This window comes from Herbaspirillum sp. ST 5-3, from assembly GCF_004804275.1.
Classification (GTDB): Bacteria; Pseudomonadota; Gammaproteobacteria; order Burkholderiales; family Burkholderiaceae_D; genus Noviherbaspirillum.
Genome location: NZ_STGI01000010.1, coordinates 113784 through 198814, shown reverse-complemented (window position 1 = coordinate 198814; position 85031 = coordinate 113784). Strand labels below are relative to the sequence as shown.

Genomic DNA, 85031 nt, shown 5'->3' with positions numbered 1-85031 from the left:
AAACCATTTGGCTGCAGCCATCATCGTGTTTCGTAAGGTGCCGATGAAGGTCAACATAATTTACGGATAGGTTCTAAGTGCGTCACCTGACGGTGTCGGGCAGTGAGCGCCGAGCGAGGAGTGCCGGGCCAACCCGGCCTGGCGGGACAGACGATCGAGGTGATGCTTGGAGCGTCGCCCGAATTCGTTTCATACTCGACGAGGCTGCTCTTAATGCCGTAAGTCGCCACCCTACTTGTCCATACGGCTTGGTCAATACGCTCCTCGGTTGTACTTGCGGCAGCAAGTTGGATCTGCGTCCGTCTTGTCTCATGCACGTATCTGGCGTTCATCCATGCTTGCACGACTTTCCGGGCCCACGGTATCGACGCATGGTTGGAAGTCAAAAACGAGCAAGACGATCATCAGCAGCGCGCACAAAGATAAAAATCGAGAGATCAGTCCGAGCAATGCGTCACCGGTCTATTCCGTAAAGACAATCGTAAGCTTAGTAATTGTGATCCTTCGTAAGGCTGGCCGAAGTGCGCGCTCCGAACCAGCGCAGCCCATTTAGCAGGGGTTTTGAAGCATCTGCCACACGGTTGATGCTTTGCTCGCGCAGCGCCGGAAAATCGATCACCACGGTGTCTGTGAGACCTGCCCAGCCCAACAGAGCCGATAGCGCCTGAGGCGTGTCGAACAGCCCGTGTAGATAGGTGCCGAGGACCTGTCCGTCGGTAGAACGAGCGCCTTCTGGCCGCCCGCCGATCAAGAAGGCAGGTGTGGTCGTGTCCTTTCCATGCGAGCGGCCCATGTGAATTTCGTAACCGGTGACGGCCGCATCCTCGGCAAACGCGCAGCACCCCCTGACTTGTGCCAGACGCTTTTCGTAGCTGAGCTCGGTATCGATATCAAGCAATCCGAGTGCGGCCGAAACGCCTGGCTTTCCCTCTACCCCATACGGATCTGCAACCGTCTTTCCCAGCATTTGGTAACCGCCGCAAATGCCGATCACTTTCCCCCCATAACGCAGATGCTTGCGGATGGCATCCGGCCATTCTTGCGCCATTAGCCAGGCGAGATCACCTCTGGTGTTCTTGCTGCCCGGCAGGATGATCAGGTCGGCTGGCGGAATCGCTTGTCCTGGACCGACGAAGCGCATATCGACAGCAGGATGAGCACGTAGCGCATCAAAGTCGGTATGGTTGCTGATGCGTGGCAGCGCTGGTACAACTATCTTGAAGTGGCCTTGCGTATTCTGTGCCGATTGGATGGCATCCTCGGCGTCAAGGAAGAGTCCGTGCAGATAAGGTAATACAGCTAACACCGGTTTGCTGGTCTGTTGTTCCAGCCAGTCGATCCCGGGCTTCAGCAGACTGATATCACCGCGAAAGCGGTTAATGACAAAACCGACGATACGATTACGTTCGCTTTCCGACAGGCAGGCCAGTGTGCCGACAAAATGGGCGAACACCCCACCGCGATCAATGTCGGCGACGAGTACCACCGGACAATCAACCGCTTCGGCAAAGCCCATGTTGGCGATATCGCGATCACGCAGATTAATCTCTGCGGGACTGCCAGCGCCTTCGACAATTACGCATTCATATCCTTGCTGTAGACGGTGGTAAGACGTCAGCACGGCGTCCATCGCGACGGTCTTGTACTGATGATAGTCACGTGCGTCCATGTTGGCGCGTACCTTGCCGTGGACGATCACCTGTGCGCCAGTGTCGCTAGACGGCTTTAGCAAGACCGGATTCATGTCAGTGTGCGGAGCGACCCCCGCTGCTTGTGCCTGCAAGGCCTGAGCACGGCCAATCTCGCCGCCATCCAGGGTGACCGCGCTATTAAGTGCCATGTTCTGCGGCTTGAAAGGTGCGACGCGAACACCTTCCCGCGCAAGCAGGCGGCACAACGCGGCGACCACCGTGCTCTTGCCGGCATCCGAGGTCGTGCCTTGCACCATCAATGTCTGGAACGGGAAATTCATGCGTGTTGCTCCTGCCAGCGGCGAACCATCGCTGCGATCTGGACCAGCCCTTCGTTAATCGCTGCCGGACCGGGTGAAAGGATGTCGGGCGACTTGATCTCAAACACCATCCCCGTCCTCACTGCAGGAATATTTCCCCAATCGGACCTGGATGCCAGGGAATCAGAACGGAATTTCTTGCCGCACCAGGAGGCGATAATGATGTCCGGCGCACGTCGAACCACTTCCGCAGCATCGGCGATGATGCGTTGCTTCGCCTTCGGGTATGCGGCTAATTCTTCGAATGCGTCGATTCCTCCGGCGATGTAGATCATTTCCGAAACCCAGCCGATGCCGCTCATGAGCGGATCGTTCCATTCCTCGAAATACACTTTCGGGCGGATCGTCCATTGCTCGCTCTGTTCGCGTACCGCATCTATTGTCTGCTGCAATTGACCGACGAGCTTTTCGCCTTCACGCTGCTTATCGACCAGAGCGGCGAGCACGCGCACCATATGCAGAATGCCTGCGACGCTGCGCTGGTTGAACAGATGCACTTCAACGCCAACGCCAGCCAGTTCGCGGCAAATGTCGGCCTGCATGTCGGAAAATCCAACGACGAGATCCGGATCGACGGCCAGAATGCGTTCGAGGCGCGATGAAGAAAAGCCGCTGATCTTGGGCTTTTCAGTGCGGGCACGGGAGGGCCGCGTAGTAAAACCGGAGACGCCGGCGACCAGGTCTTCCGCGCCGAGCGCATATAACGTCTCGACGGCTTCCGTACTTAGACAGGCAATGCGGCGATAACTCATAGATCATTTCCTCCTGCGTTTTCTTGCCTCTTCCAGGCGTTCGCACAACTCCGTTGCGCCTTCGATAATGCGTGGGCCAGATCGGTTCATCAAGTCGTCGCTGATCGCAAATAAATTGCCACGGCTCACCGCCAGTAAGCTCGGATAGCGTTTCCACATATCGACACCGCTAACAGCCTGGCCCTTACGATCTCCGCTGACTATCACCTCTGGGTTTTCCTGAAGAACGGCTTCCGGCGTGATACTTGGTGCGGTATTCGACAGGCGACCAAATACGTTTTCGCCACCACAAATACGGATGGCGTCACTGACAATGTGCTGCTCATTGAGGGTATACAGCGGCTTGTCCCACACTTGATAAAACACACGCACCGCCGGGCGATGGCGATAGCGTGCAACGAGACTGTCAATCTGCCGCCTGAGATCCGACGCGTTTTGCTTCGCCTGCAGCTCGGTGCCGAGCAACTGCCCCAAGCGAGAGACGGCTTCGGGAATGTCATCTAACGTGTGCGATTCGCTGTAATACAGCGGAATGCCGAGCTTTCGAAGCTGTTCCATTTGACGCTGGGAAGCGTTGTGCCGCCATACCACAAGCAGATCCGGCTTGAGCGCGAGCAGACGCTCGATATCTACGTTCCGGTTGTCCCCAACGCGAGGAATATTGCGTGCTGCTGGCGGGTAGTCGCTATAGTTCACCGTGCCGACAACGCGATCAGCGCCGCCTGCGGCAAACAGCAGTTCGGTGACATGCGGGGCAAGCGACACCACGCGTTGAGCTGGCTTGGCGAGAACAACGGTGTCGCCCGCATCGTCCTGAACCTTGATGGCAGCAATGGCATGCAACGAGATCAGGCACAGCGCAGCGATTAAATAGCGGAACATCACTTCGACCCTTTCTGCGAGGTCCAGGCTGCAAGCGCTTCCTGCAAGCGCTGCCAGTCCGTCTCATTACCCGGCAGCCCAAGACGAATGCCACGCGCCTTGTCTGGAAACAGCCGTACCCAGATGCCATTTCGGGCCATGTGTTCCTTGAACACTTCCGGTTGCGGTTCTGGCCACCACTGGAAAAGCGCCGTGCCGGAGGCATGAATGCCGTATGCCGCCAGGAGGTGGTGCAAGCGCTCACCGTCATGCACCAACTGCTTGCGGGTCGCCTGTTGCCATTGCGTATCGCGCAGCGCCGCATCACCGATATCCTGCGCCGGCCCGCACACGCTCCATGGTCCCAGGTATTCGGCGAGTTCCAATAGCAGTCGCTCATGTGCCGCCACAAAGCCAAGGCGCAATCCTGCCAGCCCGAAAAACTTGCCGACTGAACGAAATACGATCAAGCCTGGCCTGTCAGTCCAGCGGACCACACTGATTTCCGGCGTGGTATCGGCAAACGCTTCATCGACGATCAGCCAACCGCCACGTGCGGCAAGCGATTCCGCCCAACCAAGCAATACCTGCGGTGCGATTCTTTCGCCGGTAGGATTGTTGGGATTGCATACCACCACCACATCAGCCTCTTCGATGTTGCGTGCTAGCCTGTCGTACGGAATTTCTCGCACGGCGTGACCGGCTTGCGTCCAGCAGTACGCGTGCTCCGCATACGACGGCGCGGCGACGATTACCTGCGCGCGCGGCCGCAGTCGCGGCAATGCCTGAATGACAGCCTGCGTGCCCGCTACCGGCAACATGCGTGGCGCGTCATAGCAGGCCTGAGCCGCTTCGACCAGTTCCGCGCTCGCTTCGGGCAGGCGGTGCCAAGCGTTTGGCGCCAGAGGCGGGACCGGATAGTGCCGGGGATTGATCCCGGTCGACAGATCGAGCCACTGCGCCAGAGGCCGGTTGAAGCCTGCGGCTGCATCGCGCAGGTTGCCACCGTGCTCAAGCATGCGTGATCCTTTCAATAACAAATGCAGTGACGGCAAGCAGGACGATCCATAGCACCGCCGTTTTCGCCACCAGATGCCATGCGTGGCGAATGTCGTCGGCCGCCGCCGTGCGCCCCATGCCGAGCGGCGGTCGGGCTTCCATCACGCCGTCGTATTGCGCCTCGCCGCCGAGCACCAGACCGAGCGCACCGGCGCCTGCGGACATCACGGGGCCGGCATTGGGACTCGGCCACGCCGGTGCCTGTGTTCTCCAGCAATGCCATGCGCTGCGTCCATCGCCAAGCAACGTGTAGGACAGCGCGGTGAGCCTTGCCGGAATCCAGTTCAGGACATCGTCGATGCGCGCCGCCGCCCAGCCAAATGCGAGGAAGCGCTCGGAGCGGTAGCCCCACATCGCATCAAGCGTGTTGGCAAGGCGAAACAGCAATGCACCTGGCCCGCCGGCCACGACGAACCAGAACAGCGCGCCGAATACCGCATCGTTGCCGTTTTCAAGCGTGGATTCGACCGCTGCTTTCGCCAGGTCCGGTTCCGCAGCACGCTCGGTATCGCGGCTGACAATGCGGGCAGTGAGCGAACGTGCAAGCGGCAGGTCGCAGTTCAACAGCGCCTGCCCGATCGGCAGCATGTGGTCACGCAGGCTGCGCAACCCGATGCAGAAATACAGCAGCACCGCATGCATGACCATGCCGAGGTGTCCGCTGACATCGATCAACCACCAGGCAAGCGCAACCAGCGGCAATACAACGACAGACCATGCGAACACGCCGCGCGCATAACGCAGCGAGCCGCGATTGAGTCGTCGCTCCACCGTCTTTGCAACATTGCCGAAGCCGACCAGAGGATGCCAGCGCATCGGCTCGCCCAGCAGCCTGTCCAGTGCAACGCCAGCTGCCATCAGCAGCGCCAGCATGGAAAGACTAAGACTGCTCAGCACAACGCCCCCTTCAGCACAAGCGGCAAGCCGGCCGCGACAAATACCGCGTGCTCGCAACGCGCCGCCACTGCCTGATTCAAACGCCCCGCCTCGTCGACAAACCAGCGTGAAATCGCGCCTTGCGGCACGATGCCCAGTCCGACTTCGTTCGACACCAGGATGACGTCACCCGCTGCCTGTTCAAGCGCATCGAGAAAATGGGCGCGCTGTTCGGTGAATGCGACCGGAGGCACGATCTCGCCAACTTCCGGGTAATCCATGCGTTCGGAAAACAGAAGATTGGAAAGCCAGACGGTCAGGCAATCCACGAGGACAAGCGAGTCGGACGTGCTGGCGCGTGCGATCGCGTCACCCAGTGCCAGCTGTTCCTCGATCGTCGCCCAAGCAGTATCGCGCCGCGAGCGATGCACGGCAATGCGCTTCTCCATTTCACTGTCTCGTGCCGCCGCGGTGGCAATATAGACCACGCTCTTACCGGATTGCGTCGCAAGCTGCTCCGCATAAGCACTTTTGCCCGAGCGGGCACCGCCGACGATCAAGGTGCGCGTCATTGGCCACCTCCGGTCCGGAACAACTTCGCTACTGCTTGAGGGCAGGATGGGAAGTAGGCATGAAAGTACGATGCGGTCAGCGAACCGGTCCGGTAGATCGGTTCACCTACCTCACCCGTCGGATATTTCGTGGTGTGCGCGGCGGGCACCGCATCCGATTCCAGGCGCGAATAATGGAAGGCATGCCCGCGCAACTCCCCCGCCGAGGTCTGCCATGCGTGCGGACCGAGCGCGGCAAGGCGCGTCTGCATGATCACCTGCCCCGGTAGCAATCCGGCCATCGGCCAGCTTGTTCCCTGTGTGTCGGTGATGCTTTCGGCCAGCGCCATCATTCCTCCGCACTCGGCGAGAATGGGGATGTGCTCGCTATGCACTTGATGCATCGATTGCTGCCAGCGTACTGCGCTCGCCAAAGCCTCTGCGTGCAATTCCGGATAACCGCCCGGCAGGTATACCGCGTCCGCCTCGATTGGCACGGCTTCATCTGCAAGTGGAGAAAAGAAGACCGTTCGGGCACCAAGCGCATGGAGGCAATCGAGATTGGCGGGATACAGGAACGCAAATGCGGCATCGCGAGCAATTGCGATGGTCTTGCCTTTTAATTCATCGGCATTATTCTGGTCGGCTCGAATCGGATCGAAGCCGTTTGGCTGCATGCGCTCCCATGCGCCTGCATCGAGGTCGAGTTGTTCTGCCAGTTGATCAAGCACGCTATCGATGGTATCGACCTCATCCGGCAGCACCAGGCCCAGGTGCCGCTCCGGCAGCGACTGTTGCTGGCGCGGCAAAGTGCCAAACAGCGGTATGCCGCGCATCGACTCCGCAATCATTTGCGCGTGGCGAGCGCTGCCGACACGGTTGGCGATGACACCGGCAAGATCCACCGGCCCGTAATCGCGCAAACCGAGTACGACCGCCCCGGCTGTTTGCGCCATTGCGCTCGCATCGATCACCGCCAGCAGCGGCACGCCGAACTGTCTGGCCAGGTCCGCAGAAGACGGCGTGCCGTCGTACAAGCCCATCACGCCCTCAATCAGGATGACATCGGCTTCTGTTGCCGCCTCGGCAAGCAGTTGACGGCAATGGTCGAGGCCGACCATCCATAAATCCAGCGTCTGCACTGGCGAGCCACATACCCGCTGCAACACCATCGGATCAAGAAAATCAGGACCGGTCTTGAATACGCGAACACGCTGCCCCTGCCGGCACAGCTTGCGCGCGAGGGCGGCCGTTACGGTCGTCTTACCCTGTCCAGAAGCAATCGCGGATATCAACACAACTTGTGCGCTTGCCATGATTACCACTCGACACCGGGTTGGGCGGCAATCCCGGCAGCAAACGCATGCTTGACCGGTTGCATCTCCGTTACGGTGTCGGCAATCGCGATCAATTCGGGTGGCGCCGCACGCCCGGTGACGACGACATGCTGCATGGGCGGACGCGCCTTCAGGTCGGCAATGACTTGTTCAATATCCAGATAGCGATACTTCAGCGCGATGTTCAATTCGTCCAAAACGACGAAGCCGATCGCCGGATCGGACAAAAAGACTTTGGCGCGTTCCCATGCGCGCTCCGCCGCTGCAATATCCCGCTCGCGGCTCTGCGTTTCCCATGTGAAGCCTTCTCCCATCGCATGGAAGCTGACTTCATCGGGAAAGCGCTGCAGGAACATTTCCTCGCCCGTCGATTGTGCGCCCTTGATGAATTGCACAACACCGACTTTCATGCCGTGGCCAAGAGCACGGATTGCCATGCCAAAGGCACTTGAGCTTTTTCCTTTGCCGTTGCCCGTATTAATCAGCAGCACGCCCGCATCGGTTTTGGCGGACGCGATTTTTTGATCGATGAGTTCCTTCTTTCGCTGCATGCGGACGCGATGCCGTTCATTGAAGTCGTTTTCAGACATAATTGTGTTCTTCCGCGGGGATAAATAGCACACGCTTGCCGTGCTGTAGGGTTTCGATCGGATAACCGAGGCAGCGGCTCAGCAGCGATGCGTTCATTACCTCGGCAACCGGCCCGGCCTGCCATTGCCCGTCGCCCATGAGCAACAAGGCATGGGTAGCGACACTATGTGCAAGATTGAGGTCGTGGCCGACCATCACCACGGCCTTGTTCCGGGTGCGGCACAAGCGTGCCAGCAGCTCCATCACGCTCACCTGATGGGCAAGGTCGAGCGCGCCGGCCGGTTCGTCCAACAGCAGCAAAGAAGAGTCCTGCGCCAATATCGCGGCGATCGCGACACGCTGGCGTTCGCCGCCGGACAACGTACGCACATCGCGCTCGGCAAGATGAGCCACATCAAGCTGGCGCAGCGCCGCCATTGCAATCTGATAATCCGCGTCGACGTCCCAGTAGCTATTGTCCTGATAGGGATGGCGGGCCGCGAGCACCGTCTCGATCGCGCGATAGCCGAAGGCATCGTTGCGTCCCTGCTGCAAATAGGCGCGCTCGCGCGCCAGTGCAGCTAGCGGCCACTCCGTCAAGGCCCGTCCACTCACGCAGACTCCGCCACCATCAGCCTTCCGCATGCTGGCGAGTGTGCGCAGCAACGTACTTTTTCCAGCACCATTGCGCCCAATGACGCACCAGAACTCACCCGGTTCGATGTTCCAGTTCAATCTATTGATCAATTGCCGGGTGCCGATTCGCAAGGACAGGTCGCGCGTCTGCATCTTCTCACTTCCTGTGAATATGATGTAGCTGAAACAAGAACGCTGGCACACCGATCAGTGCAGTAATCACACCCACTGGCAACTGCTGTGGCGCCAGGATGGTTCGTGCCAAGGTGTCTGCGAAGACGAGAAAAGCGCCACCAACCAAGGTCGCTGCGGGTAGCAAAAGCCGGTGATCCGGACCCCACGCGAAACGGCAGGCATGCGGCACAATCAAACCGACGAAGCCAATGCTGCCGGCAGTGCTGACGGCACTTGCAGTTAGTAACGCGGAACAAAGAAACAGCCCTTGCCGCAATCGACCAACACTGATGCCTAACGTTGCGGCCGCCTCCGCGTGCATAGCCATCACATTGACGGCTCGTGCGACACTAACTGAAAAACTGAGCGCAGCGAGCAGAATTATCCACGGTAGCCAGCGCACTTGTGTGGCTGACAGATCACCGATCAGCCAGAACACCATTCCGCGCAGGCGATTGTCCGGCGCAATCGACAACATCAACGTGACGAGTGCGCCGCAGCCAGAGGCGACGATCACGCCGGTCAGCAATAGCATCGGCGCACCACCGTCGGACTTCCCACTTCCGTGCAGGTCACGATACGCCAACAACAGCAAGAGAGAAGCAACGGCAATGGCACCACCAAACGCCGCAATATCAATCAGCCATGCCGCAGTGAAAAGCAGCATGGCTGACAGAGCACCGACGGCGGCTCCGCCCGACACGCCGAGCACGTAAGGGTCGGCCAGAGGATTGCGCAGCAACGCCTGCATCATTACACCAGCCAGCGCAAGGGTTGCTCCAGTGACGAATGCCGACAGCGCACGCCCGAGCCGCAATTGCAACAGGGTTGCCGCCAAGGACGTCGGCTCGCCGCGCGCGATCTCCCCCAATGCCGCAAGCAGTTCGGATGTTGACAACCCCACCGAGCCGACACGGCAGGCAAAAAGGACGGTCGCGCATGACAGGATCGCCAGTACCGACAGGACGGTGGCGGCGCGGCGGCTCTCATGAAACGATGGCACTGCAATGACTCGAGTATGCACGTCTGGGCTCCTGCTTCTTACTTCATGGCGTAGCGCACGCCGACGAATAAATTCGACTCGGCGGTGTTGTAGTACCTGACCTGCTCATACTTTTTATCAAGGACATTGTTCCAGCGGCCAAACAAGGTCCAGTTCTCCGCAAAGTCATAATTGGCGTAGAGATTGACGATGCCGTAGCCACCAAGAATGACTCGATTGTTTGCATCATCGAAGCGCCTGCCGGAAAAAACGACTTCTCCGCCGCTACTGAGCGCACCTGCCGAATAGTCGACACCGAGCGTGCCGTGCGTCTTTGCGCGCCGCACAAGCTGACGCCCTGTGGTTTCATCCTTCGGATCCTGCAAATCGAGCGATCCGCGGATCGTGAACTTATCTAGCACCGTACTTGCACCAAGTGACAACCCTGACAGCAGCGCCTTGTTCACGTTATACGCACAACCAAAGGGATGACTCGCTTGTTCGATTGGACAGGTCGGCGTATTGATGATGAGATCGGCTAGACGATTGCGGTAATAAACTGCGCTGTATTGCACCTTGCCGTCTTCGTAATACAAGCCGATTTCCGCGCTCCTGCCCTTCTCAGGCTTGTTCGACGAAATGCCGTAACCCGGGAAATACAACTCGTTAAAGTTAGGTGCACGGAAGCTGGTTCCAATACCAATGTTGGCCCGCCACGCGTTAGTCAATCGATACCCATACGATGCATTCCCAGTCCTATGGCTACCGAATTGCGAATTGTCGTCGTTACGAATACTGACAGCGGCAAGATGCCGTCCGCGCCGCAGTTGATACGCCGCCGCCACCGAATCTGTGGTGCGAGTGCCGTTCAATGCGGCATTGGAAGATTCCACGTCTTCCTTGCGCTGTTCGGCCATTACTTGGAGCAGGTCCCTGTCTATGCTAATGTTATTCAGCCAGCTGATATGCTTTTGCGTTGTATTGAAGTGGCTCAGTCCGGTTGCGCTGGACGCGCTTGGCGCGGTAGTAAATGCGCCCTCGTCCTGCGATTGTGCAACCTGCAGATGACTGTTCCAGCGCGATGAGATCTGGTTCTTCAGGTAGACACCGTAAGTAGCCAGCTTCTGCCGCGTACGATCATCAAAGCGGGCGCTCTGGTCATATTGCGACTCGAGTTTGTTATGCAAGAAGTTCACGCCAACTTCATGCCCCTTGGCTAGCCGTAGTCCGAATTGGCCGCTCGCGCTGGTACTGTCATGGCCGTCCTTGTCAGGGTTGAATCCGGACGCCCCCTTTTTGGTCGCGGAAAAATCGTCCGAGCGCTCATGGGCCGCGCGAATTGCATAACGAAAACCTCCGCTCTCGCCAGATACGCCGGCGTCCAGACTGCGCGCGCCAAAACTGCCTGCGCCTGCAGAAGCGGAAAGTGCCGTGGGACCGTCCCCCTGCTTGGTAAAAATCTGTACGACGCCGCCGACGGCGTCTGCACCATACATGGTACTAAGCGGCCCATACACGATTTCGACACGCTCGATCTGCGATAGTGGAATCGCATTCCAGCTTGCACCGCCGCTGGTCGAGGAACCAACGCGCACGCCATCCACGAGCACAATGTTCTGGCGGGAGTCAGTGCCGCGCATGAATACCGCGGATTGAGTTCCTGGTCCGCCATTGCGCGTAATTTCAATGCCGCGCTGACGCTGCAGCAGATCGACAAGCGACGTGTGACCGGATTTCACGATCTCTTCACTGGTAATGGTGATGTGATCCGCAAGAACCTCTTTCGCAATTTGCTGGGTGCGCGACGCCGTAACGACAACGGGTTCAAGCGTTTTTTCCTGAGCGAATGCGGAAACGACGAATACTGTGGGAGCGACGACGGCTATCGCAAGCGGTTGGCCGACCGCCTGAACACGCCGGAAAATGGGTGATGCCATTAAGAAGAATATCCAATGAATTTACAACCGGCCTGCTTCCCCGCAGGCTGGATGAAACAAAAGCGTTCAGACTGGATATAACAATCGAAAAATGGGATATGCCATCATCCCACTCGCGCTGCGAAGATCCCCGTTCGTACACTTCCACCTGTTCTGGCCGGTATCCGGGCTAACAAGGCTAAGCGGTCGACCTTCCCATGCGAATCGCACAGTGGCTGAGACAGACCGTCTGTCATCGAGAATCGTTACAACAGATTCTCGATGACGCTTGTTTACCGTTGCGGGGGCAGCACACGTTAGCGTGATGAAACGCGTCGTGTTTCCCGTTTAACTGCACGCATGGACATGCGCGCGGGCACCAAAACTTGATAAAGTATAAGGCTTGAAGTAAAAGGCGACAACACTAAATGCGAATTTTTTCGCTCATATTAAGTGTTTCACTGCTCAACAATCGAGTGCGATCAATTCGCCATACCCGATCGAATGCGGGACTTGCGCTGCCGCTCTCGCGACATCCATCAGTGTCGAATGAGACAGGCAAGCCAACAATACGCGAATGGTCCCGGCATGGCAGACAACGATCACACTATCAGGCTGCTGCGCTTGCAGTTCATTCAGTAACTGTCGTACACGGTATGCCACGCCCAACACAGATTCTCCGCCACCTGGCCGATACGAATGCAAACCGGCGGCCCATGCATCGATTTCCGCACGTGGAATGTCAGTCCACGCGCGCATTTCCCATGCGCCGAAATCCATTTCAGCAAGGCGGGTATCATGAATAACAGCCTTCGATCCAAGCGGTTCGACCAACAGTGCTGCCAATTCACTGCAACGCTTTAATGGACTGGAAAAAATCGGCACACGCCTTGGTAATGCCTGCATCAATTGCGTCAATACTGTCCTGTGCTCCTCCGGACGCACCGGCAGGTCGGTTCTGCCGTAGCAGATTCCATCCGTGACGTCCGGCCGTGCATGCCGAATTAGAAAAAGTCGCATGACCTAATGTGCCACAGCAAGAACCGCAACATAAAACGTGACCTCGGCCATCTGCTGCACTGCGCCGAGACAATCACCGGTATATCCTCCAATACGCTGCACAATCTTCCGAGCCATCCACATCGCAGTGATTGTCGACGCCATAGCACCTGCAACAATTGCTCGCCAGCTTATCGCCTCGGCAAACAGCAACGCCGCAAGTAGCAGCACAACAGCCGCTACAGCAATAACGAGTTCTGCCGTCGAAATTTCCTGTGCAAGCGGCTTTGCCTTTCCCTCCACCTTCACATACTCGAGTCGCCAGATCAAAGCCACCGATGCCAACCGTGAAAGCGGATGCGCAGCCAGCAGCACTGCCGCCACCGCATGCGATGGCAGGCTGGCAAGCGCTGCGACCTTTAGCGCTAGCAACAGGCCGATTCCGATGGCGCCGTAAGCGCCGATACGTGAATCGACCATAATTTCCAGCACACGCGCCTTGTTCACACCACCACCCAGTCCATCGCAGGTATCGGCAAATCCGTCCTCGTGAAACGCACCGGTCAGATAGATGCCTGCGGCGGTCGACAAGAGTACGGCAACGACTTGCGGCAACATCCAACTCGCCACCGCATATACCGTTGCGACGATCGCCCCGACGATGATGCCAACGGCGGTGAAATAGCGACTCGCATGATGCAACCACTCCTGTTCAAAGCCTACCCAGCGCGGGACCGGCAATCGTGTAAAAAATTGCAGCGCAATGAAGAGCAGGCGAAGTTGGTGCAAACTGCGGGCAAGTAGGCATTGCATGTCTTAGTCCACCATTTCACTGACCTGCGCCGAGTCGAAAGTAGCCATGTCACAAAGAAAATTCGTTGCCGCATGAACTAGCGGCAAGGCCAGGGCACATCCGCTCCCCTCGCCTAGCCGCAAACCAAGATGCAGCAGCGGCTGCGCGTGAAAATGGTCCAGCATGCGCCGGTGCCCGCTCTCGTCAGAACAATGGGAAAACACGCAGTAGTCAAGAATGGCCGGCTGCAAGCGTGCAGCCACCAACAAGGCACTCGTCACGATAAAACCATCGATTAGCAATACCATGCGTCTCTCGGCTGCGGCGAACATAGCACCAGCCATCATCGCAATTTCAAACCCGCCAAAGGTCGCCAAGATGTCCAACGGGTCGTCCGCCCCATGACGTTGGACGGCTTGCTCAACAACATTACGCTTGCGCAATATGCCGTCGTCAGAGAGACCGGTTCCAGCACCAACGCAATTGATTACCGGCACACCAGTTAATTTATGCATAATGGCCGCAGCGGCCGTGGTATTGCCGATTCCCATTTCGCCGAACCCCAGCACGTTGCCTTCCAGCGTGTCAACCAGAGCCATGCCATGCTCAATCGCCCGCTTGCATTCGTCCCGGCTCATGGCGGGCTCGACTGCAAAATTGCGAGTACCATGGGCAACCTTCCGGTTAATTAGTCCGACACGATCACCAAAGTCATAATTAACACCCGCATCGACGACATGTAACGCACACTGACTGTGTCGTGAAAAAACGTTGATGGCTGCACCCTTGGCCAGAAAGTTTTCAACCATCTGCCAAGTGACGCTTTGCGGAAAAACCGATATGTTTTCGGCGACGACACCATGGTCGCCAGCAAATACAAAAATTGCCGGCCGATCAAGCCTTGGTCGGGTTGTTTTCTGAATCAAGCCGATTTGTTTAGCGAGTATCTCCAACATGCCCAAACTACCAATCGGTTTGGTTTTGCTGTTGATAGCTGTGTCAAGAAGCGCCGAAAGCGCTGAATTCATTGTTGTTTCAATATGAGGTATATGCATTTATCGTATCCATGCCGTAATGGCTATGCCCTTTTTATGTCAGTAATCGTGATGGGTGTTTTTTCTACTATGCTGGTTGCATCGATGCCGGCGTACGGCACTCCTGCGCGGCAACCTGGTCTCGGCGTAGGTGGTCAATCAGCGGGTGCGTGTTGTCACTGTTGCCCCATTGATCGAAATATACGAGATCTTCGATTGGTAGTCGCGGCAACCAACCGCCCGTTTCCAATTCCGGCCTGGAATAGAAATGACTCACATAACCGACACATAGATAGGCGATGGGGACAATCCGCTCGGGAATACCTAAAGCTTGCTGCAACTCAGATTGGTTGAAGATGCTCACCCAGCCAACCCCTACTCCCTCGGTGCGAGCGGCCAACCATAGGTTCTGTACGGCACAGACACTACTGTACAGATCCATGGTCTTCATGTGCGTGCGGCCGACCACCACTGGCCCGGTACGCTCTCGGTCACAAGTGATGCAAATTCCTATCGGTGCTTCCAAAATGCCTTCCAGCTTTAACGTCCTGTAGACGTTGCGTTTGTCTCCGTCAAACATGTCGGCTGCTTCGGCATGTGCCACCGCAAACGCGTCATGGACCTGGCGCTTGACCGCATCGGACTGCACGAGGAGAAAATTCCAAGGCTGCATAAAGCCAACTGACGGCGCGAAGTGCGCGGCAGTTAATATCCGGCTAAGCACCTCATCAGAAACGCGGTCCGGCAGAAATTGGCCGCGCACGTCGCGCCGCGAAAAGATCGCTGTATAAATTGCTTCACGCGCTTCCGCAGTGAACGCGTGCACATCCTGAATTGCAGGCATTGATGCTGTCTTCATGGCACTCCTATAATTTTTTAATACGTCATTAGCAACCGACACTCGCGCCGCGCTACGGCAAGATCGCATCGAATGTGGTTTCGGTTCCCTGGCTTTACCCATCTCATAGAAAGTTGTTTGCGTCGCTATCCGCAACCGATCGCAATCCATCACGCACCTGATTCTCGTAAGGGCTGCAAATGGCGCTGACTCTAGTCATGCCGCTATTCGGCCCGTGCGCTTCAGCCGGTAAAGATGAACAGCAGAAGTGGTGAATTGCACAATTGGGAAAAGCCGCAAACCGGTGGGATTAGCACGCAGGTTCTTAGGCAGCCTGGATTTGGCTTTTGTTTAGCCGGAAGGGTTTGATTGTCATGAGAATGTTCCTTTCAAGTCCGAAAAAGAAAAAGGGTCTCACCGCGACGCGACCATGCGTAGCGGTGAAACCCTTGCCATTGGCTTCATTACTTGTGTTCGATTTCAGCAGGTCTTCTGGCTCTCGGATCAACCGGATTTGCCGCGCCTTCCCGTCGAGTTAAATCTCGACAGTGGCTGATCATAAAAATTATGGTCTTGCGGCATCCGTCCCCGATTACAGCGGCGGGCCCGCCACGGAATTTCACCGTGTTCCTGGATGCTGACATCTCGTGGAATCATAGTTTGCAGATATAACAGCGTCAAGCTTTACACGCCTACAACTTGAATTAATTTAGATCGCGAGAAGATCTCCACCAGCTTAGTTGAACATTGGCCCTCAACGCTCCGCTCATGGCGAGCTGAAGAAGAAGGCCCAAGGAAACGCTAGCGATGCAATCAGATCTACGCAGTCGGTTCGATAGCTCTGGCTGGCATGCCGATCGCCGAATACCGTGGCGGCCGATATCTGCATCGATGCGGTCAACGAAGCGGTCGTCAAATATGGCGCGCCCGATATCTTCAATACCGGTCAAGGAAGCCAGTTCACCAGCATCACCTGCACTGGACTGCTGCAGGAAAATAGTATTCGGTTCAGCATGGATGGCAAGGGCTGCTGGCGCAACAATGTGTTCGTTGAGCAGCTATGGAAATCGGTGAAATTCAAAAATATCTATTTGCGCGCCTATGACACCGGCACCCAGGCCACCAGTCACTGGCTAGGAACTTCGACTTTTATAATGAGAGCATCTGCATTTCAGTCTTGACGCCAAGACGCCGGATGATGTCTACTTCCATTCGCTGCCACTTCTATGCGTGCAGACTAATCCGCAAAAGATTCCACTTATCTCTCGCCGGAAACTGTCTTAACGAACGGCGCCACTTCTGATCATCGTGCGATGCACCGCATTTTCCTTCCTACCAAACATATCAATACTTACAGGTAATCGATGCAAATAGTCTGCCTTGATCTCGAAGGCGTACTCGTGCCAGAAATCTGGATCGAGTTCTCCCAACGAACACAGATTCCCGAACTGTCGAAAACGACAAGAGATGAACCGAATTATGACAAGCTGATGCGCGAACGCACGGAGATCCTAAATCGGCACCGACTTGGGCTCTCCGATATTCAAAACGTTATAGGCGGTATGTGTCCAATCCCTGGCGCCAGAGAATTCTTGAATGAGTTAAGAAAACGAATGCAAGTAGTCATCCTATCTGATACGTTTTATGAGTTTGCCTCGCCTTTAATGGCTCAGCTCGATTGGCCGACACTTTTTTGCCATCACCTTGAGGTGAACGCAAGCGGGTATATAGCCGACTATCACTTACGCATACCGGATCATAAGCGCGCCTCAGTCGCGGCTTTTAATACACTCAACTTCAACACTATTGCGGTCGGCGACTCCTATAACGACATTAGCATGCTAAGCGAAGCGCATACCGGCATCTTTTTTTGTCCGCCAGCTAATGTAATTGCAGACTTTCCTCAGTTCCGCGTAAAGCGTAGCTACAATCAACTGCTTAATGCGATTGATGAAGCGTCCGCGAAAAACTGATTTCAGCGGACGACGATCGAGCTTGGCACGTGCGTTTGTCTTGTCTGCCTGCTTTTCCGGCGGAGGGTCAAACGTGTGCGATATGACCTAAAAAGTGGCTTTCAACAGTTGACGGATAATCGCAACTGCTACACGGCTAGAAAAATCATCGCCTTTGATCACTCTCTCGGATTTGCGCCGGTGCACAGTACGGAATCGGATGGAATTGCGAAGTTGTTCGAGACGACGTTTACACGCGATTACGTGTACGTTCAGGACCGCGCGGAACCGCTACTGCGCTGACGCAATTGGACCGCTGGTTCGACGATGAAATACGTCGCCCAAGCGCAAGCGCATGAATATGGAATCCCGATGGGCGTTCACCAGTGTCCAAGTAGTGGCAAAGTGTACGATTTAATAGTGTTATTCCAGATGATTACGGATACCGGCAGCATCTTGAATAAGTCGAATAATCCGGCACGATTTTAGGTGTACCGTTAAGACAATCTATTAACATCGACGTCACACTATCAGCGTATCTCTCGGCGAGGGTGCGATCGTGCACGTTTGATTGACACGCCCACAACCTTGGCCTCAGATATGACAGCGGGTTTAACGATATCAACCTGGACCCATTTAGCATCAAAATTGGCGAGAACTGCAGACGCGATTCGTTGCGCCAAGGCTTCCAGCAACTGCGTTCTGCTCTCGCCCGCTATGCTATGGACCATTTCTGCCACCTTGTCGTAATCTACTGCATCCGCAAGATCGTCACTAAAGCAGCTTCGAAAGTTAGCCAGTCCGATTTCGAGATCTACTACGAGTGGCTGAGGTGCTTGGCGCTCATGAGCGTAGACTCCGATAAGCGCCTCAGTCCTTAACCCCCTTAGAAACACGCGATCTTCATTTATTGGAATGAGCGCCATCCTTGGAAGAGCCATTTGTAACGGAGCAGAAGGTATTAGCTCACTAGGAGCCACCCCAGTTTCAACCTGCAACAGTGAGGACACGATGATTCAACCCGGAATAAATGATATGCACTGTGCCTGGTGATATGCGTTTTTTGATTAGCATGCGTCTTTTGATTAGCCGCTCAAAAGCATCGCACTTACCTGGCATGCATGAAAGTTAAAGATGCTCGCGCGCTTTATTGAACGGATGATCAGGATGGTTGCCGTACACCGAGCGATACGTATCCTGCCGGTATCCCAACCCCTCGAGAACGACCGCAACCACCAGCAGTGCACCCAATATTGCGACGATGAAAAATGCAACTGCATCTATCCACAGCTGCTGTAAGCCTGTTGTTGCCGTTGCGATCGCCATGGCCAAGGTAAAATAACCGCCAGTTTTGTGATAGGCCTCGAACCACCGCCTCCTCGGCGTCATATCGTAGTGATCGCCATGCCATGTGGACTGATCCGACGGATCGGAATGAGCACCGTGCTTGCCGCCATGCGTACCTCGAAGCCAAGCGGACACAATCTGTATGCAGCCAAAAATAACAGTAGCAACCCCGAATACCGCATGCAGCGAGCCACTGAAGCCCTTGCTAACAACGAGTGCCACCGTCATACCTGCAAGTGACAGCGCGATCGCCGTATAGAGAAACGTCCAATGAATCGTCCACCAAAGCAGATTGCGATCGAAGCGTCCAGTTCCTCTTGCAATTCCATAGGGCGCTGGCAACGGCTTGAAGAATCGAATGGCAATTACGCCAGCAGGCACCAGTACGAACCAGGCTGTTAGCATCAGGATAGCGTGCCTATCCCAGTGAATATCAATGGTTCTTCCGAGGAAGGCTAAGTAAACTTCAGTAGGTATCTGGGTTTTCATCTTGACGACTCTTCGTTCTTCATCAGCGGCTCCGTGCGGTATAGGCGCGCCTATATTGACTACATCTTGAGTGCGTGGCGATTGAATATCAGATCGGGATTGAGACGGTTCTCCAGTCCTGCAACCACGTTTTGAGCCGCAACCATTCCCATTCTCTTGGCCGCCTCTTCGGTGAGCGCGGCACTATGCGGGCTGAGAATTACATTCGGCAAAGCCATAAATGGGTGATCCAGCGTCGGCGGCTCTTTTTCGAATGTATCGATACCTGCGCCCCCAAACGCCATACGTCCTGTCAGCGCCCGGTGCAACGCGTGCTCGTCAATCAAACCTCCGCGTGCGGTATTCAAGATAATCGCAGTTGCCCTCATTGCGCCGAGAACCTCGTCGTTGACAATACCGCGGGTTTCCTTCGTCAGCGGCAAATGCAGACTCAGAACATCGACTCGCCCGAGTTCGCCACGCCAGTCCTCGACCTTAACGACGCCTTCTGCCGCAGCACGCTCGGCGGAAATCATGGGGTCAAAGACCAAGACGTTCATATCAAACGCGCGTGCACGTTTTGCCACCTCTCGCCCAATACGCCCAAAGCCAAGGAGCAACAGCGTCTTGCCAGAAAGCTCGGTAGCGGCCAGGCTGTCACGGATTCCCCATGCCCCCTTGCGCACGGACTGGTCGTATCCGACCAATTTCTTCGAAAGTGCCAACATCATGGCCATTGCCTGCTCGGCAACCGAAACGGCGTTGACTGGCCCAACGACGGTGACGGGAATGTTGCGCTCAGAGAGTGCGTCCACGGGCAGATTGTCACAGCCTACGCCATGGCGTGAAACAACTCGGAGCTTGGTGGCGTTAGCGATATGCGCCTCCGTCATGACACCATAACGGATCAGCACCGCGTCCGCCGCCTCGACACTACTTACCGGGATGGCGGCGCCGGGATCCGAGATCACCTCAATCTTCAAGCTTGCATTTGCTTGGAGTACCTCCATGCCCGCAGGATGGATCTGCCCAACTACGAGCACTGTCTTTATCTGTGTATTCATGCAATACCTTGTACGGGATGACGCACTGGCGCTGCAGGCTAGCGCGCCGTCAAAAAAACCATCGACTTATTACAACTTGTCCATCTCAAGGATGTAGAGCCCTGCATTGGAGTCTGTGCAATAGATCAGTCCTTTTTCGTCAACAAATACATCGGTGGTATCGATAACTTTGGGCCGGTTTGGACGATAGTCCATCATTTTGGTTGGCGCTGGCGGCACAAGCGCGGCAATCTCTTGCGGCCGGAACGGATCGCGAATGTCATAGACACGCAAGCCCGCGTTCTGATAGGTGACAAAAAGTATCTCGGAACTTTGGAAACTCTCTGCCCGGTTCTCGTGTATGTTGTGCGGCCCAAATTGGCCGCCCTTCGTCGCATAGTCAATCTCGCCAGGAATCGGCAGGGTCGAAATACTGATAGGATTGGCTGGGTTTCGGATATCAAAAACCCAGTTGCGCTTAATGCCATCCTCGCAGTTATCGAACACGGCCTCTTCGACAACGACAAGAAGACCTCTGTCGATTAACGGTAGCGTGTTGTGCGTCCCGCCGGCGAAAGGCGGCGCGAAGTTTCGGTGCGCAAGCAGCTTCGGGTTATACCGGTCGCTGATATCGATGGTCGTCATACCACCGTCACGCCATGCCCCGCATGCGAGGTCTCCTTTGATAATGGCGTGATGCAGCGCGTAGCGATACTTGGGATCCCAGCTCGGTGTCTCGCCAGCGGCAGTATTCATGCCCGGCAACCATAGACGACTTACCGGAACGGGATTCGTCGGATCTGCCATGTCGACGACAATAAAAATATCGTCTGTAAATCCCGGAGGCAACGCCGACACGTAGGCCCATCTTCCACCCTCGTACCAGATGCGATGCACACCTAGACCATCTAACGGCATGAAACCGATTTCACGCGGGTTTGCGCGGTCCTTAATGTCGAAAACTCGCATACCAGCTGAGTAACCGCGATTGGAAGCGGAGACATCTACCTTGCCCGCTATGGAGCCGGAATAATACTGGCCAGCGTTAACGTTTTCATCACGCAGCATGTCTTTCATGTTGACCACAAGAAGCAGGTCGCCATTCGTCTGCAAATGCTGGCTCCACGTCCCGGCCGGCTGGGGAACATGCTGTACGAACTTTGGGTTTGCCGGATCACGCACGTCCACCACGGAGAAGCCACCGGAGAAGACGTGACCGATATACGCATAACCGCCGCTCACCATCACCTGCACACCATCGCTGCGCCCCCCTTGGTCGGAGTGTCCAACGATTCGCATGTTACGTGCATAGTCTGGCTTCAGACGCTCAAGCATTGACATAAAAGCCCCCTTCAAAATTGCATTTGGTAGTTTTTTCTGGTGCGGCAGTACAATTAAGCCGACGAGGCAGTAAGTATGCGCACCGCTGATTAATTACTTGAATCGCGCAAAATACGAATTGTTCTTGGCAATTTCGGCGTCTAGATTGAGTGGATATTGACCGAACTCCTTGACCAGGTCGAACAGCGCAACCACGTTTTCCGGCGGCGTGTCATGGCTAATGTTGTGGCAAGGCGCGATGATGTAGCCGCCATTACGCCCGAGGTCATGAATTCGTTTTGCGACTTCCCAGCGAAGCTCGTCATAAGACGCATTCGGCAACAATTGCTGGACGTCGATTGCGCCGTGAAATGAAAGGCGATCACCAAAACGCTCTTTCAAATTTGCGGTATCTTCCATACCTTTTGTCGACGTTTGCACCGGGTTAAGGATATCCACGTTCATCTCGATGATGTCCTCAATGACAGGCAAGACTGCGCCATCTGTGTGCATCATTAGCTTGACGTCAGCAAGGCTTTTGATGTGGTTATGCAGCTGTGTCATCCATGGCTTGATTCGCTCACGGAACAACTGGGGCGACATGAGCATTGACGTTTGCGTGCCCAGGTCATCGGTCACATAGGCAATCTGCACGTATGGGCCGACGTCTCGCATATATCTGGTCCACATTTCCTTCAAGGTCCAGGTAATCCGCTCGAGCAACGCATCAGCAAAGTCAGTATCAATTACGAGATCCATGAAAAACTGCTCGTAACCACGCATTTGCAGCGCTGTCATTAACGGACCAGCCTTGATCGCATCAGCACCAATCACATAGCCGGTGTTTTCGAACAAATGCTTTGCTCGCACGCCAAGCCCTTCAAATTGCTTAGGGTCATCGACCTGCGGCCACTGGAATTTGTCGATATCCTTAAGGGTGGCCTTCTTCAACGGCGCGCCGTCAACCGCGAAGTGGTCCTTGTCGGCGGTTGCACGATAGGGGACGCCCCACATGTCAATGTAACCGTCGACATCCTCACGCTCTTTTACTTGAACGTAGTGTGGAACGACCCAGCGGAAGTCAACGCCGAAGCGCTGCAATAACTCCTCATCCGGCACCACTGTTTGTGCCATGCGATCGAGAATCAAACGTTCGTTTTTCATCGGAACATTTCCGAGGTACTCGCGGATCCCGGGGTATGCCCTTTTATGGATTGAGCCGATATGCTTGCCCATATCAACAAGCATACGTTCCGGCTGCTGGTGATTCATTGCCGTTTTGAATATTTCTCGTGGTGTCATTCTTTACTCACTTGGTGCGGTAATCAGGATTAAACGGTTATTACGGGCCCGGCGCTCATTCTTCGCTCATCAGAATCATGGCTATGGCCTCGCAGTATCAGTGCTGTTGACGGCAGGCCACGTTAGGCGGCGATGCCAATACAATCTTTCACGGCGCGTACGGCGTCGGTGGCGTCCCGCCCGAATCCCGCCGCACCAATCTCATCGGCATAGTCCTGCGTGATCACCGCCCCGCCCACCACAACCTTCACGTCTTCACGGGCGCGGAAATGTTCGATCACCGTGCGCATTTCGTCTTTGGTCGTCGTCAGCAATGCACTCAGGCATACCACTCGTGCGCCGCGCTGTACCGCGTCATCGAACTGCTCCACTTCGACGTCAACACCCAGGTCCTCGACTTCGAAACCAGCCCCTTTAAGCATCATCACCACCAGGTTCTTCCCGATATCATGCAGGTCGCCCTTGACTGACCCGATGCACACTTTGGCGATCGGTTCGTAGCCCGCATTCGCAAGGATCGGCTCAATGATGTCGATTCCACCCTGCATGGCGCGCGCTGCCACCAGCATCTCCGGCACGAAAATGTCATTGCGCGAAAAGCGCTCGCCTACTTCGCGCATGGCCGGAATCATCACTTCGTTCAGAAGCGAGACCACGTCCCCGTCCGCGTCAACCGCACCCTGGACAATCGCAATCACCGTCTTGCGATCACCCTTACAGATCGCGTTGAACAGCGCATCTCTATCAATCACGTCCTCTTCCTTTCGCAGATATTCAGCTTGCCAGTTAGCACAGGGCTGGCATCAGTACCATCACTTGTGCGGACTGCAAGGCAGTAAAACTATAGAGCTCTGACAGCTTGGTTCACATTAGATAAAGGCTTGCTTTACCGCAGTGGTTTGACGGCCGCACCCAGAGTCATGCGAAGAGGCCGTCTCGATTGCATGCGTATGCATTGTGTCTCGATTGAAATCCTGTGTCAACCGGTTTTTGGCAATTTTTCTCGGTTTTTTCTCCTGCATTTTCCTATTTATTGGAACGGATAAAATAAATTGTGTTTATTGCATACGCATGCCACTGGCATGCTTTTTCCCGATCTGTTATATTTCTATGGGTTCGCAGATATCCTACATAGCCAATCAATTGGCGTGCCTGATGGGTCGATTACTGCGGCACTAGGGAAGCCTCCATGAGGGCTTAATTCACAGAGTTCACTCTAATTGGAAGGTGGCGCGACCTGGCCTATCGCGGTATATCGACGCGTTAGCTAGACATGCTGGTACGTGCAATAGACGAGCTCACTGCTTCATGCATTCCACGCATATCAGGTACACTGCTCTCTTGCTGGCGAGTGAAAAAACGACCACTCCTCGATAAAAAGTCATCGCACAAGAGCTCTCGACGCTCAGCACACAACAAGGCCATTAGAACACTCCAATGAACCAACAAATTTTTGCCGACTTGCTGAATAGCGCGCATGCGGCTTCCGAAGTTGTTGTCGCTCACTTCCATCAAGTCGAGGACGGTAGGGGTTTGGTTGTGCTTCAATCCGGTAGCGCTGGTGTAAGGATTGCCAGTTGTGTCGAGGAAGCTCACGCTTAATGGACAAGAGATGAAGACACCTGTAACTTCCTTTGATGTGGCCCGCCTTGCGGACGTCTCGCAATCAGCTGTCAGTCGCACATTTACACCGGGCGCCAGCGTGTCGAAAGCAACGCGGGAAAAAGTCCTTGAGGCGGCCCGCAAACTTGGCTATCGCCCGAATGCCCATGCGCGCAGTCTCATCACTGGTCGTTCGAACATAATTGGACTGGTCCTCTCGGACCTTGACAATCTGTTTTACCCGCTTGCGCTGGAGAGACTGGCTAAATGCCTGCAAGCCGACGGCTTCCACGTGCTGCTGTTCATTACTGAAAACAACAATTCGGACAGCCTTATTGGCGAACTATTGCAATATAACGTCGACGGTATCGTGCTGGCGTCGACGACGTTATCATCGGGTTTGGCACAGCATTGCGCTGACGCCAACATCCCGGTAGTCCTGTTTAATCGCGTGATGTCGAAAGACGACACCGGCGCAGTAAGCTCGGTCCGGTCCGACAATATTAGCGGTGGCCAAGAAGTGGCCCGTTTCATGGCTGCTGCAGGCAATCGCCGCATTGCCTACATTACCGGTTACGAAGAGTCTTCGACCAGTATGGAACGTGAACGCGGATTCCGCGAGGGACTCGCCGAGCATGGAATGCGTGTCTATGCTCGCGCCATTGGGAACTATGATTTCGAGACCGCTCGCCAGGCGACTCGGGAACTGTTCAGTTCTTCAGACGATCGTCCGGATGCAGTTTTTGTCGCAAGCGATCATATGGCGTTCGCGGTAATGGACACACTACGTCACGAACTTAAGTTACGTGTTCCGGAGGATGTCTCCGTCGTCGGATTTGATAATGTACCCCAGGCAAGCTGGCAATCCTATCTTTTGACAACAGTCGAACAGCCGTTAAATCTGATGATCGAAGCTACTATTAAATTAGTGCACCGCTCGCTGGCTGATGAAGATACCGGTCCGCGGAGTGAAACTATTGTCTTGCCCGTGCGCCTGGTGGTTCGCGAATCGGCAAGGAAGCCACCCGAATAAGTCGCGCGTGGCTGTGTTGTACCTCGCTTCAATGTACCAAAGAGCGTCCTGGCTGCGCGCCGCGCTCGGCAACGCTGCCAAGTCGTTCAAGAACCTATCTGCTAACACCAATCTGACATCGCGCAGCTTCGAGCGTATTTTGTAGCAGGCATGCGATAGTCATGGGCCCGACGCCGCCGGGCACCGGGGTAATTGCTCCAGCAATTTCCTGCGTTTCCAGTAAATTGACATCGCCTACAAGGCGCGTACTACCATTGGGTGCGGTCACACGATTGATACCCACATCGATTACCGTCGCGCCTGGCTTAATCCAATCGCCCCGTACAAATTCAGGTTGGCCAACCGCAGCGACGAGAATATCTGCACGACGACACTCACTTGCAACATCCCGGGTGCGCGAATGAACGACGGTCACGGTGCAATGCTCGGCTAGCAGTAGCGCTGCCATCGGCTTTCCGACGATGTTGGACCGTCCGATAATCACCGCATGTTTTCCCGACAAGTCCCCGAGATGATTCTTCAGAAGCATCAAACAACCCTTGGGGGTGCAGGGAATGAGTGATTGCAGACCGGCGTTGAGTCGTCCGACGTTAGTGACATGGAATCCATCCACGTCCTTCGCCGGATCGATCGAATCAATCACCAACGCGCTGTCAAGATGACGTGGCAGTGGCAATTGCACGAGTATTCCGTGAACCTCCGGATTGGCATTGAGCTGGCCAATCAGCGCAAGCAAGTCATTCTGCGAGGTGTCGGAAGGGAGGCGATACTCAAATGAGCGCATTCCAATCGCTTCCGTTTGTCGCGCTTTATTTCGTACGTAGACCTGGCTTGCTGGATCATCGCCGACAAGCACCACTGCCAGTCCAGGAACTAACCCATGTGCTTCGCGGACTGACGTGACCTCCTCGGCCATCTCTCGGGTCAAGTTTTCGGCAAACGCCTTACCGTCGATGATAAATGCTCTACTCATATTCAGTATCTTCTCCGTGCCAATTGTTTTGTCCACCGGTTCAAATCAATCCGTGTTGCTTTGGGTGGGCGCGTCCATCGTGCGTTTACGCCGCGAACATTTGCGTCAATAACCGGCACCACGGGCACCACTTTGGGCCGCTTGGCGAAACGCATGCGTCATTAGTCCTGTCGTGGTGCTAGCAAAATATCTCCCTCCCCAGACTGCGTACTTATTCTCTTCTTCTTCGCCGAGCGCCAGCACGCCTGGGCATTTTCCGGCCGCAGCCACGGCACGCAGCGCATGTTCGATCGCCTGCTGCACCTCGGGCTCGCTCCAGCGATTTTCGTGCCCCATGTTATGGGCCAGATCATTCGGGCCCACAAAAACAGCGTCGACACCGTCTACGGCGGCAATCTCTGAGGCATTGGCGACGCCTTCGGGGGTTTCGATCATTACGACAAGCGCGATATGCTCGTTGCTCAATTTTGTGTGCGCAGGGCCACCAAAAGCGCCATAGCCGGCTGCACGCGTACTAAAGGCGCTGCCGCGTAGGCCGCTAACGCCGCTCCGTTGCGGATAACGAATTTTCTGCACAATGCTAGCAGCCTGTTTTGCGGTATCAACCATTGGTATTTGCACACCGCTGGCGCCCATGTCGAGAATGCGCGCAATATCCTGCTCGAAGCACCGCACAAGCGGTGGGATCCCGCTTGCTCTTGCTGCACGCAGCATGTGCTCGGTGATTTGGAGATCAGAGCTTCCATGCTCGTTGTCGATGACAATAAAGTCGAAACCGGCATAGGCACACATCTCGACGATGGCGGGTGACGGAAGGCCGTTGAAAACACCACGCAAGCGTTTTCCGCTACGCAGCATAGCAGGCAGACGTGTGTCAATTGGATGGAACTGATGCATCTTGAAATTCTCCTGGCAATTTCTCTCGATACCGGACTGCAAAAGGTAGCCCAGCTCGTCAGATGGTGTGTTTAAATTTTCGCCTCACTCGTCATGCCCGCTGGCGTAAGCGATGGGAAAGATCGATATGTCGCTCTTGCATACGGTTGCGTTTTTGATTTGCCTTTGGGTGGTGTCGATTATCTTGCTGGCGAATCGCTCCGCTTCGCCGTCCCTTGTCGCTCAGCGAGCTATGCGCATGCTGGCTCAGCGTCGGTGTGCACAGGATATGCAGCATGCTCGTCATTGCAGATTGGCGTACCGATCATCAAACCCACGAGCGAGTGGAGCGGCGTCAGACAGCCGGCACTCGTTGTAGAGACGGCAAGAGCATCACTCCCGAATCGCTGTAGCAAACGCCCGACCCCGCGCGGGTCCCATAGACGGGCTGCGCCACCGTTGCCTTTCACAGCTCCGTGCGGCGTAGGCATTTCGGTGCGAATCGCATGTCGAACAAATCTATAGCCGGGATGATTGGCGCAGACGTTGCGATGCGTATGGCGCGCCACGGCAAAGACCAGCTCGCGTGCAATCTCATTCTGAAAATGATACGCGGCGTAGTCATTTTCGAGCCATCGCATAGCCTCGCGTGAGTCGAGCCCACATGTCACGAGATACAGGTATGCTTTAACATCTCCTGCAGTCGATGGCTCTACATGGGGTGTCAGCAGCAGTGGTTCATCGCCGTGCATCAGGTCACGCAAAATTTCAGCAGCATTGACTTCGATGACAGCAGCGGCCGGCTTCGATAGCGTTCGCACACAGCGCAATGCCAATGCGAGGCATTCTGACAGTTGCTCATACGCGGCATCCGCTCCCTTGCGGACACGCTCGACGTCGCGGCGATGCGCCACGCGATCATGAGCCTGTGTCAAGATGTCGTCTCGATCGAAATCAATGTACATTCTCGTCTGCCTCCATATAACTGTGCGCCTGCTCGTCGGGCGCATCTTCAATCACCTCAGGCAAGTACAACGCCTCGATGAAATTACCCTCAAATGAATCAACGAGATTTAGTTCAACGATGCGAGGACGCAGATGTATCTCATGCATTACTTTCGCCCGCCCATAGTCCACTAAAGATAGATATGCGCCGGCTAGTGCACTATTTCCCATCACCACAAAGCGCTCCGTCGGCAGCCTGGGCAGCATTCCTATGCACATTGCGTTCTCAAGATTTATATGCCGTGCAAACCCTCCGGCAAGAAGGATGCTACGGACATTACCGAAAGACCGGCCCTCCTGTTCGAGTAATGTCTTGATGCCGGAGAAAATTGCTGCCTTCGCCTGCAAGATCTGTGCAATATCTGCCTCGGTGACTAGAATCTGCGAATCTTCGCTGCTCGTCGTGCGCCTGGTGAGCGCACAGGCGTGCACTGATTGACCAGCGATATCGAGTTTCACATGTCTATCGCATTCCTTGAGGCGGGCAACATCGAAGCGACCAGCCCGGTTGATTAGCCCCCGCTTGAAGCCTTCCGCGATAAAATCGATGATTGCGGAGCCGCAGACGCCTTTGGGTGGCGCGGCCTCGATGCACTCAATTGTAAACTCAAGATCCGGACCGATTTCGACGTGCGCAATTGCCCCTTTTGACGCACGACAGCCATGCAAGAGTCCCGCACCCTCGAAAGCAGGCCCGGCTGGTGTGGCGCAGCAAATAAGACCATTTCGATCCTTGAGCACCATTTCGGCATTGGTCCCGATATCGACAAGCAAGGTCCCGTCCGGGTGCGACTCCAAATCGGCAACGCAGATGTCTGCGGTAATATCACCACCGATATACCCACTTATCGCCGGGATTACCTCAACATGAGCGTCGGGATGTCCGTGCATGTGCAACTGACGTGCGGTCACCATCTCTGCGTGACGGACACATGGATTGAAGGGCAGCTTTCCAATGTTTGATACATCAAGGCCGAGTAACAGGTGAGCCATGACCGTATTACCGGCGATGACAAAAGACTTGATCTCATCCCGGGTGATACCTTCGGCATGGCACACGCTGTCGATAATAGGATTGATCGTATCAAGCACGACAAGGCGTTGCAGACGCTCGACATTTTGCACGGACTTGGCTGCCGAGATACGTGAAGCCACATCGTCGGCCATTTCTACCTGTTGGTTGTAACGTGCTGCATTCTGCAGTATGGCCCCTGTTTCCAAATTGATCAGCAAACCAACCACTGTCGTCGTGCCGATATCAATTGCCATTCCGTAGGAACACCCCTGGCTGTCGCCGCCTTCAAGGTCAAATACCTTCCAATGTTCCCCGAACGCCGCCAGGGTAACGTTTAACATCTGAGCGCCAGCACCAAGCAAGCGACACAGGCGTTTCGTCATGCTCAAGGGAACCACGATGGAATGCAAGCCGCTCAATCGCTGAATTTCATCAACCATTCGTTCCTGGTCGGAACGATGATCAGTCAGCGATGCTGCCCGTATGGCAACACAAATCTTTCTGATCGGCGGATTCACTACCAGGTTCGCCGGCAGATAAAACTCGTGCTCGATCGCGCCGCCAACCTCGATCAAAGAACGTGACGGTATGCGAACGACTGAGCGAGGTCCAACCAGCTTCGTGCAGCAGGCAAGCACGTTACGTGGATGAGAGGCCGAGGTGGATATCGGCTTGCCTGCAACCGTCACCTCTCCTTCCTCAAGAACGACCTTGCAGCCGCCGCACGTCCCCTCGCCGCCGCATCGCTTATTTAGGAAATATCCGTGGTCATGCAATATCTGGTCAAGCTCGAGGCGGTTGACTTCGTCGATCACCAGCTCGCTATCGAATGTCTTAACGGTCAGTTCCATGGCTATGGCCTCGCAGTATCAGCGCTGTTGACGGCAGGCCACGTTAGGCGGCGATGCCAATACAATCTTTCACGGCGCGTACGGCGTCGGTGGCATCCCGCCCGAATCCCGCCGCACCAATCTCATCGGCATAGTCCTGCGTGATCACCGCCCCGCCCACCACAACCTTCACGTCTTCACGGGCGCGGAAATGTTCGATCACCGTTCGCATTTCGTCTTTGGTCGTCGTCAGCAATGCACTCAGGCATACCACTCGTGCGCCGCGCTGTACCGCGTCATCGAACTGCTCCACTTCGACGTCAACACCCAGGTCCTCGACTTCGAAACCAGCCCCTTTAAGCATCATCACCACCAGGTTCTTCCCGATATCATGCAGGTCGCCCTTGACTGACCCGATGCACACTTTGGCGATCGGTTCGTAGCCCGCATTCGCAAGGATCGGCTCAATGATGTCGATTCCACCCTGCATGGCGCGCGCTGCCACCAGCATCTCCGGCACGAAAATGTCATTGCGCGAAAAGCGCTCGCCTACTTCGCGCATGGCCGGAATCATCACTTCGTTCAGAAGCGAGACCACGTCCCCGTCCGCGTCAACCGCACCCTGGACAATCGCAATCACCGTCTTGCGATCACCCTTACAGATCGCGTTGAACAGCGCATCTCTATCAATCACGTCCTCTTCCTTTCGCAGATATTCAGCTTGCCAGGACAGCCCCGCAGCATTGATCCTCAATCACCGCGGTAAAGCTGTTGAATTCGCAGAATTGCATCGATTCCGTCCAGCTCAAGCGACTCGCAAACACCACGCATCACCAGGTTGTCGTCTGGTAGACGCTCATAGTCCCTCCCCGGTGTCCCAAGCACGGTATCTAGACCAAATGGCGTCGTCAACGTAAGGAATGCCGACTCAATTTGCGACTTAAGAGGACTTCCATCGATAGCTTTCGTCGGGAGCATGATGCTAATGTTCGACAGACCTACTGACATGTGAACTCCCTTCAACTCCTTGTCGCTTCCGATGGCGCGGATGGCGTCGACGGCCATGCGAGTCAAGCCTTCCATATCAGCACCGATCGGCCCGACAGAAACATCGACGAACAAATCATCAATAGTAAGGCCGGCGTTAGTGTCTAGAATTTTTCGGGCCATACGCCTTGCCGTTTCATGCACTTCTTGTGCTGTCTTGTTCGCAATTCTTTTGCCATTCTGTTCGCGCTCGGATGCCATCAATACAAAGCGACATGGAGCAATCTTCAACAGATCCAGCATTTCCCATCGCAATTCCGATATCGAGTTAACGATCGGAAGCTGCCCGACTGCTTTCTCTCGGTCGTACGCCTTCAAGCAGCGCGCCTGCACGTCGGCATTTGGAAAATCAAAAGACAGCGGCACCGATACGACCTGCTGCACAGCCTTGATCACCTCAGTCATGAACTCTGGCCTGGTGACGGCTTTGTCGCCGATATTGATGTTGATGTAGCTGGCGCCGTTTCGCACCTGCTCGGCAGCGAGAGCTTGAATTCCGGCGACATTCTCGCTATCGAATAAGAGCTTGCTGCTCTTAAATCCCGGATTGATACGTTCGCCGATAATTTTCAAATTTTCGAAGGCCATGTGCTGAATCAGAATGTTGAGATTGGTTGCGCGGAACGAAGAAGTTCACATACAGCTAGCGTTGTGATCGCACCCTCGCTGAGAGTGAACCCCACATGGTCGCCCTTGTTGGAAAAGGCCACGGAACGCGTGGCTCAGGCTCTCGCTTGCTTCGTGGCGATGTATTTGCATTTTTTGTCTGAAATCAACTGAAATTTCATTCGGCTGCGGCGTTTTTATTTCATTGCAGACGTATGCAATTCTGCTCCTCGAGTTTTTTTGTGTCAACCATTTTTTCGACGTTGTTTTTCGATTTACAAGCTTATGCGAGAAGCTTTAGTTGAAGAGCGAAACTAATTAATTCCAGCTGCATTCGTATGCAGCCTCGTTTCAAATGGATTCTTCTGCGCCTCATTGCCTCCGCACGAAGGCCATCGAAACGGCCGGGGCAATCACACATAAGTCGGGAGTTCAATAAATTGACGAATAGACGTGATGGCGCTTTGAGGCGGGCAGAGAGGCGAGAAAAGTAGGCGGTCGCTCCGAGGCACCTTGCAGATTCTGCGCGTAGTTTCCGCCCCGTAGACCAGCCACAAAAAGCCCCGGAAACCACTGAGACACTCAAATCATGCGACGTCGCCGAGTGAGCCTATCGACCCGGATAACCTGCCGTCATAGCCAGGGAGTTCATTAACAATTGTGCGAAAACGCGCACTACATATGACCTTTAATGCTTCAGCCAGCAGCGGCTGCTCGAGACTGTTTCGGTTGCAGGCAAAGAAATACCGCTCGCGTGCAACCGGAAGGAAGTCCAAACCGAAATGGCGTGCGGCGGCCTCGACACCGAAGCCGACGTCGGCCATGCCACTTGCTACATAGGCAGCCACTGCGGCGTGCGTCAGTTCGGCGCTTTCATAACCATCGATCTCTCCAGGACTCACGCCATACTTACCCAGCAGTAGTTCGAGCAGCGCTCGCGTGCCAGAGCCCGCCTGCCGATTAACGAAACGCAGATCTCTGCGCGCCAAGTCCGCGATTGCATGGACCTTCTTCGGGTTGCCTTTGGCGACAAATAAGCCCTGCGTGCGGTAGGCGAGGTGAATGAGCGCGTGCTGTTTCGCATCGAGCCATTTCAGATATGGATTGGCAGCCGCCTGTTTGAATTCGCCGAGCGGCAGATGAAATCCGGCCAGATCACATTCCGACCGCGCCAGTGCTGCGACCGCTTCGGTGCTACTGCGGTATTTCAGGTCGACCGAAACCTCCCTGCCGGCAAGCTGCTTGATCAAGGCATCGACCGCGAATCCGTGTGATGCGGTAATCCGCAATGCCGGCGCATGGTTGGTGATCAGGGCTTCCAGCTCGCGCTCCAGTTCGGATGCGAGGCTATCGAGCGATGGCGACAGGCGTGCCGCGATACGCTTGTCGGCCCAGATCAGCTTCTCAGCCAGCGGCGAAATCGCCGTCCCTTTGCCGCGCACCTTCTGCACCAATGGTGTGCCGAATTGCGCTTCGAATTCCTTTAGCAGTCCCCACGCATGGCGATACGACAGGCCGATGGTCCGCGCGGCATTGCTGATGCTGCCCTCGTCGCGAATTTCGGACAGCAGCTGCAAGAGCGCGGGCAACGCGATGGCCACACCATCGGCTTTCTTGAGCATCCAGACTGGTCGGATTTCGATCTTCATATTTATGTAATTCGTATCATATTGAGTAGCAATTCTCCGCATGTTAGCCTCGTAGTATACAAAAATCATATACAACATATATGCATTTTGCTTCATATTTCGCAGCTCAACCAAGGACGACATTCCACGATCATGCGTCATGACGACATCGATATCAACCGCACAGTCCGCGCCGTTATTGAGGCCCATACCTCTACCCCAGGTCATCTCCTTCCGGCTTTGCATGCGATCCAGGATGAGCTTAGCTATATTCCTTCCGATGCAGTGATCATGCTCGCCGAAGCGTTCAATCTGTCGCGCGCCGAAGTGCATGGCGTGATCAGCTTTTATCACGACTTCTGCACTGCACCTTCTGCGAAACACGTCGTCCGCGTCTGCTGCGCGGAGGCATGCCAGAGTATGGGTAGCGACCGTTTGCTGGCCCGCGCAGAGAAAGGTACAAACAAAGATATTGCGGTCGAACAGGTTTACTGCCTCGGCCATTGTGCAGTGCCACCATCGGTCATGATCGACAACACGCCATATGCACATATGACGTGCGACAGGTTGGACAAGCTGATCAACAATCTCAAGGAGTCGACGTGACCATCACAATTTTCGTTCCGCGCGATTCGACCGCCATCGCACTTGGTGCGGATGACGTCGCCGCTGCCATTGCAAAGGAGGCATCGCGACGTGTCATCGACATTCGGGTCGTGCGCAACGGCTCGCGTGGGCTGTTCTGGTTGGAGCCGCTGGTCGAAGTGCAGACGGCTACCGGGCGCGTTGCATACGGCCCGGTCGGCGCGGATGATGTGACCGCGCTTTTCGATGCGAATTTCCAATATGGGAATTGCGGCCATCCGCGCTCCCTCGGACCTACGGAAGAAATTCCCTATTTGAAAAAACAGGAGCGCCTGACCTTTGCGCGTGTCGGCATCATCGATCCGCTATCTCTGTCCGATTATGAAGTGCACGGCGGCTATCGCGGATTGCGCAAGGCGCTGACTCTGGATACGGATGCTATCGTGCAGGCGGCCATCGATTCCGGTCTACGCGGACGCGGCGGCGCAGCCTTTCCTACTGGCATCAAATGGAAGACTGTGCGCGACGCGCAGGCATTGCAGAAGTACGTAGTTTGCAATGCGGATGAGGGCGATTCTGGCACCTTTGCTGATCGCATGATCATGGAGGGCGATCCTTTCGTGCTAATCGAGGGCATGACAATCGCCGCCATTGCGGTCGGCGCATCGAAGGGCTATATCTACGTGCGAAGTGAATATCCGCATGCCATTGCGACGCTCAACGCCGCCATCGCCGCCGCATACAAACGAGGCTTCCTTGGCACAAGCGTTCTGGGGTCAGGCATTGCCTTCGATCTTGAAGTCAGAAAAGGTGCCGGTGCCTACATCTGTGGCGAGGAAACAGCCTTGTTGGAAAGTTTGGAAGGCAAGCGCGGCGTAGTGCGCGCGAAACCGCCGCTGCCAGCGCTCGCAGGATTGTTCGGAAAACCCACTGTGGTCAACAACGTCCTGTCTCTGGCGACGGTGCCTCTGATTCTCGATAAAGGCGCCGCCTACTATCGTGATTTCGGAATGGGACGCTCGCGCGGCACGCTGCCAATCCAGCTGGCTGGCAACATCAAGCGTGGAGGGCTGATCGAAAAGGCATTTGGTATTACTTTAAGCGACATACTCAGCGATTACGGCGGCGGGTCCGCATCCGGCAGGCCCATCAAGGCAGTGCAGGTCGGCGGACCGTTGGGCGCGTACCTCCCCTCGTCGCAATGGCATACGCCACTCGATTATGAAGCGTTTGCTGCCATCGGCGCGGTGCTGGGGCATGGCGGCATCGTCGTCCACGACGATAGCGCGAACATGGCGAAGCTCGCGCGCTACGCGATGCATTTCTGCGCCGTCGAATCCTGCGGAAAATGCACGCCTTGCCGCATCGGATCGACACGCGGTGTCGAAGTCATCGACAGGATCATCGCGAATAAGGACCGCGCTGGGCAAACTGCAATTCTGCGCGACCTGTGCGACACCATGCTGCATGGCTCGCTTTGCGCGATGGGAGGAATGACACCCTACCCCGTGCTGTCCGCACTTGACAATTTTCCCCAGGATTTCAGGCAAGGGAGGTCCCGATGATCGAGACCATCGTCACCAGGGATCACGGCACACCTCGGCGCGGAGCGCTCAAGCAAGTCACGCTGGAGATTGACGGCGTGCAGGTCACCGTTCCGGCAGGAACCTCTGTAATGCGCGCTGCTGCCGAAAGCGGCATCGGCATCCCCAAACTTTGCGCAACAGACACGCTCGAACCTTTCGGTTCTTGCCGCCTGTGTCTGGTTGAGATCGCAGGATACAAGGGGTATCCGGCATCCTGTACGACACCGGTTGAACCCGGCATGAAAGTACGGACCCAATCAGGCACGCTGCAAGCCCTGCGCAAGGGCGTGATGGAATTGTACGTTTCTGATCATCCGCTCGACTGCCTCACCTGCCCCGCCAACGGCAACTGCGAACTGCAGGACATGGCCGGCGTGGTGGGTCTGCGCGAAGTACGTTATGGCCAAGGTGGTGCGAATCATTTTGACAGCAAAAAGGATGAATCGAACCCGTATTTTTCCTTCGATCCGGCCAAGTGCATCGTCTGCAACCGCTGCGTACGCGCCTGTGACGAAATCCAAGGCACGCTTGCGCTGACGATCTCTGGCCGTGGCTTCGACTCACGCGTATCGCCCGGCCAGGACCAACCGTTCATGGAATCCGAATGCGTGTCCTGCGGCGCCTGTGTCGAAGCCTGCCCGACTTCGACCTTGCAGGAAAAGTCTGTGATCTGGCTGGGCCAGCCGGAACACAAGACAGTCACCACTTGCGCCTACTGCGGCGTCGGCTGCTCGCTCACTGCGGAGATGAAAGGTACTGAAGTGGTTCGCATGGTGCCGACCAGAGACGGCAAGGCGAACGAGGGACATGCCTGTGTGAAAGGTCGATTCGCATGGGGTTACGCGACACACAAGGACCGTGTCACCACACCGATGATCCGCAAGAAAATCACCGATCCGTGGCGCGAAGTGTCATGGGAAGACGCGCTCGATTACGCCGCGTCGGAATTCAAGCGCATCCAGGCAAAATATGGCACAGATTCAATCGGTGGCATCGTGTCCTCCCGTTGCACGAACGAAGAAGGTTACCTGGTGCAGAAACTGGTACGCGCCGCCTTCAGCAACAACAATGTCGATACCTGCGCCCGCGTCTGCCATTCGCCCACGGGCTACGGCCTGAAACAGACGCTGGGCGAATCAGCCGGCACACAACCCTTCAAGTCGATCGAGCAATCGGATGTGATCATGGTGATTGGCGCCAATCCCACTGACGGCCATCCGGTCTTCGGGTCGCGTCTGAAAAAACGTCTGCGTCAGGGCGCCAAGTTGATCGTGATCGACCCGCGTCGCATCGACCTGGTGAAATCACCGCACGTCAAGGCCGAATATCATTTGCAGTTGAAACCCGGCACCAACGTCGCGATCATCAGCGCGATGGCGCATGTGATCGTGACCGAAGGTTTGCTGAATGAAGCGTTCATCGTCGAACGTTGCGAGGGAAAGTCGTTCAGCCAGTGGAAGGACTTCGTATCGCTGCCGGAGAACTCGCCGGAGGCGATGGAAGCAGTGACCGGTGTTCCGGCATCCCTGATGCGCGATACCGCCCGCTTGTATGCGACCGGCGGCAATGCGACGATTTACTATGGTCTCGGCGTGACCGAACATGCGCAGGGCTCCACGGCGGTAATGGGAATTGCGAATCTCGCGATGGCCACAGGCAATGTCGGCCGTGAAGGTGTCGGCGTCAATCCTTTGCGCGGCCAGAACAACGTGCAGGGTTCCTGCGATATGGGTTCCTTCCCGCATGAGCTTCCGGGCTATCGTCATGTGTCGGACACCACGGTCCGCGCGGAATTTGAAGCGGCCTGGGGCGTATCCATCCAGCCGGAACCAGGCCTGCGCATCAACAACATGTTTGACGCGGCGCTGGATGGCAGCTTCAAGGGCCTCTATTGCCAGGGTGAGGATATCGTGCAGTCGGACCCCAACACTAAGCATGTCGCGGCTGCACTGCAATCGATGGAATGCATCGTCGTGCAGGATATCTTCCTTAACGAAACGGCCAAGTATGCGCATGTCTTGCTGCCGGGCTCCTCTTTTCTGGAAAAGGACGGCACCTTCACCAACTCTGAACGTCGCATTTCTCGGGTCCGCAAAGTGATGCCTCCCAAGGCGGGCTATGCCGACTGGGAAGTGACAATCCAGCTCGCCAGACGTCTCGGCTATGACATGCACTATAGCCATCCTTCCGAAGTCATGGATGAAATCGCCAGTCTGACGCCGACCTTCAGCGGTGTCAGCTACGACAAGTTGGATCGCCTGGGCAGCCTCCAGTGGCCCTGCAACGACGAGGCGCCGGAAGGCACGCCGTTCATGCACGTGGGGCAGTTCGTACGCGGCAAGGGGCGTTTCATGATAACGAAGTACGTGGCCACCGATGAAAAAGTCACGCGCAAGTATCCGTTAATCCTTACCACCGGACGCACCCTCACCCAGTACAACGTCGGCGCACAGACACGTCGCACCGAGAACGTGCGCTGGTATGCGGAAGATCTCCTCGAAATTCATCCGCATGATGCAGAGGATCGTGGCATCACGAACCATGATTGGGTCAGCGTTCAGAGTCGTGCTGGGCAAACGGTACTGCGAGCACGGGTATCCGAACGGATGCAGCCTGGGGTGGTGTACACCACCTTCCATTTCCCCGAATGCGGCGCCAATGTGGTCACCACTGACAACGCCGACTGGGCCACCAGTTGTCCGGAATACAAGGTGACCGCGGTGCAGGTGATGCCGGCTCAACAACCTTCAGCGTGGCAGCAGGAATACTCGCGATTCAATCAGACACAACTTGCCTTGTTCGATGCAGCGTCCACCACTCAAGGCGGATGAGGTGCCAGGCTGCGTGGCAAAGTTAGCATATGCGAACTGGTGAATAAATTGTCGTTACGAGCAACAAGCCAAAGACGCTGAGAGGCTTGGGCCAAAAGGCATGCCGTTGGTTATTCCCGTGATAAATGAAAATACACGGACAAATGACCGTCGGCAAAGACGGCAGAATGAATCTACCCCACGTGTGTCAATGACGCGGAACACGGCAAACTCGATTCACCGCCTATCCTTCCAGAATACCGAAAGGCGGCAGGCGACTTGTAAAGGACGCTGTGGGTGGAGCGGGCAAAGGATGGTGGAAAAACCGAAGGCCAGTTGGTAATAAACCGGACAGGGATTCAAGATTTGTCCCGATCCGAAAGGATGCCCACGTTCACCGGGTGCCGCAGTCGCCAGACGGCTGCGACGATTCTGGTAGCGTTCGCGGAGCGGTTATCCAGGGTTCAGCAAGAGAGTAACCATCGGCGACGTAGATGGTTCGGCGTCCCTGCGATGAGAGTCAGGCAGTGTCGCTGGCGAAGACGAATGGAGGGGGAAACTCATCCACGAAATCGGTCTCGGCATCGAGACTTTTGTTGTGCTTGAGCCGTGCGCGGTGAAAGTCGCACGCACGGCTCTGAGGGGGCGGTGGCGCAGGGATGCGCTGCTGCTACCCGCCCATTTTTGTTTATCAGCGGGAACGCGAGCCCGACGCCAAAGGCCAGCCTCGTTGCAAGGGAAGCCGGCAGCCGACCCTGCAAGCCAGATTGGCCGATGCCACTACTTTTTGGCATACGTGACGCTTGAGCGATGATACAGCCAGGACAAAGGAAGCATTGCCGTTGCCACCGCTACTGCGGTTTGGCATAGCAGCGGCTTGCCCGTCGTGCCGATACACTGGGTGCTGATAGGTGACGTTTGAAGAAGTGCGGGCGCATCTGGGCATGGAAACGCAGCGGCAATGGTCGCCAGCGGCGATTGCCCGCATGACCCCGGCGATTCTGACACTGTATTCGATGGTGACACTTTCGACCAAACCCTTGTTCGAACAAGGCATCACGGCTATACGCGCGGCGGGCTGGTACGACAAGCGATGCGTGACCTTCTCCTATACGCTCGCCTTGGTGCGCCGCTATTTGTGGCACGTTCAAACTTTAGGTTCTTCACGGATTTCCGGAGAACGAGGCCTTGATCTTGAGGAAGAAGTAGCTGCTATCACGGTATCCGTAAGCCATGCGTTTCATGACCTTGATGCGGTTATTGATACCTTCAAGCTGGCCGGTATGCATCAGTCAGCGCATGCGTGCAAGGATGCCGCGCCAATAAGGGGCCAGTCGATCGGCGAATCGTCGTAATGGTTCGATGCCGCTCTCGCGCGCCTGTGCGTGCCAGGTGCGCCAGGCATGACGCCAAGGCTTTCCGCCAACCGGCTCCCACAGGTCCTTGAGGGCCGCTTTCATTACATACACAGTCATGAGTGCCTGATTGGCATTCAACAACTCTTGCAGGCGGGCCTTACCATCGGCTTGCAGATTCTCCTGATTGCGTAGCAGTAGCCAGCGCGCCTGCTTGATGACCTTGCTCTGCGGCCGGTCCTGCCTGAGCCGATTGGCTTCATCAACGCGCACCCGGTCGATCACCTCGCGGCCATATTTGGCAATCACATGAAACAGGTCGTAGACCACGCGCGCCTTGGGGCAATGCTGCTGCACTTCCAGGTCGAAGGCCGTGTTCATGTCCATGGCCACCGCTTCGATCTTGCCGCAACGCTCCTTGCCCAGCCACTCGAAAAATGGCCGGATCGCTTCCCGGCTGCGGCCTTCGCCAATCCACAGCACGCGCCGGGTAGCAGCATCGAGCACCACTGTGGCATAGCGGTGCCCCTTGTACAGCGCAAATTCGTCCATTACCAAGCGCGTCGGTTCCGGTATCGGCAGCGCATCCACTTTCTCCTGCAGGCGCGCACGGTCGATCCGGCGCACCGTTTCCCAGTGCAGTCCGGTCAGTTCGCACACATGCGCAATCGGCAGCCGCGCGCACCAATGGGCGGCAAACTCGGCCAGACGATTGGTAATGCGGGCATGCCGGCCCAGCCAGGAAAGGCGCTCGGTACGCGGCCCGCACTCCGGGCAGCGCAACCGTCGCAGCCTGACCTTGAGCCAGACCGCCCGGCCAAACAGCGGCATGTCGCGTATCTGGCGCCAGGACGTCTCATGCACATAGGCGCAGTTGTGCCCGCAACCCGAACACACCATCGCCGCGTCCGGCCGCGGCTCCAGCCTGATCCGGACGATATCGTCCTGCACATCCAGCGAAGAAATGGAAAAACCTTCCCAGAACGGGAGGTCATGCGTAAGATCGGTCATGAGGGCAGTGTCTCGTCATTTCCTGATTGGTCGCACAACCAGTTTATCGACGTTTCACTGCCCTCCTTGTTTCTATTCGTTCACGTTAATCCGTGAAGAACCTATTTTTAGGGCCGGCTTGGGGGCATGCCAAAAAAACAAGAATGACGTTGTCACCAGCCAGGCAGAACGCGATCCTTCCGGCGGTTTACGTGGAGCCATCCGCCGCCCCGGCAAGTCAATCAAAGCACAACAACATGTCCTTTCCGGGGATCGATGCGGCCGGCATGCATTTCAGCGATAAGTGCCTGCGCGCCTGCGTAGCCGCGGGTCTCGGTGACTTCCATCCAGGGATTTTGCCGATCGCTGACGCGCCGGATGAAATCGAGCTGGGCCTCGTTGAAGCGCTGATTAACGACATCATGCCCCCAATCCTCGTTACGCTTGCGAATCTGCACTGGCGCAAAGTAGAAGCGCGGCTTCGGGCCGGGCAAAGCGGTGTCGCGCAAAAAATTCGTATTCTGTGCGGAGCCGGCAAAGCAGTCGTAAGTCAGCGCGTCGCCGAAATGATGATGTATTGTGGCGCGCAGCGTTTCATCACCGGAGAAATCCATGTACAGGGTCGGCGCGTCCTTGTTCATCATGGTCACCTCCTCATAGACAGCACTGCAGTGGTAGCACCCAAGGCTATCCACAAACGCCCGGTTGCCACGCGAAGTCAGTCCGATCAACTCGACATCGTATTTCTCATGCAGGCAAAACGCCGTGCCATACGCCGTCTTGCTCGACGCACTGGAAATGAGAATCTGCCGGGCCCCAAAGAACTTGTTATCCTGCAGAAAATCTGCGCCCATGAAAGAAGTGATGAACAAGGGGCGCACAATCATCTGGTAATTCTCGTTTTCTCGCACATAGGCGGGATCGTTACTGCAACGCGTGTATTGGTTATAGGCTGAAACCAGTGCTTGGCGATGTTTCGAGACATCATAGAACCCGCGCTTGCTCACTCGATCAGCCTGCATCTTGATATGGCTGGCAATCGGGAAATAGCCGTAAAAGCGCTCGCCGACTTCCACGCCTTCCGCTTCCGACAGGACCACCTCGGCAAATCCCCAGACAGGCATGTGCCCCCAGCCCTCGCAATGAGTCGGAAAAAATTCCCAATATTGCATCGCGTCGCCGAACGCCGCATAGGTGATATTGTTGGTCGTGATCGCGACGCGGTCGATCTTGAGCACCACCTCCCCCTCCTGCAGTGGCAGGAGGATCCGGGTGGAATCCACCCGGCTTTCGTTCAAGGCGTCCTTGCGGGTCAGCAGCCGTGTTACAGTCATTGCATCCGACATTTCGTTCTCCTTTTTCAGTCACAGGTCGATGTCTCCAATGTATCCGCGCCGCCCTTCCTCCGGGTTCGGAAATCAAAATGCCGGGCGAAAGACTCGGGTGAAGCCCCTGAAGCGACCATTACAGGCACGGGCAAAGTTCACCGTGCAGGCGATTTATGACGCCTTTGTTCGGATTTGGCGCACACACGGATGGGAAGGCGTCACGACGCGCGCAGTCGCTCTTGAAACCGGTGTATCGGTGGGGACCTTGTACGAATATTTTCCGAACAAGCATGCGCTGCTCTCGGGTTATGTGCGTCACTGCATCGATGTCTTGCTGGAGGAAATCGACAGACAAGTCATCGCGCCTCCCTCAGCGTCCTGGGAGCAGCGCATACACCGGCTAGTACGGCTCACCTGCGGCATCGACGTCGGCGAATTGCCCTATTTCGATTCCGAAATGCTCGCTCTTGAAAACCAGATTGCCGAGCAAAAGCATCATCGCCGCGTATATGACGAACTTTCTGTAAAGTGGATTGCGGCAATCGATGCGTGCACCGATCTTCCGCGGCGCGCCAGTCCCGATACCGTGAGGGCGCTGTACTTGTCCGTATGGGGAGGAAGACGCTATCTCTTGCTCATCGACCAGCAGGGTCTGACCGCCGCACAATGGGCGATCGAGATGGAGCGTCTTTGCCGAGCTGCGTTGCTACAGCCAGACAATCTGATTCCGGTTGAACACCAGGAGAAACGCAATACGCCTTAGCGGGGACAATCGAAATGGTAGACGCCCAGTTCTGCGCCATTCTCTTTTAGCTCAAGCTCGATGCTGCATTCCGAATTGCCCTGCACGCCCAGTGCCACGCGCCCCAGGGATGTAGGCGCCTTCGCCATGGCCTTGACCAGCCCCTGCTGACTGATACGGGACGTTCCGCCGCTACCTCGCTGAATCACGTCAAGACGGAAATTAATTTGCCTGTCGGTCACAGTCTTTACATAGGGAACCAGAAGGGTCTGCCCCATGTTGGCCTGTGTATCGAGCCAAACCTGCAAGTTTGCGTCAGCAGCCATCATGCCCTCCTTGAACTCAATGATATTGAAAGGCGAGCGAAAGTTCGCCCGCCTTTCTCTTTTCCTGCGTTAGAAAAGATTAGTGCTGCCAGACAGCGGCATGATTGGTATTGCCTGATTGGCTGATCGAAGCCACAAAGCCGTTACCAGTCTGCAGAATTGCTGCAGTGTTACGAGCAGCGAAGCTCGTGCCATCACCGTTCTGGACGATAGTGGCCAGGCTGCCATTGCCGGCTTGGGCGATGTTCGCATAGCTCCAGTCACCGGTCTGCGTGATATTGCCTGTCAGGGCATTACCGCCGGATTGGCCGATCAGCGCATCGTTGTTGTTCCCGCCCTGGCTGATTTGGGCCAAGGAATTGGACGCGCTGCTTTGCGTAATCGATGCAGTATTCAAAATACCATCCTGGCTCACGCTTGCGACATCGTTATAGCCGTTCGTTTGCGACACGTTAGCGGTGTTGTTGTCACCGTTTTGCGTCACAGACGCTTGGTACAAGCCTTGAACAGAACCGCCACCCGGGAATACCGTCCCGCCGCTTTGCTGGACAGTCGCGGCATTATTGTTGCCGGACTGGTTGATCGTCGCCGTGCTGGAATCAGCAAGACCACCCTGCGTGAGATTTGCGCTGTTGAACGAGCCAGCTTGCGTTACGTAAGCATTGCTGTACCACGTATCCGTTTGCAGCACGTTTGCCGTATTGCTGTGGCCGGATTGGGTGACCGTCGCGCTGCCGTCATGCGAACCGTTGTTTTGCGTGACATTTGCATTGTTATCGTTGCCCGACTGGGTCACGGTGGCGACCTGGTCGTGCGTTCCGATTTGATTGATCGTCGCGATGTCGTGGTAGCCATTGGATTGAGCAACGGTTGCAGTGTTATTGTAACCACCCGACTGCGTGATCGTGGCCTGATAGTTACCCTGGACAGAGCCGCCGCCCGGGAAAACCGTGCCGCCGGACTGGTCGATCGTTGCATTTTGGCTATTACCGGATTGGAAAACAGTCGCCGTGCTGGCATCAGCCAGAGGCCCCTGCGTCACGCTGGCGGTGTTCTGGGAATCGACTTGAGTCACCGACGCATGGCTGAACCAGGTGTTGGTTTGCACAACGTTCGCGGTATGACCTTCGCCGGACTGCGCCACAGTCGCGCTGCCTTCTTTTGATCCGATATTTTGCGTAATGGTTGCGTTTTGGTCGTTGCCGGACTGGTTGATCGTGGCGGCTTGATTCAATACCGAGTCCTGCGCGATGGCAGCGGCGTTGCCGGTGGTCAGACCATCCGTCTGGTTGATTGTCGCGCTGCCGTTGGTCGAATTGGTGGTACTCACCGATGCGGTCTGATTCGCGCCGCTTTGGTTCACGGAGGCGTTGTTGCCATTGCCGGACTGGATAACCAGAGAGCTCTGCGTGGCGCCGGTTTGCGACGTCGTTGCCAGGTTATTGTTGCCGGATTGGCTGGAAGCTGCGTTGCTGTTTGTGGCTGTGTCTTGAGTGATGCTCGCAGTATTGGCGTTGCCGCTTTGCTCAACGACGGCATTCACGGCGGTGCTGTTCGTTTGCAGGATGCCGGTTGCGACAGCCGGATCGCTCGGTGTTGCGCCGGGAACGCCGGCGATATTGCCGTTGCCGGTTTGCGTGATCGATGCGAATGCGCCCGCAGAGGCGTTTTGCTCGATGTAGGCCTCATTGCCCGTGCCGGTCGACGAGATGACCGCTTGCCCGAATGCCGGTGAAGCAGCATAAGCCATACCGATGGCCAATGCCAATGCTGTCAGTTTTGTTTTCAATTGCTTTCTCCTCTAAAGAAAAGGGCGGAAAAACTGGTGCGATCCAGTGCCCTTAATACTGGATCACTCTTGCTGCAAGACCGTTGCCGCGCTGCTGGATAGCGAGATTGGGGCTGAGTGCACCTTGCTGGACATTCACGAGATTGGAATTTCCGAGCTGTTCGACGGAGGCGCGATTTCCATCGCCGCCTTGTGACACGACGGCCTGATTTGCTCGGCCGGCCTGCGTCAGTTCAAACTCGTTGCCGCTGCCCGATTGAGTGAGGACGAATTGGTTCGCGTGACCAAGCTGCACGGTGCTCGCCTCATTGGCGACCCCGGTTTGACTAATCTGGCCGGAATGTGAAACTCCCTGCTGCCTGATGGCCGCTTCATTCTGCTCGCCGGTCTGTGCGATCCGCGCTTGCATGCCGTTGGCGCCGGCTACAGCGAGCTCCGAGACGCCCAGTTCTGATCCTGGGGCGAGATCCCCCGCGATTGCGCCGGTGTGCGCGCACATCAGCAAGAACGCCGCAGCGAAAATATGTGATCGAATCGTCGCCACACATTGTGTTTTCATGATTTGCCCTCCCTGTCTGTAGCGCTCTGTTCATGCCCCGCATCTTCAACCTGATTCAGGTAGTCGTTGTTTTGCTTGAGATAAGCCTGCAGGACTGGTGAATTCCAATCCTTCTCATCTTTCAGAGCCCATACCTTGTCTTTCAGACCTTGCACAGTAAGGTGCACAACAGCTGCCTCGATCGCTTCTCTTACGCACAGTTGGGAAGGCTCATTGCGGGTGTATCCGGCCTCGAGTTCAAGCAATTCCTTGAAATTCACAAACCGGAATACACCAGTGGAAAGCTCGTAGGAATAGATCGTCTTGGTTGTAGAAATGCTGTTGAGAATCTGGCCGGTCCGAATGTCGACGGCCCGCAGGTTGACCGTGACCTGGTCAACCCGGTACTGTGTCTTCCCCCCCACGCCGAGATAGCGTGCGCCGGCACCTCCGGTACGAACGTTGGTTTCGTATGCGACGATGCCGCCTTCGATCAGAACAGTGGCTGGCATGAGAGGTGGCAGGTGCACCGCCGGACTGCCCTTGTCCTGCGGGGTTTCCAGGGCACGAACGATCTTGCGCTCGGTGAGCAGGTTCTGCAGATTCTCGCGCTCCACCGGCGTGAACCAGCCGGAGTCCTTCAACGCCTTTACCAGCAACGATGCCGCGCCCTGCGTGACCGCTGTCGAAAACGAGCTGTCAGGTGAAGGCTTGTATTGCCCGGTCTGATCGCGGAAGCCATACACCGCGGCAACGACCTTGCCTTTCGGCTCGGGCAGCCGCGACAGGTCACGTGTGATTTTGGTCGCCGGCGCCAGTTGTGCGTTGGCTACCGGATTGGAGGGAGGCTGCATGGTGGTGCAACCGGAAAAAAACACCGTCATCAGCAGTGCCACCAGACACGATTTGCTGCTTCGCTTCGCGGGAAGAGCCGTCATTGCTGCCCCACTTGGAAGGAAGTCGTTGCACCGGTTACCCGATCGGTCGTCGTGACCTGCAACAGTCCACCGCCCAGATCGGAAATCTCAATCGAGAAATTTCCGGTGTTAATCGTTCCCGGGACGAGTTGACCGTTGGGGCCGATAATGTTCGAAGTTGCCGCAGATGCCAGCCGGCTTAGGACAGAACGCTCGAGAATATCGTTGAATTGTTGCAGTGAGTCTTGCTGCGTGCTCTTTGGCGGCGGAGGTGCGTCCGGGTCTTTCGTCTTGTTCTGTGCCTGTGCCGCATTAAGAAGCACCGAGCCGTTGAGGGGACTGCCCCCGAAACTCGGATTGACCGGTGTATAGACCAATTCACCGGCCTGCGCACAGCCAACTGTCAACAACATTGACGCAAGCAACATGGAATGCATCGCCATCGGCAATGCGATTTTCTTACCCTTCATGTCTCCCTCGCTTTTTATATTTCATCGGCGCCGAGATCCGCGTCGCGGAATAACAGACGCTCGACATCGATGTCAGTCACTTGCTGATATGCAATTTCCACTGCTTGATCGCTCAAGGCTCGGATGCCGGCGCGCCCGGTCGGAAGCTGGGCCTGAAATATCCGGCGTTGCGCGTATTCGATCCAAATCCGGGCTCCCCACCGTGCCGAGGGCCGTTCGTGGATGGAAATCGCATAACGCTCGCTGAGCGCCCGGTCGCGCCATCCCGCGACAAACTGCTGGTAAAAGTCCTGGCCGGCAACGGTAACCGTCTGGTTCACGACCACACCGCCATACATTTCCTGCAATGCGCGCCTCTCGGTCTGCGTGTCGCTACTAGACAGCGCCTGCGGTTCTGCCACGACTTGAGCGACGCCCAGAAATGACAGTGACACCAGCAGGAGTAGATGCAACAGCTTCATCAAATTGCTCCATCGGGGGGATATGGTGCGGCGGCGTGGTACGTTGCAATAAATTGCAAAATGAACAACGAAAGTAGCAGCAAAGATAGTTTTGTTTTTGATAATTGTCAATTGATTAATTCTTTGTACGAACTTTTTCTCGCTACAAGACGTCGTGGATGCGTATCAAGCAGCTTGCTTGAATGAAAGTTTTCGTCTGCCCGGTTCCGCGCCTTCGCCGAAAGCTTGGTGGGTGCCGGTGCTATAATGGCCGCCCCGTCTGCAACGAAACAGGGTGTGAGATGCGGCATCGACGCTTGCTCATGTTATTTTTATCTGCTGTCATGGCGCTCCCGGCGCTCGCGTTTGACCGACCGTTTCCGACCAACACCAAGCGAGGCACGATGAGTCCCGCCCCATATCCTCAAATCGAAATCGAGGGTAAAGCACGGCGGCTATCCCCCGGTGCGAGGATCTGGAACGAGGACAACCTGATCCAGATGCCTGCATCGCTTCGCGGCAGCAATTTTGTTGTCAATTACACCGAGAATGACCAGGGCGAAATCGATCGTGTCTGGATCCTGACTACTGACGAAGTGCGCCAGCCGCTCGCCAAACAAACGAATAGCCCGCCCCGATAATTCATGCCGAAAAAAGTATTTATCAAAACCTTCGGCTGCCAGATGAACGAGTACGACTCGGAAAAGATGGCAGACGTGCTGAATGCCGCCGAAGGCGTCGTCAAGGCCGAAACGCCGGAAGAGGCTGACGTGATCCTGCTGAACACCTGTTCCGTGCGCGAAAAAGCGCAGGAGAAGGTGTTTTCCGATCTCGGCCGCCTGCGCGAACTGAAGCTGACCAAGCCTGGGCTGGTGATCGGCGTCGGCGGTTGCGTGGCCTCGCAGGAAGGCGAAGCCATCATCAAGCGCGCGCCTTATGTGGACGTGGTGTTCGGTCCGCAGACATTGCATCGTCTGCCGGAGTTGATTCATCAACGCAAGGCCACCGGCCATGCACAGGTTGATATCAGTTTTCCGGAAATCGAAAAATTCGACCATCTGCCACCCGCGAAGGTGGAAGGTGCAACTGCGTTCGTTTCGATCATGGAAGGCTGCAGCAAGTACTGCAGCTATTGCGTGGTGCCGTATACCCGTGGCGAGGAAGTCTCGCGGCGCTTCGACGACGTGCTGGCGGAAGTGGCCGGCCTGGCAGAGCAAGGGGTGAAGGAAATCACGCTTCTTGGCCAGAACGTCAATGCCTACCGCGGCGCAATGGCGGACGGAGAAATCGCGGATTTCGCACTGCTGATCGAGTACGTCGCGGAGATCCCGGGCATCGAACGCATCCGCTTCGTCACAAGCCATCCCAAGGAATTTACGCAGCGCCTGATCGACACATACGCGAAAGTGCCGAAACTGGTCAACCATCTATACCTGCCAGTGCAGCATGGCTCGGATCGCATCCTGATGGCGATGAAACGCGGCTACACCGTGCTGGAATACAAATCGGTGATTCGGCGCCTGCGTGAAATCCGTCCGAACATTTCTGTCACAAGCGATTTCATTATCGGATTCCCTGGTGAAACGGAAGCGGATTTCGAATCATTGATGAAGCTGGTGAACGATATCGGCTACGACCACAGCTTCAGTTTCATATTCAGTCCGCGCCCGGGTACGCCGGCAGCAAACCTGCCGGACGACACACCGCATGAAGTGAAGCTCAAGCGCCTGCAACGTCTGCAGGAGGTCATCGAAGCCAACACGCTGGCAATCAGCCAGCAGATGGTCGGCAGCGTGCAGCGCATCCTGGTGGAAGGTCCTGCAAAGAAAAACCCGCAAGAGTTGCAGGGTCGCACGGAAAACAATCGCGTCGTCAATTTCGACGGTGGGCCGAATGCGAAACGCCTCATCGGCCAGTTGCTCGACGTGAGCATCGTGCACGCCTATCCGCACTCCCTGCGCGGAGAACTTGTCATCAAACAGTGAATCTGAAGAGAGTCGACTCAACTTTTGAAAACCAAAATTCCTGCCCAGCCACAACATTTCATTCCGGAACCGCTGGATAACAAGCGGCTTGCACACTTGTGCGGACCGATGGATGAAAATCTTCGCCAGATTTCTGCGGCACTTGACGTCACCATCTTTCGCCGCGGTGAAAAATTCATCATCAGCGGCAGCAACGCGCCACGCGCGGTCGAATTGCTGGAAAATTTTTATCAAATTGCCGATAAGACAATTTCGGTTGAAGACGTTCAACTGGCGCTGGTGGAACAACGCGCGGTAAGCCAGGAAAGCGATGCTGAAGCAAAAAACGAAGAAGAGCTCGAGGAAGTCGGCCCGGCGCTGAAGACCCGCAAGCATGATTTGCGCGGCCGCACTCCGCATCAGAATCAGTACCTCAAATCCATCCTTGAACACGATGTCACCTTTGGCGTCGGTCCTGCGGGTACGGGCAAGACCTATCTTGCCGTGGCATGCGCAGTCGATGCGCTGGAGCGCGATGCAGTCAAGCGTATTGTCCTGACACGGCCAGCGGTGGAAGCCGGCGAACGACTCGGCTTTTTGCCAGGCGACCTGACCCAGAAAGTCGATCCCTACCTGCGCCCCCTGTATGACGCGCTGTACGATTTGCTTGGCTTCGATCGGACGCAGAAGATGTTCGAGAAGCAAGTGATTGAAATCGCGCCGCTGGCCTACATGCGCGGGCGTACCTTGAACCATGCATTCATCATTCTCGACGAAGCGCAGAATACGACGCCGGAACAAATGAAGATGTTTTTGACCCGCATTGGTTTTGGCAGCAAGGCCGTCGTGACCGGCGACGTGACGCAGATCGATCTGCAGCGCACGCAGAAGAGCGGCCTGGTCGACGCTGTTCAGATTCTCAAGAACGTGCGCGGCATTGCCTTCACTCACTTTACAAGCGCCGATGTCGTGCGTCATCCCTTGGTTGCGCGCATCGTTGACGCCTACGAGGCCGCCACTTCCCCCAAAAGCGCATCCACAAGAAATGCCGCCCAAAAATAAACTTTCCTTGTCCGTCCAGTATCCGGATCCACGTCTGAAAGAAATCGTTCCACGCAACAAGCTTCGGCAATGGGTGCAGGCCGCATTGTTTGCGCCTGCGGAACTGACGATTCGTTTTGTGGATGCCGAGGAAGGCAGAGTCCTTAATCGCGATTATCGGGAAAAGGATTACGCCACCAATGTGCTCACCTTTGCCTACACGGAAGACGAAGACAGCGAGGTAACGCAGGCCGACATCATTTTATGCACCGATGTGTTGCAGCGCGAAGCCGCGGAACAAAAGAAGTCCGTGGAAGCACACACCGCGCATCTCGTGGTGCATGGCGTGCTGCACGCGCAAGGATATGATCACGAGACAGAAGAAGAAGCTGCCGAAATGGAGCAGCTCGAGATTGAAATTCTGGCAAGCCTTGGCGAAGCCAATCCCTACAATTGATATTGGATCTTGAACAAGATGCGCGTCCGGCTTTTTTGAGTTTCGACGCGCATTTGTTGTATGCTATACCCAACTCCAACGACGGCTTCCCGCCATATGCAAGATCACCCTAGTGGTGCCAACAAGTTCATTGACACCAAACCGCACCGGTCATTGTTTGAACGCCTGACCGCACTCATTTCCCCCGAACCTGAAAATCGCGCCGAGCTTCTCGAGATTCTGCACGAGGCGCATGAACGCAATCTGATCGACGCCGACGCACTGTCGATGATCGAAGGCGTGTTCCAGGTATCCGACTTGTCCGCACGCGACATCATGGTGCCGCGCCCGCAGATGGACGTCATCGATATCACCAAGCCCATCGAGGAATGGCTGCCATCGGTGCTGGAGACCGCACACTCGCGCTTTCCGGCGATTGATGGTGATCGCGACAAGGTGGTCGGCATTTTGCTGGCGAAGGATCTGCTGCGCTACTATGCGGAGGAATCCTTCGAGGTGCGCGACATGCTGCGTCCGGCGGTGTTCATTCCGGAGTCCAAGCAACTGAATGTGCTGCTGCGCGACTTTCGTGCCAATCGCAACCACATGGCCATCGTGGTCGATGAATATGGCGGCGTTGCCGGCCTGATCACGATCGAAGACGTGCTGGAGCAAATCGTCGGCGATATCGAAGACGAGTATGATTTCGACGAGGAAGAGGACAACATTCTTCCGGTCCGCGACGGTGCACGCGGACTGCGCTGGCGTATCAAGGCGCTGACCGAAATCGGGCAGTTCAATGAATCGCTCGGCACGCATTTTTCGGATGAGGATGTCGACACGATAGGCGGACTGGTCGCCAATCATCTCGGCCGCGTGCCGCGCAAAGGTGATGTGTTCGATATCGACGGCTTGCGCTTCGAAGTGCTGCGCGCCGATGCGCGGCAGGTGCATGTGCTGCTCGTGGAAAAAATTCCGGAGCAGGAAGCGGAAGCTGCTTCCTGACGTGGGGCGGTGCGCGTGCCGATTGATTCGGCGCGCGGATTGGCCGGCCCGCCAACGTCTGACCAATCAATAACAATACAAAAGCATTCGCTCCCGACCGCGTGAACAAGCCCTTCTCATTCGTCCCTTCTTCGCCGCTGATCCCCCTCCTTGCCCTGATTGCCGGCGCCGTCAACGTACTGGCTTTCGCCCCATTCGGCATCTGGCCGTTGCAGATTGCAACGCTGGCGCTGGTGTTTCGGCTGGCGGCGCGCGCCGGCTCATTCAGACAAGGCCAGTTGATCGGGTGGGCCTACAGTTTCGGCTGGCTGGCGGCAGGTTTTCATTGGCTCTACATCAGCATGCACCGCTATGGCGGCTTGCCCGCATGGATGGCCGTCCTCGCGGTGGCCCTGCTTGCTTTTGCATTGAGCCTGTTCGCTGCGCTCGCAATGGGTGGCGGCACGCGTCTCAAACAACGCTGGTCCCTGCCGGATTGGGTGGCGTTGTTGTTTGTCTTCCCTTCGCTCTGGACCTTGGCCGAGTGGATGCGCGGCTGGATCTTCACCGGATTCCCCTGGATCAGTTCCGGCTATGCACACACAAACGGTCCGCTGGCCGGTTTCGCGCCCATCGTCGGGGTCTATGGGCTGGCCTGGATTTCCGGTCTGATTGCAGGGTGTATCGCCTTGCTGCCCGAGAAAAAGCTTCCGCTCGGACTGGCCGCGATGCTGCTTGCCGCCGGCTTCGGATTGAAATCGGTGGATTGGACCGCCGCACACGGACATCCGATTTCAGTACGACTATTGCAAGGCAACGTGCCGCAGGAAATGAAGTTTGCGCCCGAGCAGATCGAAGCCACGCTTTCCATGTATTACGACATGATTTCCGCGCAACCCGCGGATCTGATCGCTACACCCGAAACGGCCATCCCTCTGCTGTCAAGCCAACTGCCGCCGGACTACCTCGATTTGCTGTCGAAATTTGCCGGCAAGTCGAAAAGCCATGTCGCGCTCGGCATTCCGGTCAGCGATGGGTCAGGACAATATGCCAACAGCATGATCGGCTTGTCGCCACAAGCCGCCACGCCGGCATATCGCTATGACAAGCATCATCTGGTGCCTTTCGGTGAATTCATTCCGCTCGGCGCGCGCTGGTTTGTGGAGATGATGAACATTCCGCTTGGCGATTTCACCCGCGGCAAACTGTTGCAAGCGCCCTATGCGGTCGGCGATCAATGGATCTTGCCGAACATCTGTTATGAAGACTTGTTTGGCGAGGAAATCGCAGCGCAGGTCGCCGCGGGCGGAACGGCCGCCATGCCGCAGGCGAGCATCCTGCTGAACCTGTCGAATATTGCCTGGTTCGGCGACTCGATCGCCTTGCCCCAGCATCTGCAGATATCGCAGATGCGCGCGCTGGAAACCGGCCGCCCGATGCTGCGTGCAACGAATACCGGCGCAACGGCGGTGATCAATCAGAAGGGTGAAGTCATCGCCCGCCTCCCGCCCTTCGAGCGCGGCGTATTGTCGGCCAGCGTGCAGGGCTATCAGGGACTGACACCGTATATCCGGTACGGCAATATCATCCCCATCGCAGCTGCGGTTTTGCTGCTCGCAGCCGCCCGTTTATTGGGGCGCGCCAAGCGCAACAATGCGCATAAGCCCCCTAAAAACCGCTAAAATCTAGGGTTTTAGCGAGTTTCCACCATTCACCTCATCCTGGGCAGTTGCGCAGGAGGGCAACCATACGATGCTAACATTTCAACAAGTCATTCTGAAGCTGCAGGAGTACTGGGACGCGCAGGGCTGCGCACTGCTCCAGCCTTACGACATGGAAGTCGGCGCAGGCACTTCGCATACCGCGACCTTCCTGCGCGCCATCGGTCCGGAGCCATGGCGTGCCGCTTACGTGCAACCTTCGCGCCGTCCGAAAGACGGGCGCTATGGTGAAAACCCGAACCGCATGCAGCACTACTATCAATACCAGGTGGTGTTGAAACCGGCGCCGGAAAACATTCTCGACTTGTATCTCGGTTCGCTCGAAGCATTGGGGCTGAACCTGAAGCAGAACGACGTGCGCTTCGTGGAAGACGACTGGGAAAACCCGACGCTGGGCGCATGGGGTCTGGGCTGGGAAGTCTGGCTTAATGGCATGGAAGTCACGCAGTTCACGTATTTCCAGCAGGTCGGCGGCCTCGACTGCAAACCGGTGCTGGGCGAAATCACCTACGGCATCGAGCGCCTCGCCATGTATCTGCAAGGCGTGGAAAATGTCTACGACCTTGTCTGGACCGAGTGGGAAGAGCATGGCGTGACCAAGCGCCTGACCTACGGCGACGTGTTCCATCAGAATGAAGTCGAGCAATCGACCTTCAACTTCGAGCATTCGAACACCGAATTCCTGTTCTCGCTGTTCTCCAATTACGAAGCCGAAGCCAAGCGCCTGCTGGAAGTGCCGCTGGCCTTGCCGGCCTACGAGATGATCCTGAAAGCCGCGCATACCTTCAACCTGCTCGATGCGCGTGGCGCGATATCGGTCACAGAGCGTGCGGCGTACATTGGACGTATCCGTAACCTGTCGCGTGCGGTTGCGCAAGCGTATTACGATTCCCGCGAGAAGCTGGGCTTCCCGATGTGCGGGGACGGTCGCAAGGCAGCTTGAGCTGCCGGCAATTTATCGAACAACGATAAGCTCCGCCGGGGTTCCTCCTCTTCAACGAGGCGCTTGGGCGAAGGCTGGGTTTTCTGATTGATCAACCCAAACCCATGTCACCCTCCCCTTGTGCGAGAGGGTGAGAACGGAAAGAACGCAGAATAAACATGAACCAGACACTGTTAGTCGAACTGCTTACCGAAGAACTTCCGCCCAAGGCATTGGCCAGGCTGGGAGAGGCATTTGCCGCCGGCATTTTCAATGGCTTGAAATCGCGTGATTTCGTCGAAGCCGATTCCGTCGTGACCTCCTATGCGACGCCGCGCCGCCTTGCTGTCTCGATTACCAGGGTGCGCGCAAGCTCGCCCGACAAATCGATTCGCGAAAAAGTGCTGCCGGTCGCGGTTGCGCTCGACAAGGATGGCAATCCGACGCCGCCGCTGGCGAAGAAACTGGCCGCCCTCGGATTCCCCGACCTCAAGCTGAGCGACCTTGAGCGCGCACAGGACGGCAAGGCAGAAAGCTTTTTCCATACCTACACCGCACCGGGCTCCACCTTGCACAGCGGCCTTGAGGCGGCGCTGGAAGAAACCGTCGGCAAATTGCCGATTCCGAAAGTGATGAGTTATCAGCGCCCCGACGGCTCCACGGTGCAGTTCGTGCGCCCGGCGCACAAACTGATCGCGCTGCACGGCAGCGAAGTCGTGCCGGTCGCGATCCTCGGCCTGTCCGCCGGCCGGTCGACACTCGGACATCGTTTCCTGTCGCAAGGCGAACTGGCTGTCGCGAACGCGGAATCGTACGAGACGACGCTGGAAGTGCAAGGCAAAGTGATCCCGTCCGTCGGCGCGCGCAAGGAAAAGATCCGTGCCGCTCTGCTCGAGAAAGCCGGTCACGACAAGGTGCTGATGCCCGAGGCCTTGCTCGATGAAGTCGCCGCACTGGTGGAATGGCCGGTGGTCTACCCGTGCAACTTCGAAGAAAGCTTCCTCGCCGTGCCGCAGGAGTGCCTGATCCTGACGATGCAGACCAACCAGAAATATTTCGCACTGACCGACGCGAACGGCCGGCTGCGTTCGCGCTTCCTGATCGTGTCGAATCTGGAAACGACGGATCCGCAACACATCATCGGCGGCAATGAGCGCGTCGTGCGCCCGCGCCTGTCCGATGCAAAATTCTTTTTCGAGCAGGACAAGAAAAAGAAACTGGCAGACCGCTTGCCCGGTCTGGCCAATGTGGTCTATCACAACAAACTCGGTACCCAGGCGCAACGCACGGAGCGCGTCAAAGCGCTGGCCGGCAAGATCGCCCACGCGCTGAATGCGGATGTCGCGCTGGCCGAACGCGGCGCATTGCTGGCAAAGACCGACCTGCTGACCGATATGGTCGGTGAATTCCCGGAACTGCAAGGCATCATGGGCACCTACTATGCACGCCACGACGGTGAGCACGAGGAAGTGGCCCTGGCGGCCTCTGAACACTACCAGCCGCGTTTTGCAGGGGATGCATTGCCCTCGACGCAAACCGGCACTGTGGTCGCGCTGGCAGACAAACTGGAAACACTGGTGGGCATCTGGGGCATCGGCCTGCAACCGACCGGCGACAAGGATCCGTTTGCATTGCGTCGTCACGCCCTCGGCGTGTTGCGCATGCTGGTCGAAAAGCGCTTGCCATTGTCACTCGGCACCTTGCTGCAGGATGCCGCACAACAGTTTGCCGGCAACGCCAACTTCAAGAATTCCACCACTGACGTCTTCAATTTCATGCTGGACCGCCTGCGCGGCTTGCTGCGCGAACGCGGCTATGCACAGAACGAAATCGAAGCTGTGGTTGCGCAGAATCCCGACCGCCTCGACAACATAGTCGAGCGCCTGGATGCCGTGCATGCCTTCGCGGCATTGCCGGAAGCCGAATCGCTTGCTGCGGCCAACAAGCGCATCACCAATATCCTCAAGAAAACCGAAGTCGGTGCCGGCGCGGTACAGCGCGGCTTGCTGAAAGAAGCGGCGGAGGCCGGTTTGTATTCCGCGATTGTCGAGCTGAAGCCGCGCGTCGATACCGCCTTCGCCAAAGGCGATTACACCGGCACCTTGAAGGCTCTCGCACATTTGCGCAATGATGTGGACGCCTTCTTCAACGACGTGATGGTGATGGCCGAAGACGAGCAGCTGCGCAATAACCGCCTTGCGCTGCTGTCTGATCTGCATGGCATGATGAATCAGGTGGCGGATATTTCAAAGCTGGCAGCGTGAGCACCAGACTGAGCATACATACAGAGCACGCGAGCATGAAACTGATCATCCTGGACCGTGACGGCGTCATCAACTACGACTCGGACAAGTTCATCAAGTCGCCGGACGAATGGGTTCCGATTCCCGGTTCTCTGGAAGCCATCGCACGCCTGAACCAGTCCGGCTATCGCGTCATCGTGGCCAGCAACCAGTCCGGCATTGCACGTGGCCTGTTCAACATCGTGACGCTGAACGCCATCCATCAAAAAATGCACACGACGGCAAAGCAGGTCGGCGCCACGATCGACGCCGTCTTCTTTTGCCCGCATGCGGCTGACGACAACTGCGACTGCCGCAAACCCAAGCCCGGCATGCTGCAGGAAATCGCAAAACGGTTCAACGTCAGCTTGAAAGGCGTGCCGACCGTCGGCGATTCGCTGCGCGATCTGCAATCCGGCTTTGTGTCGGGCTGCACGCCCTATCTGGTCCTGACCGGAAAAGGGAAAAAGACGCAAGCCACCGGCGGCCTGCCTCCGGGCACAACCGTCTATCCCGATCTGGCCGCCGTGGTCGACCATCTATTAAAAACGAATGTGGATGTTCCTGCCGCCGCGTGATTCGCGCCGCTGGAATGTATCCCATGACTGGAGACTCGATGTCCAACTTCAATCTGTTCCTGCGCTCGCTCCTGTTCACGTTGCTGATGATTCTCGCAACGCTGATCTGGGCGCCGATGTGCTTTCTGTTCGCGCCACTGCCCTATAACAAGCGCTACTTCCTGACTTCCTTCTGGAACCGTTTCGTGATCTGGGCCGCCAAGACCATTTGCGGTATCCGGTATCAGTTCAAGGGCTACGAGAATCTGCCGGATTCGCCAGCCATCCTATTGTCGAAACACCAGTCGGCCTGGGAGACGATTTTCTTTCTCTATGCGATGCCGCGCCCGCTGGTCTACGTATTCAAGAAAGAGCTGCTGTACATCCCGTTCTTTGGATGGGGCATCGCGCTGCTGCGCATGATCCCGATTGATCGCGGCAATGCGCGGGATGCTTTTGCACAGGTTGTCGAGCGCGGAAGGAAGCGGTTGGCGGATGGCCAATGGATCATCATGTTCCCGGAAGGTACGCGTTCGCATGTCGGCAAGAAGGGCAAGTACAAGGGCGGCGGCGCACGACTCGCCGTGGAAACCAACACCGTCGCAGTGCCGATTGCGATGAATGCGGGTGAATGCTGGCCCAAGAATTCCTTCATCAAAAAGCCTGGTCTCATCACCGTGTCGATCGGCAAACCGATCTCGCCCAAAGGGCTGACTGCACCTGAGTTAATGCAACAAGTTGAAAATTGGATAGAATCTGAGATGCGAGTCATTTCCTCGCCCGGAATTTATTCAAAAGACAATCTCTCAGACTCCCTTGAAGCTGCTACGCCAGACTCCGCCTGATCCACAGCAGCTTGCGCTGCAACTAGACTTTTTTTCTCCAGAATTTTCTTCCCAGCCCAAGGTCGATCAGCCGGCGCCGAAACAGGCGCCGGGATCGGCACTGGTTCCGCAACGCGAACCGCTGGAATTGTCCCCGATACCGGGAACACCTCCTCCGAACACGCCCCCAACGGGCAGACGACGCATTCAGGTCGATCAGCATATCCTCGATTACCGCCTGCTGCGTTCCAAGCGCCGTTCGATCGGATTCCTGATTGATGACGACGGCTTGCGGATCACCGCGCCGCGCTGGGTCACCGTTGCGGAAATCGAAAGCGCGATCCGTGAAAAGCAGCGCTGGATTCTTGCCAAGCTGAGCGAACGCCGCGAACGTTCGGCGCGCCGCCTGCAGCCACATATGCAGTGGTGCGATGGCGCAATCCTGCCCTATCTTGGGAATGACGTGAACTTGCGCATACTCGCCGCGCAGTCGGCGGGCATTGCTTACGATGCAAGCACGCGCGAACTGACGGTTTGCCTGCCGCCGGACGCCAGCGAACAACAGTTGAAAGACCGTGTCCAAGGATGGTTGCAGGCCGAAGCAAAACGCATTTTCGCCGAGCGCCTGCCGCTCTATGCGGAAAAACTCGGCGTCAGCTATCGGTCGTTTGCCTTGTCATCCGCGGCGACGCAATGGGGCTCCTGCACCGCCGAGGGCAAGATTCGATTGAACTGGCGGCTGATCCACTTTGCCATGCCGATGATCGACTATGTCGTTGCACACGAGTTGTCGCATCTGCGCGAGATGAATCACAGCCCGCGCTTCTGGGCCACGGTGCAATCCGTGTTTCCGGAATTTCAGGCGGCCAAGCGGGTATTGCGCGAGAGCGGGCCGGAAACGCTGCCCATCTTCTGAACAACAACAGGAAATCATCATGCGTATTCTTCACACCATGTTGCGGGTCGGCGACCTGCAGCGCTCCATCGATTTCTATACCAAGGTACTCGGCATGAATCTGCTGCGCACGACCGACCGGCCGGAGCAGAAATACACGCTGGCCTTCGTCGGCTACGGCAAGAATCCCGAGCATGCCGAACTCGAACTGACCTACAACTACGGCGTCGAGAAGTACGATCTCGGCAACGCCTACGGCCATATCGCGATTGCAGTGGAAGACGCATACAAGACCTGCGAGAACGTGAAAGCGCAAGGCGGCACCGTCACGCGCGACGCAGGTCCGGTCAAAGGCGGATCGACGGTGATCGCCTTCGTGCAGGATCCGGACGGGTACAAGATCGAGCTGATCGAGCGCAAGCCCGCATAGAGGCTTCGATCGACTCATGGAAGCACCTGCCACAAGCGACCACCCGCGCCCTCAGTCTCTGAGCGACCTGTTCATTTCCTTTTCCCTGCTGGCGCTGCAAGGCTTTGGCGGCGTGCTTGCCATCGTCCAGCACGAAATCGTGGAAAAGAAGCGCTGGATGACAAGGGAAGAATTCGTGGAGGAGTGGGCCGTCGCGCAGATCATGCCTGGCCCCAACGTGGTGAACCTGTCACTGATGATCGGCGGCCGCTATTTCGGCCTGCCGGGTGCGCTCGCGGCCTTGGCGGGTATGCTGACCGCACCGCTGATCATCGTCTTGCTGCTGACCTTCATCTACGCACAGTTCGCGGACCATCCCGCGCTTGCCGGCGCCTTGCGCGGCATGGGCGCTGTTGCTGCCGGCCTGATCACGGCGGCCGGACTGAAGCTGCTCACCGCGCTCAGGACAAGCCCGCTTGGCATGCCACTCTGTATCGCCCTCAGCGTCGCCTGCTTCATCGCGGTCGCGCTGCTCCACTGGCCGCTCACCTATGTGCTGCCGGGGCTCGGCGGGATTGCGTACGTGCTGGCCTATCGAAAGCTCAAGCCGTGAGTGGCACCTTGATTTCCCTGCAATGGAGCGACTGGGCTCAGCTCTTCGTGCATTACCTGGCGCTGTCCCTGCTGTCCGTCGGTGGCGCAATCACGACGGCGCCAGACATGCACCGCTACCTCGTGGATGAGCACCACTGGCTGACGGACCCGCAGTTCAATGCATCGATTGCCATCGCACAGGCAGCGCCCGGACCGAATGTCCTGTTCGTGGCCCTGATGGGCTGGCATGTCGGCATCAATACCGGCAGTCTCTGGATGGGCCTGGTCGGCGTGCTGCTCACCATGGTCGGCATCATGTTGCCCAGCACGTCCCTCACCTACCTGGCCGCGCAATGGGGCCATCGCAACCGCAGCTTGCGCGCTGTGCGCGCGTTCAAGCAGGGCCTGGCACCGATCGTGATTGCGCTGCTGATTTCCACCGGCTGGATTCTGACCAGCGCCCACAACAACCCGGCGAGGGATTGGCGGCTGTGGCTGTTGACGCTGGCGGCGGCCTTGCTGATCTGGCGCACCAGAATGCCTCTGCTGTGGATGCTGGGCGTCGGCGCACTGCTCGGGTGGTTCGGACTGGTTTAAGCCTGACAGGCCCGGTCCACAGAAAACACAAAAGGCACGGAAATCACTTTGGATTCTTCCGTGCCTTTTGTGTTTTCCGTGGATGAATCGCTCTCGGCGTCAGGATAAGCTGTTTGCCAATGCCACGAACTGCTCGACCGGCACCGCTTCCGGGCGTGCCTGCGGGTCGATGCCGACGTCAATCAAATCGGCCTCGGTGAACATGCCGGCGAGGCAATTGCGAATCACCTTGCGCCGTTGCGAGAAAGCCTTCGCCACCACCTGCTCCAGCTTCGATGCATCGCATGGCAGAGGTTGTGCAAGCGGAATCATGCGCACGATGGCCGAGTCGACCTGGGGCGGAGGATCGAAAGCGCTCGGCGGCACGACAAACAGCAATTCCATGTAATAGCGCCACTGCAGCATGACCGACAAGCGGCCGTACGTCTTGCTGCCCGGCGCGGCGACCATGCGTTCGACCACTTCCTTCTGCAGCATGAAATGCTGGTCTTGCACCTGCGGCGCGATCTGCGCAAGGTGAAACAGCAGTGGGCTGGAGATGTTGTAGGGCAGATTGCCGACCACGCGCAGCTTGTGCCCGGGTTCGACCAGGATCGATGCGAAATCGAATTGCAATGCATCGCCCTCGTGGACGATCAGGCGTGCGGGATCGAAGGTTTTCTTCAAGCGTGCGACCAGATCGCGATCGAGCTCAACCACATGCAACTGCTTCAGCGACTCAAGCAGTAGACGCGTCATCGCCGCCAAGCCGGGGCCGATCTCCACCATCGTGTCGTCGGCTTTCGGGTCGATGGCGCGGATGATGTCGTACAACACCGACTGATCGGTCAGGAAGTTCTGACCGAAGCGTTTGCGTGGGATATGTTTCATTGCGCCTTGGTGGATGAAGCGGCCGCCATCTGCGCCGCCATCTTGATTGCTTCCAGCATGCTGCCATGGTCGGCATGCCCAAGTCCGGCCGCAGCGAGATCGAGCGCGGTACCATGGTCGACCGACGTCCGAATGATGGGCAAGCCGAGTGTGATGTTGACGCCGCGCCCGAAGCTCGCATGCTTCAGCACGGGAAGGCCCTGGTCGTGATACATCGCAAGCACGCAGTCCGCCTGCTCCAGGTACTTGGGCTGAAACAGCGTATCGGCCGGATAGGGGCCGCGCGCGTCGATGCCTTTTGCCTGCGCTGCCTGCAGCACTGGCGTGATTACATCGATTTCCTCGCGGCCGAGGTAACCGCCCTCGCCCGCATGCGGATTCAATCCGGTGACGAGGATGCGCGGACTGGGCAATCCGAATTTGCGTTGCAGATCATGATGCACGATGTCGAGCGTGCGCATCAGGCTGTCGAAGGTGATCGCCGCAGCCACGTCTTTCAGCGGCAGATGCGTCGTTGCCAGGGCGACGCGAAGCAAGGGCTCGCCGCCGGCCAGCATCATGACGACCTGCTGCGTGTTCGTCTTTTCCGCGAGGTATTCAGTGTGACCTGTGAACGGCACGCCGGCATCGTTGATCGTGCTTTTCTGTAGAGGCGCGGTCACGATGGCATCGAACTGTTTTTGCATGGCGCCCTTGATGGCGACATCCAGCGTCTGAAGAACGGCGCGCCCGTTGCGCGCATCCAGCTTGCCCGGCACTGCCGGTTCATTCAGCGGGCAATCAATCACAGCGATCTGCTCGCGTGAAAGATGCGGCAGGCCGCTGTTGCGGAACGCAAGTGTCGAGATCGCAACCAGCCGGATCGCCGGATCGATGTCGGACGCCGTCATGGACAAGAGCGCGGCGTCGCCGATCAGCACGCTGTTCACGCTGTCGCGCAGCGCCCATGCTGCCTTGATGGAAATCTCCGGGCCGATTCCTGCCGGTTCGCCGCAGGTGATCGCGATGGTCGGTCGGGTGCTCACGGCCGCTTATTGCGCATCGCTGACGTCGAAGCGATATTCGACATAGGCGCGATCGCGTACCTGGCGCAGCCAGTCCTGCGTCGCCTCTTCCAGCTTGCGCTCGCGGATCGCCTGCCGCGCGATCAGACGCTGGCGCTCCTGCGAGACGTCATCTTTCTTGCGTTCCAGCACCTGGATCAGGTGATAGCCGAACGGCGATTCGATCGGCTCGCTGATCTGCCCCGGCTGCAGCGCATCCATTGCGCGCTCGAATTCAGGAACGGTATCGCCCGGATAAATCCAGCCGAGATCGCCCCCCTTGGAGGCGGACAAATCGTTGGAGAACAGTTTCGCCAGATCCTCGAACTTGGCGGCCTTGTTGTCCAGGCGCTGCTTGAGCTCGATCAGCTTGCGCTTGGCATCGGCGGGCGACACGATCTGGTTCACCTTGATCAGGATGTGGCGTACATGCGTCTGCTGCACGGCCGCTGCGCCACCGGCCTTCATCACGCTCGGGCTGCGCTTGCCATCCAGCTTCAGGATGTGGAAACCATTGGAGCTCTTGAGGAGTTGCGAAGTTTCGCCTTGCTTCATGCCGGCGATCGTATCGACGAACAATTGCGGCAGGCGGTCCGGATTGCGCCAGCCGAGATCGCCGCCGTTCAATGCATCGGTCGCGTCGGAATACGTTGCCGCCAGCTTGGCAAAATCGCCTCCTGCCTGCACTTGCTGGAGCACGCCTTCCGCGCGCTTGCGTCGCTCGGCGATCTGCTCGGCGGTCGCATTCTCCGGAATGCGCACCAGAATGTGCGACAGCTTGTATTCCTGCTGCGCCTGCGCGCCCTGTTCCGCGGCGAGGTAGTTGTCGACTTCCGATTCCGTGATCTGGATCTTGTTGTCGACTTCGCGTTCGCGCAGACGCTGCATGATGATCTCTTCGCGAATCTCTTCACGGAATTTCGCGAACGGCGTGCCTTCACGCTCAAGCTGGGTGCGGAACTCCTGTAGCGACATCTTGTTTTGTTCGGCGATGCGTGCCACGGCGCGATCGAGCATGGTGTCGTCAACGCGGATGCCGTACTCTTTTGCCAATTGCATTTGCGCGCGATCGACGATCATGCGCTCCAGCAACTGGCGCTGGAATTCGGGCTGGGGCGGCAAGGCGATGCCCTGGTTCTTCATGCGGCGCTCGACCACGCGCATGCGCTCAACCAACTCCTGGCGCGTAATCACCTCGTTGTTGACCACGGCGATGATCGCATCGGCAAGATAGATGCGCGGCGCCTTTTCGGTTTGCGCGCCTGTCGTCTTGACCTGCGCGCCAACCTGCGGCAGCACACTGATGGCGGCGCACAGCGCGACCGCGAACCGGAAGCGGGACATGGATTTCGCGGTCTTGAGCGTGGTCGGGAGAATTTTCATGTTTGACATGCTTCGTTATGGGTTACTGGGTTGATTCACCAACTGGTAGCCAGGGATGCTGGCCCTCAGCGCATCAAGGGGATTGGAACCGAGGCGGGTCAGTCCGTTCAACTCAAGCTGGAAAAACAAGGCTGAGGTCGCCTCGCCTGTCGCCGTCGGGATGCGCTGGCCGACCATGCGGAAGACCCAGCAGTCGGCCTTGTATTCCACGCCGAGCAAGCCTTCCGCCACTTTGCTATCGGGTAGCGAGTAGTTTACACGGGCCACACCATACCAGCGATTGGCAAAAGGCCATTGCGCCGCCACATCGACCTGTTCAAGCCGATTCACCCGGTCGCGACGGTATTGCAGATTGAACACGCGCTTGGGTGCCGGCTGCCAGCGAACGCCGTAGTTGGCGCGGCTCATCGAGTGCAGCGACTGGCTGTACTGGATATTGTTTTCGATGCTCAGTTTCGGGTTGATTTGCCCGTACAACGAGAGCAGCAAGTCCGAACGGCTTTCGTTGCGCACCGGCCCCAGGGTCACCCGCTGCTCGGTGAAGTAGAAGCGCTGACCGACCGCGAAACGCATGCGCTCGGCACCGGTCGGTTCAATGTAACGCGTAATCAAGGCCGCGGTCAGCTGATTGGCGTCGCTGATGCGGTCATTGCCGACAAAGCGGTTCTCGCTGAACAATTGTGCGAAGCTGAGGTCGGCTTCCGCCGTGTCGAAATTGGGATAGGCGCTCTGATCGCGATACGGCGTGTACACGTAGAACAGGCGCGGCTCCAGCGTCTGGGTCATGCTGCTGCCGAAGAACGCCGCATCGCGTTCGAACACCAGACCGCCGTCCATCGACAGGGTAGGCAACACGCGCGTCAGGTCGTTTGTCGCCCCCGGCGTCGGCGTCTGCAAACGATATTTGGTCGCATGCAAGGAAAGCTTCGGCGTAAAGAAATATCCGGGCTGAATGAGCGGATACGCAATGCGCGGATTCACCAGAAAGCGGTCGCCTTCCACGAAGGTCGAGTTCGGGTGCGTAAAGCGCGTGAGCTCCGAATCGGCAGTCCAGTCAAAGCCGTTCACATCCAGCTGGCCGGCATGGACTGACAGTTGCGGCATGCGATCATAAGGACGGGTAATCGGCACGATCGGGTCCTGCAGCACCTGGAAATTCGAGGTACGCAAGGTTGCGTTCCAGAAGCTGCTGCCGTAGGAGAGCGCGACATCGCGCAACAGCAGGCGCTGCGAAGCCGTCGTGATGGTGCGCGAGAAATCGCTCGGATAGTCGTTATCGGAGGCGCTGTTGACATTCCATCCGAAGCTCCAGCCGGGTGCCAGTACCTGCGAGTGCGTCGATGAGATCGCATAACGGTTGGTTCCGGTACGGTGATCGTTGTTCAGGACTTCCGCCCTTGTTTCGCCTGAATAACCGGCGCCCAGATAGCGCGCCTCCCCGCCCAGCTGCAGACCACGGCGCGCATAGAGTTTCGGATACAGCGTGAAGTCACGATTAGGCGCAATATTAAAATAATACGGCTGGGTGAATTCCAGGCCGCCCTTGTTGGTGGTGCCGATGGTCGGCGGCAGAAGGCCCGTCTTGCGGGCGTCCGACAGCGGAAACGACATCGCCGGAGCGAACAGGATCGGCACGTCCTTGAAATACACCGTCGTGCGACGCGCATAGCCCTCGTCACGTCCGGCATCGAGGTTGAGCTTGCTCGATTTCAAGTACCAGTCCGGGTCGGGACCTTCACAGGTGCTGTACGAGCCTTCGATGACGGCCGCGCGGTCTTCACCCTCGAAATTGATACGCTCGGCCTGCCCCTGCGCATTGTTGCGCTCGAGGTGGTAGGTCGGATGCAGGACAAATCCCTCCTGCGCCTCGATCTTGAGTTTCAGCTCGTCGCCGGTATAGGCGTCGCCAAGGCGGCGCATGCGGATGTTGCCGCTCGCCTCGACCTCATCTTCCGGAATCCGGTACGTCGCCTTGTCGGCATTGATGACTGTCGGGCCGCGCGTGATTTCGACATTGCGCTCCAGGTTGATTTCCCGGTCGGGCCGGCCGGTCATCTGTTCGGCGCTGATAGTTGCCGGTTCGTCCTTGTCTTTCGCCAGCGAGGATTTCGCCGTTGCTTGCGCTGAAACGAGCGTCGGCGCCGACGCCACCGTGAGAGCGGCGGTCAGGAGGCGAAGCAAACGTTGCGATGGAGGAAATGCTGGGAGCCGGTTCATGAAAAGAGAGGATTGACTGGCGCTTTTTTGAGTTGAATCCCTTATTATATGGGAACTCCCCGTCTATAGGCCTCAGGTAGTTTCATGTCTGTAAATACTCCCGCTGATCTCCGTCTAATTCAACTGAAAGAATGGCTGGCTACCGTGCCAGACATCAAAGCCCTTCCGGAATCGATCCGACCGGCTTCTTCCGACGCCAGTTTCCGCCGTTATTTCCGCGCCGATGCAAGCGATGGCGCCACCTATATCGTGATGGATGCTCCGCCGCCGCAGGAGGACGTGCGTCCGTTTATCCACGTCGCCGAGGTGTTCGGCGATGCCGGCGTTTCCGTTCCCAAAGTGCTCGCGCAGGACATCGCGCGCGGCTTTTTGCTGCTGTCCGATCTCGGTTCGACCACGTACCTGAATCAACTCAACCACGATACCGCCCACAAGCTTTATCTGGATGCGATCGATGCACTGGTGCTGATCCAGGCGCAAAGCAAGCCTGACGTCCTGCCGGAATACGACCGCGCACTGCTGCACCGCGAGCTGATGCTGTTTCCGGAATGGTATGTCGGCAAGCATCTTGGCGTCACGATGACAGACAAGCAATCCGAAGTGCTGAACAAGGTCTTCGAAACCCTGCTTGCAAACAATCTCGCCCAACCGCAGGTTTATGTGCATCGCGACTATCACTCGCGCAATCTGATGGTCCTGGGACAGGGTAATCCCGGCATTCTGGATTTCCAGGATGCGGTCTACGGCCCGATTACCTATGACTTGGTGTCGCTGTTGCGCGATGCCTATATCCAGTGGGATGAAGAAATGGTGCTGGACTGGGCGATCCGCTACTGGGAACGCGCACGCCGCGCCGGATTGCCGGTCAATCCGGACGTTGACGCCTTCTATCGCGACTTCGAGTTCATGGGCCTGCAACGGCATCTGAAAGTACTCGGCATTTTTGCTCGGCTCTATCATCGCGACGGCAAGGATGGCTATCTGAAAGACCTGCCGCTGGTGATGGAATACACCCGCAAGGCAGCCGGCCGCTACAACGCGCTGGCGCCATTGATCAGATTGCTGGATGAGCTGGAAGAAAAGGCGCCATCGGTCGGCTACACTTTCTGAGACTGCAAGGATGAACGGAATTTCGCAAGCATGAAAGCCATGATTTTCGCCGCCGGACGCGGCGAGCGGATGCGTCCGCTGACCGATGATTGCCCGAAGCCGCTGTTGAAAGTACGCGGCCGGCCCTTGATCGTCTGGCACATTCTGAATCTTGTACGTGCCGGCATCACCGATATCGTGATCAATCACGCGCATCTCGGCCACATGATCGAAGAAGCGCTGGGCGATGGTTCCCGCTTCGGTGCACGCATCGCCTATTCCGCCGAAGGTACAGCGCTGGAAACGGCCGGCGGGGTAGCCAAGGCGCGCCATCTTCTCGGCGAAGAGCCCTTTGTCGCGATTGCCGCCGACATCTATTGCCCGCATTTCGATTTCGAGCAGGTCAAGGATGCGCTGAAAGACAATGACATGTGGGGCAATCCGCACCCGCGCGACAAGCGCGATGTCGCCTGGCTCTACCTGGTGAAAAATCCGCCGCATCATCCGAAAGGCGATTTCGGATTGCACAGCTTTTCGGTGGTCAACGAGGGCGAGCCGCGTTTCACGTTTTCCGGCATTGGTGTATACCGTACGGAGATCTTCGATTCCGTCGAGCCCGGCCAATCGGCGCAGATTGCCCCCATCCTGCGCGAATACGCGTCACGCGGGCAGGTCGGCGGCGAAGTGTTTCGCGGCGACTGGACCGATGTCGGCACACCGGAACGCCTGGCGCAACTGAACGGCTAGAAGAACGCAAAGGAGCGCAAATGAAATCGTACGCAGCCCGACGTGCGGCATTGATGAAACAAATGCAGGCCAAAGGCGGCGGTGTCGCTATCATCCCGACCGCACCGGAAGTCATGCGCAATCGCGATTCCGACTATCCCTATCGGCACGACAGCTATTTCTACTACCTCTCGGGTTTCGACGAACCGGAAGCCGTGATCGTGCTGATCGCGGGCGAGAAGAATCAATCGATTCTATTCTGCCGCGAAAAGAATCTCGAACGTGAGATCTGGGACGGCTATCGCTATGGCCCGGAGGCGGCGCGCGAAGCCTTTGGATTCGATGTGGCGCATGCTGTCAGCGCGCTCGACGCCGAAATGCCGAAATTGCTCGCCAATGCACCGGCCCTGTTCTATGCACTGGGCAGCGACAGCAAACTCGACAGGCAAGTACAGGACTGGTTGCAGGCAGTGCGCATGCAATCGCGCGCAGGCATTGTCGCGCCGTCGGTCGTCCACGACGTGCATGTGCTGCTGGATGAGATGCGCCTGATCAAGGATGACGCCGAAATCGCCATCATGAAGCGCGCCGCCGCCATTTCCGCCGAAGCGCATCGCCGCGCGATGCAGACCTGCCGACCCGGCTTGCGAGAATATCATCTGGAAGCCGAACTGCTTCATGAATTCCGGCGCAACGGTTCGCAATATCCGGCTTATGGATCCATCGTCGCCACCGGCGCCAATGCCTGCGTGCTGCACTACCGCGCCAGCGACGCGGAAATCAGGGACGGCGACCTGGTCCTGATCGATGCCGGCTGCGAGCTCGACAGCTACGCGTCCGACATCACCCGCACCTTCCCCGCGAGCGGGAAATTCACCGGACCGCAAAAGACACTGTACGAAATTGTGCTCGCGTCCCAAGCCGCGGCGATCGCCGAAATCTGCCCCGGCAAGCGCTTCATGGACGGCCACGACGCTGCGGTTCGCGTGCTGGCGCAAGGCATGCTCGACACCGGCTTGCTGGACAAGAACAAGGTCGGCAGCCTGGATGATGCCATTGAAAAAGGGGCGTATCGCCAGTTCTATATGCATCGTACCGGCCACTGGCTGGGCATGGACGTACATGACGTCGGCGAATACCGCGAGGCGACTGTGCTCGCCGGAGAAAAACCATGGCGTGCCTTGCAACCCGGCATGGTGCTGACCGTCGAACCCGGCATTTATGTGCGCCCGGAACCCGGTGTGCCGGAAGCATTCTGGAATATCGGCATTCGCATTGAAGACGATGCGCTGGTGACGGAAAACGGTTGCGACATCATCACTGAAGCAGCGCCCAAGACCGTCGCGGACATTGAAGCCGTGATGAAACGCTGAGGCAATGGCAACAACGGATTTTGATATCGCCATTTGCGGCGCCGGCCCAGTCGGCCTGGCGCTCGCACTGCACCTCGTCAAGCGAGGCACTCCGGCGGCTCGCGTCGCCTTGATCGATGCCAAGCCACTGGAAGCGGTGTCGCGAGATCCGCGTTCCATCGCCCTCTCCTATGGCAGCCGACAAATCCTGGAAGGTGTCGGGGCATGGCCCATCCCTGCCAATGCGATTCATCAGATCCATGTTTCGCGGCGCGGGCACTTTGGCCGCACGGTCATCGATCGCGAAGACTATGACATTCCTGCGCTGGGTTACGTGGCGCGTTACGGCGCCCTGGTGTCGACATTGGCCGCGCTTGCGGAACGAAACGGGGTCACGACACTGCGTCCGATCCATGTCACTTCCTCGCTGGAACGCGCCGATTCCGTCGAACTGAAATGTTCGAACGGCCGGTCCCTCACCACGGAGATCATGGTGCAAGCCGAAGGCGGCGTATTCTCCGAACAAAGCACCAAATCGATCAGCCGCGATTACCAGCAGACAGCGATCATCGCGCACGTGAGCTGCAGCCAACCGATTGCGCATCGCGCTTTCGAGCGTTTCACCGAGGAAGGCCCGCTGGCCCTGCTGCCGCAAGATGATGGTTATGCGATGGTCTGGTGCGCGCGTCCTGCCACGGCATCGCGCCTTTATGCATTGCCGGACAGCGAATTCCTGGCCGAACTGGAGCGCGTATTCGGCAGTCGGCTCGGCAGGTTTACCGGCATCACGCCACGCGTCACCTATCCGCTTGGCCTGAATGCTCATGCAGCGATATCGCCCAGAACGGTTGCCATCGGCAATGCAGCGCAAACCCTGCATCCAGTCGCCGGTCAGGGCATGAATCTCGGCTTGCGCGATGCGGCCGTGCTGGCACGCCTGCTTGCGCGCGAAGCGACACCGGAGATGCTGCAGCGATTCATTCAAATGCGGCAATCGGACCGCAAGCTCACGATCACCTTGACCGACACCCTGGCCCGCATCTTCGCCAGCGCGCCGGATGGCGCCTTGTCGCAGGCAGCACTGGGGTTTTCCCTCACGATGGTGGATGCATTGCAACCCGCGAAGCGATTGCTGGCCGAACAAATGCTGTTCGGCCAACGAGAATAAAAAAGCCGCGCAATGCGCGGCTTTTTCACACAACGATGCGGTCTTTCGATCAGGCTGCTTTCAGGGAAACCAGCACCTCGTCCAGCATCTTCTTTGCATCACCGAACAGCATGCGGTTGTTTTCCTTGTAGAACAGCGGATTGTCGACACCTGCGTAGCCGGAAGCCATGCTGCGCTTCATGACGATCGAGGTCTTGGCCTTCCACACTTCCAGGACAGGCATGCCGGCGATCGGGCTGGACGGATCTTCCTGCGCGGCCGGATTGACGATGTCATTGGCGCCAATCACCATTGCAACATCCGTATCGCCGAAGTCATCATTGAGCTCGTCCATTTCCTGCACGATGTCGTAAGGCACCTTCGCCTCTGCCAGCAGCACGTTCATGTGACCAGGCATGCGACCCGCGACCGGGTGAATGCCGAAGCGCACGTTCACTCCCTTCTCGCGCAGGAACTTGGTGATCTCATAGACAGTATGCTGTGCTTGTGCCACTGCCATGCCGTAACCCGGCACAATGATGACGTTCTTCGCTTCACGCAGCAGTTCGCTGGTCTCGGCCGCCGTGACCGGCGACACTTCGCCAGCCGGTTGTGCCGCGCCGCCTGCCGGTGCGGGCTTGCCGCCTTCCGTGCCGAAACCGCCGGCAATCACGCTGATGAAGTTGCGGTTCATCGCGCGACACATGATGTAGGAGAGGATGGCACCGCTCGAACCCACCAATGCGCCGGTAACGATCAGCAAATCGTTCGACAGCATGAAACCGGTTGCCGCCGCCGCCCAACCCGAGTAGCTGTTGAGCATCGACACTACCACCGGCATGTCGGCGCCGCCGATTGCCATCACCATGTGAATGCCGAACAGCAAGGCAATCACGGTCATGACGATAAGCGGAGTCATGCCTGCGCCGACCGTCTCGGCATGCAGGAATTGCCTGCCGAAATAAATCACGATCAGCAGGGCCGCGAGATTGAGAAAGTGCCGCCCGGGCAGCAGCAAGGGCTTGCCGCCGATGCGGCCGGACAGTTTGCCGAAAGCGATGATCGAACCGGAGAAGGTCACCGCGCCGATCAGCACACCGACGTAGATCTCGACCTCGTGGATGGCCTTTTCCGCACCGCTGAAACTTGCGCTTGCGGCAGGATCGACATAGCTCGCATAACCCACCAGCGTTGCGGCAAGACCGACCAGGCTGTGCATCAACGCCACCAGTTCCGGCATTTGGGTCATCTGCACCGTCCGCGCTGCGTACAGGCCGATCGCGCCGCCAACAACCATGGCGCCAATGATCCACGGAATGCCGGCCGTCGTGACATGCGTCCCGAAGACCGTCGCGAACACGGCGATTGCCATGCCGATCATGCCGTAGAGGTTGCCGCGTCGAGCGGTTTCCGGATTGGACAATCCGCCAAGACTGAGAATGAAGAGGATGGTCGCGCCCAGGTAAGCGACTGTTGTGAGACTTTCAGACATTTTTATCGGCTCCCTTTATTTTTACTTGCGGAACATCGCCAGCATGCGACGCGTAACGGCAAAGCCACCGAACATGTTGATCGAGGTGAGCACGATACCGACCACGGCCAGCCAGCGGATCAAGTCACCCGGGCGTTCAATGCCTGCAGAGAGCGGAGGTGCGATTTGCACCAGCGCGCCGATGGCAATGATGCTCGAGATGGCATTGGTCACGCTCATGAGCGGCGTATGCAGCGAAGGCTTGACGTTCCACACAACCATGTACCCGACGAAGCAAGCCAGTACGAACACCGTGAAGTGGCCGAGGAATGCCGCCGGCGCAAAGGCGCCAATCAACCAGAACAGCGCGGCAGCGACACCGAACAGAACCGCGATGCGCGAGCCGGAAGCCGGTTCGCTTGCAGCGCCATGGCCATGACCTTTCGCTGCAGGAGCAACGGCGGCCGGCTTGGCGGCCGGCGGTGCGGCCGGCAGCTTGGGCGCCGGCGGCGGCCAGGTGACTTCTCCGTTCTTGATGACGGTCAGGCCGCGGATGGCATCGTCTTCCATGTTGACGTTGATGACGCCGTCCTTGGTCTTGCACAACTCCTCGGTCAGCCGCAGCAGGTTGTTCGAGTACAGCGTCGACGATTGCTTCGACAGGCGGCTGACCAGATCGGTATAGCCGACGATGGTCACGCCATGCTTCACCACCACCTGGCCGGGCTCGGTCAGTTCGCAGTTGCCGCCTTGCTCGGCCGCCATGTCGACGATGACGCTGCCCGGCTTCATGCTCATCACCATCTCGGCAGTGATCAGCTTCGGTGCCGGCTTGCCGGGAATCAAGGCAGTAGTGATGATGATGTCCACTTCCTTCGCCTGCTTGGCATACATCTCGCGCTGGGCCTTCTGGAAGCCTTCGCTCATCACCTTGGCGTAGCCGCCGCCGCCGGAGCCCTCTTCCTCGTAATCGACCTTCACGAATTCGCCGCCCAGCGACACCACCTGGTCGGCCACTTCGGCACGGGTGTCGTTGGCGCGCACGATGGCGCCCAGGCCTGCGGCGGTGCCGATCGCCGCCAAGCCGGCCACCCCTGCGCCCGCGATGAAGACCTTGGCCGGCGGAACCTTGCCGGCTGCCGTCACCTGGCCGCTGAAGAAGCGGCCGAATGCATTAGCAGCCTCGATGACGGCGCGATAGCCGGCAACGCCTGCCTGGGAGGTCAACGCGTCCATCTTCTGGGCGCGGCTCAGAGTGCGCGGCAGCGAGTCGATGGCCAGCACGGTCGTCTTTTTGGCGGCAAGCTGCTTCATCAATTCCGGGTTTTGCGCCGGCCAGATGAAGCTGATCAAGGTGCCGCCTTCGCGCATCATCGCGACTTCGTCAGAGTTCGGTCCGCGCACCTTGAACACGATATCGGACGACGCCCACAGCTTGGCGGCGTTGTCGATGATCTGCGCGCCCGCGGCGCGGTAAGTGTCGTCGCTGAAGTTCGCCGCATCGCCCGCACCGGACTCGACAGCAACGGAGAAACCGAGCTTGATGAGTTTTTCAACAACGTCGGGAACGGTTGCAACACGTTTTTCGCCCGGGAAAACCTCCCGTGGTACTCCGATTGTCAGAGGCATACGCTTTCCCCTTGGTGGTTATGAAAGTGGATATTCATGTGGAGGGAACGACACTGCTGTCGCACCTTTTCTTTTATTCTGGACAGGGCAGGTTTTTCTTGTGCCCTCATGCAGGCGACTTTTTGAGTCCTGTGATCTGATTCTTTTCATCGACGAAAACAATCTTCGGCACATACGTCTCAATCTCCGCGTCGCTCATCGGCGCGTAGGTACAAATGATCAAAAGGTCCCCCAGATGGGCACGGCGGGCCGCTGCGCCGTTGAGCGAAATCTCGCCGCTACCGCGCTTGCCCTTGATGGCGTAGGTCGAAAAACGTTCTCCGTTGTTGATGTTGTAGAGCTCGATCTTTTCAAACTCTTTGATATCGGCGGCGTCCAGTAAATTCTGGTCGATGCCGCAGGATCCTTCGTAATGCAGGTCGGCCTGTGTGACGGTGACTCGATGGATCTTTGACCGAAGCATGATGCGTTGCATTTTTTCTCCTAATTACACAATTCCTCGCCGCGCAGACAAAGCCTTGTTGCGGCAATTTGATTTCCGATGGATACGCGGGAGAGGGCAGCATGAAGTCCACCCGCCCGGTGTACGGCGGGCATGTCGATCGCCACGTGCTTCTCCCATGTTCAATTCTTACACCGATCTTACACGGAAACCAAAAAATAGCACAATCGTTCTTTTTTATTCTCTTGTTGATCAGGGCCACAAAACCGGCATTTTTTTCTTATTTACACCGGTTCCCACAGAGGATAAATGAAAAAAGCGGCGAAAAAAGAATTTAGCGGCTTTTTTAAGCTTGCATCCGAAACTTGTTTGAAAAAATTGTGCAACATCAAGAAGTTTTCCGTACCGACGCTGATTATTCCGCTTCCTGGCAGTCTTATTTGCAACACGGGCAGCCAAGCGCAGTCGATGTGGTCGCGGCGCGCGTCGCCCATGCACGGTAAAATGGCGCCCTCTTCAAGGGATACTATGAGTGAAGTCTGGAAACCTTCTGTAACGGTCGCTGCCATCATCGAGCGTGACGGCCGTTTTTTGCTGGTCGAGGAAGAGACCAGTGATGGCATTCGTTTCAACCAGCCGGCGGGACATCTCGATCCGAACGAGTCCCTGATTGACGCCGTGGCACGCGAGACGCTCGAAGAAGCGGCTCACGATTTTACGCCGACCGCACTGGTGGGCATGTACATGTCGCGCTATCTGTCCTCGCGAACCGGGCAGCAGGTCACTTATCTGCGCTTTGCATTTACCGGCGAACTCGGCGCAGCGCACGATCGTCCGCTCGACCACGGCATTCTCCGCACCGTGTGGATGACACGCGACGAAATGCTGGAATGCGAAAGCAAGCATCGCAGCCCGCTCGTGCTGCGGTGTGTCGACGATTACCTTGCAGGCAAGCGCGCCCCGTTGTCGCTGCTTTACACCCATCCGAGCGCCACCGGGGTACTGCATGGCTAAGAAGCGGGTCGTGATCGGCATGTCAGGCGGCGTCGATTCCTCCGTGTCGGCCTGGCTTCTGAAGGAACAAGGCTATGAAGTGATCGGCCTGTTCATGAAGAACTGGGAAGATGACGACGATTCGGAATATTGCTCGACGCGCCAGGACTGGATCGATGCGGCGAGCGTGGCCGATGTGGTGGGAGTCGATATCGAAGCGGTGAATTTCGCCGCCGAATACAAGGACCGCGTTTTCGCGGAATTCCTGCGTGAATACCAGGCGGGCCGCACGCCCAATCCCGATGTGCTGTGCAATGCCGAGATCAAATTCAAGGCTTTCCTTGATCATGCAATCAAGCTTGGTGCCGACCTGATCGCAACCGGCCATTATGCCCGCGTGCGCCAGGCCGAGTCCGGCCGGTTTGAATTGCTGAAAGCGCTCGACGCCAGCAAGGACCAGAGTTACTTCCTGCATCGGTTGAACCAGGCGCAACTGTCGAAAACGCTTTTCCCGCTCGGTGAAATCCCCAAGACGGAGGTGCGCCATATCGCGGAGAAAATCGGGCTGCCGAATGCAAAGAAAAAGGATTCAACCGGCATCTGCTTCATTGGAGAACGTCCCTTCCGCGAATTCCTGAATCGCTACCTGTCGTACAAGCCGGGGCCGATGAAGACCCCCGACGGCACGACAGTCGGAACACACGTCGGCTTGAGTTTCTACACGCTGGGTCAGCGCAAGGGTATCGGCCTGGGCGGCATGAAGTCGTACCAGAATGCCGAAGGAAGCAGCGACGCCTGGTACGTCGCCAGAAAAGACATCGAACACAACACCTTGTATGTTGTTCAGGGGCATGACCACCCCTGGCTGCTGTCGTCTTCCCTCGAGGCCGAGCAGGCCAGCTGGATAGCGGGCGAGCCGCCGCAGTCCGGAATGCTGAATGCAAAGACGCGCTACCGGCAGGCGGATGTGCCATGTGCATTTTCACCGGCCGGAGCGGACGGCTTTTCGCTTGCCTTTCCGGCCGCCCAATGGGCTGTCACCCCCGGCCAGTCCGCCGTTCTCTATGACGGCGAAATCTGCCTGGGCGGCGGGATCATTTCAAGTCACACCATCCAACCAGCCTAAGCAACATTCTTGCTGAAATTGCCAGAATTGCGGCAGCCGATTATGATGTTCGACGTTATGCTTTTGCCAATTGGCAATGCATTAACCATATCGGCAACTCCACTCCATCCTTTTTACACTGGGAACGGCGAATCATGACAATTTCGACATCTCGCGCCACGACGGCGATACTTATCGGCGCAACGCTTTTGCTTGCGGCCTGCGGCGGCGGTGGCGGCAGCACCGGATCGGCAAACGGCTCGGGAACGGGCAGTTCAACGCCGGTGACCGGTGTCGCGATCACCTCAGCCAATTCCAAGGATGTGAGCTCGCAGGTTTACTCCGCTTCGCAAGGATTGAATAACCAGGTGACAAGCACCCCGGGGATCGTCACTGCAGTCAGCACCAGCGGCAACGGAAGCGGCTTGCTGGACGCGGCGCTGCAGCAATTGTATCTGGCGCTCGAACATCAGTCCGCCAGCCTGCCCGTCGGCGTCACGGCCACCGATACCGTGAGTTGCAGTGGCGGCGGCAGCGTAACGTTTACCGCAACTGCTGCCAACAGCTCGACTGTCTCCGCAGGAGATCAGGTGACGATCAATACCAGCAATTGCGTACAAGGCACGATCAAGATGAACGGCTCGTTGCATATGGTCTTCAACAGCATCACCGGCACGCCCTCCATGACATCGGCGTGGAGCGCCGCATTGGGGCTGACCTTTACCGGCTTTTCGGTCACCGAGAATTTTACCGGTGCTTCAAATACGGCAACGGGTGACCTGGCGCTTACCTACAACCAATCCGGGCTCAATAACGCGAGCTTCTCCGGCAGCGGCAATTCATTGCAAATGCACATCGTGAACGGGGCATCGACCACCGACTACACGCTGACTTCCTATAATTATTCCGGATCGGTTACTCCTGCCAATCTGTACACCTACCGTGCAAACTTCACGGTGAATGGTAACTTCCCGCGCCTGGGAAATACGACTTACGTTGTGCACACCACGACCGACTTCAAGCAGCAGCGCGGCTCGTATCCGTCGCAGGGCGTCATGACCGTGACGGCCGGCGACAATTCCTCGCTCAAGTTCACCGTTGTCAACACAAACACAGTGCAGCTGGGCCTCGACAAGAACAGCGATGGTGTCATAGAGGAAACAATTACGACTACCTGGTCGGAATTGGACAGTTTGTCCTGACGCAAACTTTCCGGCGAAAAAGGGGGGCCTTGGCGCCCCTTTTTTCTTCCCCGGATGCATACTATGCAGAAATGAAACCTTTCCTGTTCGCCATTTCCTTGGGTGCCGGCCTCCTCGCCTCTGCTTCCGCCTGTGCGGAATGGCAGTATTCCGCGGGAGGTGGATTGCGCTATGTGCGCATGACCGAATCGGACAACAGCGGACGGCAACTGGTGCGGGAACATGGCTGGCTTCCCGGTCTCAGCCTGAATGCAACACATCGGCGCGATGCGTGGAGCATTGGCGTTTCCGGTGAAATTTACGGCGCCGACCTGAACTATGACGGGCGTCTCCAAAACGGCGTTCCGTTCTGGACCGACACCGCAACGACGCAAGGCCGCATCGCGACCGAACTGTCCCGACAATTAAATGAAAACACCGCTGTCCTTGGCGGGCTGGAATATGACGAATGGCGCCGCCATGTGTTGGGTCGCGGTACCGTGGCCGGTGTAAACGAACGCTATTCGTCCTGGCGCCTGCTGGCGGGGGTCGCCACGACGGCGATACGCATGCCGGCCGCCAGCTTCACATTCAAAGGCTTGATGATATTTGCGCGACCCGAGCGTCTGCGTGTGCATTTCGAGAATCAGCTGTATGACGATGTACGCTTTTCCACCAAGCCGGCGATCGGACTGCGCCTGGGGATGACTGCATTCCCGCGCGCATTGCCGAACCTCTCGTTCGGGCTCGACCTCGACTGGATGCGAATCAGGCACAGCGACGATGGAACGCTGTACAAAGACGGAATTCCGACCGGAACAGTCGCCCAGCCCGAGCATCAGCGCAGTGCGCTGGGCTTTCACGCCGATTACCGTTTCTGACTGTCGCAGACGGCAAGCCGGCATGGCGGCTGTCGCTTGATCCTTCCGACTTCTTCACAGGTGCAAACGCATCGCCGCAGTTCAGCAGCTCCGCGCTTTTTGCATGAGGCGGCGCAATGATCGTGTGGCCGCGTCCGTAGCGAAAACATTCGCTTTGCGATCTTTGCGATTGCGGACATTCCAGTGCCGTTACCCCTTCCAGTACTTTGAATACACTGCCAGAACGTCTGTCTTGACAACATCGGCGCCCGTCGTCGCGTCTTCGACAATCACCGCATATTCGCCAGGGTTGGATGTGTTTTGCCGCCACTGCCATCCCGTGTAGCCGACCCCGACCGCATTCATCCGGCTCAGCCCCGCCTCCAGGTAAAACTCGTCAGGATCGTCACCGGTTCGCACGCCAAACTGTTGAATGAATACGGGAACATTGCGCGATGTTTTCATTTTCACCAGTGCGGCGAGTCGTGTCTCCAGGTCGGCGATGTTTTCCGCCTGCGTCTTGCTGGTCCGCAAGAAGAGATTACCGGTGTACACAACCCGGTTCGCCCATCGGGATGCCGCAATATACGCTTCGTCGCACAGGTTGATGTTGTAGGCGTCGCGCGGCCCAACCAGAAATGGCGTTCGCTTGTCCCCGGCGATGTCTTCGATGGCCGCCATCAGCTCTTGATAAAAAGCTGACACATCGTCGCCATAGGATGAATCCCTGCCCGCCAATGGTTCAGGCAGCAGTTCATAGAAGGCAATCTTCGGATAATCTTTGAGAATGCCAGCGAGGTAGATCCACGCTTCCTTGAACAGCTGGCGCTGCGTCAGATCAGTCCAGAAGTTGCGGCCACCGGGATAGGTGCCGCTCGGATCGCAGTACTGGGCCATGGATGCGTCCTGAAGGCCGTTCTGGCCGCAGTTGGAGTCAATGACCGGAACGACCCATAATCCGGCATTCTGGCACCACTGGACCTCCTGCAGAAACCGGGCCAGATGATCGGGCTTGAAATGGCCCGGGGCCGCGTCAGCCCGACTTTCGACATCCGTACCGCCATACAGCCCCCACCAGCGAATGAGGACGCGAACGACATTGCCACCCTGGGCGGCGATTGTCGCAGCATCATCGCTTCGCATCTTGCCCCACGTACCTTCATTGATTCCGCGAAGAATAACCGCGGAGCCATCCGTCCCCAGCATGCTTGCACCGCTCAGCGTCAGTCTTGCGACTGGCGCCGGTGCGGGCGGCGTGGGATCCGGTGTGGGTGCCGGCACCGAATCCGGAGTAGGCGTGGAAGCTGGCGACGAGCCGCCACCGCAGGCTGAGGCGAGAATGCTTAACAGCGAAATAAGAGCGGTTCTGCGCCCCCGCGAAGGGTGTATTTTCTCGCTCATGAGCAGGCCCGAACCGATGGATGGCCGCAGAAAAGCATCCACCCTCTCAACTTCTGCATGCAGGTATGCGTCATGGAATTCGAAGTCATCATTTGCCACGCTAAGTTTGTATGCGGTGAAATATGACAGGTCGGCATCCCGACAGCTTGAGCCAGGTCGACCTATGCTGAGTTCTAAAATTGATTGAGCAGCATGCAGTTGGAGGATCTGGCAGAGTACATGCAGGTGCCGAAAGTGTCCTTTGACCGGAGCTCCTTGGCACTTCCAGTTGCCCGGAGTAAAAAAGTCTTCGCAACTTTTATCAACCTTCAAACTCTATCGCGAAGCCGCTTTGGCCAGTCAACGTTTCTGCCAGGATTCCAAATATTGAACGCATGGACATTGCTCATCTGATACAGACCTACGGCTACTTTGCTGTGGCCTTGGGAAGCTTCCTTGAAGGGGAAGCGGTTTTGCTCGCCGGGAGTCTTGCCGCCTACCATGGCCATCTTGCCCTCCCCATCGTCATGGGGATTGGCGCTGTTGCGAGTTTCATGGGCGACCTGCCGTATTTCCTCGCGGGGCGGCGCTATGGCGCACGAGTCCTGCGGCGCTTTCCTTCGCTCCGGCACAGAAAGAGGCGACTGGAAAGTCTGATGCACAAGCATCACATCATGCTTGTGCTGTGCCTGCGCTTTCTCTACGGCATGCGCATCGCCGGCCTGCTGGCCTTGGGGATGAGCAGGATATCAACCCTGCGCTTCCTGTTCCTGGATCTTGTCAGTGCCATTCTATGGTCGGCAAGCATCTGCGCCGCTGGGTATGGTGCTGGCGGCGTCTTTCGAAGAATGTTCAACGAAGGGGCAACGCCGGAGCAGCTTACGCTGTTGGCCGCCATCCTTGTGGGCACACTTCTTTTCTGGATAGCCTGCCGCCGGGCTGCAGCCGCTTTACGTGATTAACCAGCCCCCAAAATCCTTGACCTGTTCAAGGGACCGGTCCACCCGAGGCGCAAGAAAATCTGATGCCGACAAATCGGTTGAGACCCGGTTAGCCAAAGCCCAGGGTTCATAACAATCCGGCACCCGAGAACAGCTGCGGCAAATACACATAGTCGCGGGAAAGTCCTTGCAATCCTCAACGACATCGACAATAATCTAAATACGAATTGTTCTCATTTGCAGAAATGACCACATCATGACCGGACTTACTCAAACATGCATGCAGGCGCCCTCCGCGGGTGCTTCCGCCCTATCGCCCACCGGGGAAGTCGCACGCATCAAGAGCGAAGATCTGTTTCAGCAGCAGCGTGAGGTGGAAATCGATCACCAAGGCCGGATTTACCGGCTCCGGCTGACGCAATTGAACAAGCTGATCCTGACCGCCTGACCGGCACAGAGCAAGCTAATTTTTCCAGTATTTCGCCATACAAGGTACATCAATGATTATTTGTGTTTGCAACAATGTATCCGAAAGCAAAATTCGCCAGGCGGTGGATTCAGGAATCACGACAATGCCGGCACTACGCGCCGAACTCGGCGTCGGCAACTGCTGCGGCAAATGCCATTCCTGTGCAAAAACCGTGTTACGCGAATACCTCGAAGACGGTGTGCGCGAGGCGCAACCCATGTTGTCGCAAACTGCAATCGCAGCGTAAGCATTAGATTCCTCAGCGTCATTCTCCAAGCCAATCTTAGCGCTTGGATTGAATCGCCTTCGTTGCAGCAGGGCGATTCTTCTTTCTTCTCTCGCTCGCTCAGTCTCACCCCTCCGATTTCCTCGCGAAACGACATGAAGGAAATGCAATCGGTGCAATGGAAAAAACAACATCGTGCGCTATGATGATTATTCGACCGCCAGCCGATCGATCCACAGGATCAATCAATCCGATTAATCACATTGCACCAAAGAGGTCTTCATGAAGGGTGATCCCAATGTCATCAGGTTGCTGAATGCGCAGCTCACCAACGAGCTCACTGCGATCAATCAGTATTTTCTGCATGCCCGTATGTATAAGCATTGGGGCCTGGAAAAAATCGCGAAGAAGGAATATGAAGAATCGATCGGCGAAATGAAGCATGCGGACAATCTGATCAACCGGATCCTGATGCTGGACAGTCTGCCCAATCTGCAGGCACTCCACAAATTGATGATCGGTGAAAATACGTCGGAGATGCTGGAGTGCGACCTGAAGCTGGAGACGATGGCACAGCAGACCGTCAAGGATGGCATCGCCGCATGTGAGGCCGCCGGCGACTACGTGTCGCGTGATCTTCTCCAAGACATTCTGGATGATACGGAAGAACATATCGAGTGGCTGGAAACCCAGCGCGAACTGATCGACAAGGTCGGCCTGCCGAATTACCTGCAGTCGCAGATGGGCAACTAGGAAGCATCACGCATGAAAAAAGGGCAGTCGATCATTCGACTGCCCTTTTCGTTAGTGTCCGCAGACTTATTGCGGAACCGTGTCTTTGAACGACGGGCGCTCGCAGAGCTTGTCGAAGAGCTTGGCAAGATTCGCGTGTTCGCTGCGCCAGTCGATTTCCGGAAAGCGGAATGACAGCCAGCCGAGCGCGCAGCCGACTGAAACATCGGCGAGCGTGTAATGATTGCCGCAGCAAAAAGGGGTGTCTTTCAATCCAGCCGACATCGCCTCCAGCCCCGCATGGACTTTTCCCATCTGGCGCTTGATCCAGTCGGCGCTTTGCAGCGTTTCCGGACGCTGTGTGCGCTCCAGTCGCACCAAGATGGCGGCGTCAAGCACGCCATCGGCGAGGGCTTCCCAGCATTTGACCTCGGCACGCTCACGGCCGTTGGGAGGAATCAATTTGCCAACCGGCGTCAGCGTGTCGAGATACTCGACGATGACGCGCGAGTCGAACATGGCTCCGCCGTCTTCCATGATCAGGCAAGGCACCTTGCCGAGCGGGTTGGACTGCTGAATCGTGGTGTCGGGCGACCAGACATTTTCCAGGACGAGCTCGTAATCGAGCTTCTTTTCCGCCATTACAACGCGGACTTTGCGGACATAAGGACTGGCGAGAGAACCGATGAGTTTCATAGATGCGTATATTAGGGATTGCTTGCGATTATAGCATTGAGGAAGCGCGTATCGGCGGCCGGACGCGGCTTTCCGGCGGTCGACTGTTGCGTGGATCCGATTTTTTCGGGCGGATCGCAAATGGTAAAATGGCGGATTGCACTGCGTTTGCGCGATGGTTTTTCCGCTTTAGCGCGCCTTTTTACTGACTTCTCCGCTTTTCACTATCATGTCGCTCTCCTCTCTTTCCGCCCTATCTCCGTTGGATGGCCGCTACGCCACCAAGACCGACAAGCTGCGCCCGATTCTGTCCGAAGCCGGTTTCATGCACCATCGCGTGAAGGTGGAAATCGCATGGCTGCAGGCATTGTCCACTGCCGGATTCACGGAGATCAAGCCTTTTTCGGCCGCGGCCAGCGCACTGCTGGACAAGCTGGCGAATGAGTTCAGCGAAACCGATGCCGAACGCATCAAGGCGATCGAAGCGGTCACCAATCATGATGTGAAGGCGGTCGAGTACTGGCTGAAGGAAAAGGTCAAGGATGTGCCGGAACTGGTCGCCGCATCCGAATTCATTCATTTCGCCTGCACCTCGGAAGACATCAACAATACCTCGCACGGCATGATGCTCAAAGCGGCGCGCAACGATGTGTTGCTGCCCGCGCTGCAGAGCGTGATTGCTAAACTGACCGATATTGCGCACGCCAATGCCGCACTGCCGATGCTGTCGCGCACCCATGGTCAGCCGGCCAGCCCCACCACACTTGGCAAGGAAATCGCCAACGTGGTTGCGCGCCTGAAGCGCGCCGAGCAGCGTATCGCCTCCGTCGAAATCCTTGGCAAGATGAATGGTGCGGTCGGCAATTACAACGCACACCTGTCGGCCTATCCGGAGTTCGACTGGGAAACGTTTTCGAAGAATGTGATCGAGCAGCGTCTCGGCCTCAGTTTCAATCCGTACACGATCCAGATCGAACCGCATGACTACATGGCGGAACTGTTCGATGCAATCGCGCGTGCCAACACCATTCTGCTCGACCTGAACCGCGATATCTGGGGTTACATTTCGCTCGGTTATTTCAAGCAGCGGACCAAGGCGGGCGAAATTGGTTCTTCCACCATGCCGCACAAGGTCAATCCGATCGACTTCGAAAACTCCGAAGGCAATCTCGGCCTGGCGAATGCCGTGCTGAAGCATCTCTCGGAAAAACTGCCGGTGTCGCGCTGGCAGCGTGATCTGACCGACTCCACGGTCTTGCGCAACATCGGCGTCGCCTTCGGCTATGCGGTGCTCGCTTACGACAGCTGCCTGCGCGGACTGAACAAACTGGAAGTAAATCCGTCGCGCCTTGCGGAAGATCTCGACGCAACCTGGGAAGTTCTGGCCGAGCCGGTGCAAACGGTGATGCGCCGCTACGGCATCGAGAATCCTTACGAGCAACTGAAGGAACTGACCCGCGGCAAAGGCATCTCGAAAGAAGCGCTGCGCGAATTCATCAACGGCCTGGCAATCCCGCCGCAGGCAAAAGATCATTTGCTCGCCATGACGCCTGCCAACTATATCGGCCACGCCGAAAAGCTGGCGCGTCAGATCTGATTCTCTCCCATGCAGTGCGGGGCGCCCATGGCACCCCGCCTCGCCGCTCCTCCTTATTCCTCTAACAGGGTGTTGAAAAGCGTCGCGAGCGGGTCGAGTTTGGGTGCGAGGAGCGCACGCGTACAGAGCAGTACGCAGAGCACCGCAGTGCCCAAAATCAACCCGCGCAGTAGTTTTTCAACGCCCTGCTAGCAATTCGTATCGGTCGCGCTGCAGTACGCTAGGCGCGGCGGGTCGTGTTGCGCAAGGAAAATGGAAGATTGCTATGATATGAGCCCGTTTTACCAACAAGCAATTTCCCGGGTCGCTCGTATTCATCCAACGATAGGAGATCACATGAAGCCTCTGTTTGCCAGCATCGCATTGACCACTCTGATTGCAGTCCCCTTCTCTGCCCAGGCGCAGTTTGCCAAGCCTGAGGATGCTGTCAAATACCGGCAATCAGCACTTTCCGTGATGGGGACGCACATGGGGCGCGTTGGTGCAGTGGTCAAGGGCGAGAAAGCTTACGACAAGGCGTCGGTCGAATCGGATGTCGCTGTGATCGAGACAATGTCCAGGCTGCCATGGAGTGCTTTCCCGGCGGGTTCGAATCTGAGCAACTCGAAAGCCAAACCGGAAATCTGGAAAGAACAGGACAAGTTCAAGGCAGCTGCGGAAAAAATGCAGTCGGAGGTGGCTAAATTGTCCGCTGCGGCAAAATCGGGCGACCAGAATGCCATCAAGGCTGCGTTTGGCGAAACCGGCAAGGCCTGCAAGAGCTGTCACGACGATTTCCGCAACAAGTAATCCCGCCTACGAATCCGCCCGCGCTTGCGGCCGGGCGGATTCCTCGCATATTCCCGCAGCGAGCTCAGGCAAGCGGCTGCGGCGACAGATTCACCACGTAATACACGCCAACTGCGCAGAGTGCGAGAAGCATCAGCGCCAGCATGCGCATCAGCCAGGAGTCGTTCGCGGTCGGG

79 protein-coding genes, 1 pseudogene and 2 riboswitches (1 of these 82 only partly in view) are annotated in these 85031 nt (G+C 57.0%); of the genes and pseudogenes, 35 read left to right on the top strand and 45 right to left on the bottom strand.

Translation table 11 applies throughout. The features are described 5' to 3' along the window. Positions 1 to 487: 487 nt before the first annotated feature. The 15 genes from E6W33_RS19215 to bluB all read right to left on the bottom strand — a co-directional run bounded on the left by E6W33_RS19215 (position 488) and on the right by bluB (position 15410). Entirely contained in the window at positions 488 to 1972 is a 1485-nt protein-coding gene (locus E6W33_RS19215) for a cobyric acid synthase (RefSeq protein WP_136418927.1), read from the bottom strand. Further along, entirely contained in the window at positions 1969 to 2763 is a 795-nt protein-coding gene (locus E6W33_RS19210; protein WP_136418926.1) for an ABC transporter substrate-binding protein, read from the bottom strand. Before E6W33_RS19210 ends, E6W33_RS19215 begins: the two co-directional genes overlap by 4 nt. Before the next feature lie 3 nt (positions 2764 to 2766). After that, entirely contained in the window at positions 2767 to 3645 is an 879-nt protein-coding gene (locus E6W33_RS19205; RefSeq protein ID WP_136418925.1) for a cobalamin-binding protein, read from the bottom strand. Beyond that, positions 3645 to 4643, bottom strand: coding sequence for a threonine-phosphate decarboxylase CobD (gene cobD / locus E6W33_RS19200; RefSeq protein WP_136418924.1), 999 nt, complete (start codon positions 4641 to 4643; stop codon positions 3645 to 3647). Before cobD ends, E6W33_RS19205 begins: the two co-directional genes overlap by 1 nt. Then, the gene (gene cbiB, locus E6W33_RS19195; RefSeq protein WP_136418923.1) at positions 4636 to 5580 is read right to left on the bottom strand and encodes an adenosylcobinamide-phosphate synthase CbiB; all 945 of its coding nucleotides are present in this window, start codon (positions 5578 to 5580) and stop codon (positions 4636 to 4638) included. Before cbiB ends, cobD begins: the two co-directional genes overlap by 8 nt. Further along, positions 5574 to 6131, bottom strand: a complete 558-nt coding sequence (gene cobU / locus E6W33_RS19190) for a bifunctional adenosylcobinamide kinase/adenosylcobinamide-phosphate guanylyltransferase (RefSeq protein ID WP_136418922.1) — start codon at positions 6129 to 6131, stop codon at positions 5574 to 5576. Before cobU ends, cbiB begins: the two co-directional genes overlap by 7 nt. Beyond that, a complete protein-coding gene (locus E6W33_RS19185; protein WP_136418921.1) occupies positions 6128 to 7426 on the bottom strand; it encodes a cobyrinate a,c-diamide synthase in 1299 nt (432 codons plus the stop codon). The genes cobU and E6W33_RS19185 overlap by 4 nt, the downstream gene beginning before the upstream one ends. A 2-nt stretch (positions 7427 to 7428) precedes the next feature. Beyond that, on the bottom strand, positions 7429 to 8037 hold the full coding sequence (gene cobO / locus E6W33_RS19180) for a cob(I)yrinic acid a,c-diamide adenosyltransferase (RefSeq protein WP_136418920.1): 609 nt from the start codon (positions 8035 to 8037) through the stop codon (positions 7429 to 7431). Continuing rightward, positions 8030 to 8806 carry an ABC transporter ATP-binding protein gene (locus tag E6W33_RS19175; protein ID WP_136418919.1) on the bottom strand — a complete coding sequence of 259 codons (777 nt, stop codon included), beginning with the start codon at positions 8804 to 8806 and terminating at the stop codon, positions 8030 to 8032. The genes cobO and E6W33_RS19175 overlap by 8 nt, the downstream gene beginning before the upstream one ends. Positions 8807 to 8810: 4 nt before the next feature. Beyond that, positions 8811 to 9830, bottom strand: a complete 1020-nt coding sequence (locus E6W33_RS19170; RefSeq protein ID WP_211097385.1) for an iron ABC transporter permease — start codon at positions 9828 to 9830, stop codon at positions 8811 to 8813. Between the two features lie 38 nt (positions 9831 to 9868). Continuing rightward, complete coding sequence (locus E6W33_RS19165; protein WP_136418918.1) at positions 9869 to 11746, bottom strand: TonB-dependent receptor; 1878 nt, start codon at positions 11744 to 11746, stop codon at positions 9869 to 9871. Positions 11747 to 11883: 137 nt separating this feature from the next. Continuing rightward, a riboswitch (cobalamin riboswitch) is annotated at positions 11884 to 12124 on the bottom strand. A gap of 66 nt (positions 12125 to 12190) precedes the next feature. Further along, complete coding sequence (locus tag E6W33_RS19160; protein WP_136418917.1) at positions 12191 to 12745, bottom strand: histidine phosphatase family protein; 555 nt, start codon at positions 12743 to 12745, stop codon at positions 12191 to 12193. A 3-nt stretch (positions 12746 to 12748) separates the two neighbouring features. Continuing rightward, positions 12749 to 13537, bottom strand: coding sequence for an adenosylcobinamide-GDP ribazoletransferase (locus E6W33_RS19155; RefSeq protein WP_136418916.1), 789 nt, complete (start codon positions 13535 to 13537; stop codon positions 12749 to 12751). A gap of 3 nt (positions 13538 to 13540) precedes the next feature. After that, positions 13541 to 14572, bottom strand: a complete 1032-nt coding sequence (gene cobT, locus E6W33_RS19150) for a nicotinate-nucleotide--dimethylbenzimidazole phosphoribosyltransferase (RefSeq protein ID WP_136418915.1) — start codon at positions 14570 to 14572, stop codon at positions 13541 to 13543. Positions 14573 to 14639: 67 nt separating this feature from the next. Then, positions 14640 to 15410: a 5,6-dimethylbenzimidazole synthase gene (bluB, locus tag E6W33_RS19145; RefSeq protein WP_136418914.1), complete on the bottom strand. Its 771-nt coding sequence runs from the start codon at positions 15408 to 15410 to the stop codon at positions 14640 to 14642. 443 nt (positions 15411 to 15853) lie between these two features. Further along, positions 15854 to 16046: riboswitch (cobalamin riboswitch) on the bottom strand. A gap of 212 nt (positions 16047 to 16258) precedes the next feature. Between bluB and E6W33_RS19140 the strand changes: the two genes are divergently transcribed. Both E6W33_RS19140 and thrH read left to right on the top strand, forming a co-directional pair. Then, complete coding sequence (locus E6W33_RS19140; RefSeq protein WP_136418913.1) at positions 16259 to 16570, top strand: hypothetical protein; 312 nt, start codon at positions 16259 to 16261, stop codon at positions 16568 to 16570. A 183-nt stretch (positions 16571 to 16753) separates the two neighbouring features. Next, a complete protein-coding gene (gene thrH, locus E6W33_RS19135) occupies positions 16754 to 17362 on the top strand; it encodes a bifunctional phosphoserine phosphatase/homoserine phosphotransferase ThrH (RefSeq protein WP_136418912.1) in 609 nt (202 codons plus the stop codon). A gap of 1107 nt (positions 17363 to 18469) precedes the next feature. Here thrH and E6W33_RS19125 read toward each other — a convergent pair. The 5 genes from E6W33_RS19125 to E6W33_RS19105 all read right to left on the bottom strand — a co-directional run bounded on the left by E6W33_RS19125 (position 18470) and on the right by E6W33_RS19105 (position 23573). Beyond that, positions 18470 to 19177 carry a cytochrome b561 domain-containing protein gene (locus E6W33_RS19125; protein ID WP_136418911.1) on the bottom strand — a complete coding sequence of 236 codons (708 nt, stop codon included), beginning with the start codon at positions 19175 to 19177 and terminating at the stop codon, positions 18470 to 18472. 59 nt (positions 19178 to 19236) lie between these two features. After that, positions 19237 to 20220 carry a hydroxyacid dehydrogenase gene (locus tag E6W33_RS19120; RefSeq protein ID WP_136418910.1) on the bottom strand — a complete coding sequence of 328 codons (984 nt, stop codon included), beginning with the start codon at positions 20218 to 20220 and terminating at the stop codon, positions 19237 to 19239. Positions 20221 to 20289: 69 nt separating this feature from the next. Continuing rightward, positions 20290 to 21540 (bottom strand): hypothetical protein, encoded by a 1251-nt coding sequence (locus E6W33_RS19115; RefSeq protein WP_247869699.1) that lies wholly within the window; start codon positions 21538 to 21540, stop codon positions 20290 to 20292. Between the two features lie 93 nt (positions 21541 to 21633). Beyond that, the gene (locus tag E6W33_RS19110) at positions 21634 to 22821 is read right to left on the bottom strand and encodes a uroporphyrinogen decarboxylase family protein (protein WP_136418909.1); all 1188 of its coding nucleotides are present in this window, start codon (positions 22819 to 22821) and stop codon (positions 21634 to 21636) included. 122 nt (positions 22822 to 22943) lie between these two features. Further along, on the bottom strand, positions 22944 to 23573 hold the full coding sequence (locus tag E6W33_RS19105; protein ID WP_136418908.1) for a cobalamin-dependent protein: 630 nt from the start codon (positions 23571 to 23573) through the stop codon (positions 22944 to 22946). An 860-nt stretch (positions 23574 to 24433) separates the two neighbouring features. Here E6W33_RS19105 and E6W33_RS19100 point away from each other — a divergent pair. Beyond that, positions 24434 to 25456 carry a LacI family DNA-binding transcriptional regulator gene (locus E6W33_RS19100; RefSeq protein ID WP_136418907.1) on the top strand — a complete coding sequence of 341 codons (1023 nt, stop codon included), beginning with the start codon at positions 24434 to 24436 and terminating at the stop codon, positions 25454 to 25456. Between the two features lie 94 nt (positions 25457 to 25550). On the opposite strand, the gene folD is transcribed toward E6W33_RS19100, so the two are convergent. The 7 genes from folD to E6W33_RS19065 form a co-directional block, all read right to left on the bottom strand. After that, complete coding sequence (gene folD / locus E6W33_RS19095) at positions 25551 to 26429, bottom strand: bifunctional methylenetetrahydrofolate dehydrogenase/methenyltetrahydrofolate cyclohydrolase FolD (RefSeq protein WP_136418906.1); 879 nt, start codon at positions 26427 to 26429, stop codon at positions 25551 to 25553. 105 nt (positions 26430 to 26534) lie between these two features. Then, positions 26535 to 27326, bottom strand: coding sequence for an aldolase/citrate lyase family protein (locus E6W33_RS19090; protein WP_136418905.1), 792 nt, complete (start codon positions 27324 to 27326; stop codon positions 26535 to 26537). Positions 27327 to 27556: 230 nt separating this feature from the next. Then, positions 27557 to 28270 (bottom strand): hypothetical protein, encoded by a 714-nt coding sequence (locus E6W33_RS19085; RefSeq protein WP_136418904.1) that lies wholly within the window; start codon positions 28268 to 28270, stop codon positions 27557 to 27559. Beyond that, positions 28260 to 30176: an ASKHA domain-containing protein gene (locus tag E6W33_RS19080; protein ID WP_136418903.1), complete on the bottom strand. Its 1917-nt coding sequence runs from the start codon at positions 30174 to 30176 to the stop codon at positions 28260 to 28262. Before E6W33_RS19080 ends, E6W33_RS19085 begins: the two co-directional genes overlap by 11 nt. Positions 30177 to 30219: 43 nt before the next feature. Then, positions 30220 to 30849: a cobalamin-dependent protein gene (locus tag E6W33_RS19075; protein ID WP_136418908.1), complete on the bottom strand. Its 630-nt coding sequence runs from the start codon at positions 30847 to 30849 to the stop codon at positions 30220 to 30222. Positions 30850 to 30905: 56 nt separating this feature from the next. Then, complete coding sequence (locus E6W33_RS19070) at positions 30906 to 31790, bottom strand: dihydropteroate synthase (RefSeq protein ID WP_136418902.1); 885 nt, start codon at positions 31788 to 31790, stop codon at positions 30906 to 30908. A 605-nt stretch (positions 31791 to 32395) separates the two neighbouring features. Next, positions 32396 to 33430 (bottom strand): substrate-binding domain-containing protein, encoded by a 1035-nt coding sequence (locus E6W33_RS19065; protein WP_247869705.1) that lies wholly within the window; start codon positions 33428 to 33430, stop codon positions 32396 to 32398. A 159-nt stretch (positions 33431 to 33589) separates the two neighbouring features. Between E6W33_RS19065 and E6W33_RS19060 the strand changes: the two genes are divergently transcribed. Genes E6W33_RS19060 through fdhF form a run of 3 tightly spaced genes read left to right on the top strand, consistent with a single transcriptional unit; the run spans position 33590 to position 38438 of the window. Beyond that, complete coding sequence (locus E6W33_RS19060; RefSeq protein ID WP_136418900.1) at positions 33590 to 34042, top strand: NAD(P)H-dependent oxidoreductase subunit E; 453 nt, start codon at positions 33590 to 33592, stop codon at positions 34040 to 34042. Beyond that, entirely contained in the window at positions 34039 to 35586 is a 1548-nt protein-coding gene (locus E6W33_RS19055) for a formate dehydrogenase beta subunit (RefSeq protein WP_136418899.1), read from the top strand. The genes E6W33_RS19060 and E6W33_RS19055 overlap by 4 nt, the downstream gene beginning before the upstream one ends. After that, positions 35583 to 38438 carry a formate dehydrogenase subunit alpha gene (gene fdhF, locus E6W33_RS19050; protein WP_136418898.1) on the top strand — a complete coding sequence of 952 codons (2856 nt, stop codon included), beginning with the start codon at positions 35583 to 35585 and terminating at the stop codon, positions 38436 to 38438. Before E6W33_RS19055 ends, fdhF begins: the two co-directional genes overlap by 4 nt. 1142 nt (positions 38439 to 39580) lie before the next feature. On the opposite strand, the pseudogene E6W33_RS19040 reads toward fdhF, so the two are convergent. Together E6W33_RS19040 and E6W33_RS19035 are read right to left on the bottom strand one after the other, a co-directional pair. Continuing rightward, positions 39581 to 40783, bottom strand: a pseudogene (locus E6W33_RS19040) (ISL3 family transposase). Between the two features lie 221 nt (positions 40784 to 41004). After that, positions 41005 to 42108 carry a DUF2855 family protein gene (locus E6W33_RS19035; protein WP_247869698.1) on the bottom strand — a complete coding sequence of 368 codons (1104 nt, stop codon included), beginning with the start codon at positions 42106 to 42108 and terminating at the stop codon, positions 41005 to 41007. Positions 42109 to 42205: 97 nt separating this feature from the next. Here E6W33_RS19035 and E6W33_RS19030 point away from each other — a divergent pair, with 97 nt between their 5' ends. After that, the gene (locus E6W33_RS19030) at positions 42206 to 42853 is read left to right on the top strand and encodes a TetR/AcrR family transcriptional regulator (RefSeq protein WP_247869697.1); all 648 of its coding nucleotides are present in this window, start codon (positions 42206 to 42208) and stop codon (positions 42851 to 42853) included. Here E6W33_RS19030 and csgH read toward each other — a convergent pair. The 6 genes from csgH to E6W33_RS19000 all read right to left on the bottom strand — a co-directional run bounded on the left by csgH (position 42850) and on the right by E6W33_RS19000 (position 47444). Continuing rightward, a complete protein-coding gene (csgH, locus tag E6W33_RS19025; RefSeq protein WP_136418895.1) occupies positions 42850 to 43161 on the bottom strand; it encodes a curli-like amyloid fiber formation chaperone CsgH in 312 nt (103 codons plus the stop codon). The two genes, E6W33_RS19030 and csgH, sit on opposite strands and share 4 nt — an antisense overlap. 76 nt (positions 43162 to 43237) lie before the next feature. After that, a complete protein-coding gene (locus E6W33_RS19020) occupies positions 43238 to 44926 on the bottom strand; it encodes a hypothetical protein (protein ID WP_136418894.1) in 1689 nt (562 codons plus the stop codon). A gap of 73 nt (positions 44927 to 44999) precedes the next feature. Beyond that, positions 45000 to 45506 (bottom strand): hypothetical protein, encoded by a 507-nt coding sequence (locus E6W33_RS19015; protein WP_136418893.1) that lies wholly within the window; start codon positions 45504 to 45506, stop codon positions 45000 to 45002. Then, the gene (locus E6W33_RS19010; RefSeq protein WP_136418892.1) at positions 45503 to 46423 is read right to left on the bottom strand and encodes a CsgG/HfaB family protein; all 921 of its coding nucleotides are present in this window, start codon (positions 46421 to 46423) and stop codon (positions 45503 to 45505) included. Before E6W33_RS19010 ends, E6W33_RS19015 begins: the two co-directional genes overlap by 4 nt. Continuing rightward, on the bottom strand, positions 46420 to 46872 hold the full coding sequence (locus tag E6W33_RS19005) for a curli assembly protein CsgF (RefSeq protein ID WP_247869696.1): 453 nt from the start codon (positions 46870 to 46872) through the stop codon (positions 46420 to 46422). The genes E6W33_RS19010 and E6W33_RS19005 overlap by 4 nt, the downstream gene beginning before the upstream one ends. 14 nt (positions 46873 to 46886) lie before the next feature. Beyond that, complete coding sequence (locus tag E6W33_RS19000; RefSeq protein WP_136418891.1) at positions 46887 to 47444, bottom strand: CsgE family curli-type amyloid fiber assembly protein; 558 nt, start codon at positions 47442 to 47444, stop codon at positions 46887 to 46889. A 71-nt stretch (positions 47445 to 47515) separates the two neighbouring features. Between E6W33_RS19000 and E6W33_RS18995 the strand changes: the two genes are divergently transcribed. The 14 genes from E6W33_RS18995 (at position 47516) to E6W33_RS18930 (ending at position 60538) form a co-directional block, all read left to right on the top strand. After that, positions 47516 to 47953, top strand: coding sequence for a hypothetical protein (locus E6W33_RS18995; protein WP_247869695.1), 438 nt, complete (start codon positions 47516 to 47518; stop codon positions 47951 to 47953). 3 nt (positions 47954 to 47956) lie between these two features. Beyond that, positions 47957 to 49297: a tRNA (N6-isopentenyl adenosine(37)-C2)-methylthiotransferase MiaB gene (miaB, locus tag E6W33_RS18990; RefSeq protein WP_136418890.1), complete on the top strand. Its 1341-nt coding sequence runs from the start codon at positions 47957 to 47959 to the stop codon at positions 49295 to 49297. Positions 49298 to 49321: 24 nt separating this feature from the next. Next, positions 49322 to 50338, top strand: a complete 1017-nt coding sequence (locus E6W33_RS18985; protein ID WP_136418889.1) for a PhoH family protein — start codon at positions 49322 to 49324, stop codon at positions 50336 to 50338. After that, on the top strand, positions 50322 to 50774 hold the full coding sequence (ybeY, locus tag E6W33_RS18980; protein WP_136418941.1) for an rRNA maturation RNase YbeY: 453 nt from the start codon (positions 50322 to 50324) through the stop codon (positions 50772 to 50774). The genes E6W33_RS18985 and ybeY overlap by 17 nt, the downstream gene beginning before the upstream one ends. Before the next feature lie 96 nt (positions 50775 to 50870). Continuing rightward, positions 50871 to 51758, top strand: a complete 888-nt coding sequence (locus tag E6W33_RS18975; RefSeq protein WP_136418888.1) for a transporter associated domain-containing protein — start codon at positions 50871 to 50873, stop codon at positions 51756 to 51758. Positions 51759 to 51859: 101 nt separating this feature from the next. Beyond that, the gene (lnt, locus tag E6W33_RS18970) at positions 51860 to 53419 is read left to right on the top strand and encodes an apolipoprotein N-acyltransferase (protein ID WP_247869694.1); all 1560 of its coding nucleotides are present in this window, start codon (positions 51860 to 51862) and stop codon (positions 53417 to 53419) included. Between the two features lie 70 nt (positions 53420 to 53489). Beyond that, the gene (glyQ, locus tag E6W33_RS18965; protein WP_136418887.1) at positions 53490 to 54401 is read left to right on the top strand and encodes a glycine--tRNA ligase subunit alpha; all 912 of its coding nucleotides are present in this window, start codon (positions 53490 to 53492) and stop codon (positions 54399 to 54401) included. A 158-nt stretch (positions 54402 to 54559) separates the two neighbouring features. Continuing rightward, positions 54560 to 56644: a glycine--tRNA ligase subunit beta gene (gene glyS, locus E6W33_RS18960; protein ID WP_136418886.1), complete on the top strand. Its 2085-nt coding sequence runs from the start codon at positions 54560 to 54562 to the stop codon at positions 56642 to 56644. A gap of 35 nt (positions 56645 to 56679) precedes the next feature. After that, entirely contained in the window at positions 56680 to 57240 is a 561-nt protein-coding gene (gene gmhB / locus E6W33_RS18955; RefSeq protein WP_136418885.1) for a D-glycero-beta-D-manno-heptose 1,7-bisphosphate 7-phosphatase, read from the top strand. A gap of 38 nt (positions 57241 to 57278) precedes the next feature. After that, on the top strand, positions 57279 to 58064 hold the full coding sequence (locus E6W33_RS18950; RefSeq protein WP_136418939.1) for a lysophospholipid acyltransferase family protein: 786 nt from the start codon (positions 57279 to 57281) through the stop codon (positions 58062 to 58064). Next, complete coding sequence (locus tag E6W33_RS18945) at positions 58036 to 58959, top strand: SprT family zinc-dependent metalloprotease (protein ID WP_136418884.1); 924 nt, start codon at positions 58036 to 58038, stop codon at positions 58957 to 58959. The genes E6W33_RS18950 and E6W33_RS18945 overlap by 29 nt, the downstream gene beginning before the upstream one ends. Before the next feature lie 19 nt (positions 58960 to 58978). After that, the gene (gene gloA / locus E6W33_RS18940) at positions 58979 to 59368 is read left to right on the top strand and encodes a lactoylglutathione lyase (protein WP_136418883.1); all 390 of its coding nucleotides are present in this window, start codon (positions 58979 to 58981) and stop codon (positions 59366 to 59368) included. Between the two features lie 16 nt (positions 59369 to 59384). Next, a complete protein-coding gene (locus tag E6W33_RS18935) occupies positions 59385 to 59960 on the top strand; it encodes a chromate transporter (protein WP_136418882.1) in 576 nt (191 codons plus the stop codon). Then, positions 59957 to 60538 carry a chromate transporter gene (locus E6W33_RS18930; protein ID WP_136418881.1) on the top strand — a complete coding sequence of 194 codons (582 nt, stop codon included), beginning with the start codon at positions 59957 to 59959 and terminating at the stop codon, positions 60536 to 60538. The genes E6W33_RS18935 and E6W33_RS18930 overlap by 4 nt, the downstream gene beginning before the upstream one ends. A 99-nt stretch (positions 60539 to 60637) precedes the next feature. Here E6W33_RS18930 and rsmA read toward each other — a convergent pair whose 3' ends face one another. The 4 genes from rsmA to E6W33_RS18910 are packed head-to-tail and all read right to left on the bottom strand — an operon-like array spanning position 60638 to position 66015. Further along, positions 60638 to 61408 carry a 16S rRNA (adenine(1518)-N(6)/adenine(1519)-N(6))-dimethyltransferase RsmA gene (gene rsmA, locus E6W33_RS18925; protein ID WP_136418880.1) on the bottom strand — a complete coding sequence of 257 codons (771 nt, stop codon included), beginning with the start codon at positions 61406 to 61408 and terminating at the stop codon, positions 60638 to 60640. Then, positions 61405 to 62433, bottom strand: a complete 1029-nt coding sequence (pdxA, locus tag E6W33_RS18920) for a 4-hydroxythreonine-4-phosphate dehydrogenase PdxA (protein WP_136418879.1) — start codon at positions 62431 to 62433, stop codon at positions 61405 to 61407. The genes rsmA and pdxA overlap by 4 nt, the downstream gene beginning before the upstream one ends. A 6-nt stretch (positions 62434 to 62439) precedes the next feature. After that, on the bottom strand, positions 62440 to 63843 hold the full coding sequence (locus E6W33_RS18915; RefSeq protein ID WP_136418878.1) for a peptidylprolyl isomerase: 1404 nt from the start codon (positions 63841 to 63843) through the stop codon (positions 62440 to 62442). 6 nt (positions 63844 to 63849) lie between these two features. After that, a complete protein-coding gene (locus E6W33_RS18910) occupies positions 63850 to 66015 on the bottom strand; it encodes an LPS-assembly protein LptD (protein ID WP_348983168.1) in 2166 nt (721 codons plus the stop codon). A 120-nt stretch (positions 66016 to 66135) separates the two neighbouring features. Between E6W33_RS18910 and E6W33_RS18905 the strand changes: the two genes are divergently transcribed. The 4 genes from E6W33_RS18905 to E6W33_RS18890 are packed head-to-tail and all read left to right on the top strand — an operon-like array spanning position 66136 to position 70386. Continuing rightward, positions 66136 to 67161, top strand: a complete 1026-nt coding sequence (locus tag E6W33_RS18905) for a phosphotransferase (protein WP_136418876.1) — start codon at positions 66136 to 66138, stop codon at positions 67159 to 67161. Between the two features lie 30 nt (positions 67162 to 67191). After that, positions 67192 to 67887, top strand: coding sequence for an N-acetylmuramate alpha-1-phosphate uridylyltransferase MurU (gene murU / locus E6W33_RS18900; protein WP_136418875.1), 696 nt, complete (start codon positions 67192 to 67194; stop codon positions 67885 to 67887). A gap of 20 nt (positions 67888 to 67907) precedes the next feature. After that, positions 67908 to 69239 carry a Xaa-Pro aminopeptidase gene (gene pepP, locus E6W33_RS18895; RefSeq protein ID WP_136418874.1) on the top strand — a complete coding sequence of 444 codons (1332 nt, stop codon included), beginning with the start codon at positions 67908 to 67910 and terminating at the stop codon, positions 69237 to 69239. A 4-nt stretch (positions 69240 to 69243) separates the two neighbouring features. Then, on the top strand, positions 69244 to 70386 hold the full coding sequence (locus E6W33_RS18890; protein ID WP_136418873.1) for a UbiH/UbiF/VisC/COQ6 family ubiquinone biosynthesis hydroxylase: 1143 nt from the start codon (positions 69244 to 69246) through the stop codon (positions 70384 to 70386). Between the two features lie 49 nt (positions 70387 to 70435). On the opposite strand, the gene pntB is transcribed toward E6W33_RS18890, so the two are convergent. The 3 genes from pntB to panD form a co-directional block, all read right to left on the bottom strand. Further along, the gene (pntB, locus tag E6W33_RS18885; protein ID WP_136418872.1) at positions 70436 to 71857 is read right to left on the bottom strand and encodes a Re/Si-specific NAD(P)(+) transhydrogenase subunit beta; all 1422 of its coding nucleotides are present in this window, start codon (positions 71855 to 71857) and stop codon (positions 70436 to 70438) included. Between the two features lie 21 nt (positions 71858 to 71878). Beyond that, positions 71879 to 73465, bottom strand: a complete 1587-nt coding sequence (locus E6W33_RS18880) for a Re/Si-specific NAD(P)(+) transhydrogenase subunit alpha (protein ID WP_136418871.1) — start codon at positions 73463 to 73465, stop codon at positions 71879 to 71881. A gap of 106 nt (positions 73466 to 73571) precedes the next feature. After that, positions 73572 to 73940, bottom strand: coding sequence for an aspartate 1-decarboxylase (panD, locus tag E6W33_RS18875; protein WP_136418870.1), 369 nt, complete (start codon positions 73938 to 73940; stop codon positions 73572 to 73574). 495 nt (positions 73941 to 74435) lie between these two features. Here panD and E6W33_RS18870 point away from each other — a divergent pair, with 495 nt between their 5' ends. The 4 genes from E6W33_RS18870 (at position 74436) to E6W33_RS18855 (ending at position 78067) form a co-directional block, all read left to right on the top strand. After that, positions 74436 to 74921: an NUDIX hydrolase gene (locus tag E6W33_RS18870; protein WP_136418938.1), complete on the top strand. Its 486-nt coding sequence runs from the start codon at positions 74436 to 74438 to the stop codon at positions 74919 to 74921. Then, complete coding sequence (mnmA, locus tag E6W33_RS18865; protein WP_136418869.1) at positions 74914 to 76026, top strand: tRNA 2-thiouridine(34) synthase MnmA; 1113 nt, start codon at positions 74914 to 74916, stop codon at positions 76024 to 76026. Before E6W33_RS18870 ends, mnmA begins: the two co-directional genes overlap by 8 nt. Before the next feature lie 134 nt (positions 76027 to 76160). Next, a complete protein-coding gene (locus E6W33_RS18860; protein WP_136418868.1) occupies positions 76161 to 77207 on the top strand; it encodes a hypothetical protein in 1047 nt (348 codons plus the stop codon). A 71-nt stretch (positions 77208 to 77278) separates the two neighbouring features. Further along, on the top strand, positions 77279 to 78067 hold the full coding sequence (locus E6W33_RS18855; RefSeq protein ID WP_136418867.1) for a hypothetical protein: 789 nt from the start codon (positions 77279 to 77281) through the stop codon (positions 78065 to 78067). 189 nt (positions 78068 to 78256) lie between these two features. On the opposite strand, the gene E6W33_RS18850 is transcribed toward E6W33_RS18855, so the two are convergent. Next, positions 78257 to 79759, bottom strand: a complete 1503-nt coding sequence (locus tag E6W33_RS18850; RefSeq protein WP_136418866.1) for a cellulase family glycosylhydrolase — start codon at positions 79757 to 79759, stop codon at positions 78257 to 78259. A gap of 62 nt (positions 79760 to 79821) precedes the next feature. On the opposite strand from E6W33_RS18850, the gene E6W33_RS18845 reads away from it, so the two are divergent. The 4 genes from E6W33_RS18845 (at position 79822) to bfr (ending at position 81815) form a co-directional block, all read left to right on the top strand. After that, the gene (locus E6W33_RS18845) at positions 79822 to 80388 is read left to right on the top strand and encodes a DedA family protein (RefSeq protein WP_136418865.1); all 567 of its coding nucleotides are present in this window, start codon (positions 79822 to 79824) and stop codon (positions 80386 to 80388) included. Between the two features lie 259 nt (positions 80389 to 80647). After that, positions 80648 to 80815 (top strand): hemin uptake protein HemP, encoded by a 168-nt coding sequence (locus tag E6W33_RS18840; RefSeq protein WP_136418937.1) that lies wholly within the window; start codon positions 80648 to 80650, stop codon positions 80813 to 80815. Between the two features lie 52 nt (positions 80816 to 80867). Next, the gene (locus tag E6W33_RS18835) at positions 80868 to 81083 is read left to right on the top strand and encodes a (2Fe-2S)-binding protein (protein ID WP_136418864.1); all 216 of its coding nucleotides are present in this window, start codon (positions 80868 to 80870) and stop codon (positions 81081 to 81083) included. 261 nt (positions 81084 to 81344) lie between these two features. Next, entirely contained in the window at positions 81345 to 81815 is a 471-nt protein-coding gene (gene bfr / locus E6W33_RS18830) for a bacterioferritin (RefSeq protein ID WP_136418863.1), read from the top strand. Positions 81816 to 81881: 66 nt separating this feature from the next. Here bfr and E6W33_RS18825 read toward each other — a convergent pair whose 3' ends face one another. Then, the gene (locus E6W33_RS18825) at positions 81882 to 82490 is read right to left on the bottom strand and encodes a glutathione S-transferase N-terminal domain-containing protein (RefSeq protein ID WP_136418862.1); all 609 of its coding nucleotides are present in this window, start codon (positions 82488 to 82490) and stop codon (positions 81882 to 81884) included. 208 nt (positions 82491 to 82698) lie between these two features. On the opposite strand from E6W33_RS18825, the gene purB reads away from it, so the two are divergent. Together purB and E6W33_RS18815 are read left to right on the top strand one after the other, a co-directional pair. Continuing rightward, entirely contained in the window at positions 82699 to 84066 is a 1368-nt protein-coding gene (gene purB / locus E6W33_RS18820) for an adenylosuccinate lyase (RefSeq protein ID WP_136418861.1), read from the top strand. A 336-nt stretch (positions 84067 to 84402) separates the two neighbouring features. Then, a complete protein-coding gene (locus tag E6W33_RS18815; protein WP_136418860.1) occupies positions 84403 to 84855 on the top strand; it encodes a cytochrome c in 453 nt (150 codons plus the stop codon). 64 nt (positions 84856 to 84919) lie between these two features. Here the strand turns inward: E6W33_RS18815 and E6W33_RS18810 are convergent, their stop codons facing one another. After that, a protein-coding gene (locus tag E6W33_RS18810) for a cytochrome b/b6 domain-containing protein (protein WP_136418859.1) crosses the window boundary here: on the bottom strand, positions 84920 to 85031 show its end. 569 nt of this gene lie beyond the right edge of the window; the window shows 112 of its 681 coding nt (coding positions 570–681); its start codon lies off the right edge, out of view; its stop codon occupies positions 84920 to 84922.

Excerpts from the sequence above, each read along its gene's own strand:
- E6W33_RS19215 (WP_136418927.1), bottom strand. The coding sequence starts at position 1,972 with ATGAATTTCCCGTTCCAGACATTGATGGTGCAAGGCACGACCTCGGAT.
- E6W33_RS19210 (WP_136418926.1), bottom strand. The coding sequence starts at position 2,763 with ATGAGTTATCGCCGCATTGCCTGTCTAAGTACGGAAGCCGTCGAGACG.
- E6W33_RS19205 (WP_136418925.1), bottom strand. The coding sequence starts at position 3,645 with ATGTTCCGCTATTTAATCGCTGCGCTGTGCCTGATCTCGTTGCATGCC.
- cobD (WP_136418924.1), bottom strand. The coding sequence starts at position 4,643 with ATGCTTGAGCACGGTGGCAACCTGCGCGATGCAGCCGCAGGCTTCAAC.
- cobU (WP_136418922.1), bottom strand. The coding sequence starts at position 6,131 with ATGACGCGCACCTTGATCGTCGGCGGTGCCCGCTCGGGCAAAAGTGCT.
- E6W33_RS19185 (WP_136418921.1), bottom strand. The coding sequence starts at position 7,426 with ATGGCAAGCGCACAAGTTGTGTTGATATCCGCGATTGCTTCTGGACAG.
- cobO (WP_136418920.1), bottom strand. The coding sequence starts at position 8,037 with ATGTCTGAAAACGACTTCAATGAACGGCATCGCGTCCGCATGCAGCGA.
- E6W33_RS19175 (WP_136418919.1), bottom strand. The coding sequence starts at position 8,806 with ATGCAGACGCGCGACCTGTCCTTGCGAATCGGCACCCGGCAATTGATC.
- E6W33_RS19165 (WP_136418918.1), bottom strand. The coding sequence starts at position 11,746 with ATGGCATCACCCATTTTCCGGCGTGTTCAGGCGGTCGGCCAACCGCTT.
- E6W33_RS19160 (WP_136418917.1), bottom strand. The coding sequence starts at position 12,745 with ATGCGACTTTTTCTAATTCGGCATGCACGGCCGGACGTCACGGATGGA.
- E6W33_RS19155 (WP_136418916.1), bottom strand. The coding sequence starts at position 13,537 with ATGCAATGCCTACTTGCCCGCAGTTTGCACCAACTTCGCCTGCTCTTC.
- cobT (WP_136418915.1), bottom strand. The coding sequence starts at position 14,572 with ATGCATATACCTCATATTGAAACAACAATGAATTCAGCGCTTTCGGCG.
- bluB (WP_136418914.1), bottom strand. The coding sequence starts at position 15,410 with ATGAAGACAGCATCAATGCCTGCAATTCAGGATGTGCACGCGTTCACT.
- thrH (WP_136418912.1), top strand. The coding sequence starts at position 16,754 with ATGCAAATAGTCTGCCTTGATCTCGAAGGCGTACTCGTGCCAGAAATC.
- E6W33_RS19125 (WP_136418911.1), bottom strand. The coding sequence starts at position 19,177 with ATGAAAACCCAGATACCTACTGAAGTTTACTTAGCCTTCCTCGGAAGA.
- E6W33_RS19120 (WP_136418910.1), bottom strand. The coding sequence starts at position 20,220 with ATGAATACACAGATAAAGACAGTGCTCGTAGTTGGGCAGATCCATCCT.
- E6W33_RS19115 (WP_247869699.1), bottom strand. The coding sequence starts at position 21,540 with ATGTCAATGCTTGAGCGTCTGAAGCCAGACTATGCACGTAACATGCGA.
- E6W33_RS19110 (WP_136418909.1), bottom strand. The coding sequence starts at position 22,821 with ATGACACCACGAGAAATATTCAAAACGGCAATGAATCACCAGCAGCCG.
- E6W33_RS19100 (WP_136418907.1), top strand. The coding sequence starts at position 24,434 with ATGAAGACACCTGTAACTTCCTTTGATGTGGCCCGCCTTGCGGACGTC.
- folD (WP_136418906.1), bottom strand. The coding sequence starts at position 26,429 with ATGAGTAGAGCATTTATCATCGACGGTAAGGCGTTTGCCGAAAACTTG.
- E6W33_RS19090 (WP_136418905.1), bottom strand. The coding sequence starts at position 27,326 with ATGCATCAGTTCCATCCAATTGACACACGTCTGCCTGCTATGCTGCGT.
- E6W33_RS19085 (WP_136418904.1), bottom strand. The coding sequence starts at position 28,270 with ATGTACATTGATTTCGATCGAGACGACATCTTGACACAGGCTCATGAT.
- E6W33_RS19080 (WP_136418903.1), bottom strand. The coding sequence starts at position 30,176 with ATGGAACTGACCGTTAAGACATTCGATAGCGAGCTGGTGATCGACGAA.
- E6W33_RS19070 (WP_136418902.1), bottom strand. The coding sequence starts at position 31,790 with ATGGCCTTCGAAAATTTGAAAATTATCGGCGAACGTATCAATCCGGGA.
- E6W33_RS19065 (WP_247869705.1), bottom strand. The coding sequence starts at position 33,430 with ATGCTCAAGAAAGCCGATGGTGTGGCCATCGCGTTGCCCGCGCTCTTG.
- E6W33_RS19060 (WP_136418900.1), top strand. The coding sequence starts at position 33,590 with ATGCGTCATGACGACATCGATATCAACCGCACAGTCCGCGCCGTTATT.
- fdhF (WP_136418898.1), top strand. The coding sequence starts at position 35,583 with ATGATCGAGACCATCGTCACCAGGGATCACGGCACACCTCGGCGCGGA.
- E6W33_RS19035 (WP_247869698.1), bottom strand. The coding sequence starts at position 42,108 with ATGTCGGATGCAATGACTGTAACACGGCTGCTGACCCGCAAGGACGCC.
- csgH (WP_136418895.1), bottom strand. The coding sequence starts at position 43,161 with ATGATGGCTGCTGACGCAAACTTGCAGGTTTGGCTCGATACACAGGCC.
- E6W33_RS19015 (WP_136418893.1), bottom strand. The coding sequence starts at position 45,506 with ATGAAAACACAATGTGTGGCGACGATTCGATCACATATTTTCGCTGCG.
- E6W33_RS19010 (WP_136418892.1), bottom strand. The coding sequence starts at position 46,423 with ATGACGGCTCTTCCCGCGAAGCGAAGCAGCAAATCGTGTCTGGTGGCA.
- E6W33_RS19005 (WP_247869696.1), bottom strand. The coding sequence starts at position 46,872 with ATGAAGGGTAAGAAAATCGCATTGCCGATGGCGATGCATTCCATGTTG.
- E6W33_RS18995 (WP_247869695.1), top strand. The coding sequence starts at position 47,516 with ATGAAAGTTTTCGTCTGCCCGGTTCCGCGCCTTCGCCGAAAGCTTGGT.
- miaB (WP_136418890.1), top strand. The coding sequence starts at position 47,957 with ATGCCGAAAAAAGTATTTATCAAAACCTTCGGCTGCCAGATGAACGAG.
- ybeY (WP_136418941.1), top strand. The coding sequence starts at position 50,322 with ATGCCGCCCAAAAATAAACTTTCCTTGTCCGTCCAGTATCCGGATCCA.
- E6W33_RS18975 (WP_136418888.1), top strand. The coding sequence starts at position 50,871 with ATGCAAGATCACCCTAGTGGTGCCAACAAGTTCATTGACACCAAACCG.
- glyQ (WP_136418887.1), top strand. The coding sequence starts at position 53,490 with ATGCTAACATTTCAACAAGTCATTCTGAAGCTGCAGGAGTACTGGGAC.
- glyS (WP_136418886.1), top strand. The coding sequence starts at position 54,560 with ATGAACCAGACACTGTTAGTCGAACTGCTTACCGAAGAACTTCCGCCC.
- gmhB (WP_136418885.1), top strand. The coding sequence starts at position 56,680 with ATGAAACTGATCATCCTGGACCGTGACGGCGTCATCAACTACGACTCG.
- E6W33_RS18950 (WP_136418939.1), top strand. The coding sequence starts at position 57,279 with ATGTCCAACTTCAATCTGTTCCTGCGCTCGCTCCTGTTCACGTTGCTG.
- gloA (WP_136418883.1), top strand. The coding sequence starts at position 58,979 with ATGCGTATTCTTCACACCATGTTGCGGGTCGGCGACCTGCAGCGCTCC.
- E6W33_RS18935 (WP_136418882.1), top strand. The coding sequence starts at position 59,385 with ATGGAAGCACCTGCCACAAGCGACCACCCGCGCCCTCAGTCTCTGAGC.
- rsmA (WP_136418880.1), bottom strand. The coding sequence starts at position 61,408 with ATGAAACATATCCCACGCAAACGCTTCGGTCAGAACTTCCTGACCGAT.
- E6W33_RS18915 (WP_136418878.1), bottom strand. The coding sequence starts at position 63,843 with ATGTCAAACATGAAAATTCTCCCGACCACGCTCAAGACCGCGAAATCC.
- E6W33_RS18905 (WP_136418876.1), top strand. The coding sequence starts at position 66,136 with ATGTCTGTAAATACTCCCGCTGATCTCCGTCTAATTCAACTGAAAGAA.
- murU (WP_136418875.1), top strand. The coding sequence starts at position 67,192 with ATGAAAGCCATGATTTTCGCCGCCGGACGCGGCGAGCGGATGCGTCCG.
- pepP (WP_136418874.1), top strand. The coding sequence starts at position 67,908 with ATGAAATCGTACGCAGCCCGACGTGCGGCATTGATGAAACAAATGCAG.
- E6W33_RS18890 (WP_136418873.1), top strand. The coding sequence starts at position 69,244 with ATGGCAACAACGGATTTTGATATCGCCATTTGCGGCGCCGGCCCAGTC.
- pntB (WP_136418872.1), bottom strand. The coding sequence starts at position 71,857 with ATGTCTGAAAGTCTCACAACAGTCGCTTACCTGGGCGCGACCATCCTC.
- E6W33_RS18880 (WP_136418871.1), bottom strand. The coding sequence starts at position 73,465 with ATGCCTCTGACAATCGGAGTACCACGGGAGGTTTTCCCGGGCGAAAAA.
- panD (WP_136418870.1), bottom strand. The coding sequence starts at position 73,940 with ATGCAACGCATCATGCTTCGGTCAAAGATCCATCGAGTCACCGTCACA.
- E6W33_RS18870 (WP_136418938.1), top strand. The coding sequence starts at position 74,436 with ATGAGTGAAGTCTGGAAACCTTCTGTAACGGTCGCTGCCATCATCGAG.
- mnmA (WP_136418869.1), top strand. The coding sequence starts at position 74,914 with ATGGCTAAGAAGCGGGTCGTGATCGGCATGTCAGGCGGCGTCGATTCC.
- E6W33_RS18860 (WP_136418868.1), top strand. The coding sequence starts at position 76,161 with ATGACAATTTCGACATCTCGCGCCACGACGGCGATACTTATCGGCGCA.
- E6W33_RS18855 (WP_136418867.1), top strand. The coding sequence starts at position 77,279 with ATGAAACCTTTCCTGTTCGCCATTTCCTTGGGTGCCGGCCTCCTCGCC.
- E6W33_RS18845 (WP_136418865.1), top strand. The coding sequence starts at position 79,822 with ATGGACATTGCTCATCTGATACAGACCTACGGCTACTTTGCTGTGGCC.
- E6W33_RS18840 (WP_136418937.1), top strand. The coding sequence starts at position 80,648 with ATGCAGGCGCCCTCCGCGGGTGCTTCCGCCCTATCGCCCACCGGGGAA.
- E6W33_RS18835 (WP_136418864.1), top strand. The coding sequence starts at position 80,868 with ATGATTATTTGTGTTTGCAACAATGTATCCGAAAGCAAAATTCGCCAG.
- bfr (WP_136418863.1), top strand. The coding sequence starts at position 81,345 with ATGAAGGGTGATCCCAATGTCATCAGGTTGCTGAATGCGCAGCTCACC.
- E6W33_RS18825 (WP_136418862.1), bottom strand. The coding sequence starts at position 82,490 with ATGAAACTCATCGGTTCTCTCGCCAGTCCTTATGTCCGCAAAGTCCGC.
- purB (WP_136418861.1), top strand. The coding sequence starts at position 82,699 with ATGTCGCTCTCCTCTCTTTCCGCCCTATCTCCGTTGGATGGCCGCTAC.
- E6W33_RS18815 (WP_136418860.1), top strand. The coding sequence starts at position 84,403 with ATGAAGCCTCTGTTTGCCAGCATCGCATTGACCACTCTGATTGCAGTC.